Here is a 115,289-nt window from a genome sequence, read left to right on the forward strand (position 1 = left end):
TGCAGTGGTATCGTAGGGCTGCAGAACAAGGGCATGCCCAAGCCCAAAATAATTTGGGCGTGATGTATGAACAAGGGCAAGGCGTGCGCCAAGACAGCGCCCTTGCCCAAGAATGGTACGGTAAGGCTTGCGACAGCGGAAACCAAAAAGGCTGCGACAATTACCGCCGTTTGAAGCTGGGTTATTGAACAGCTCGCGATGCCGTCTGAAAGCGGCTTGAGCAGGAACGGACATCTTTCTGCTCAATATGATTTGTTTTAGGACAAAACCAAAATGACTTTTCAAAACAAAAAAATCCTCGTCGCCGGGCTTGGCGGCACGGGTATTTCCATGATTGCCTATCTGCGCAAAAACGGTGCGGAGGTTGCCGCTTATGATGCGGAGCTGAAAGCCGAGCGCGTGTCTCAAATCGGGAAGATGTTTGACGGGCTGGTGTTTTATACGGGTCGTCTGAAAGATGCGTTGGATAATGGTTTCGATATTCTGGCGCTCAGTCCCGGCATCAGCGAGCGTCAGCCGGATATCGAGGCGTTCAAGCAAAACGGCGGGCGCGTGTTGGGCGACATCGAATTGCTGGCGGACATTGTGAACCGTCGCGGCGACAAGGTGATTGCGATTACCGGTAGCAACGGCAAAACCACGGTAACGAGCTTGGTCGGCTATCTCTGCATCAAGTGCGGGCTGGATACCGTCATCGCGGGCAATATCGGTACGCCGGTTTTGGAGGCGGAATTGCAGCGTGAAGGCAAAAAGGCGGACGTGTGGGTGTTGGAGCTTTCCAGCTTCCAACTGGAAAACACTGAAAGCCTGCGCCCGACTGCGGCGACGGTGCTGAACATTTCTGAAGACCATCTCGACCGCTACGACGACTTGCTCGACTATGCGCATACCAAGGATAAGATTTTCCGTGGCGATGGCGTACAGGTTTTGAATGCGGATGATGCGTTCTGCCGTGCGATGAAGCGCGCCGGGCGCGAGGTGAAATGGTTTTCGTTGGAACACGAAGCCGATTTTTGGTTAGAACGTGAGACAGGCCGCCTGAAACAAGGCAATGAAGATTTGATTTCTACGCAAGACATCCCGCTGCAAGGTTTGCATAACGCCGCCAACGTTATGGCTGCCGTGGCTTTGTGCGAGGCCGTCGGTTTGCCGCGCGAAGCATTGCTCGAACACGTCAAAACTTTCCAAGGCCTGCCGCACCGTGTGGAAAAAATCGGCGAGAAAAACGGCGTGGTATTCATCGACGACAGCAAAGGCACGAACGTCGGCGCGACCGCCGCCGCGATTGCCGGTTTGCAAAATCCGCTCTTCGTCATTTTGGGCGGCATGGGCAAAGGGCAGGACTTCACGCCCCTGCGCGACGCGCTTGCCGGCAAGGCAAAAGGTGTGTTCCTGATTGGTGTCGATGCGCCGCAAATCCGCCGCGATTTGGACGGCTGCGGTCTGAATATGATCGACTGCGCCACTTTGGAAGAAGCGGTTCAGACGGCATATGCCCAAGCCGAAGCGGGCGATATCGTGTTGCTCAGCCCAGCTTGTGCGAGCTTCGATATGTTCAAAGGCTATGCGCACCGTTCGGAAGTGTTTATCGAGGCGTTCAAAGCTTTGTAAGGCCGTCTGAAAGATGAAAGTGGGTTTGAAGATCGGCTTGGCGACAGTCGTGCTTTCGGCTGTCGCCGCTTTGGTGTTTTGGTTTGCCGCGCCGATTCGTTCCACGACAACCGTTGCTACGCCAAGTGAAGCGCCGTTGCCTGAAGATGCGGTTATTGACAGATTGGTTGTGCATAAAAGCAAGCGCATTATGTCGGCGTACTCGCAAGGCAGGTTGCTGAAAACCTATCCCATTTCGTTGGGCAAGCAGCCGGTCGGGCATAAACAGTTTGAAGGCGACGGCAAAACGCCCGAAGGGAAATACCGCATCAATGAGCGTAATCCCAACAGCGGCTACCATAAAAATCTCGGCGTTTCCTATCCCAACGAAGCCGACAAAGCCTACGCTGCGGCACAAGGCAAAAGCCCGGGCGGGCTGATTAAAATCCACGGCATGAAAAACGGCTGGGGATTTATCGGTAAAAAACACCTGCAAAAAGATTGGACCAACGGCTGCATCGCGGTAACGGACGAGGAAATCGACGAACTCTACCGCAGTGTGAAACACAATGCGGAAATTGAAATTCTGCCGTAGGTTTTATGCCTGTTGAAGTGATGGGCGGTTGGAACGGGTAGTCGATTGCTTGTCAGGCCGTCTGAAAACTCGGCAGGGTAGGGGATTTGAGGCCGGGGTTTCATCTCAAACAAACCGATCGTCATCCCTAAAGATAGGTCAACACGTTTTCTCTTTTCTAACCGTAGATTCTGAATTGTTGGTTTGGAAATAAACCTTTAAAATAACGTTAATTCATTTTTTCAGACGGCCTCTTGCCCATTTGCAGGCCGTCTGAATATTTTATTCAAGCCGTTACGGATGTTTTCATGATTAGTCTTTCCAAAATGCTTGACCGGCCGATTGCGCGCGATGGTCGGAAGTTTGATGTTTCTCTCTTGTGGATGGTCGTTTTGATGACGACCTTCAGCTTGGTAATGATTTATTCGGCCTCTATTGCATATGCGGCATCGGATGGGGGCAGCCAGTTTTCTTTTGTGTCCAAACAGGCAATGTTTATCCTGTTTACGGTGGCCATGTGCTTGCCGCTTTTCCTGCTGAAAATGAGCTTTTGGCGGCGGATTATTCCGTTTTATTTTGTCATTTCCGGTTTGCTGCTGTTGCTGGTTTTGTTTGTCGGCCGTGAGATTAACGGCGCGACGCGCTGGATTCATATCGGGCCGCTCAACTTGCAGCCAACCGAGTTTTTCAAATTGGCAACGGTTTTGTATTTGTCCAGCCTGTTTACGCGCCGTGAAGAAATGTTGCGCGATTTGGATTCTTTGGGTTGGTCGTCTTTGTTTACCGGTATTGGCGATTTGGTGTGCAGCCCTTTTAAAAGTGAAGCTTGGGTAAGGGTAAAGGAACGCTTCCGTAAGTTTAAAACCCTGATTCTGCCGATTATGTCGGTGGCGGTCGGTTTGGTTTTGATTATGGGCCAGCCGGATTTCGGCTCGTTTGTCGTGATTGTCGTGATTACCATGGGTATGCTGTTTTTGGCAGGCTTTCCGTGGAAGTATTTTGCCGTATTGGTGGCGACCGTTGTGAGCGGAATGGGTTTGCTGATTTTGGCCGCGCCTTACCGTATGGCGCGTGTGGCGGCGTTTTTGGACCCGTGGAGCGATCCTTTGGGTAAAGGCTATCAGTTGACGCATTCTTTGATGGCGATTGCGCGCGGCGGCTGGTTTGGCGAGGGTTTGGGCGCAAGTTTGGAAAAACGTTTCTATCTGCCGGAAGCGCACACGGACTTTATTTTTGCCGTCATCGGCGAAGAATTCGGCTTTTTAGGGATGCTGGTTTTGGTGTTCTGCTACGGCTGGCTGGTGTGGCGCGCGTTTTCCATCGGCAAGCAGGCGCGTGATTCGGGCTTGATGTTCAGCGCGTACATCGCCAACGGCATTGGTATTTGGATTGGTATTCAAAGTTTCTTCAATATCGGTGTAAACATCGGTATCCTGCCCACTAAAGGCCTGACTTTGCCGTTTATGTCTTACGGCGGTTCGGCTGTCTTTATCATGCTGGTGTGCGTTACTTTGTTATTGCGCATTGATTATGAAAACCGCCAAAAAATGCGCGGTTATTCGGTGGAGTAAAACCATGAGCGGTAAAACTTTTATGCTGATGGCCGGCGGTACGGGCGGCCATATTTTTCCTGCATTGGCGGTTGCCGAGTCGCTGCAAAAGCGCGGCCATCATGTGATTTGGCTGGGCAGTAAAGATTCGATGGAAGAGCGTATCGTGCCGCAATACGGCATACGCTTGGAAACGCTGGCGATTAAAGGCATCCGCGGCAACGGCATCAAGCGTAAGCTGATGTTGCCGTTTACGCTGTATAAAACCGTCCGCGAGGCGCAGCAGATTATTAAGAAACACCGTGTCGAGTGCGTTATCGGTTTTGGCGGTTTCGTTACTTTCCCCGGCGGCGTGGCGGCAAAAATTTCCGGTGTGCCGATTGTGATTCACGAGCAAAACGCCGTAGCCGGTTTGTCCAACCGCCAACTGTCGCGTTGGGCAAAACGTGTTCTGTATGCTTTCCCCAAAGCCTTTCAACATGAAGGCGGATTGGTGGGTAATCCTGTCCGTGCCGATATTGCGGCATTGCCTGTTCCCGAAGAACGCTTTGAAAACCGTCAAGGCCGTCTGAAAGTTTTGGTGGTCGGTGGCAGTTTAGGTGCGGATGTGTTGAACAAAACCGTTCCGCAAGCTTTGGCATTGTTGCCGGAAGCAGCCCGTCCGCAAATGTATCATCAGTCCGGACGCAATAAATTGGGCAACCTTCAGGCGGATTACGATGCGTTGGGTGTGCAAGCCGAGTGCGTGGAATTTATTACCGATATGGTATCCGCCTACCGTGATGCCGATTTGGTAATTTGCCGTGCCGGCGCGCTGACGATTGCCGAGCTGACGGCTGCGGGTTTGGGGGCGCTACTGGTGCCGTATCCGCACGCGGTGGACGACCATCAAACAGCCAATGCGCGTTTTATGGTGCAGGCCGAAGCCGGTTTGCTGCTGCCGCAAACTCAACTGACGGCAGAAAAACTGGCCGAAATCCTCGGCGGCTTGAATCGTGAAAAATGCCTGAAATGGGCGAAAAATGCCCGTACCTTGGCGTTGCCGCACAGTGCGGACGATGTGGCGGAAATTGCCATATCCTGTACCGAATAAGCAGGCAGACTTTGTTCAAGGCCGTCTGAAAAGTTGATTAACGGCGTTTCAGACGGCCTTTATTGCTTTTGTTAAAATTCCTTTACAATAAAAGCATAGCGCAGAAGCGGATAGCCCTTTAAAATAACGCCTTTACGCACTAAAAACCAACCGGAACGCAACATTATGATGAAAAATCGAGTCACCAACATCCATTTTGTCGGAATCGGCGGCGTCGGCATGAGCGGTATTGCCGAAGTCTTACACAATTTGGGCTTTAAAGTTTCCGGTTCGGATCAGGCGCGTAATGCCGTTACCGAGCATTTGAGCGCTCTCGGCATCCAAGTTTATCCCGGCCATACTGCCGAACACGTCAATGGTGCCGACGTGGTTGTTACCTCTACCGCCGTCAAAAAAGACAATCCCGAAGTCGTTGCAGCGTTGGAACAGCAAATCCCTGTCATTCCGCGCGCGCTGATGTTGGCAGAGTTGATGCGCTTCCGCGATGGTATCGCCATTGCCGGTACGCACGGCAAAACCACAACCACCAGCCTGACTGCTTCTATTCTCGGCGCGGCAGGACTCGACCCGACTTTCGTTATCGGCGGCAAGCTCAATGCCGCTGGTACCAACGCCCGTTTGGGTAAAGGCGAATACATTGTTGCCGAAGCCGATGAATCCGATGCTTCTTTCCTGTATCTGACGCCGATTATGTCCGTCGTAACCAATATCGACGAAGACCATATGGACACTTACGGACACAGCGTTGAGAAACTGCATCAGGCGTTTGTCGACTTCATTCACCGTATGCCGTTCTACGGCAAAGCCTTTTTGTGTATCGACAGCGAACACGTCCGCGCGATTTTGCCGAAAATCAGCAAACCTTACGCCACTTACGGCTTGGACGATACTGCCGATATCTACGCGACCGATATTGAAAACGTCGGTGCACAAATGAAATTTACCGTTCATGTTCAAATGAAAGGACATGAGCAAGAGCCGTTTGAAGTTGTTTTGAATATGCCCGGCCGCCACAACGTCCTCAATGCTTTGGCGGCTATCGGCGTTGCGCTGGAAGTTGGCGCATCGGTTGAAGCCATTCAAAAAGGCTTGCTCGGCTTTGAAGGTGTCGGCCGTCGTTTCCAAAAATATGGCGACATCAAATTGCCAAACGGCGGAACCGCGCTGCTGGTGGACGATTATGGGCACCATCCTGTCGAAATGGCGGCAACTCTGGCCGCTGCACGTGGCGCATACCCTGAAAAACGCTTGGTCTTGGCTTTCCAACCGCACCGCTATACCCGCACGCGCGATTTATTTGAAGACTTTACCAAAGTCCTCAATACTGTCGATGCGCTGGTGTTGACCGAAGTTTATGCTGCAGGCGAAGAGCCGATTGCCGCAGCCGATTCCCGCGCCTTGGCACGCGCCATCCGCGTATTGGGCAAACTTGAGCCGATTTACTGCGAAAACGTTGCCGACCTGCCGCAAATGTTGCTGAATGTTTTGCAAGACGGCGATGTCGTGTTGAATATGGGTGCCGGCAGCATCAACCGCGTTCCGTCTGCATTGGTGGAATTGTCGAAACAATCATAATAAACAGGCATATTTGCCTTTGAGGACACATAGGTCGTCTGAACAATATTTCAGACGGCCTGTATCAGTATTTAAGAAAGTAGAAATTATGCAGAATTTTGGCAAAGTGGCCGTGTTGATGGGCGGCTTCTCCAGTGAGCGCGAAGTTTCTCTGGACAGCGGCGCCGCTATTTTGGCTGCCTTGAAAAGCAAAGGCGTGGATGCCCATGCGTTCGACCCCAAAGAAACCCCGTTGTCTGAATTGAAAACACAAGGTTTTCAGACGGCCTTCAATATTTTGCACGGCACTTTCGGCGAGGATGGCGCGATTCAGGGCGCATTGGAACTGATGGGTATTCCTTATACCGGCAGCGGGGTGGCCGCTTCCGCGCTGGGTATGGACAAATACCGCTGCAAACTGATTTGGCAGGCTGTGGGCTTGCCTGTTCCTGAGTTTGCCGTATTGCATGACGACAGCGACTTTGATGCCGTTGAAGAAAAATTGGGCCTGCCGATGTTTGTGAAACCCGCCGCGGAAGGCAGCAGCGTCGGCGTGGTAAAAGTCAAAGAAAAAGGCCGTCTGAAAAGCGTTTACGAAGAATTGAAACATTTGCAGGGTGAAATTATTGCCGAGCGCTTCATCGGCGGCGGCGAGTATTCTTGCCCGGTATTGAACGGCAAAGGCCTGCCCAGCATTCATATTATTCCGGCTACCGAGTTTTACGACTACGAAGCCAAATACAACCGCGACGATACGGTTTATCAATGCCCGTCGGAAGATTTGAGCGAGGCGGAGGAAAACCTGATGCGCGAACTGGCCGTGCGTGGCGCGCAGGCGATTGGTGCGGACGGCTGTTCGCGCGTGGACTTCCTGAAAGATACGGACGGTAAGCTGTATCTCTTGGAAATCAATACCTTGCCCGGTATGACCAGCCACAGTTTGGTGCCAAAATCTGCAGCCCATACCGGCGTAGATTTTGCTGATTTATGTATTGAGATTTTGAAGACCGCTCATGTGGGATGATGCAGGCGCACTGGGTCGGCTGACCCGCCGGCTATTGTTGCTGATGGCCTTTCTGCTGATAGGTTCGGGCATAGCTTGGCTTTACAATTCCAAATATTTCCCTGTGAAACAGATTGCTATTCAGGGCAAGCTGAAATATGCTTCCGGCAAAGAATTGCAAACTGTTGCACGAGAGCATATCAGGGGCAATATGTTCCGCGCCGATATTGATTCGGCGCAGGCCGCTTTTCAGGAGTTGCCTTGGATTGACTCGGCAATGGTGCGCCGCCGTTTTCCGGAAACTGTGGAAATTATCCTGACCGAGCGTGTGCCGGTTGCACACTGGCGCGCTGGCGGCTTGGTGGACAGTAAGGGCAATGTGTTTGCCACAAGCCTGAAACAGGATCTGCCTATATTTGAAGGGCAGCAGGGGACAGGCAAAGACATGGTCAAACATTATGCGGACTTTTCCGGTATTTTGAGTCCGTTGAAACTGACCATCAAAGAATTGATCTACACGCCGCGTTCGGCATGGCTGCTTGTATTGAACAACGGCATTACCGTGCGCTTGGGGCGTGAAAACGAAATCAAACGTTTGCAGCAGTTTGCCCAGATTTGGCCGTCGCTGCTGCGTAAAAAACAAAGTCGTATCGAGTATGTCGATATGCGTTATAAGGATGGTTTTTCAGTCCGTTACAGGCCGTCTGAAAACCCTTCCGACAGTGAATAGCCGATTAGACGTGAAGCAATCTTGTTTCAAAAATAATCAAACCGTCAGTCAGACAACATAGCGAACGAGCAATTATGGAACAACAACAAAATAAATATATCAGTGCCTTAGACATTGGTACGTCCAAGGTCATCGCCTTAATCGGCGAGATTCGGGAAGATAATGAAATCCACATTGTCGGCTTGGGCCAAAGCCCTTCACGCGGCCTGCGTGCAGGTATGGTGACCAATATCGACGCTACCGCGCAAGCCATTCGTCAGGCGGTAGAAGATGCCGAGCTGATGGCAGATACCAAAATTTCCCACGTTGTCACCGGTATTGCCGGTAACCATATCCGCAGCCTGAACTCACAAGGCGTGGTCAAAATTAAAGATGGCGAAGTATCGCAAGCCGACATCGATCGTGCCATCGAAACTGCCAAAGCCATCAATATTCCGCCTGATCACAATATCTTGCATACCGTGGTTCAAGAGTACATCATCGACAACCAACCCGGTGTGAAAGAGCCTATCGGCATGAGCGGCGTGCGTTTGGATACCCGCGTACACATCATTACCGGTGCGAATACTGCTTTGCAAAATATCCAAAAATGTATCCAACGCTGTGGCCTGCAAATGGATCAAATCATGCTTCAGCCTTTGGCAAGCGGGCACGCCGTTTTGACTGAAGACGAAAAAGATTTGGGCGTGTGTGTCATCGACATTGGTGGCGGTACGACCGACATCGCGGTTTATACCAATGGTGCAATCCGCCATACTGCGGTTATTCCCGTTGCCGGTGATTTGATTACCAAAGACTTGGCACAAGCCTTGCGTACGCCGCACAGTGCAGCTGAGTACATCAAAATCCATTACGGTGCTGCCATTCCGACTATGGACGGCTTGGATGAAATGATTGAAGTTCCTAGCGTTGGTGACCGTCAATCACGTCAAATTTCACGCCGTGTATTGGCTGAAATCATCGGTCCGCGCGTAGAAGAAATTTTGGAATTGACGCTGAACGAATTGCGCCGTTCCGGCTTCCCTGAAGAAGTGCTGACTTCCGGTATCGTTTTGACCGGCGGTGCTTCTATGTTGACCGGTATTGTTGAGTTGGCGGAAGAAATCTTCAACCTGCCGGCACGTATCGGTGTTCCACAGGAAATGGGCGGTGTATCTGAGCGTATCCGTAATCCACGCTATTCAACAGCAATTGGCCTGCTTCAGACGGCCTATGCTGCCGAGGAGGGTGAACAAACCAGCCGAACCGGTGCGATTGCCCTGAATGATTCAGGCAAAAAAATGGGTCTGTGGGAAAAAATCCAAAGATTCTTCAGAGACAATTTCTGATAAAAGCGTTCAGGGCAGGCGGTGTAGAATCCGTTTGTCCTGAATATTTAAGTAGAATTAAACGGTTTTAAATAATTGCTAAGTGAATAATTTAAAACTTGTATATTTTCTGTTAAAAATTGTAGTAAAAATATAACGCCGACAGTCGGATGATAAGAAGATTTTTGCCAGTATCAGGATACTTCTTATATAATACGGATAATAAGTTATTTTTGAACCGTCCTTATAAAGCGGGGCGCGGAGGATTATTGAATGGAATTTGTTTACGACGTAGCAGAATCAGCAACAAGCCCTGCTGTTATTAAAGTTATCGGTTTGGGTGGCGGCGGCTGTAATGCCATCAACAACATGGTTGCCAACACTATTCATGGTGTTGAGTTCATCAGTGCCAATACCGATGCGCAATCATTGGCTAAAAACAATGCGGCTAAACGCATTCAATTGGGTACAAACCTGACTCGCGGTTTGGGTGCCGGTGCAAATCCTGAAATCGGCCGCGCCGCAGCCCAAGAAGATCGCGAAGCCATCGAAGATGCCATCCGCGGTGCAAACATGCTGTTCATCACTACCGGTATGGGTGGCGGTACAGGTACCGGCTCTGCTCCTGTTGTAGCTGAAATCGCTAAAGAAATGGGTATCCTGACCGTTGCGGTTGTAACCCGTCCGTTTGCTTACGAAGGCAAACGCGTACACATCGCTCAAGCAGGTTTGGATCAACTCAAAGAGCGCGTTGACTCCCTGATTATTATCCCGAACGATAAATTGATGACTGCCTTGGGCGAAGACGTGACCATGCGCGAAGCTTTCCGTGCGGCCGATAATGTATTGCGTGACGCGGTTGCCGGTATTTCCGAAGTGGTGACTTGCCCTAGCGACATGATCAACTTGGACTTCGCCGACGTGAAAACCGTGATGAGCAATCGCGGTATCGCCATGATGGGTTCAGGTTTCGCGCAAGGTATCGACCGTGCCCGTTTGGCTACCGATCAAGCCATCTCCAGCCCGCTCTTGGATAATGTTACTTTGGATGGTGCACGCGGTGTATTGGTAAACATTACCACTGCTCCTGGTTGCCTGAAAATGTCTGAATTCAACGAGATTATGCGTATCGTCAACCAAAATGCACACCCTGAAGTGGAATGCAAATTTGGTGCTGCCGAAGACGAGAGCATGAGCGAAGACGCTATCCGTATTACCATTATTGCTACCGGCTTGAAAGAAAACGGTACTGACAACCAACTGCGCGCTGCTGCCCGTACCCAACAATTGGTACGCGGTGCGGAAGAAGCACCTCAAGCTCAAAGCCAAAGCAGTGCTGAAAGCCTGGTTCGTACCAACCGCAATATCCGTTCTATGAACCTGACTGCGGCTGATTTCAGCAACCAGTCTGTACTGGATGACTTTGAAATTCCGGCAATCTTGCGCCGCCAGCAACACACTCCTGAGAAATAATCAGGATAAGGTATGAAAAGACCTGCCTTTAAGGCAGGTCTTTTTTATTGGCAAAATAAACTCAAGGCCGTCTGAAAATTTTCAGACGGCCTTGAGTTTCAAATAAAGCAAATAACAAGCCTACCCTTTATTGAGAATTTGCTTGTTTTCGCCCTCGCGGCGCAATTCTTTAGGCAAGACAAATACAATGCTTTCTTCTACGCCTTCTCCTTCACGTATGGTCTCATGTCCCCAGTCTTGAATGGTTTGTAAGACTTCTCGAACCAAGACTTCGGGAGCGGATGCGCCGGCAGTCACACCGACCTTGGTTTTGTTTTCAAACCATTCTTTTTTCAGATAGGAAGCATTATCGACCATATAGGCATCAACTCCGCGCAATGCGGCTACTTCACGTAATCGGTTGCTGTTGGAAGAATTGGGCGAGCCGACAACAATCACGAGATCGCATTCTTCCGCCAATTCTTTAACGGCAGTTTGGCGGTTGGTTGTGGCGTAGCAGATGTCTTCTTTGTGCGGATTGCGGATATTGGGGAAGCGTTGATTCAAAGCTGCAATGATGTCTTTGGTTTCGTCCACCGATAAAGTAGTTTGGCTCACGTAGGCCAGCTTGTCAGGATTTTTGACGTTCAGCCCGGCTACATCTTCCACTGTCTCAACCAAAAACATTTTACCCGGGGGCAACTGTCCCATTGTGCCTTCTACTTCGACGTGGCCTTTGTGGCCGATCATGATGATTTCGTAATCTTGGGCATCGAGGCGGGCTACTTCTTTATGGACTTTGGTTACCAAAGGGCAGGTGGCATCAAAAACGCGGAAACCGCGTTGTGCCGCTTCTTCCTGTACGGCTTTGGATACGCCGTGAGCCGAGTAAATCAGCGTGGCACCCTTGGGTACATCCGCCAAGTCATCGACAAATACGGCACCTTTTGCCCGCAGATTGTCCACGACGAATTTGTTGTGAACGACCTCATGGCGGACGTAAATAGGCGCGCCGAACTCTTCGAGTGCACGTTCAACAATGCTGATGGCGCGGTCAACGCCGGCACAAAAGCCGCGGGGATTGGCAAGGATAATGGTTTTTTGAGTCATGTGTGTTCCGTTTTCAGACGGCCCTTGTGTCGTTTGAAGATGTTTTTTTGTGCAGCAAACCATCTAATACCAAGCAAACCGCGCCAACGCAGATAAAGCTGTCGGCAATGTTAAATGCGGGATAGAACCAGTTTTGCCAATAGAAAAGCAGAAAATCGACAACGTGGCCGTGAATCAGACGGTCAACCACATTGCCAATTGCGCCGCCGATAATCATGGCTGCCCCCAGTTTGCCCCAGCGGCCAAACTCATCACGCCAGATGGCACGGGCTAAATACAGGCTGATGACGACGGCCAGACCTAAAAAGAAGAATTTTTGCCAGCCGCCTTGGTCGGCTAAAAAGCTGAATGCCGCGCCTGGATTATAGGCAAGCGTCAGGTCAAAAAAGCCTGGAATGATATTGAGGCGTTCGCCTTCGGTAAAGTGTTTCAAGATTTCCCATTTGCTCAGTTGGTCAAGAATGATGGCAACGAGGGAAAGTAAGAAAAAGGGTGTTTTTGCAGAAGAGGATGAACTCATGTTTTCAGACGGTTTATGTAATAAAGGGCTTATTTTACCTGAAAGCAGGCTGGAAGTGTTTGCGATGGCAGCGACGTTAAGGCCGTCTGAAAATAGAAACGCCGCCACTTGAATGTATCAAAGGGCGGCGTGGTAAGCATGTGCGGGCTTATTGGTTTTTAAGCAATGGGAAGCCCAGTTTCTCGCGGCTTTCAACGAATTTTTGAGCAACGATACGGCTCAGTGCACGAATGCGGCCGATGTAGGTTGCGCGTTCGGTAACGGAAATGGCGCCGCGTGCATCCAAGAGGTTGAACGTGTGGCCGGCTTTGAGTACAAGCTCGTAAGCAGGCAGGGCAAGACTGGTGTCTTCAACTGCAAGCAGGCGTTTGGCTTGTTCTTCATAGTCGTTGAATTGGCGCAAGAGCCAATCGGCATCGCTATATTCGAAGTTGTAGGTGGATTGTTCGACTTCGTTTTGATGATAAACGTCGCCGTAAGTGACGATGTTGCCATCAAGGGTTTTTGCCCAAACGAGGTCGTACACGTTTTCCACGCCTTGCAGATACATGGCGAGACGCTCGATACCGTAGGTGATTTCACCGAGTACAGGGGAGCAGTCGATACCGCCGACTTGTTGGAAGTAGGTGAATTGGGTTACTTCCATGCCGTTGAGCCAAACTTCCCAACCCAAGCCCCAAGCGCCGAGAGTAGGGTTTTCCCAGTCGTCTTCGACAAAGCGGATGTCGTGTACTTTAGGGTCGATACCCAATTCGCGCAGGGAATCGAGGTAGAGGTCTTGAATATTGGCGGGAGCTGGTTTGAGCGCAACTTGGAATTGATAGTAGTGTTGCAGGCGGTTGGGGTTGTCGCCATAGCGGCCGTCTTTGGGGCGGCGGCTGGGTTGAACGTAAGCGGCAAACCAAGGCTCCGGGCCTAATGCGCGCAGGCAGGTGCCTGGATGCGAAGTGCCGGCACCGACTTCCATATCGAAAGGTTGGATAACGGTGCAGCCTTTGTCTGCCCAGTAGTTTTGTAATTTGAAAATAATTTGTTGGAAGGTGAGCATGGTGGATGGAATAGGTTGGAATAAAGAGGGTATTTTACTGTTTTGAGCCTGTTTTGGATAGGCTGAAGGAAGCGGCGTAGGTTATTTGCCGTCCAATAGGTCTGAAAAAGGGTCGTCTTCTGAAGAAACGGTGTATTTTTCTTGAGCCCATTCGCCTAAATCAATGAGTTTGCACCGTTTGCTGCAGAAAGGGCGGTAGGGGCTGTCGGTATTCCAAACGACTTCTTTGTGGCAGGTTGGACATTTTACAACAGGAGCGGTCATGCAGTTTCTTTCAGTGATTGTGCAATGGATTGATAGTATTGATGCAGGCGGGCAACCTTGATTTTTGCTTCTTCCAAGCTATGAGTATTGTCCAATACGTCGTCGGCATGAAGCTGTCTGTCAGATCGGGAAGCTTGGGTAGCCATGATTTGGCGCGTCTGTTCTTCTGAAAAACCATTGCGTTGATATACGCGTTCGATTTGGACGGATTCTGGAACATCTACAACCAAAATGCGGTCGGTCTCCGCTTTAAATGCCGGATTCTCAATTAAAAGCGGGACATCGACAATGCCGTAGGCAGAGGAAGCAAGTTTTTGTTTCTGCTGTTGGATTTTGTTTAAGATTAATGGAAGAAGCAGGTTTTCCAGTTGTTTTTTGGATTGAGGCCGTCTGAAAACTTCTTCCCGTAAAGCCGTACGATTCAGACGGCCTTTGCTGTCAAAAACCTCATCACCGAAAAGCTGGCGGATGGCTGGAAGCGCTTCGCCGTTTTCAGCGGTCAGTGAGCGGCTGATGGCATCGGCATCGATAATGGGTACGCCAAGTTCGGCAAACATTTGGGCGATAGATGATTTGCCGCTGCCAATACCGCCGGTCAAGCCTATCCATAATGTCATTATCGGAATCCTGATTGTACGAGCCACCATTGTACCAGTTGGGTAATAGGTGCATTGGCAACCAAAATAATCCATCCTGCTAAAGCGAGGCTGGGACCAAAAGCAAAATACTGACCTTTACCGATGCGGGCGATGAGTGCGCCTAACAGTCCGACTAAGGCAGCCATGAAGATCAGAACAGGCAATATTCCTACGCCCAGCCATGCACCGAGTGCAGCCAAAAGTTTGAAATCGCCATTGCCCATACCGATTTTACCGGTCAGAAGTTTATAGACGGCGCATAAAGTATAAAGGCTCATATAGCCTGCGATTGCACCCCAAACGGCTGAATGAAGGGGTACGAATGTATCGTTCAGATTAAACAGCAGGCCGATCCAAATTAGGGGCTGAGTCAGGCTGTCGGGCAAATATTGCGTATCGGCATCGATAAAGGTCAGCGCAATCAATATGGCAGTCAGAATCAATCCGCCAATAGTTGCCCAGGACCAGCCGTATTGCCACGCGACAATACCGAATAAGACACCTGTCAGCAGCTCAATCAACGGATAGCGTATGCTGATATGGGTTTTGCAGGCGTGGCATTTCCCACCTAGGAAAACATAGCTGAGGATGGGTATATTTTGCCAAAATCTGATCGGACTTTTGCATTTTGGGCAGCGTGAATCCGGTTTACGCAGATTAAATGGCTGTTTTTCTTCGTCTGTCAGCTCGATGCCCAAATGCTCTTTGGAAAATTGTGTCCATTCACGCTCCATCATTATCGGCGTACGATAAATGACGACGTTCAGAAAGCTACCAATCAGTAATCCTAAAATAACGGCTAAAGGAATAGCGAATGGCGCAAGAACGGAGAGGGCGTCGATGGCAGAGTAAATACTATCAAGCATATCAACCTACGACATTGCCCAAGTTAAACAACGGCAGATACATGGCAATCAGCAAAATACCGATGAGCGAACCCAATACCACCATGATGATAGGTTCCATCAAGGCAGACAATCGGGAGACGGAGTTGTCTACTTCATCTTCGTAGAATTCGGCCGCTTTGTTCAGCATATCGTCCAAAGAGCCTGACTCTTCGCCGATGGCTGCCATTTGGATCACCATATTTGGGAACATATCTGTACTTTGCATACTGGATGTCAGCGACAGGCCTTGGGTTACCTTGGCTCGAATGTCTTGAGTGGCTTCTTCATAGAGAATATTGCCGGATGCGCCTGCAACTGAATCTAATACTTCCACCAAAGGAACGCCGGCTGCGAAGAGGGTGGAGGTCGTACGCGCCCAACGGGCAATGGTCGCTTTTCGGACGATAGCACCAAAAACAGGGAGTCTCAAAATCAGAGCATCGATTCGTTTTTGGAAGGTAGGCGATTTTTCATGGAGTTTGTACAGACCGAAGGCGGAAACAATCAAGAGGATGATCATAATCCAGCCGTAGTCGACGAATAAATCGGACAAGTTCATGACAAGTTGGGTAAGACTTGGCAACTCTGCACCCATATTGGCATAAACTTCTTTAAAGGCAGGCAGTACAAACATCATCATGATGAAGATAAGCGCAATCGCCACCACGATAATGGCAATCGGGTAGGTCAGTGCGGTTTTAACTTTTTTCTTAATGGCCTGGGTTTTTTCTTTATAGACAGCCAGTTTGTCCAATAGGCTTTCCAGTACGCCGCCGGACTCGCCTGCGCTGACCAGATTGCAATAGAAACGGTCGAAATATTTTGGATATTTGGAGAAAGATTTACCCAATGCGCTACCTTGTTCGACATCGGAGCGAACCTGCATCAGCATTTCGGTCATACTCGGGTTGGAGTGGCCGCGCGCAACGATTTCAAAAGCCTGCATCAGTGGTAAGCCTGCCTTCATCATCGTTGCCAGTTGGCGCGTAAACACTGTGATGTCTTCTTGGGTAATACGGCGTTTGCGTGCGGTTTTGACTTTGCTGATGCGCAAAGGACGAATGCCTCTGCGCTGGAGTTTTTTGCGCGCCTCTTCTTCATCTTTGGCAACTACTTCGCCGCGGACAAGACGTTCGGTCTCGATGTTTTTTCCTTCAAATGTAAAACGCTTACCTTTGCTTCTTGAACCGAACAGACTTCTTTTTTGCTCTGCTTGAGCCATGAGTTATCCCTTGTTAGTAAGAAATAAAGCGGACTGTTTCCCCGTGCCGCTTTATTGTAATTTTCGAAAATATGGCAGTTTAGTCATTGGTATGAGCAGTTACTTCTTCCAACGAAGTCAGGCCCTGCATGACTTTCATGAGGCCGGCACGACGCAGGTCTACCATGCCTTCCTGATAGGCCATGTTCATGATATCAACTTCCGTACCGTTGTTCATAATGACTTTTTGCATTTCATCGCTGACCGGCATGACTTCATAAATACCGACGCGGCCTTTAAAGCCTTTGCCGCGGCAGCTGTCGCAACCAACCGGGCGGTAGAGCTTCCAATCTTGAGCCAAGTCCGCATCGGTAAAGCCGGCTTTTTTCAATGCCGGAACCGGCGGGCGCTCCACTTCGCGTTTGCAGCTTGGACACAGTCTGCGCAACAGCCTTTGCGCCATAATCAGGCTGACCGAGCTGGCGATGTTGAAAGGCGCGACACCCATGTTCAAAAGGCGGGACAGCGTGGCCGGTGCATTATTGGTATGCAGGGTAGAGAAAACCATGTGGCCTGTTTGGGCGGCTTTAATGGCGATGTCGGCGGTTTCCAAGTCGCGGATCTCACCGACCATAATAATATCAGGATCTTGACGCAAGAAGGATCGGAGTGCGGTGGCAAACGTCAGGCCTTGTTTTTCATTGACGTTGACTTGGTTGACGCCCGGCAGGTTAATCTCGGCCGGATCCTCTGCTGTTGAAATGTTCACATCTTCCGTGTTCAAAATACTTAGGCAGGTATAGAGCGAAACGGTTTTACCCGAGCCTGTCGGGCCGGTAACCAACACCATGCCGTAAGGGCGGTTGATGGCCTCAAGCAGCATTTCTTTTTGGAAAGGCTCTAAACCGAGCTGGTCGATATTGAGCGATGTACCATCGGAATTTAGGATACGCATCACCACTTTTTCGCCAAACAGCGTCGGCAAAGTGCTGACACGGAAGTCAATCGGACGGCCGTGTTTGTGGAAGGCAATTTGAATTCTGCCGTCTTGCGGAATACGTTTTTCAGAAATATCCAAACGCGCCATCACTTTGATGCGCGATGCCAACTGGCCGCGTACGGCGACAGGCGGCTGTACGACTTCACGCAATTGTCCGTCCACGCGGAAACGGACGCGCGCCATTTGCTCGTAGAATTCAAAGTGGATGTCCGATGCGCCAGCGTTCAGGGCATCGGATAAGGTTTTATGGATGAAGCGGGGGATAGGGCCGTCTTCAGCTTCTTCATTGTCGATATAAAGTGATTGCGATTGCTGAGTTGCTTCATGTTCGTCGTTGATTTCTTTCAGAATGGTGGTCGAACGTTGGCCTAGCCATTCCAGCAATGAGCTGAGTTGGTCGTCTGGAACCACTACTAAGTCGACACTTAAACCTGAAGCAAAAGCGATTTTTTGAAAGTTTTGGATTTGGGTCGGATCAGATACGGCGAAATAAACCTTGCGTCCGCGTTTGAAAATCGGAATGCAACGGTTTTGCACCATTTGCTCTTCCGTCAGAATTTCGCTGACTACATTATTGCGCGGGTAGTAGTGCAAATCCAAAAGGGGATAGCTGAATACGCGCGCGACTAACTCTCCCAGAGCTTTAGGGGAGATGATGCCGTCTGAAAACAGGTTGGGCAGGATTTCTTTGCCCGATTGTAAAAGGCTGTTGTAATGTTCCGCTTGTTGATTTGAGATGGTCTGGCTTTGAACCAAAACACGCAATAATCCGACACTCATTTTATTTTCCGTTTCTTGTGCAGTTTTCCCTTTAATTTAGAGGAAAGCCGTATTATTTTATCATTATTATGATTAAAGCATATGTTTAATTATGCAAATCTGCTTAAGTTGCAAAGACATGCTTCTGCTTTAATTGTATTTTTATTTCAGACGGCCATTATAAAGCAAGGAGAATAGGCGTTAAACTCGATATTTTTGGATTATGATGAAAAAACAACAATTTTGTCATATAAATCCAATCAATAACGAAATTATATTTCATGTTGCTATCCCTTGTTTGGAGACGGCAGAAAAGGTTGTTTTGATGGATAGACGGTTGAAATTTGAAATATGAAAAGGCCGTCTGAAAAGCGGAAACACATAATTTCAGACGGCCTCTGTTTTTGATTCTCTTATCCGTAAATCTTGGTTCGGATTTCGACAAGGGCATTGATTGCCAAAGTGCTGTTTACAGCTTCCGGTAGATCGGACTGTGCGAACAAATTTTCTACTTCGTTAATCAATGTTTCTGCACGCGCCAACAGTTCATCGTAAGGAAAAGAGCCGCGCTTGATGGCCAGCAATTCGTCACGATTGGGACGGCGTGGACGGATTTCGCCATGAAGGGCAATATCGCGCGCGGTTTCAAGCAGGCGGAAAGTGTGCATCATATTTTTTGCATCGTAACCGTGACCGTGCGCCTGCGTGCCTTGATAGCGTGTTTCGTTGCGTTCTGCCAGCCATTGTTGATAAGAGGCATATTCGCGGCAGTAGCTGCTGTATCCGTCTTGGTTGAAGGACAGATGGGCAAGCGGTGATTCGCCTTCTGGAATGGTGCTGAGTGAAAGCGTTGAGGCTTCGGGTTTGGGTGCAATACCATGGTAGCCAAGTGTGCCGTCGGCATCGTAAAACAGCGCATAAAGTTCTCGGGCGTGGGCTATTTTGATTAAGCCTACACGCCTTTGCTCCATTCCGCGTTGTGCAAGCCAGTACTGTAACGGTACGGTTTGCCTGCCTTCTATGATGTGGCAGAAATCAAGGATGCTTTTCTTTTCAGACGGCATCGGATTGCTGATTTTTTTATTCAATCCCCGTGCTTTTTTAATTTGTCCGTAGGCATAGCCTGCAAAACTTTGCTGGCAGGTTTTGGAGATAAACCATTCGGTTTTGAACGCATCCATCAATGGCGAACGGTATCGTACACAGTCGGAAGGGGAAGCCAGCAGCTCCAGCGTGTTCGGATTGCTTTGCAGCAGCAATTTGATAAACCGTCCCAGTTCGTAATACACAATATCGTTGGTTTCATTGCTGATTTGCGGGATGTATTCCATGCCGTAAAACATGGATTTGGGCAGGTAAAACACGCCTTTGATGTCGGTATCGGACTCGGGCGTTGCCAAACCGTAGGCACGGCTGCCGGACACGGCTTCGAGCAGAATCAGGTTTTGCGTATGCAAGTCTTCGAGGGTCAGCATATTCAGACGGCCTTTTACGGATAAATGGTTGCCAAGGTGGAACGGAACAATTCGTTCAAAGGCTCGTTATCGGCAGGTTCGGCAGAAGGGGCAGACAAGGCAGAAACTTCGTTATATAGGTCAATAGTCAGCTTTTGCAGCTCTGGCGATAATGTGTGCAGATAACTTTCGTTCTGCTCCGCTTTTAATGCAACCAGATCAGTAATTTGGGTAGCACAATCTGTCTGCCACTCATTCATCAACTCAACCAAAGTCATTGGCGGAATACCGCCTTGTTTCACTGCCCAGCGTGCCGCCAATAAAGGGCGTAAGACGTAAAACCATTTCTTCAATTTAATCGGCTGCGCCAAATCCATGGCTTTCAAAGCATTGCCGGCGATACCGCGATAATGGTGCAACAACGCGGCGGCTTGGACGTATTGGGGCGCAAGTTCGTTCAGACGGCCTATGAATGCCTCATCTTGTGTATAAACAATCGGAGAACGCAACCATTCCAGCAATACGGCATTGCTTTTTCTCAATAGGCGCAAAGCCTTGCGGATGTCCCAGCCGCCTACGTCAAACCATTGGTTTTCAATAAATTCAAACGTATCTTTTGTTTCATCAATTTGCAGATAATGTTCCTGCGGACGGATATAAATGGCGCGAACATCATAATCGCTGTCGGGCGAAGCAAAGCCCCATGCGCGGCTTCCGCTCTCCGCCGCCAGCAGAAAATGCAGTGGTTCGGCAAGTGAAATTTGAGTCAGTTTTTCTTGAATAGTTTGTTTCATTACGTTTTCCTTATTTTTGCAGAAAGGCCGTCTGAAACTGAGCAATCAGGTTTCAGACGGCCTTTTAACTATTTAAATCCGATAGGACTGATTAGGCTTTGTTTTTCAGACGGCCATGCAATTCCTGTACGCTGTATACGCCCAAGTGTTCGCGGCTTTTTGCGCCTTCGCTCATGGCTTCGCCGCCGGCGATGGTGGTGTATTGCGGTACGCGTTGGGTGAGGGAGGTGCGGCGGATGCTGTGGCTGTCGGTAACAGATTGTACTGTGCTGCCGACGGTGTTGACCACCAGTGCGATTTCGCCGTTTTTAATGGCGTCCACGATGTGTGGGCGGCCTTCCTGCACTTTGTTGACCGCTTGCACGATGATGCCGTGTTCTTTCAAGTATTCGGCGGTACCGCGAGTAGCGCAGACACCGTAGCCGAGTGCTTGGAAGTTTTGTGCGGTTTTGACGATGAGCGGTTTGTCTTCGTCGCGTACGGCGAGGAACACTTTGCCTGTTGTGCTCAAGCGTTCGCCTGCGCCGAGTTGGGCTTTGAAGTAGGCTTCGCCGAAGCTTGCGCCTACGCCCATGACTTCGCCGGTAGAGCGCATTTCAGGGCCGAGAATGGTGTCCACACCCGGGAATTTGATGAATGGGAACACGGCTTCTTTAACGGCGTAGAAGTCCGGGATGACTTCTTTTTCTACGGCTTGCTCTTTCAGTGAAATGCCTGCCATCACGCGTGCGCCGACTTTTGCGAGCGGTACGCCGGTGGCTTTGGATACGAACGGTACGGTACGGCTGGCGCGTGGGTTCACTTCCAGTACGAAGACCACGCCGTCTTGTACGGCAAACTGTACGTTCATCAAGCCGACCACGCCCAGTGCGTATGCCATGGCTTTGGTTTGACGGCGGATTTCGTCTTGAATTTCTTCGTCCAATGAGTATGGAGGCAATGAGCAGCCGGAGTCGCCGGAGTGGATACCTGCTTGTTCGACGTGTTGCATGATGCCGCCGATCACGACATCTTGGCCGTCTGAAACGCAGTCTACGTCCACTTCGATGGCGTTGTTCAAGAAGAAGTCGAGCAATACGGGGCTGTCTTCGGAAACTTGTACGGCTTCGCGCATGTATTTTTGCAACTCTTCGGCAGAGTGAACAATCTGCATGGCGCGGCCGCCGAGTACGTAAGAAGGACGTACAACCAACGGATAACCGATTTCTTCGGCTTTAACGAGGGCTTCTTCTTCGTTGTGGGCGATGCGGTTGGGCGGTTGACGCAGGCCTAAGTCGTTCAATACTTTTTGGAAGCGTTCGCGGTCTTCGGCAGCGTCGATGCTGTCGGCAGATGTGCCGATGATGTTCACGCCGTTTGCCACCAAGGCATTGGCCAATTTGAGCGGGGTTTGGCCGCCGTAATGCACAATCACGCCCCATGGGTTTTCGGTGCGGACGATTTCCAATACGTCTTCCAATGTCAGCGGCTCGAAGTACAGGCGGTCGCTGGTGTCGAAGTCGGTGGATACGGTTTCAGGGTTGCAGTTGACCATGATGGTTTCAAAACCGGATTCGCGCAGGGCAAGCGCGGCGTGAACGCAGCAGTAGTCAAATTCGATACCTTGGCCGATACGGTTTGGACCACCGCCGAGAATCATCACTTTTTTACGGTCGGAAGGACGGGATTCGCATTCTTCTTCGTAAGTAGAGTAGAGGTAGGCGGTTTCGGTGGCAAACTCGGCGGCACAGGTGTCGACGCGTTTGTAAACCGGATGCAGTTTCAGCGCGTAGCGGTGTTCGCGGACTTCTTTTTCGCTTACGTTCAATAATTGTGCCAAACGTTTGTCAGAGAAGCCTTTGCGTTTCAGACGGCGTAAAGCGGCATAATCCAAGTCTTGCAACTGGCCGTCTGAAACCGATTTTTCTTCTTTCACCAAGTCTTCGATTTGTGCCAAGAACCAAGGGTCGATGGCGCAGATTTCGTGGATTTCTTCCAGCGTGAAGCCTGCACGGAACGCGTCTGCCACAAACAGCATACGCTCAGGGCCCGGGTTGGCCAGTTCGCGACGGATTTCCGCTTTATCTTCACTGCGAGGGTTGAAGCCGCACAAGCCGGTTTCCAAACCGCGCAAGGCTTTTTGGAAGCTTTCTTGAATGGTACGGCCCATCGCCATTACTTCGCCTACTGATTTCATCTGCGTGGTCAGGCGGTCGTCTGCGGCGGGGAATTTTTCAAACGCGAAACGCGGGATTTTGGTCACGACATAGTCGATGGAAGGCTCGAACGACGCAGGCGTGCGGCCGCCGGTGATGTCGTTGCGCAACTCGTCCAGCGTAAAGCCGACCGCTAGTTTCGCCGCCACCTTCGCAATCGGGAAACCCGTCGCTTTGGAAGCCAGCGCGGAAGAGCGGCTCACGCGCGGGTTCATCTCAATCACAATCATCTCGCCGTTTTCAGGGTTTACCGCAAACTGAACGTTTGAGCCGCCCGTGTCCACGCCGATTTCGCGCAATACTGCCAACGAAGCATTACGCATGATTTGGTATTCTTTGTCGGTCAATGTTTGTGCAGGCGCAACAGTGATGGAGTCGCCGGTATGCACGCCCATTGGGTCGAAGTTTTCAATCGAGCAAATGATGATGCAGTTGTCGTTTTTATCGCGTACAACTTCCATCTCGTACTCTTTCCAGCCGAGAACAGACTGCTCAATCAGCAGCTCATGCGTAGGCGACGCATCAAAACCGCGTTCGCAAATAGCCAAGAACTCATCTTTGTTGTAGGCAATACCGCCACCCGAACCGCCCATCGTGAAAGACGGACGAATCAGGGTAGGGAAGCCAACCTGTTCTTGCGCTGCCAAAGCTTCGTTCATGGTATGGCAGACAAAAGATTTCGGGCAAGACAAGCCGATTTTTTCCATCGCTTCTTTAAAGCGACCGCGGTCTTCTGCCTTGTCGATCGCGTCTTCCGTCGCACCGATCAGCTCGACGTTGTATTTCGCCAGCACGCCATTGCGCGCCAAATCCAGCGCACAGTTCAGCGCAGTCTGACCGCCCATGGTAGGCAGAATCGCGTCAGGACGCTCTTTGGCAATAATTTTTTCCACTGTCTGCCACATAATAGGCTCGATGTAGGTAACATCCGCCATTTCAGGGTCGGTCATGATCGTGGCAGGGTTGGAATTCACCAGAATGACTTTATAGCCTTCTTCACGCAAGGCTTTGCAGGCCTGTGCGCCCGAATAGTCAAATTCGCAGGCCTGACCGATAACGATAGGGCCGGCGCCGATGATAAGGATGGATTTTAGGTCGGTACGTTTGGGCATTTTTACTTTCTCACACGATATTCAGGTTTTTAAATTTCATTATTGAGCAACTATTTCATAACCAAGAGTTTGCGTAATATGTTCAATAAAATTGTCAAGATTATCTTTCCCCCATTGTGAACAAACTACTATTTGCTCACCATTTTTTAATTGAATGATTTCTCCATTCTTAATATAAAATTTACCTTCTTTTTGATAATCCTTAAGCTCACCAAATATATTCAATACACCATTTGTTGGGCCTTGTAATTTTTTAGGGAAAATTTGACTCAATTTGGCAAAGTCGGTTTCTGGGTTGTCTTTGCAATATTTTCTAACAACTTCCAAAACCAAACGGCCTTTTGTTAGGTTGGGTTTGCCGTTAAATGTATATTTTGTATAATCTCTGCTGTTAAGTTCACGTTTTATTTCTTGATCTGAACTTTTCTTTTCTTTGATTTTTAGCTGATATTCTTCAGTCTCTTTGACGGGAATAATAGTATCTACATCCCAAATCAGCTCGTTGTTTATTTCATACTGAGTAATCTTGATACATTTGATATCTAAGCCCTGTTCATTTAACCATAATACAGAATTGGTTAATTCTCTAGAGAAATCTTGATTGACCAGAATAATTCTAATGTTATCAAAATCTAATTTATCTATTTCTTGGCCTAAGAAATCGGTAATCTCTTCCTGGGCATTTTCCTGTGCGTAATCTTGGTAATGCCTTACAACGTCTTGGATACTAAATAGCCTAATCATTGAGGCATAACGGATAGCTTGTAAGTCCATGTGGAAACCGTCGTCATTCCGCTTCAGTTCTATTACAACCAGTTTCCCAGATTTATCCAGTGCTAATAAATCTAACCGTTTTTTAGAATCTTCACATGGGGACAGTTCTTCGCCAATAATAAGTAAATCTTCGCCTAAAATTTTAGGATTGGATTTAATAATGTTCTGTACATCCCGCTCTTTTATGTGATTGTCTTTGAATGCTATTAAATTCTGTACAGTAGCAGTTTGATCAATTTTATTAATTTTAAAGATGCTCATATGGTTAATTTCGTTCCGCTGTTTTAGTGTTGTTCTATTATCTGTAGTAAGCGTAGCAAGCCCCGTAGCCCGCATGTAGGGTGTGTGCGGTACGCACGCACGCGTTCTCCATTTTCCCTGCAACTCCAACCCACCGCGTGTGTGCCTTGCGGTACACACCCTACCGATGGGCTCAAAGGTCGTCTGAAAAAACGTTCGCAGCGTTTGTTCCATATGCCTTTCGATAAAAAGCTACCTGAAAAATTCCTGCCGTTGATATTTTGGTGACTCTTTTTCAGACAACCTTTTGCGTTTTTATTTTGCACAGGCTGTCTGAAAACTTCCTTAAAAACTAGTGATAAATGTAATCAAGCCCAAAATGATACCGGGGGCGTTTGCCAGCATGACGGGGTAGTCGCGTTTTTCTTTCAAAAAGCCGTAGGCAACCCATAATGTGCAGTTGATGGCGGCGACGAGGGGTTGCAGCGGCGAGCCGGGGTTGCCGGCAAGGTTGTTTTGGATTTGTGGGATATAGGAAACGTACATGCCTACGGCGGTCAGGGTGGCGACTACGGAGAGTACGCGCATTTGTTTTTCTGTCATGGGGTTTCCTTTCTGACTTGAGTTACAGGATTTTGAATCGCTTGATTTTCAGACGGCCTGCCTGCCCTGCCGAATTTGACGGCCGTCTGAAAAATTCGCTTTATTGCTTCGCCGCTTTGATATTGTCAATAAATTTGTCAAACAGATAACCGACATCCTGCGGGCCGGGGCTGGCTTCGGGGTGGCCTTGGAAGCAGAACACGGGTTTGTCGGTCAGCTCGATGCCTTGCAAGGTGTTGTCGAACAAGGATTTGTGGGTAATGCGTGCGTTAGCGGGCAAGGTGTCGGCATCGACGGCGAAACCGTGGTTTTGGCTGGTGATGACGACTTTGCCGCTGTCCAAGTCTTGTACAGGGTGGTTGGCGCCGTGATGGCTGAAGCGCATTTTCAGGGTTTTCGCACCGATGGCGAGGCTGATCAGCTGGTGTCCCAAGCAAATACCGAAAATCGGTTTGCCGCTTTCCATTAATTTCTGTACGGCTTTGATGGCGTAGTCGCAAGGCTCGGGGTCGCCAGGGCCGTTGGACAGGAATACGCCGTCAGGATTGAGTGCCAATACTTCTTCCGCGCTGGTTTGGGCGGGAACGACGGTCAGGCGGCAGCCGCGAGAGGCGAGCATGCGCAGGATGTTGGTTTTGACGCCGAAATCGTAGGCGACGACGTGGAACGGTTGTTCGGCAGGGGTAACGAAACCTTTGCCCAATTTCCATTCGCCTTCGGTCCATTCGTAAGTTTCTGTGCAGGAAACTTCTTTGGCCAAGTCTTTGCCGACCATGCTGCCGAATGCGGCAATCAGTTCTTGCGCTTTTTCAACGGTGGCATCTGCACCGGTCAAGATCGCACCGCCTTGTGAACCTTTTTCACGCAACAGGGTGGTCAGGCGGCGGGTATCGATATCGGCGATGGCGACGGTTTGGTTGCGTACCAAATAGTCGTGCAGGCTTTCGGATGCGCGGAAGTTGCTGTGCAAGAGCGGCAGGTCGCGGATAATCAAACCGGCGGCGTAAACGCTGCGGCTTTCTTCATCTTCGGCGTTGGTGCCGGTGTTGCCGATGTGTGGATAGGTGAGGGTAACGATTTGTTTGCAGTAGGAAGGGTCGGTCAGGATTTCCTGATAGCCGGTCATGGAAGTGTTGAACACGACTTCGCCGGAAGTCGAACCTTCGTAACCGATTGATGTGCCGTGAAATACGCTGCCGTCAGCGAGAACGAGAAGAGCCGGAGTGGTCATGATGGAATCCTGTTTGCCTGATGATGGTCGGTTCGAAAAAAAATGGGTCGGGCCGTCTGAAAAATAAAAATTGTTTACAAAAAAGACAGCCTTCGGAAATCTCGGCTAAAAAAAAACACGCTCCGCAGCTTTGATTTTGCTGTGTAACGTGCTTTTTCAGACATAGCGGTCTATGCCGTAGAAGCAGTGTATTTTAAGTCAAAGTAATAGGAATTTCAAGCGTAGAGCAAGGAGTCGATAATTTAAAAACGTTTTATCTTTACGGTACAGTCCCTTACTTTTGGAATGCTTGATGAATAAGGTTGAACTAAATATTCAGTCAGGCCGTCTGAAAACTGAGCAGGCAGATTGTTTCATTTTTGTTGTGTTTGAAATGCAGGCTAAGGGAAATTCAGCCGAATCAAACATGGAACAAGCTGTTTATGCTAAAATCGTAGCCCCATAAAAAATAAAAACAACGTCATTTTTAACTGAGATTATCCGATGAAAAAAGAACACATTATGCAAAACGCTCCATCAGGCCGCCATCGCCTCATTCATGCAAGCGTCGCTTCCGCTTTAGCGCTTATCAGCTTTTCCGTTCAGGCAAATACGCAGCAATTTGCCAAAGTCCCGTTTTACCTGCAAAACGAAACTGCCGTCAACGGCCAACCCAAAGTCAAACACAATATTATGTTTTTGATTGATGACTCGGGCAGTATGTTGGCTGATGCAAAGGGTGATTATGATGTTCCGAATAAAGACAAGAAGATCAATATTGCAAAATCTGCATTAAAGCAGGTTTTGCGTGAATACAAAGATCAGTTTAACTGGGGTTTGCAGACTTTACACAATAATCCTCGGTATTGGGTATGGGATGATTCGAAGAAGAGTGACCATAATAAATTTCCATATTCAGAACTCAGCACGCCCAATGATGCAAAAGGTGATATGAAGGATTCTGAGGGCTTTACGGATGGTTCTGCCGGTCGAAACTGGGAATATGTCAGTAAAAAAGTAGACGAGATGTTGGCTTATCAAGGTACGCCGACAACGCGCCGTTATTATGAAGTTGTCAAAAATTTTGTCATTCCAAATATCAAATATCGCTGCCAGAAATCTTATGTTGTTGTGGTATCTGATGGTGACGCGAACTTAAGTTGTAGTAACCAGTCTTCTGGTGAGGATCCGAGTAAATCGCGTAATACCAGCTTCAACTATGACCGAAAATATTATTATTCAAACTATTACCGTGCTATTGAGCGTAGCTCGGATGATATCTATGAATATTTTGGGCCGTCTGAAGTAAAAGCTTATGAAGATAAACATGGACAAGGCAAATATTTTTCAGGAAACGGACTTGCAGGGTATTTTGATCTGCCAAATTATGATCCGAGATTGAATACTCCTGATGGGGAGAAAAAGTTCCAATGTCAATATACTGACTATGCAAAAGATAGCTTTGGGCGTTGGATTCTTTTAGGTGAAAAAGATGGTAAGAAAGAAGTTAAAGGCCTTGGCGAAATTATTGTTCCTTATTGGGATAGAAACTATAAGGATGAAAAACGCGGTATGCGTTTCTTTAGCCAGACTTTAGCAGAAAAAGACATTAAAACTGCGGCAAAAGATGGCGTAGATGATGCCGGTAAGAGCTGGGATGGCGATCCAAACGATCCTAAAGGGTTAGATTACAGTAAGCAATTGGTTCAGACTTTTACTGTGGGCTTTGGTGAAGGAGTTTCCAAAGTCGGGAGAGAGTATCTGGAAAAGGGTGCCAGTCGCCCGGAATGGTATTTCAATGCCTCAAAACCTGAAAAGTTGCTCGATGCTTTCAAGACCATCGTCGATAATATTGAAAATGACAGTAAAATAACAAAATTTAAGGGAACATCTTCAACTGCGCCTGCAACGACCAGTACAGGTATTCCCAATATGGCGGCAACGGTTCATTTGAATACCGGCTCTTGGAGCAGTCAGTTGCGGTTTTATAAATTGAACCGTGATGGTACGCCTATCAATACGACAGAGTTTGTTCAGCCATCATTTAATAACCGCCTTACTTTGGTTAATGACGGCAGTAAGACCTATTTCATCGATAGAGTTGCAGATAATGAGGCTGAAAATGCCGATTTTGGCATTTCAGACGGCAGTGCAAAAGATAAGTTGGAATGGAAAAATGCATTGCTGAAATGGACTGGCCGAGCAGGTAATGATGAAACCATCAAAGCGGATGCAGAGACAAAAGGTTATAGCCAGTCTTATCGAATTCGTCCGACAGATTCTGCTGATTCAAGTAAAGATGAACGTAATTTAGGCGATATTTTAGACGGTTCGGTTGCAGCTATTGGCGATAAGCGCGACAACCGTCAAGAGTTTTTGGTCGCCGCTGCCAATGACGGCATGGTACATATTTTCCGTAATGGTACGCCTAGCAATCCTTATGACTTGAAACTCAGCTATATTCCGGCAGGCATGGAGCGTGAGGACGATCAAGGTCAAGCGACAACTTTGGGCAAGGTTCTGAAGGATGTCGCTCGCGATGGCTACGGCTCCAGCACGCCGCACCGCTATATGGTCAATGGTGGCTTTGTTCTCCGCCAAACGCCTGATAAGCAAACCTTTATGTTTGGTGCAATGGGTCAGGGTGGGCGCGGTGCGTATGCGTTGAATATCGGTGCAGTGGCGAACAGTGACCGTAGTGGTTGGAATACGACTGTACCTTTGTTTGAAACAGAAAAAGGCTCTGGCAATAAGCTGGGTTATACCATTGGTTCGACACAAATTGGCCGTGTCTCCATTAAACGCAATGCTACCCCGGTTAATCTGGAATCTGATGTACGTTATGCAGGCTTCTTGGCCAGTGGTTACCGTACTGAAGATGTGAACAGTGCCGATAATGAAACGGCTTTATATGTCTATGATATGACAGGCAAAGAGGCCGGAACGAAAGGTACAGGAAGTAATGTTTCTGACACCGGTAAGCTCTTGGCTAAAATTCCTGCACCCAATGGTAAAGGTGGCCTCTCTACTCCTACTTTGGTAGACACCGATTTTGACGGTATTGTCGATTTTGCTTATGCCGGCGACCGTTACGGCAATATGTTCCGCTTTGACTTGAGTGGCGAAACGCCTTCCAAATGGTCTGCACAGATGATTTTCCAAGGCTCGGGTAATCAACCGATTACGTCTGCGCCTGCGGTCTCCCGTCGCGGTAAAGACAAGTATGTCGTTATTTTTGGTACGGGTAGCGAGATTTATCAGAATGAATTGAATAATACCAACGGTCAAATCAATGCCGTTTACGGTATTTACGACGATGTGTCTACTGATGAATCCAAAAAAGCAGTTTTGGCAAAAAGCAGTGAGTTGGAACAGCAAACCAGAGAAAGTGACGGCGAACATATTTATGTTAGTGACAATAAGGTTGGTGAAGGTAAAAAAGGCTGGAGTCTGACTTTAGATTCGAATGAACGTGTGACTGTCAAACCGACGATGATTTTGCGTACAGCCGTTGTGACCATCCGCAAGTATGAAACCAAAACAATTCATACTGACTCTTCCAGTGCCGATGTTTGTTTGCCAGACAGTACGTCCACACAAACGACAGCGAAAACGATTATTCTGGGCGTCAATGCTGAAAACGGCGGCCGTTTGGGTTTGCGTGATGCGCGTATTTCCGATAAAAACCGCCAATTCATCAAACGTGAAAACAACGGTCAAGTCTATTACGCCAGCGGTATGGTGTTTGACGGCGTGGTTAACTTTACTTATCTGAACGGCTCTAAGGCCGATGATTCTCCGGTAACCGCCGATGGCGATAGCGGCGGCACGGGTACGGATAAAGAGTTGAATGCTACGCCGAGCGTGCCAAACAATAAATGTTTTGCAACCCAAGCCGAGCGCAGTTTGTTGACCAACTCTGATAAGATGCACAGTCTGAAAGTAGAAGGCCGGAAATGCGGACTCAAACGCATCAGCTGGCGTGAATTGTTCTTTTAACCGGTAGGGATTGAATATCGAGGCCGTCTGAATTGTTCAGACGGCCTTTTTGTTGAGTGATAATAATTGAGAGAAATTGGATTAAAAAAATAGAAAAGCTTGTTTGTGGGTAAAACGGTTTGATTAAATTAAAAGCCTGGATAAGTCCAAACGGTAGGTTTTAGTCATTTCTTTTTTCTGCTTTCTGTTATTGAAATGAGAAGTTAAAAGGCCGTCTGAAAATATCTTTTCAGACGGCCTTTGATTTAAAAAGATAAAGAGCGCATTGTTAGATGCTGTTTTTAATGATTTTCCGCAGGGTGGACAGTTGTCGGCGGCTGACGGGCAACGGGGTCGGAATATCGAGAATTTTTGCGCCCCACGTGGATGCGTATTCGTCGTTTTCGTCATCGTCCAATCGAATCAGGCTGTCGAGGGTGTGGCGGAAGACGAGGGCGTTGCGGTGGATGCGGATGACTTTGTCGCCCAGTAATTCTTCCCAGTAAACCAAGGTTTTCGGTAATTCGAAGCTTTGACCATCGCCGGTAAACAGATAGACGGTTTTGTGTTCCGCCATCAGATAACGCGCCTGTTGCCATGGGATTTCAACCATGCGTTCGCGGTTGTACACTTTGAAATGGGTGAAACTGTCTGCTTTTTCGCGGTTTTTCTCGATGATGCGGTCAAGCGCGGTTTGCAGGCGGGTCATTTTGATCGGTTTGAGCAGATAGTCTGCGGCAGCCAGCTCGAACGCGCGCAGGGCGTGTTCTTCGTAGGCTGTGGTGAAGACAATCTCCGGCTGGCGTTTGGCGGTGCGCTTGATGCGTTCGACAAACTCGAGACCGTCGATTTCCGGCATGCCGATGTCGGCAAAGACGATGTCGACTTCGTGGACGCTCAGCCACTCCAATGCTGGCATGGCATGGTGAAAGACGTTGAGCAGTACGACATTGCATTCTTCCAATAATACACGCAAGCGTTCTGCTGCTAATACTTCGTCTTCTACAATAATGGCACTTGGCATAGCGGTATTTCTTTTTGTTGTATCGTGGGAGATCTGCCGCGCTTTGTCATCCTCAATAACGCGCCAGCCGTATGTTGTTGCAATCTTGAAATTATCATTTCGCAACAATTTTAGGAAATTTTTAAAATATACATGATTTTTCGCTTCTTGGGCGTGATTTGGAATGAATCTGAAGATTACTTACATAATTTTATGAAATATTGTAATACCTAGAGTAATTTTGTTGTAATCGTGCTAATTCATTTCGTGATAATGGACGATTTTGGGATTTTGTCCATTTGCCAGTGCGCCACCGCCCAATCGAGTAATTCTTGCGGCCGGTTTACGGCGGGTGCATCGGGTAGGTTGAGGTAGGTCAGGACTTGGCGGAGAAGCTGTTCTTTTTGATTCAAATCCAAAGCCGGAGCAAGGGTTTGTTTCGACCATTTTTGCCCTTGGCTGTTGGTCAATAGCGGCAGGTGGGCGTAGGACGGTGTGGGAACGCCGAGGCATTGTTGCAGATAGATTTGGCGCGGTGTGGAAACGAGCAAATCTTGGCCGCGGACAATATGCGTTATGCCTTGATCGGCATCGTCGGCAACCACGGCAAGCTGATAGGCCCAATAGCCGTCGGCGCGAAGCAGGACGAAATCGCCGATGTCGTGCGCCAGGTTTTGTGCGTAATGCCCGACAATCCCGTCTGAAAAACCGATCACGCGATCGGGAACTTGAATGCGCCATGCCGGCGTTTTGTTTTGCGTGTCAGGTTTTTGCTGTGGATTGCGGCAACGGCCGTTATACACAAATCCGTCTGCGCCATGTGTTGCCGCCGCTTGCCAGTCTTTGCGGCTGCAATAGCAGGGATACACCAGCCCGGCTGCTTTGAGGCGGTCGAGGGTGTCTTGATATAGGTCGTAACGGCGGCTTTGATAGGCGACTTCGCCGTCCCACTCAAAGCCGAAAGCCTCAAGCGTGCGCAAAATGTCGGCAGCGGCGCCGGGCATTTCACGCGGGGGGTCAAGGTCTTCAATGCGGACCAGCCATTTGCCCTGATGGGCGCGCGCGTCGGCATAGGAGGCGACGGCGGTCAGCAGGGAGCCGATATGAAGCAGGCCGGTAGGGCTGGGGGCGAAACGTCCTATATACATGGCAGGGTGTTTGTGTAGGGCAGGGGCAGTGTGCCTGCACGGTATTTAAATCGTGATAGAAAAGGGCGTGCCGTACACGCCCGAATTTGGATTTCAGACGGCCTGAGACTTTTCAAAATGATTTAAGTTTCAATCGGCCGTTTGTTTAATCTGCTTAAGCCAAGGGAGCCAGTAGTTTGGCGAAAGCGTCTTCAAATTGTTTCAAACCGTCTTCCTGCAAACGCGTTGCCAAAGTTTCGACATCAATGCCGAGTTTGGCGGTTTCGGCAAGCTGCGCTTGGGCTTCGTCCACACCCTCGGTCAAAGTGGCTTTGGCGGTGCCGTGGTCGATAAAGGCTTTGAGTGTCGCATCGGGAACGGTGTTGACGGTATGGGCGCCAATCAGGCTGTCAACGTACAACGTGTCAGGATAGGCAGGGTTTTTCACACCGGTGGATGCCCACAAAAGTTGTACGCGGTTGGCACCTTTTTCGGCAAGTGCGGCAAATTCGCTGCTGCCGAAGTATTGCGCCCAATCTTGATAGGCGGCTTTGGCCAGCGCGATGGCGATTTTGCCTCTGAGGTGGTCGGGCAGGGTGGCGTCCAACGCGGCATCGACACGGGAAATAAAGAAGCTGGCGACAACGTGGATATGGGAAACATCATGTCCCGCCTCCAAACGTTTGGCAATGCCGCGCGCGTAGGCCGCATAGGCTTTGAGGGTTTGGGCGCGGGAGAAGAGCAGGGTCAGGTTGACGCTGATGCCGTCTGAAACGAGGGTTTCAAGCGCTTCGATGCCTTCGTCGGTTGCCGGTACTTTAATCATGGCATTTTTACGGCCGATGGCGGCGTGCAGGCGGCGCGCTTCTTCAACCGTGCCTTGCGCGTTTTTGGATAATTCAGGCGAAACTTCGAGGCTGACGAAGCCGGTTTTGCCGCCGGTGGATTCATGTTCGGCAAGGCATACGTCGCAAGCGGCTTGTACATCGGCAACCGCCATGGTTTCGTAGCGTTGTTTCGGGGTCAGGTCTTGCTGTTTGAGCGCGGCTACTTCGTCGGCGTACAGGGCATCGCCTGCAAAGGCTTTTTGGAAAATGGCAGGATTGGAAGTTACGCCGCACACGCCCTGTTTGAGCATTTCGGCCAATTCGCCGCTTTGTACCAGCGAACGGGAGAGGTTGTCCAACCAGATTTGTTGTCCTAATGCTTTAACGTCCGATAAAATAGTCATCTCTGATTCCTTTTACATAATAGGTTTGTTTGTGAAGTGGCGGTAATGCTACGCCGATTCGATGAATTTGAACAGTTTACAGCCGATTAATTTGGGCAAAACAAACCTAAATTCAAGCATGAAAGGCGGCTTTGATGGCGGAAAACACACTTTATCTCGACTGGGCGCGCGATGTATTGGATACGGAAGCCGAAGGTTTGCGTGAAATTGCGGCGGCTTTGAACCATGATTTTGTCCGTGCGGCGGAAGCGTTGTTGCACTGCAAGGGCAGGGTGGTCATTACCGGTATGGGCAAGTCCGGACACATCGGCCGCAAAATGGCGGCAACCATGGCTTCCACCGGAACGCCTGCGTTTTTCGTCCATCCAGCCGAAGCGGCGCACGGCGATTTGGGCATGATTGTGGACCACGATGTTGTGGTTGCCATTTCCAATTCCGGAGAAAGCGATGAAATTGCGGCGATTATTCCGGCGTTGAAACGCAAAAACATCACGCTTATTTGCATCACTGCCCATCCGACTTCGACCATGGCGCGGCATGCCGATATCCATATTACCGCGGCGGTTTCCAAAGAAGCCTGTCCGCTCGGCCTGGCGCCGACTTCCAGTACGACCGCCGTCATGGCCTTGGGCGATGCGCTGGCGGTGGTATTGCTGCGCGCACGCGCGTTTACGCCCGATGATTTTGCTTTAAGCCATCCGGCCGGCAGCTTGGGCAAACGCCTGCTGTTGCGCGTGGCGGATATTATGCACAAAGACGAAGCCCTGCCTGCCGTTTTGTTGGGCACGCCGTTGAAAGAGGCCATTGTCCGCATGAGTGAAAAAGGTTTGGGCATGTTGGCGGTAATCGATGCCGAAGGCCGTCTGAAAGGCGTATTTACCGATGGCGACTTGCGCCGTCTGTTTCAAGAACGCGACAGCTTTGCCGGTTTGAAAGTGGACGACATCATGCACGCTTCGCCGAAAACCATCTCCGCCGACCGTCTTGCCACCGAAGCTTTGAAAGCCATGCAGAGCGGCCATGTGAACGGTTTGTTGGTGGTCGAAGAAAACGGCGTACTGATTGGCGCGCTGAACATGCACGATTTATTGATAGCACGAATTGTCTGAATCGACGGCAAAAACGTTTTCAGACGGCCTTATGCTAGAATAGGCCGTCTGAAATAAGGAAACCTTATGCAAAACCTCTCTTTCGACCTGCAACAACGCGCTTCAGGCATCAAACTGCTGATACTGGATGTGGACGGCGTTTTGACCGATGGCCGCATTTTTATCCGCGACAACGGCGAAGAAATCAAATCGTTCCACACTTTGGACGGACACGGTTTGAAAATGCTTCAGGCCAGCGGCGTGCAAACGGCAATTATTACCGGCCGCGATGCGCCTTCCGTCGGTATCCGCGTGAAGCAGCTCGGTATCAACTATTACTTCAAAGGCATTCATGACAAACGTGCCGCCTACGCCCAATTACGCGAACAGGCCGGTGTGGAGGAGCATGAGTGCGCCTTTGTCGGCGACGATGTTGTCGATTTGCCTGTGATGGTGCGTTGCGGATTGGCGGTTGCCGTCCCCGAAGCGCATTGGTTTACTTTGCAATACGCCCATTATGTAACCCGACGATCCGGCGGCGCAGGCGCGGTGCGTGAAGTGTGCGATTTGATTATGCAGGCGCAAGGTACGCTTGAACCTGCTTTGAAAGAGTATGTACGATGAAAATCAGATGGCGTTACGGAATCGCCTTTCCGCTGGTGTTGGCCGTTTCACTCGGCGCATTGGCGGCGTGGCTCGGCCGCATCAGCGAAGTGCAGGTCGAAGAAGTCGTCCTCAATCCGAATGAGCCGCAATATTCGATGAAAGGCATCAACGGCAAACGTTTTGACCAAGAAGGCCGTCTGAAAGAAAACCTGAGCGCGGCTGATGCCGTCCAATATCCCAATAGCGCGGACGTGCATTTGGACAAACCGCATCTTTCGTTTTACCGCGACGGCAGCCTGTTGTACGAAGTCGGCAGCGACAAGGCCGTGTACAATATCCAAAACAAAAAAGTCGTTTTCGAACAAAATGTTGTCTTAAACAAAGCGGCCGATGCCAAGCGTTTGGCCGGCATTGTCAAAACCGAACGTTTGAATGTCGATACCGAAGCACAATACGCCCATACCGACAGCCCGGTTACTTTCCAATACGGACAGTCCGGCGGTCAGGCAAACGGCATGACTTATGACCACAAAACCGGTTTGCTGAATTTCCCTTCCAAAGTGAAAGCCACAATTTATGATACAAAAAATTTGTAAAACCTTAGCCCTTGTTGCCGTTTTTGCCGCCAGCCCGGCCTTTGCCCTGCAAAGCGACAGCAAGCAGCCGATTCAAATCGAAGCCGACCAAGGCTCGCTTGACCAAAACAACCAAAGCACCACCTTTTCCGGCAACGTCATCATCAAACAAGGCACGCTCAATATCCGTGCCGGCAGCGTAACCGTTTCGCGCAACGACAAAAGCGAGCAGTTGATGAAAGCCACCGGCTCGCCCGTCAAATTCAGCCAAGAGTTGGACGGCGGCAAAGGCGTGGTCAACGGCCAAGCCAATACCGTGACGTATTCTTCCGCAGCCAACCTCGTTACCCTGTCCGGCAATGCCAAAGTACAGCGCGGCGGCGATGTGGCCGAAGGTGCGGTCATCACTTACAACACCAAAACCGAGGTTTACACCATCAACGGCAGCGCCAAATCCGGTGTGAAATCCGCCGCGAAATCCGGCCGCGTCAGTGTGGTCATCCAGCCGTCCAGCACGCAGAAAAACAAATAAGAAAACACACAAAAAGGCCGTCTGAAAAAGGTTCAGACGGCCTGAGGTCAATATCGAAAGTCAACAGAATATGAGCGCAAACAACAGCCGTCTTGTGGTTCAAAACCTGCAAAAAAGTTTCAAAAAACGCCAAGTCGTCAAAAGCTTCTCCCTTGAAATCGAAAGCGGCGAAGTCATCGGCCTGCTCGGTCCCAACGGCGCGGGTAAGACTACCAGCTTTTACATGATTGTCGGCCTGATTGCTGCCGATGCAGGCAGTGTAATGTTGGACGGCCAAGAATTGCGCCACCTGCCCATTCACGAACGCGCCCGCCTCGGCGTCGGCTATCTGCCGCAGGAAGCCTCGATTTTCCGCAAAATGACCGTGGAACAAAATATCCGCGCCATTTTGGAAATCAGCATGAAGGACAAAAGCCGCATTGATGCCGAACTGGAAAAACTGTTGGCCGATTTGAACATCGAACGCTTGCGCAACAACCCTGCGCCGTCCTTGTCCGGCGGCGAACGCCGCCGTGTCGAAATCGCGCGCGTGTTGGCCATGCAGCCTCGTTTCATTTTGTTGGACGAACCTTTTGCCGGCGTTGACCCGATTGCCGTCATCGATATTCAGAAAATCATCGAGTTCCTCAAATCACGCGGTATCGGCGTATTGATTACCGACCACAACGTGCGCGAAACCCTCAGCATCTGCGACCGCGCCTACATCATCAGCGACGGTACGGTATTGGCTTCAGGCAAGCCGGATGACTTGGTTAACAATGAACAAGTCCGTTCGGTTTACTTGGGTGAAAATTTCAAATATTGAATGCATATTTGACGGTATATGAGGCCCTCATTTCAATTGAGGGCGGCTATAAATATTGGAATAATCACTAAAAATACAAATATAATACCGATAACCTAATCTTTCAGACGGCCTGTCGTATAAAGGCCGTCTGAAAAACTATCCATACATTTCGAATCAAACACTATGTCTTCACTCTTCCTTAAACTCAAACAGACCCAGCAGCTCAACCAGCGGCTGCAGCAGTCTCTGCGCATCTTGCAGATGTCGGGTCTTGAGCTTGAGCGTGAAGTGGAAGACTGGTTGTCGGACAATCCTTTGCTTGAGCGTCCGGAAACCGATGAGTTTGCCGACAGCGGGCTCAACCGTGCCGTCACCATGCCGCGTGCCGGTCAGCAGTTGGGCGGCGACGATGCCGAAGATATTTGGAGCAACATCGCCGAAGAAGAGGATTTCAAACACTATCTGCATGCCCAAGTGTGCGAGCATCCGCTCTCGCAAGTGGAGGCGGCCTATGTTCATGTATTGATTGATTTTTTGGACGAACAAGGCTACCTCACCGACAGCCTCGAAGAAATCATCGACCACACGCCGTTGGAATGGATGCTGGACGAAGAAGCCCTGCAAAATGCGCTGGACGTATTGCAAACTTTTGACCCGCCCGGCGTGGCGGCGGCCGATTTGACCGAGTCGCTCATGCTGCAGCTGATGCGTTTGCCGGCTTCTCCGGCCAGACAAATGGCCGCGCATTTGGTGCAAAGTTCGCTTCAAGATTTGGGCAAAAACCGTAAACAAAACGTTCTGCGTTTCCGCAAACTTTATCCCCAGGCCGACAGCGAAACCATAGAAGCCGCGCTCGATATGATTGCCGGCTTGAATCCTTATCCGGCTTACGGCTTCGCTTCTGCCACCCCTACGCCTTATATTCAGCCTGACGTTTGGGTGAGAGAGGGCAAGGACGGCTGGGAAGTCATCAGCAACGAAGCGGCCTGGCCGAAGCTGCAGCTCAATCAGGAATATTGCGACCTGATGAAATCGGCGGAAGAGGGCGCGCCGGAGTGGAAGGAAAAAATCAGCGAAGCCAAACAGCGCATTGATTCTTTGGAAATGCGCAAAAGCACAGTCCTCCGCCTTGCCGAGTATATTGTCAAAAATCAGGAAGATTTTTTCATCTTCGGCGAAATCGGCCTGTCGCCCATGCTGATGAAAGATGCCGCCGCCGAATTGGGTTTGGCGGAAAGCACCATTTCGCGCGCCGCCAATCAGAAATATTTGTCTTGCCCGCGCGGCCTGTTTGCGTTACGCTATTTCTTCACACAGGCAGTCAATGCCGACGATGAGGGCGAAGGGTTCAGCCAAGGCGCAATCAAAGCTGTCTTGAGCCAGCTGATTGAAAGCGAAGACAGCAGCAAACCTTATTCGGACGAGGCCCTCGTCAAATTATTAAAACAACGCGGCATTGAAATCGCCAGACGTACAGTGGCTAAATATAGAGAATCATTAGATATCCCGCCGGCACACAAACGAAAATTTACCGAGTAGATATATTCCGATCCGTTTTGACGGACTAACCAACCGAAGGAGCTGTATCATGAATCTGAAAATCACCGGTCTGAATTTTGATGTTACCGAAGCCATCAAAAACTACGTTTCCGACAAGTTGGCACGAATCAGCCGCCACGCCGACAACATCATTTCCGTGACCATCACGCTCTCGGTGGAAAAAGTCAGCCAAAAAGCCGAAGCCGATGTCCATCTGGCAGGCAAAGATTTGCACGTTGAAGCGATTGAACAGGATATGTACGCCGCAATTGATGTTTTGATGGACAAACTCGACCGCGCTGTTTTGAAACATAAAGAAAAAAGCGGCGATGTCCGCAGTACTGTCAAACCTGAAGCAGAATAAAGTTTTTGTATGATAAAGGCCGTCTGAACATTCAGACGGCCTTTTGTTTGTTAAGGAGATTTAGCCTTGCAAACGGGTATTCGCTTTGTCGCCGTTCCATGGTGCCACTTTAAACAGCAGCAACATGCCGGGTATGCCCAGGGCAAAACACAGCCAGTAGAAATTGAAGTAACCCATCGCTTCAATCAGATAGCCTGCCGAAGCATTGATAAATGTACGGGGAACAGCTGACAGGCTGGTAAAGAGGGCCAATTGTGTGGCCGTGAAAGCAGGATTGGTTTCACGGGCCATATAGGCGACAAATGCCGCCGTACCCAAGCCTACGCCTGCCGCTTCCGCACCAATCACGGCGGCAAGTATCATTTGTTCCGTCAGGGTAATGGTTTCAAATTTACCGAAACCCGCCAGCCAGGCAAAGCCTAGAATCGTTACCCATTGGGCTGCACCGAAAACCCACAAAGCCCTGTTGATACCGAGTTTCAACATCCAAATGCCGCCGGCAATACCGGCAATGACGGCAGGCCACAGGCCGGCATTTTTGGCAATCAGGCCGATGTCGGTTTTGCTGAAGCCCATGTCTAGATAAAACGGCGTTGCCAGGGAAGTCGCCATACTGTCGCCCAGTTTGTAGAGGAAGATAAACAGCAACACCAATATGGCCTGTTTGATTCCTTTGCGGGAGAAGAACTCACTGAAAGGGTCAGAGACTGTTTGGGCAAATGTACGCGACACAGACGGTGGAATGTCAGGCTCTTTGGCTAAAAACAGGGTCATCAGCAGGCCGGGCAGCATAAATAGTGCCGTAATGATGAATACGTTGTGCCAAGGCATCAAGTCGGCCAAAATCAAGCTGAGCGAGCCGGGTACCAAAGCGGCGATACGGTAGGCGTTGACGTGGATAGAGTTGCCTAAGCCTAATTCTTCATCTGACAAAATTTCGCGGCGAAATGCATCCAATACAATGTCTTGGCTGGCAGAAAAAAAGGCGACCACCAACGATAAGCCCATAATTACATATAAATGCTGGGCAGGATTTAGGAAGGCGTAAATGAGCAAGGTCAGCAGCAAACCAATTTGTGTCACCAGCATCCAGCCGCGCCGCCGTCCTAAAAAAGGTAATCTGACCAAATCAATGACGGGAGACCAGATAAATTTCCAAGTGAAAGGCAGCCCGATAAGTGCCATCAGGCCGATGGTTTTCAAATCGACGTGTTCGCTGCGCAACCATGCCGGAATCAGGTTGATCAGAAAATAAAGCGGCAGCCCCGAAGTGAAGCCTGTAAAGATACAAATCAGCATACTGCGCGAGAAAATCTTGCGCCAAGTGCCGGATTGGGGTGCGGTTGTCATAGTGAAATCAATAAAAAAGAAAAGGGATATTGTAGCAAAGATGGGGGATATGGCGAATGAACTTCTGTTATCTTTATCGAATAATGAGAGGCCGTCTGAAACTTTAGCAAATTAAGTTTCAGACGGCCTTTTGTTGGAAAAGCCAATCGGGTTTTGAAATGTCCGTAAGACAGGCAGAGTGTTTGTCTTACGGATATTTTATTTTCAGACGGCCTTCGATGCTGCGTTGCAGTTGCGGTAGAAGGCAATCAGACCGTTGGTGGAGCTGTCGTGTGCCGGTGTGCCGCGTTCGAGTTCGGGTTCGATGGTTTTGGCCAGCTCTTTACCGTATTCCACGCCCCATTGGTCGAAGGGGTTGATACGCCAAATCACTCCCTGTACGAAGGTGCGGTGTTCGTAAGCCGCCATCAGCATGCCGAGGTTGAAAGGTGTCAGGCTGTCGATGAGCAGGCTGTTGCTCGGGCGGTTGCCGGGGAACTCTTTCTGCGGCGCAAGTCGGTCGCGTTCGTCTTGGGGCAGGGCGGCCAATTCGATTTGCACTTCGTCTAAGGTTTTGCCTTTCATCAGTGCTTCGGCTTGGGCGAAGGCATTGGCAACGGTAAAGCGGTGTTGGCGGTGGTTGCCGTAGATTGTGGTCATGGGGACGATGAAATCGACGGGAATCAGACGCGTGCCTTGGTGCAGAAGCTGGAAGTAGGCGTGTTGGCAGTTGACGCCTTCGTCGCCGAAGACAATGCCGCCGGTGGTGCAGGAAACGGGTTGGCCGTCTGAAGTACGCTGTTTGCCGAGGCTTTCCATATCGAGCTGGTTGAGCCACGGGGTGAAGAGGCGCATGTTGTGGCTGTATGGGACAACGGTTTGGCCGTCTGAATGTTGGAAGTTGTTGTACCAAACGTTGATGAGCGCCATTAGAACGGGAATGTTGTGGCGGAATGGGGTCTCGAAGAAATGGGTATCCATCGCGTGCGCACCGGCCAGCATTTTGCGGAACGCTTTTTCGCCGACGGCAACCATCAGCGGCAGGCCGATGGGCGACCAAACGGAATAGCGGCCGCCGACCCAGTCGGACATGGCGAAGACTTTGTCGGGGGAGATGCCGAAGTTTTGGGCTGCGGCCACATCGGCGGAAATGGCGCAGAAGTGGCGGTAGATGCCGGAATCGGGCAACCCTGCATCGCGGTACCAAGTACGCGCCGCATAGGCATTGAGCAGGGTTTCCGGTGTGCGGAACGATTTGCTGGCAATGCTGAATACGGTGGTCTCGGGGTTGAGGCCGAGAAGGGTTTGGGTCAGGTCGGCATCATCGGAGTTGCTGACAAAGTGGACGCGGATGTTTTGCCAATAGGGTTGCAGCGCCTGTGTGGCCATGCGCGGGCCTAAATCGGAGCCGCCGATGCCGATGTGAACCAAGTCGGTAATCGGTTTGCCGGTAATGCCTGCGTGGGTGCCGTCCAAAAGTTGGCGTGCGAACTCGAGGGTGCGGTTGAGTTCGTGATGAACTTTGGACACGATGTTTTCGCCGTCAACGTAAATGGGTTGGGCATTGGCCGGCAGGCGCAGGGCAGTGTGGAGGACGGCGCGGTGTTCGCTGGTGTTGATTTTTTCGCCGTTGATCATGGCCTGCATATATTGTGGCAAATCGGCTGCTTCGGCCAGTCGGCACAATAAATCAAGGGTATTTTCATCCAGACGGTTTTTGCTGTAATCAAATAACAAACCGTGCAGAATTTCGTGCATATTGTTGAAACGTTCGGCATCTGCAGCGAAACGTTCGCGCAGGGTAACGTGTTGCGTATCGGCATGATGGGCTTCCAAGGCCTGCCATGCGTCTGAGTATGCGGTCATCTCGTTTCCTTAGTATGTAACGGTAAAATAAGCAGGATAGATAGGTATTTCCTGCTTTTTTGTAGTGGCTTGTAGTTTAACAAATTTGAACAGGTTTTGGGAGGTGGTAGGGGTGGTTTTGTTTAAGAAATGTATGCAAAATGAAAAAGAAATGATTGATTATCATCAAGTTTCTGTAAAAAAAGGGGTATGACACCGATGTCTGCTGTGTTATCCTATGTAACATTATTGAAATCCTGTCGGGGCGGGTTCGTAAGATGGCTACAATTTATGATGTCGCTGCTTATGCCGGGGTATCTCCCAAGACGGTCAGCCGTGTGATTAACGGCGATGCGCCGGTCAGTGATAAAACCCGTTCCAAAGTAGAAACAGCGATTGCCGCTTTGGGCTATATCCCGTCTTCTGCGGCGCGGATTATGCGGTTCCACCGTTCCGGCTTGGTCGGCCTGATTACCGGCGCCATTTCGCGGACGGGTGAGAATACGGGCGGACACGGCATTCCGGATATGTTCTTGATTAAGGGCATTCAGCAGCGGATTCGCACACAAGGCAAGATTTTGATGATTGCCGACATCGACAACAAGCCGGGTCAGCCCGGTCAGATGGAGCCGCTGATCCGTACCTTTATGGAACACCGTGCCGAGGGGATTTTATATGTCGCCGGTTTCCATCAGGAAGTATTGTTGCCGGAAGTGCCCAATCGTTGCCCGATGGTGTTGGTCAACTGTTTTGATTTGGCAGGTACGCCGTCGGTTTTGCCGGACGATGAAGCAGGGCAGTATGGCTTGGTGCACCGGATTATCCAAAGCGGACACAAACGGATTGCTTATGTGACTTTGCAGCCGGGCGTGGAAGCGACGAGATTGAGATTGGCCGGATACCGCCGGGCTTTGGCGGATGCGGATATTGTTTTTGATCCGGATTTGGTGCAGACAGGGTATCCTGATTTCAGCAATGACAGCGGGTCTTTGATTTCGGCTATTTTGAAATTGCTGTCTTTGCCGACTCCGCCGACGGTAATTTGCTGCGGCAACGATGAAATGGCCGTGCGCGTGTACGGGATTTTGAGGACGCGCGGCGTACGGGTTCCTGAGCAAGTCTCCGTTGCCGGCTACGATAATCACAGTGCGATTGCGGAAACGCTGTTTCCGCCGTTGACCAGCACCGAGCTGCCTTATCTGCGCATGGGCGAAATGGCGGCGGATTTGCTGTTCCAATACATCGAACATCCGGCCGGTACGGCTCAGCCCGTCAAGGTCGTTGGGGAAACCATCTGGCGTCAGTCTGTGATGAATAAATAGTTTCAGACGGCCTAAAAATAAGCTTCAAACAACACAAACACACATCAAAACAAGATTATATAAACGGTCAAAATAAAGGCCGTCTGAAAACAGGGTTGCCTCATTAAAAAAGGCGGTCCAATACAATAAAAGCGTCATACTGCTGAAATTGGAGTTTGTTGTTTCCATAGTTTATTATCCAGGAGTAGCCTTCCTATGAAAATCTCCCCACAAGTGGCGATGACACTTCGCCAGATTATGCTGATGAACTTCGGTTTCTTCGGCATTCAATACAGCTTCGGGTTGCAGCAAACTGCGATTAACCCGATTTTCAGCTTCCTTCATGCCGACCCGAGCCAATTGCCGATTTTGAATATGGCAGGCCCGATCACCGGTTTGCTGGTGCAGCCGATGATTGGTGCGATGAGTGACCGCACTTGGGTGCCGGGATTGGGCCGCCGCCGTCCGTATTTCTTGATCGGCGCCATCGGTTGCAGCCTCTGCCTCTTTATTTATCCGCACGTTACCGCCTTGTGGGTGGCCGTATTGCTGCTGTGGCTCTTGGACATCAGCAACAACACGGCAATGGAACCTTTCCGTGCCTTTATTGCCGATACCGTTCCTGAACAACAGCAATCCACCGGTTTCTTGATGCAGTCCGTGTTTACCGGTTTGGGTATTACCCTGGCCAACGTTTCCCTCTATATCTTTCAACAAATCGGCTGGTTGCAACAAACTTCCGAAGCGGGCATTCCGTATTGGGTATTCGGTTCGTTTTATATTGGTGCGGTCTGCTCCATCGGTTCGGTTTTGGTTACCGTTTTATCAACAGCCGAACGCGAGCCCAGCCCTGAAGAAATGGCGGCCATTAAAGCCCAGCCGAGCGGCCCGGCCCATGCTGTTAAAGATATTGTCGTTGCCGTGCGCGAAATGCCGACTGCCCTGTGGCAACTGGCTTTGGTGTATCTCTTCCAATGGTACGCGCTCTTCATCTACTGGCAATATATTTCCCACAGTATCGTTCAATCCGTCTGGGACTCGACCGTTGAGAATACCGAAGCGTATAGCCAAGCGGTTGCATGGACCGGCCTGGTAAACGGTTTCTACAACGTGGTAACCTTTATCTCCGCCTTCGGCCTGATGTGGATGGCGCGCAAATACGCCGCCAAATATGTTCACGCCTTTGCCGTAACCCTTGCAGCGCTGGCCTTGCTCACCATTCCGCACATCGGCAACAAATACCTGATGTTTGCGCCGATGATTGGTTTCGGTGTCGGTTGGGCAAGTATGATGGGCGTGCCGTTTATGATTGTGGTCGGTTCTATTCCGAAAGAACGTTACGGCGTGTACATGGGTATTGTGAACATGATGATTGTGATTCCAATGCTGATTGAAACCGTATCTTTCGGCTGGGTGTACAGAACTTTCTTGGGTTCAAACCCTGCCAACGCGATGACTTTTGCCGGTGTTTCCCTGGCCATCGCCGCTGCGTTGACCTTAACCATTAAAACTGCGGCCAAACCGGCTACTGCAGAATAACGAAGTTTTGATTTAAAACCAAAATGAAAAGGCCGTCTGAAACATGAAAGGGTTTCAGACGGCCTTTTTGGTCGAAACAAATCATATTTGCCGACTTGATTCGGTAAGCCTTATTGTTGCTGCGCTACCGTTCATCACTCAAATTGGCTATGACTACCGATTTTGCTTTACAATATCCTTCTTTAATTGATTTCGTTTTACCATCCTGATGACAGAACACATTTCCGCTCCAAGTCCATCTCCTGTCGGCGAAGGCTACCTGCTGTTGGGTCAGTACGCCGAACGCGCCTATCTCGAATACGCCATGAGCGTGGTCAAAGGCCGCGCGCTGCCTGAAGTTTCAGACGGCCAAAAGCCCGTGCAACGGCGTATTTTGTTTGCCATGCGCGATATGGGTTTGACGGCGGGCGCGAAGCCGGTGAAGTCGGCGCGCGTGGTCGGCGAGATTTTGGGTAAATACCATCCGCACGGCGACAGTTCCGCCTATGAGGCGATGGTGCGGATGGCGCAGGATTTTACCTTGCGCTATCCCTTAATCGACGGCATCGGCAACTTCGGTTCGCGCGACGGCGACGGGGCGGCGGCGATGCGTTATACCGAAGCGCGGCTGACGCCGATTGCGGAATTGCTGTTGTCCGAAATCAATCAGGGGACGGTGGATTTTGTGCCGAACTACGACGGCGCGTTTGACGAACCGCTGCACCTGCCCGCCCGCCTGCCCATGGTGTTGCTCAACGGCGCGTCGGGCATCGCGGTGGGCATGGCGACCGAAATTCCGTCGCACAATTTGAACGAAGTAACGCAGGCGGCGATTGCGCTGTTGAAGAAACCGACGCTGGAAACCGCCGACCTGATGCAATATATTCCCGCGCCCGATTTTGCCGGCGGCGGTCAAATCATCACGCCGGCGGACGAATTGCGCCGGATTTACGAAACCGGCAAAGGCAGCGTGCGCGTGCGTGCGCGTTACGAAATCGAGAAATTGGCGCGCGGACAGTGGCGCGTGATTGTGACCGAGCTGCCGCCGAACGCCAACTCCGCCAAAATCCTTGCCGAAATCGAAGAACAAACCAACCCGAAACCGAAAGCGGGTAAAAAGCAGCTCAACCAAGACCAGCTCAACACCAAAAAGCTGATGCTGGATTTAATCGACCGCGTGCGCGACGAGTCCGACGGCGAACATCCCGTGCGCCTGGTGTTCGAACCAAAATCCAGCCGAATCGATACGGATACCTTCATCAACACGCTGATGGCGCAGACTTCGCTGGAAGGCAATGTGTCCATGAACTTGGTGATGATGGGGCTGGACAACCGTCCCGCGCAGAAAAACCTGAAAACGATTTTGCAGGAATGGTTGGATTTCCGCGTCGTTACTGTAACATGTCGTCTGAAATTCCGTTTGAACCAAGTGGAAAAACGGCTGCACATCCTTGAAGGCCGTCTGAAAGTCTTTCTGCATATTGACGAAGTGATTAAAGTCATCCGCGAATCAGACGACCCGAAAGCCGATTTGATGGCGGCGTTCGGGCTGACCGAAATCCAGGCCGAAGATATTTTGGAAATCCGCCTGCGCCAGTTGGCGCGTTTGGAAGGTTTCAAACTCGAAAAAGAATTGAACGAATTGCGCGAAGAACAAGGCCGTCTGAATATCCTTTTGGGCGACGAAAACGAAAAACGCAAGCTGATTATCAAAGAGATGCAGGCGGACATGAAGCAGTTCGGCGACGCGCGCCGCACGCTGGTGGAAGAAGCCGGGCGCGCCGTGCTGACGCAAACCACCGCCGATGAACCCATCACGCTGATTCTGTCGGAAAAAGGGTGGATACGCAGCCGGGCCGGACACAACCTTGATTTGAGCCAAACCGCATTCAAAGAAGGCGACCGCCTCAAGCAAACCCTTGAAGGCCGTACCGTTTTACCCGTCGTCATTCTCGATTCATTGGGCAGAACCTACACGCTCGATGCCGCCGAAATCCCCGGCGGACGCGGCGACGGCGTGCCGGTTTCATCGTTAATCGAGCTGCAAAACGGCGCCAAACCCGTCGCCATGCTCACCGGCCAGCCCGAACAGCATTACTTGCTTTCAGGCAGCGGTGGCTACGGCTTCATCGCCAAGCTGGGCGACATGGTCGGACGCGTGAAAGCGGGCAAAGTGGTGATGACCGTGGATAGCGGCGAAACCGTCCTGCCGCCGATTGCGGTTTATGCCTCTTCGCTCATCAACCCCGACTGCAAAATCGTACTGGCAAGCAGCGACCACCGCCTCTTGGCGTTTTCCATCGGCGAACTCAAAGTCATGCCCAAAGGGCGCGGTTTGCAGTTGATGTCGCTGACCGACGGCGCATTTTTGGAACACGTTATGGTAACGACCTCTCCTGAGTTTACCGTTGTATCGGTCGGCCGCCGCGGCGCCGAGCATCAGGAAAAACTGCGGATTGCCGATATTGACGGCAAGCGCGGTAAAAAGGGCAAAGTATTGGAAATATCAGGCCGTCTGAAAAGTTTGTCTTAAGGCAAAAACCAATATATTCAAATAAATTAAATTTACTACGACATTGCATGAAAATAAAAAAGGTTCACTTATGAACAGAGCCAATCTTCAAGAGCTGGGTAATCTGAGGGAGCGGATTCCCGGCGTCATCAACATCGCCCGAATAGCCATCGTCTTGCCGCTTTTGGTTTTGCACGCTTTCGGCAGCTACACGGGCGGCAATTTGATTGGCGTTTCGTTGCCGGCGGTTGAGTTTTATATCTGGATAACGCTGTATTTCTTCCTGATTATGCTCTCCGTACTCCGCCCGGGCTGGCAGTGGCAATCCTTGGATTTGCCCAATGCCAGCGCAGTGGTCGACATCACCATGATTATGGTTTTGGTGTATATCTCCGGCGGTACGGCTTCCGGTTTCGGGATTTTGGTTTTGCCGTTTGTCGCCACGTCGTGTCTGCTCAGTTATGGCCATTACCCCATGCTGTACGCAGGTTATACGGCAATGCTGTTTATTTTGAACCTGTTTTTAGACGGCAGTATGCGTTTCGATTCGTTTAATTGGGACGCAAAATCAGTGGCGAATTCTTTAATGCTGATCGGCGCCAGCTATCTGGTGGCGATGCTGACCTCGTTTGCCGCCCGTTATCTCGAACAGGCCACAGAGTCCGCCAGCCGCCATCAATTGGCCTACCGCCGTATCAGCGGCCTGAACCATTTGGTTTTAAACCGCGTACAGGAAGCGGTGGTGGTGATTGATGCGACTCAGCGCGTGTGGCTGTTTAACAAACAGGCAAAAATCTATTTTCCCAGCCTGATTATCGATCAGCAGGAAATCGTGTTTGGCGAACTGGTGGCCCGATGGCAGCGCCAACCCGACAAACCTTTTGAAACCGATATTCATATTTTCCAACACGCCATGCACGTCCGTGCCGTTCCGCTGATTCAGGAGCAGACCGAGCTGCTGATGCTGTATGTTCGCTCATTGCGTGAAGTGGCTGCGGAAGCCATGTCCACCAAGCTGACTTCGCTCGGTCAATTGACTGCCAACCTCGCCCACGAAATCCGCAACCCGATGTCCGCCATCCGTCATGCCAGCGATTTGTTGCAGGAAGGCGATGAGGCAGATCCGCTCAAGGCCAAGCTCTACAACATCATCGACAGCAATATCCAACGCATCGACAAGATGTTGGAAGACGTATCCCTGCTTAACAAACGAGACAACATCAGCCGCCAGCCGATTAATCTGATGAAATTCTGGTTGGAGTTCAAGCAGGAATTTACCTTGAACAATCACGATGCCATCGGCTGTTTGCGCATGAATATGGACGGCAACAACCTGACCGTATTGGTCGATCCTATGCATTTGCAGCAAGTGATGTGGAACTTGTGCAACAATGCGTGGCGACACAGCCGTCAGGACGAAAACGCCATTACCGTCCTTATCCGTTCAAGCGGCAGGATGCATATTTCCATCGTAGTGGCGGACAACGGCAAAGGCGTGCCACCCGATGTACGAAATCATTTGTTCGAGCCGTTTTACACCACCGAAAAACAAGGCACCGGCTTGGGGCTTTACGTCGCACGCGAGTTGGCACACGCCAATATGGGGCAGCTGCATTATCACCCTGAAATGAACGGGTTTGAATTGATTTTACCGAAGGAGCAAGCGCAGGATGAATAAATTGCAAGAGCCGGTTTTGGTTGTCGATGACGAGGCAGACATCCGCGACCTGATGGAAATGACCCTGATGAAAATGGGTCTGCGCGTCGATACTGCGGCTGGTGTTGAAGAAGCCAAAGACAAGCTGGACAACAACGATTATTCGCTGGTGTTGACCGATATGCGTATGCCCGACGGCTCGGGTCTCGAGGTTGTCCAATACATCGACGAGTTGATGCTCGACACCCCCGTCGCCGTGATTACGGCTTTCGGCAATGCCGACCAAGCCGTTGAAGCCTTGAAAGCAGGGGCGTTTGATTATCTGCAAAAACCGATTACACTGTCGCAGTTGCGTTCATTGGTTAAATCGGCAGTGTCGGTTTCAGACAATACTGACGAACCCACGCCGTCTGAAAAAGTCAAATCGCAGCCTGCGCCTGTTTCTGCCGCACTGTATAAACCCGAACCTCAGCCGGCCAAACCTGTCGTTACGCCTCCTAAGAGCGTACAGAGCGAATTTAACCGGCCTTTGACTGTTCCGGAAGGGCTCAATTCCTTAAAAGAGCGTTTTTCGGCCGGCAGCATCAATCCTGCTCTGCAACAAGACGCACCTATATTGGACGGCGAGGACGATATGCCGCGCCTGTTGGGTACTTCGCCGCAAATGGTCGAAGTACGCCACCTGATTCGCAGATTGGCCCACAGCCTTGTTCCCGTTTATATCTCCGGCGAGTCCGGTACGGGTAAAGAGCAGGCGGCGCGCACGATTCACGAGCTGTCCGACCGCGCTGACAAACCGTTTATTGCCGTCAACTGCGGAGCCATTCCTGAAAACCTGATGGAAAGCGAGTTTTTCGGCTACAAAAAAGGCAGTTTTACCGGCGCAGATCAAGACCGTCTCGGCTTTTTCCAACACGCTGACGGCGGCACTTTGTTCCTTGACGAAGTTGCCGATTTGCCGCTTGCCATGCAGGTCAAACTCCTGCGCGCCATTCAAGAAAAAGCCGTGCGCCGTATCGGTGATGCGCGGGAAACCTCTGTGGATGTGCGCATTATTTGTGCAACCCATAAAAACCTCGAAGCATTGGTTGAAAGCGGCGCATTCCGTCAGGACTTGTATTACCGCCTTAACGTAGTCTCCCTGCACATGCCGCCTTTGCGCGAAATGCGCGAAGACTTGGGCGCGCTGATTTTGTATCTGCTGTATAAACACCGTCACGGCAATCAAACCTACAAACTCAGCCCGAAAGCCCAAGAAGCCTTGTTGCATTACAGCTACCCCGGCAACTTCCGCGAGTTGGAAAATATCCTCGAACGCGCCGTTGCACTGACGGTCGGCCAAGTGATACAAGTGGACGACTTGCAGATTCAAAACGCCCCGCAGGCCAAAGCCGATCGCAGCAGCCTTTCTTTTGACGACATCGCCGAACCTGACGCGCGCGAAACCACGCTCAATCACAGCCCCATTCCGCCGTTTGATCCGCGCACCATGCAGATACAGGATTACCTCGACCAAGTGGAACGCAGCATCATCGAGCAGGCCTTGCAGCAAACCCGTTACAACCGTACCCAAGCCGCCAAACTTTTGGGCATCAGCTTCCGCTCCATGCGCTACCGCATGGAACGCTTGGACATCAATTAAAACGTTCAGACGGCCCAAGTTTTCCAGGCCGTCTGAAACATAAGCCTTATGTACAAGATTTATTTTGACAAAACCGCATCTGCCGAACTTCGCAGCCTTGCCGTGCCTTTCGGGCTGACCGTTATCGACCGGCAGCCTGAAGCAGGCAGTTTCCTTATCGCTGACGAAAGCGGCATCAGTTTATGCCGCGCCGGTGAAAAAGGCCGTGTCCGCGTTGATTTTGATGGCGGTGCCGCCCATTATCGGCGCACTAAAGGCGGCGGCGAGCTGATTGCCAAAGCCGTCAACCATACTGCGCAACCGACTGTCTGGGACGCTACCGGCGGACTGGGACGCGACAGCTTCGTGCTTGCCTCGTTGGGTTTGAATGTACACACTTTTGAACAAAATCCTACTGTTGCCTGTCTACTTTCAGACGGCCTCAACAGGGCGGGACAAAGTGAAGAAACACGGGAGATTGCCCGGCGAATTACTTTGCACTTTGGCAATGCCGTTGATTTGATGCAGGAATTGGCCGCGAAAAACGGCAGGCCCGATGTAGTGTATCTCGACCCGATGTACCCGGAACGCCGCAAAACCGCCGCCGTGAAAAAAGAAATGGCCTATTTCCACGACTTGGTCGGCGCGGCACAAGACGAAGCCGAGTTGTTGGACGCAGCGTTGAATACTGCCAAAAAGCGCATTGTCGTCAAACGCCCGCGCTTGGGCGAATTTCTCGACGGGCGCAAACCTGCTTATCAATACACCGGCAAAAGCACGCGTTTTGACGTTTACCTTCCGACAAGGCCGTCTGAAGACTAGAAGTAAACTTGCAACATATCAAAAGAAGCCGCCGACGTTATCAGCGCGGCGGCAAAGTGTGCTATAAATACCTTTTCCCAAACTTCATTGGAGCAAACAATCATGGAATTAGTATTCATCCGTCACGGACAAAGCGAATGGAACGCGAAAAACCTTTTCACCGGCTGGCGCGACGTTAAGCTGAGCGAGCAAGGTTTGGCAGAAGCCGCCGCAGCAGGTAAAAAGCTGAAAGAAAAAGGCTATGAATTCGACATCGCCTTTACTTCCGTCCTGACCCGTGCCATCAAAACCTGTAACATCGTTTTGGAAGAATCCGACCAACTGTTTGTTCCGCAAATCAAATCATGGCGTTTGAACGAGCGCCACTACGGCCAGCTGCAAGGTTTGGATAAAAAACAAACCGCAGAAAAATACGGCGACGAGCAAGTCCACATCTGGCGCCGCAGCTACGATACCCTGCCTCCGCTGCTCGATCCTAAAGACCCGCATTCCGCCCACAACGACCGCCGCTATGCTAACTTGCCTAGCGATGTTATTCCCGATGGCGAAAACCTCAAAGTTACCCTCGAGCGCGTCCTGCCTTTCTGGGAAGACCAAATCGCTCCGGCCATCCTGAGCGGCAAACGTGTTTTGGTTGCGGCACACGGCAACTCCCTGCGCGCGTTGGCCAAACACATCGAAGGTATTTCAGACGAAGACATCATGGGCTTGGAAATCCCGACCGGCCAGCCGCTGGTGTACAAATTGGACGAAAACCTGAAAGTGGTTGAGAAATTCTACCTGTAAGGTAAAGGGAAAAAGGACGTGGCGAACACGTCCTTTTTTGTATTTGTCTGTTTGAGGCCGTCTGAAAGCAATTGATGGCAGGGCGAAATGAAAAAAGGACGCGTAAAGCGTCCTTGATGGAGATTAAACCCTGTATTACTGGTTTTTCTCGATAACTTCTTTGAGGTGGGGCATAGGGCTGTAACCGCTTTGGCTGCGGCCGTTAGGGAAGACCAGGGTCGGCGTGCCGTTGAAGCCGAATTGTTCGCCCAATGAAGTGGTTTCCGCAACAGGGTTTTCGCAGTTTGCTTTGCCGCTTGGGAGTTTGCCTTTGCGCATCCAGTCGGTCCATGCTTGGGTCGGATTAGGTTGGCACCACAACAGCTCGGCTTTGCGCGCGGCATCAGGGTGCAGGCTTGGAATCGGCATCATGAAGGTGTAAATCGTGATGTCGGTCATTTTTTCAAATTCATGCTCCAAGCGTTTGCAGAACGGGCAGTCCGGATCGGAGAAAACGGCGACTTTCAGTTTGCCGTTGCCGCGCACTTCTTTGATGGCTTTGTCCAAAGGCAGGGAAGCGAAGTCGATTTTGTTCAAATCGGCGGCGCGTTCTTCAGTCAGGCTTTGGCGCGTGTTGACGTTGATGAGGTCGCCGACGAGCATATAGTCGCCTTTGGCATCGGTATAGATGATTTGTTTGCCGCTGACGACAACTTCGTAAATGCCTTTAATCGGTGTTTCACTGACGCTCAAAACTTTCAAATCTTGGGCGGCATAGACTTTTTCCAAACGCGCTTTCAAAGAAGCGGCAACGGATTTGTCGGCAGGCGCTTCCGCTTTGGCAGCCGGCGCAGGCGCGGCGTTGGCTTTGGATACGGCAGGTTGACCGCATGCCAACAAAGGAAGGACGGCAAACGGTGTTAAGATTTTGATTAACTTGGTTTTCATGCGAGAGACTTGCGTGTGTTAAAAGTAAGGCATTGTATCAAACCTCTGTCATGCCTGCATTGTATTGAGGCTCAATTTATCGTCTGAAAATAGCTTTCGGCTGTTAAAATACGAAAAAATGATTTGATTGTTTGTATGATTTACTACCGCATCGCTGTGAACGTGCCGCTTTCAGACGGCCTTTTGACTTATTCTCATTCCGAGCCGCTCCCTCCGGGAACGCGGGTGCTTGTGTCTTTCCGCAATAAAACCGTGGTTGGGATTGTGTGGGAAACGGATATTGCGCCCGATATGGATGCGGCGCGGATTTTGTGTGTTCAGACGGCCTTTGTAGAAGAAAAGCCGTTGCCTCAAAGCTGGCGTGATTTGTTGGCGTTTACGTCGCGTTATTACCACTATCCGACCGGGCAGGCGGTGTTTGCCGCGCTGCCGCAGGGTTTGAAGGAAACGCGCGCGGTGGAAATGCCGCAGCCACCGTTGTTTTATGCTTTGAACGAAGCAGGCAGGGCGCAAACACCGCCGCCGGCGCGGTTCAACAAAAAAGCGGCTTTGTGGGACGCGCTGCTGTCGGGCGGAATGACGATGGCGGCGTTGAAGCAGGTGAACGCGCAGGCGGCGAAATTAATCGAAGATTGGGCGGAACAGGGCTGGATTGAAACGACGGAAGCGGCGAAGTCCGTTTTAAGGCCGTACCACGGGCAGGCTTCGCACTCTGAATTTGTATTAAACGCCGACCAGCAGAAGGCTTCCGATGAGATTCAGACGGCCTTTGGCAAATTCCAGCCGTTTTTGCTGTACGGCATTACCGGCAGCGGCAAGACTGAGGTGTATTTCGATGCGATGGCGAAAGTGTTGGCGCAGGGGCGGCAGGTGTTGTTTCTGTTGCCTGAAATTAACCTCACGCCGCAGCTTTTGAAGCGGGTGGAAGACCGTTTTGCCGACGTGCCGACCGCCGTGTTGCACAGCCAGATGGCGGCAGGCAAGCGCACGCAGGATTATTTGCGCGCGATGTTGGGGCAGGCGAAGCTGGTCATCGGCACGCGGCTGGCGGTGTTCACGCCGATGGATGATGTCGGGCTGATTGTGGTCGATGAGGAACATGACGGCTCGTTCAAACAGGACAACGAATTGCGCTACCACGCCCGCGATTTGGCGGTGTGGCGGGCGAAGCAGAGCGGCTGCCCCATCGTGTTGGGCAGCGCCACGCCCAGCTTGGAGAGCTGGCACAAGGCGCAAAGCGGTGCGTACCGCCTGCTGCAACTGACCGAGCGCGCCCATACCGCTGCGCAACTGCCGCAAGTGGAAATACTCAATGTAGGCCGTCTGAAACTCGACAACGGCTTCTCGCCGCAAGCCTTGCAGCTTTTGAAACAGAACTTTGAAGCGGGCGGCATGTCGCTGGTGTACCTCAACCGGCGCGGCTTCGCGCCCGCACTGTTTTGCGGCGACTGCGGCCATACCTTTGGCTGTCCGAACTGCTCCGCCAAAATGGTGCTGCACCAACGCGCCCGCCAACTGCGCTGCCACCACTGCGACCACCGTGAACCCATCCCGTTCAAATGCCCCGACTGCGGCAACCAAGACCTGACCGCCGTCGGCCACGGCACGCAGCGCGTCGAAGAAACCCTGCGCGCCTTCCTGCCCAAGGCCGCCATCGTCCGCGTCGATAGGGACAGCACGGCGCACAAAAATGACTGGGCGGATTTGTACCGCCGCATCGCCGACAACGAAATTGACATTCTGGTTGGCACGCAGATGCTCGCCAAAGGTCATGATTTCGCACGGCTCAACCTCGTTATCGTATTAAACGCCGACGGCAGCCTGTACAGTGCGGACTTTCGCGCACCGGAAAGGCTGTTCGCCGAGCTGATGCAAGTGTCCGGCAGGGCGGGGCGCGCCGACAAACCCGGCAAGGTGTTGATACAGACCCAACTGCCCGAACATCCCGTCTTCGCCGCCGTCAAAGCGCAGGACTACGCCGTGTTTGCCGAAAACGAATTGAATGAGCGGCAAATGTTTGCCATGCCGCCCTTCGGTTTCCAGACCGCCATTCGCGCCGACGCGCCGCGCGTTGCCGATGCGATGGAATTTCTCAACGCAGCCAAAGAAACCCTCGCCCCACTTTTGCCCGAAAGCGTCTCCCAGTTCGGCGCCGCCCCCATGCTGATGGTGCGCCTCGCCGAACGCGAACGCGCGCAAATTTTCCTTGAATCGACATCCCGACAGGATTTGCACCGCGCCGTGAGTTTGTGGGTGCAGGTGTTGCAGCAAAACCGCGAAGGCAAAATCAGATGGTCGGTGGATGTGGATGTGCAAGAGGCTTGATTGGAATGATGCAATCAATATAAATATAAAAGGCCGTCTGAAAATCTGTTTTTCAGACGGCCTTAAGTTTTGAAATCAGTTTAGAAGAATTTTGCAGCGATATAGCCGAGAGCAAGCAGGCTCAAAACGGCGAATACGATGGCAACCGTAAGTAGAAAACGTGTTTTGTTTCTGGCTGCCAGTGCGGCCAGCTCAGGATTTTGGCCTAACTCTTCGCGTAATTGGGATTCCAATTCGGCACGGATTTTTTTGCGCAGCTTTTTCTCTTCCTGTTCGCGTTCATATTTGAGCTTGTGAGCAATTTCAGTTTGTTTTTTATGCTCAAAAGAGATTTTTTCCTGCCATTCAATGCGCTTGCGCTGAATGGCCAGCTCATTTTTTTCTGTCAAATCAAAGTGGCAGGTCTTACATTCCTGTGCATCGAGTTCGTCAATAATCGTCATGCAGACGGGGCATTGGATAGGGTCGGGCGTGTTGACTGCCAACACGGGTTCTTCTTCAACCGCTTCCAACTCCATAGCCTGACGGACGATTACGTCCAAACCCAAATAGCTGAAGTAATGCTGCGCATTTTCGCGCTCGTCTTGGGTGCATTTCTCGGCCACAATGGCTTGCGGACGCTCTGCCAAGGCTTGAATCAGGCTCTCGGCTTCGTTTTCGGGCAGGTTGTCATACAGGCAGGCATGGATGCGCTCCCTATCCGTGTTCGGCGGATAGGAAACGTATACGTCGAAAAATTTTTCTTGTTTGCTCATTGATATCCCATGAGTATTTCGACTGCGTCAACCAAATGGGTTTAGCCTAAGGTTTTGTTATTGTGTATGAGCTGTTTTGGCTTGCGATGCAGGCAAAAACAGAGGCCGCAGTCTGAGGCAGACCGGATAGGGGGTGCCTTCGTGTCGTTAATCGGCTGGACAATGACTTTTTATTTATATGGCAATATGCATGTCCAATGTTATGTCTATTGTAGAGTAAATATTCACGCCCGATATTATTATTATAAGATAAATCTAATATTGTTTAAAATAAATTCACACAAAAGGCCGTCTGAAGATACAGACGGCCTGTTTTTCGTGAAGAAACGGATTGTTTATACGGAGAAGGACGAGCCGCAACCGCAAGTCGTTTCGGCATTCGGATTGCGGATGACGAATTGAGAACCTTGCAGGCTTTCGGTGTAGTCGATTTCCGCACCAACCAGATATTGGTAGCTCATCGGGTCGACCAAGAACGTCAGGCCGTTTTTTTGGATTTCGAAATCGTCGTCGTTTTTGATTTCGTCAAAGGTAAAACCGTATTGGAAGCCGGAACAGCCGCCACCGTTGACGAATACGCGCAATTTCAGGTCGGGATTGTTCTCTTCGGCAATCAGGTCGGCAACTTTGGTGCAGCAGCTGTCAGTAAAGATAATAGGGCTTTCGTCTGACATGATGTGATTCCTTTTATATGAATGTTTTTACTATTGTCGCGCAAACCGTTGGCCAAAGCAAGTTTGTGCAGACAGGTCTGCCAGCTTACATGGAGGGCATGGCAGAAATTTCAAGCGCCAGTATGTCAGATTTAGATGCTTCTGCCAAACCATTCTACACGGCCGATGATGGCAACGTCGTCGGTCGGGTTTTTCAAGTCGATTTCAAAAGTAGGGTAGGCTTCGTTGGCGGAAATGACGTTGACGATGCCGCCGGGTATCAGTTGCAGGCGTTTGACCAGAAGGTTTTCGTTGAGGCGCAAAACATAGAGGCCGTCGCGTGGCGTGGTTTGGCCGTGGTTGATGAGGATGGTGTCGCCATCATTCAGCACGCCTTCCATCGAGTCGCCTTTGACTGAGATAACGGAAAGGTTTTTGATGTCGCGCGTCACATAATTTTCAATCCAATAGCGTCGGAACGCCATGGCGAACATGGGTTGCTCATCGCCGACGAGCTGACCGTGTCCGGCCGCGGCTTGGATGTCGTAACGCGGTACGAAGACAAATTCGTCTATATCGACTGGATTGCCCAGCGTATCTGTTGCTGTGGCTTTCGGGGCTTCGGAATCGGGGAAGGGGGAACCTTCGCCTGTCAACAGCCAGTCTATGCTGCAGCCTTTAAGTTGTTTGATTTTTTTTAGCGTTTCCGATTTCGGCAGGCCGCCTTCGTTCCAGATACGGCTGAATCCGGCGATGGTCATATCGATGTCGGCGGCAATTTTGGCTTGGCGGGCTTCATCTTTCCATAAGAAAGCCAGGCGGTCTTTAAAGGTATCCATGTTTATGCCTTTATGGAGGTATGTTTTTTATATGGTTTGGACGATTTGAGTGTATTTTACCTTAGTTTTTATAAAATTGTAAGAAAAAAATTACTCAATCTAAGAAAAAGTATTGCATATTCTATTTTTTCTTAGTATTATTCGTTTTGTCTTAGATAAATCGATATTTCTTATTTTCTATTCGATTTTTCTTAGTTTGGTTTTATTTGGTTTAGTTTTTCTGATTTAAACCTGCTATATGATTATGATGAGAGGTGTGAAATGACTCGTTCGCGTAAAAATACTTTTTGGGTGCTGCTGGCGTTGGTGCTGGGTTTTTTTGCCCTGCCTTTCGGATCTTCGGAAGCGCATGAAGCGGACGGTAATTTGACGGCTTCGGAATGCGAACGCTTGGGCAGTTTGAGTCTGGATCAGATGGACGGCAGGCTGCTTGCCTTCGCCAAAGAATGCGATATGGTGGAGGCTACCCACGATTGGGAGCAACAGTACGGTAACTTGAATGAAGAAGAAATGCTTGCCGGCGTGGTGTATGAGTGATGTTTGCGTATGAATTAATAAAGGCCGTCTGAAAACCATTATTTCAGACGGCCTTGTGTTTGTGATGACTTTGTACCTGCAATAAGGATGACGTTAAGGCATCAACGGCGCATTGGTCAGGCCGGTGGTTTCAGGCAGGCCGAACATGATGTTCATATTCTGCACGGCTTGACCGGCTGCGCCTTTAACCAAGTTATCGATGACGGAAAGCACAATCCACACATTGTCTTGATCGGGCGCTTTTTGAACGCTGATACGGCAAAGGTTGGCGCCGCGCACGCTGCGGGTTTCGGGTGTCGAACCTGAAGGCAGGATATCGACAAAGGGGCTGTCGCGGTAGTATTCGCGCAGCAAGGCTTCAGGATCGGTGTGTTCTTGCAGGTGCAGATACAGGGTGGCGTGCATGCCGCGTATCATCGGAACAAGGTGTGGCACGAAAATCAGGCCGTCTGAAACCTGGTCTTGCAGTCCGGACAGGGTTTGTCGGATTTCAGGCAGATGGCGGTGGCCGCCGACGCCGTAGGCTTTGAAGTTGTCGCCTGCTTCGCACAATAGGGCATGGGTACTGGCTTTGCGGCCTGCACCGGAAACACCGGATTTACAGTCGGCAATCAGCGGCGCGTTGGCTTTCAGACGGCCTGCTTGAAGCAGCGGCAATAAGGGCAGGGAAACGCAGGTGGGGTAGCAGCCCGGATTGGCCACCAGCATGGCTTTGGCGATGTCGTCTTTGTGAAGTTCGCACAAACCGTACACTGCTTGGGAAACGAGTTGCGGCGCGGCATGGGTCATTTTGTACCATTGTTTCCATGTGGGGATGTCGCGGATACGGAAGTCGGCAGACAGGTCGATCACGCGTACGCCTTTTTCGACAAGGGCTGGCGCTTCTTTCATGGCCACGCCGTTGGGTGTGGCGAAGAATACGAGGTCGCAGCGGTCAAGCCCGGCCTCTTCGGGCGTTTGGAATGCAAGGTTGTAAATGCCGCGCAGGCTGGGGAAGTAGTCCGCTACTGCAATACCGGCTTCGCTTCGGCTGGTAACGGCGGTGACTTCTGCGTTGGGGTGGCTGCTGAGCAGGCGCAACAATTCGACGCCTGTGTATCCGGTTGCACCGACAATACCGATTTTAATTTTTGTGGTCATGGTGTGGCTCCTTTGTAGGGATGACGATGCGTTTGATTATATAGTAATTGATTGCCGTCGGTCAGCGGTGCTTGTGCCAAGCTTTGCAAGGGACGGTTAAACAGGCCGTCTGAAATATGGAATGAATAATATTCGGGAGCGGGTTTCAGACGGCCTGAGCGTTGGGAAAACGCAGTTTGCGGTTTGATTTGTCTGTTGATTTGTGGTGGGTGTTTCGTCTTTATCCTATCCATACGAATACAAAATAAAAATGTAAAAAAATGCCCCCGGGTTGGAGGACCGGAGGCAAGTATCCAAGGAGTAGCTCTCATCAATAAGAACTAGTTACTTGGTACTATATCCCTTGTTAGGATTGAAAGCAAGCGTTTTGCACATTTTAACGTTTAAATAATTTTTTCATTCAAATTCAGCGAACTATCAAACAGGGCTTGAATCTTGGGTTGGTGGCTGATGCCGATGACCAAAGTGTCGGGCAAATGTTGTTTGAGGGTCTGCATCAACATCAGGGCGGATTCGTCATCAAGCTGGTTGGTGGCTTCGTCGAGGAACAGGATTTGCGGTTTGTGCAGCAGTGCACGTGCGAGGCTGAGGCGTTGCTGTTCGCCGCCGGAGAGGATGCCGTGCCATTCGTATGGGGTGTCCAAATCGTTGATCAACGTGTGCAGCCTACCCGTGGGGTTGTTTAGGCCGACTTGTTCCAAAACGGTTTGAATCAAATGGTCGTCTTGGCAGGCTGAGTAAGGGTAGCTGACGGTTTGGCGCAGGGTATCGGTAGGCAGGTAAGGGCGTTGCGGGAAAAACAGGCGGCTGCCTTCGAGTGAAAAACTGCCTTGATAATACGGCCATAAACCGGCCAGCACGCGCAACAGCGTGGATTTGCCGATGCCGCTTTTGCCTTCGAGCAATAGCCATTCTGGGGCATGGGCTTCAAGGTTGATGCCGGAGAGCAGGGGAGTGCCGGTTTGGGTGTGGACGGTAAGGTTGTGCAGGACGGCTTTGCCGCGATGTTGCGGCAAATCTGCTTGGTGTGGCTGAAGGACGGGGCTTTTGTGTTCTGCTTGTTCTAAGGCCGTCTGAAAACCGGAAAGCCGCTCGATGACTGCCGCCCATTCAATCAGGCGGCGGTAGGAGTCGGTAAACCAGCCGAAGCTGTCTTGGACGCGGGCAAACGATGTGCGCGTCTGCATCATGTCGCCGAAGGTCATGGTTTTGGCGAGGTACATGGGCAGGGTGGCGAGGATGGGGATGAAGATGCTGATGCGGACATAGGTCGCCCAGAAGGTTTCTTGGCGAAATTCGCAGTTGGTCAGTCGCCGCCAGTTGTCGCGGATGCGGAGGTAACGTTGTTTCAGACGGCCTGTTTCGGCTTCACCGCCGTTGTAGAAGGCGATTTGTTCGGCATGGTCGCGCACGCGCAGAAGGGCGGCGCGGTAGTCGGCTTCGCGGTGCTGGCGGTCGATATTGAGGTTTTTCAGTTTGCGGCCGACAAGGTGGGCGATGACGGTGCTGAAGATGGAATAAATCAGGGCAACCCAGACGAGGTAGCCGTGTATGGTGATGCTGTATCCGCCGATGTTGAAGGTCTGCACGCCGGAGAGCGTCCACAGTACGGCGACGAACGCGCTGAATTTGGCAACGTTGTTGATGAAGGAGCGAAAGAGGCCGATGCTTTTGTCGGCGAGGAGGTAGATGTCTTCGGCGATACGCTGGTCGGGGTTGTCCGGTTCGCCTGTCAGGCGCAGGCGGTAGTGTTTGTGACCTTCGAGCCAGTTTGTTTGGAATTGCTCGGTCAGGTGGGTGCGCCAGCGGAAGATGAGGCGTTTTTGCAACCAGTCGCCGCAAACGATGCAGCCGATGATCATCGCCATATAGCCGAGGTATTCGACAATGAGCGCGGGCATGGACGCGCCGTCAAATGCGGCCAGTGCGTCGTAGAAACGTTTGTCCCAAGCGGCGATCCAAACGCTGATGGTGATGGAGCAAAGGGTGAAGCCGATGAGGACGGCGAGCATCAGCCATTGGATGCGGCCGTGCGCCCCCGACCAGAAAGGACGGGCGAGGTAAAAGAATTTTTTGAGTGTTTTCATAATGCTTGCGAATGCGTGCGAATGGCCGTCTGAAAGTGAAATTGTACTTTCAGACGGCCTTTTTATCAGCAATAGTTGGTTTATGCTTTTAAAAAATGAGCGGTCAACCCGTGCTTGCTATGCTGCTATTTACATTTTCCATTTCAGGCTGAACACGGCGTTGCGCGGTTCGCCGTAGAAGTTGTCGCTGTTGGCAGCTCGGTTGTATTGGTTTTCGTAGTAGCGTTTGTCGGTCAGGTTGTTGACCGCCAGCCCCAGTTGCAAGTTTTTGCTCGGGCGGTATTGGACGTTGGTATTCCAAATGGTGTAGCCGCCTTGCTTGATGGAGCCGTAGGAATTGGCGGTTTTGCTGCTGCTCTTCAAACCAAGACCGACTGTCCATTTGCCGTCATCCACCGGCAGGACATAGCTGGTGTAGAGGCGGAACATATGCTTCGGCGTATGGCTGCTGAAGTTGTAGCCTTTTCGGCGCGATTCAACATTGTTACCGACGCTGTTGCGGTTGGTGCTGCGGTTGAAGGTGTAGCCTGCGTAAACTTGCCAACGGTCGGTCAGACTGCCGGAGATTTCAGCGTCCAAGCCGCGGCTGCTTTGATTGAGCGGTTCCCAATAGGGATGCGGTTTCGCATTGACGCGTTGGTTGTTGTTGTCTTTGTCGGTGCGGTAGAGGGCGACGGAAGTATTCAGACGGCCTTCGTTCCATTCGCCTTTCCAGCCGAGTTCGTAGTTGCGTCCCATAATCGGCGGCAGCAGGTTGTCGTTGTAGTCGCGGTTCATCGTTTGTTTGAAAATGGACGTATAGGCGGCGTAAATACTTTGCTTGGGCGTGATGTCGTAAGTGATGCCGGCATAAGGAACGAAGCGGTTGCGTTTGAGCGAGTCTGATGAACCTGCTGCCCCGTCTTTGAGGTCGCGATCCCAATAGTAGTCGCGTTTCCAGCTGGTATAGCGTCCGCCTGCGATGATGTGTAGTTTGTCGGTAGGATTGATGCGCGCGCCCAAACCAAAGGCGTGGGTAGTATAACGGCCGTCGCCGCCACGGGCTTTGGCTGTGGCAGAATCCCAATCGGGTTTGGCTTTTTCGCTGCCGTTGAAGGCATCTGCGTCATAGGTGCTGCTGTCGTTGAGCCAGCGGTTGCTTGAGTTCACGTTCTCTTTGGAATAGCTGTGCATGAAGAAGAGGTCGTGATTTTGGCCGAAAGCGAAGATGCGGCCGGTCAAGTTGTTTTGGAAAGTGAACTGGCGGTTGCCTGCATCGTAACGGTCGAAGCTGTATGTGGTCCCCAGGCCGTCTGTACCGATGCCGTTACCCGTGCCGCCCAGCGTGTAATATTCTTTTGAACTGGTGTTCTTGCGCCAGTCTAGTTTGCTGCTCAGTTTCCAGTTGTCGTTGAAATAATGTTCTAATTCGGCGAAAAGATTGTATTTTTTCAGGCGGGCTTCGTTCCAATCCGCACCAAGATAGCGGCTGCGTTTCCACTCTTTGCCGTCTGCACGCATAGGCAGGCCGTCAGGATCAGGTGTTTCAGTTTGGTTGAGATAGCTTGCGCCCCAGGTAAGTTTGCTGTTGTCGCCGATGTCTTTGTCCATTACGCCATACAGAAGGACGTCGCGGCCGCCGGATTGGTCTTTGAAGGTTTTGTTGCTGCCTACCGAGCCGACAAAGCGACCGCGCAGGCCGTGTTCTTGGCTTAAGGTGCCGGATGCATCAAAGACGCTGTTTACTTTGCCCCATGAGTTTGCCGTCAAATCGGCGGAAAGTTGGCGTTTTGCAGTTGGTTTTTTACGGACGGCGTTTACCGTTCCGCCGGGTTCGTTGTTTGCCTGTGTCAAACCTGCCGCACCGCGCACCACTTCAATGTGGTCGTACATTGCCATATCGGTTGCACTGGTCGGGTCGCCGGCCGGACCGCCTAAGCCAAATCCGCCGGGCGAGCCGAGTTGCGTGGCAATACCGTCTTCTTCAAACTGTTCGATAAAATAGCCGCGCGACATGAAATGCGTGCGTCCGCCGCTTTTGAAAACATTGATGCCCGTAGCGTTTTGCAACGCACCTTCTAAGTCGGTAATGCCCTGGTCTTCAATTTGTTTTTTGGTAATGACGCTGACGGATTGGGGGATCTCCCGCGGAGAGAGCACCAGCCCTGTGGTTGAGCGCAGGGCGGATACGGTGTAGCTGTTTTGACTTTCAGTGCGCAGGCTTTTGTTTTTACCTACTACGGTAACTTGTTCCACTTCAGCCTGTTGTACTTCTTCGGCAGCTTGTGCGGCTTGGGGCAATGCGGCAAGGCAGAGGGCAAGAGTGCTTAGTTTGAATAGTTTCTCAGAATGGTGCATTGGGAGGGGTCCTTGATAAAGAAAGGTCTGTTTGTTTTTAAATATTGGCGGCAATATCTGTTTAAATTGAGCCGTTGTTTTTTATAAGCCGTTTTGTTTTAAAAATTAAATATAAGTCCCCGAATCATTTTATTTGATTCAATTTCGATTTTGCCAAACCATCGGGTCAAAAAAAGGTTGCCATCGGAAAGGGAAGCCGTTGGCAACGAATGGAGGTGGTAATGCAATGAAAGCTAGATACAAATGGTAGTATAAAACTAGCCATAAATAACTATATCGAAACGGTGAGAAAAATCAACAGGAATTTTTTTCGGTTGAGAAAATTTTTTAGACTGTTTGCTTTATATCAAGATTTAAAAAAAGGTTTGATTGGAAAAGGCCGTCTGAAAACGGAAAGAATCGGTTTCAGACGGCCTTTTAATCAAGCGGGGTTAGAACTTGTAATCGACTTTGAACATGATGTTGCGCGGTTGGCCGTAAATATTGTTAATGCCCATTGTGCGAATACGGTGGTTTTCATAGTAGCGGCGGTTGCCCAAATTGCTGCCGATCAAACTGAGGTTGAGATTTTTGGTCGGTGTGTAATGAACATCGGCATTCCAAAGCAGGTAGCCGCCTTGGCCTACATTCCACAAACTGTTGGTTTTGCTTTGCACGGTCATGCCGCCGCCGATGGTCCATTTACGGTCGGCAAAGGGGAGGCGGTAGCTGGTGTACAGGCGGAACATATGTTTGGGCGTATGTTTGCTGAAGTTTGTGCCGATGGGGTAACGCGCCCCTTCGCTTTCTTTATATTTGCTCATATTGAAAGCGTAGTTTGCCGATATTTTCCAATCTTCGGTGAGGTCGCCGGAGAGTTCGGCTTCAAAGCCGCGGCTTTGAACTTTGCCGATGGCCTGATATGCCCATTCGCCTATAGCGTTGCGTTTATCTAAATCATACGGACGGTTTTTTTGAATGATTTGGTAGAGGGCAAACGAGCTGTTGAGTCTGCCGTTGCCAAACCAGTCGGATTTGAAGCCGATTTCGGTATTGGTACCGGTAATCGGGTTCAGGAGGTTGTTGTCCATATCGCGGTTGGTCTGCGGTTTTTTGATTTGGGTGTAGTTGGCATAGATGCTGTGGTTTTTGTCGACATCGAATGTAATGCCCAAGTAAGGGACAAGGCTGGATTTTCGGTATTCGGACAGTTTGCCTGTTTTGCGGTTGTCGAAGTCGTATGCCCAGTGTGTGTAACGCAATGCGCCCAAAATGTGGAGTTTGTGCCAAGGGGTAAAGAGAACGCCTGTCGATACGGCATGGTTGGTGATGGTGCGTTCGGTATCGGTATAGTTGGCGTTGCCGCTTGTCCAATCGGTGCGCGCCACGCTCTTCCAGTCGTAATCGAAAATATTGTATTCGTTAGAGGTACGGGCTTTCCATAGGTTGTAGGAGCTGTTGTTTTCCCGTGAATAAGTGTAGTTGGCAAATGCCTGCTGTTCGTTGCCTAAGGCTTGGAACTTGCCGGATACGCCGGTTTGGAAGGCAAATTGTTTGCCGGTATTGTCGTATTTTTGGATGTTGTCGGTTGCACCGGTAAAAATGCCGTTCTGTCCGATGCCGGCGAACCTGCCGCCTGTATTGGCTGCGGTGGCGAAGTTTTGGGCGGATGAAGAACGGTTGTAGTTGAGCTTGCTGCTCCATTTCCAATTGTCGTTGATTTGATGGTCGAATTCGGCAAAGACATTGCGTTTGTACAAGCGGATTTGATTCCACTCCGCGCCCAGATAGGTATCTCTCGGAAGGTTAAGGTCAAAGCCGTTGCCCATCGGTACGCCGTAAAAATCGGGTGTTTCTTCGGTGCGTTGGTACAGGCCGCCAAGTGTGGCTTTGCTGTTCTCGCCGATATCGGCCTCTAAAATCCCGTACAGCATTTGGCCTTTGGTTGGGTTTTTGTCTTGGAAAGTTTTATTGCGTGTCAGGCTGGAAACCAAACGGCCGCGGACGCTGTGACTGCTGTTTAAACTGCCCGATACGTCGCCGATCAGGCCCGCTGCGCCGAAACGGTCGGCCATAAAACTTAAGGTTGCCTGCGTATTGGCGGTCGGACGTTTGCGCACGACATTGATTGTGCCGCCGGGTTCGCTGTTGGATTGGGTCAGGCCGGTCGGACCTCGGACAACTTCGATATGGTCGTAGATGGCCAAATTGCTCATGCTTTGAGGGTCGTTGTACGGGTTGCCGGACGAACCTGCAACGGTAGTGGATAAGCCGTCTTCTTCAATTTGATCGATGTAAAAGCCGCGCGATTGATAACGCCAACGGCCGGAATCGGGAATTACGTTGATGCCGGTTGTGGTTTTTAAGGCTTGTTCCATATTGGTCATGCCTTGGTTATCCAGCTGCGTTTTGGTAATCACGCTTACCGACTGCGGCGTTTCTTTCGGAGACAAGGCAAGGCCGGTGGTGGTGCGCATGGCTGAAGTTGTGTAGGAGTCGCGGTTTTCGGTGCGGGTGGAACGGTTTTTGCCGGTTACGTTGACGGTTTGCAGCTCGGTAGTTTGTTCGAGCTTGGGTGTTGCCGTGTTTTCTGCTAAGGCTGCATAAGGCAGGGTGGCAATAATGAGTGTTAATGTTTTGAGGGTTGGGGCGTTCATGAACGTCTTTCTATAATTAAAATAAAATAATAATAATTATATTTTACAATAATTTTGTTATTTTGTAATTTAAGAACAAGATTTTGAGGGTTTTTAGCAGATTTATGTTATTTTTATGGTTTTTGAAGGTGTTTTTGAAATTAAACTAGCTAAGGGAATCAAGCGACAGGCCGTCTGAAAATTTTCGGGGTGGTTCGGCTATAATGCTGTTTTGGTTTTTTTAAGGCCTTTGCAAAAATACGGTTTGCGTTGCTTTAAGCTGAATGTGCACCGGATTTATTTGCAAAGGTTTTGGGGCATGAGGAGAAAGAGATGAAGAAAGTTTTGGTGTTGCAACGTGGGGATTTGGGCGCGTGCGACTGGTCGGCGTTTGGCGGTTTGGTGTCTGCGCCATCAGGGAAGTCGGTGTTGCGTGTACCGGTTTCGGATGATTTTGAATTGACGGACGGGATGCGTGCGGCGTTGATTGCGCAGCAGATAGATAGCGCGGTGTTGCCGGATGTGGCTTTTGCCGATTTGGGACTGATTGTCAGCGATATGGATTCGACGCTGATTACGATTGAGTGCGTGGATGAGATTGCGGCCGGTGTCGGGCTGAAGGATGAGGTGGCCAAGATTACGGAGCAGTCGATGCGCGGCGAGCTGGACTTTGAGCAGTCTTTGCGCAAGCGTGTGGCCTTGCTGGCCGGTTTGGACGAGCGCGTGTTGGAAGAGGTGTACGAGAATGTGTTGCAGCTGTCGCCGGGCGCGGAATTTTTGTTGGAAGCGTGCAAACGGAATGATGTGAAGTTTATGCTGGTGTCGGGCGGATTTACGTTCTTTACGGAACGTCTGCAACGGCGTTTGGGCTTGGATTTCCATTTTGCGAATGTGTTGGAAGTGGAAAACGGCAAGCTGACAGGCCGTCTGAAAGGGCGGATTATCGATGCGCAGGCTAAGACTGATTTGTTATGTGAATACCGTGAGCGTCTGGGTTTGGCTCCGTGGCAGGTTGTGGCGATGGGCGATGGTGCGAACGATATTCCGATGATACGGGAGGCGGGATTCGGCATTGCTTATCGGGCGAAACCGAAAACTGAAGCGAATGCGGATGCGTGTGTGCGCTTTGGTGGTTTGGAGCGGATACGCGGTTGGTTTGCGTAAACTGTTTGAGGTCAGGCCGTCTGAACGATCGGGAAACTGGTTTTCAGACGGCCTGATGTTTTATAAGGCGATAAAACGGTAGCCTTCGGCATCGACTTCGAGAATGGAGGCGTAATTGTCGCGCCAGTCGCCGAGTACGATGCGGGTGTAATCGGCCTTGCGGTGGATGTTTTCGCGGTGGGTATGGCCGTGAATGAGCAGGGGCGTGCGGAAGCGTTGGATGGTTTCGTGGGTAAAGGTTGGATTAACGTCCATGATGTCGGCGGTTTTGTATTGTTTGTCCTGTTTGCTCTGCCTGCGGATTTTGGCAGCGATGTTCAGTCGGAGTGTAAGCGGCAAAAGCAGGAACAGGCGTTGCAGCCATTTTTGATGGACGGTACGGCGGAATTTTTGATAAGAATGATCATCGGTGCAGAGGGTGTCGCCGTGACAGAGTAGGGTGGGTGTGCCGAATAGGTCGATCACGGCGTACTCGGGCAGTAAGGTTATGCCGGTATCGTGGGCGAAGGTTTTGCCGATGAGGAAGTCGCGGTTGCCATGGATAAAATAGCAGGCAACGCCGTGCTTGGTCAGGCCGCGGATGGTTTGCTTGATGGTTTGCACCAAAGGGCTGTTTTCGTCATCGCCGATCCAAAAATCGAAAAGGTCGCCGAGGATGTACACGGCTTGGGCATGGACGGCTTTTTCTTGGATAAATTTTTGGAAGAGAGCGGTCAGCTGAGGATGGGATTCGCTCAGGTGCAAATCGGCGATGAAGTAAATCGGCATGATGATGTGGGGCGTATGGGAAGGGTTTTATTATAACTTGGGTTGTCGCGTTTGGATTTGGGCTTGGTGTTTTTCGTTTGTAATGCGGTGATTTTGTTGTTTTGATTGGATGTGATAAAGGCCGTCTGAAACATCTTTTCAGACGGCCTTTATGGTTTATTGGGCTTTGCCCTGATAGGTGATTTTTTTCAGCGTCTCTTCTTGGTACAGGTCGGTAATAGGGACGCTATAGAAGAATTCGTTGCTGCGGACAAAGCGGTTGACCAAGTCTTTGTCGAGATGGAGGACGTGATGCCGCAGTTTGTTTAGGCCTTTGAATATCATGGTGCTCCAGCGCATATAGCCGTCTGAATTGGGGCGGATATCGTTCATGGCGTCAAGGGCGAGGAGTTTGCGGTTTTGTTCCTCTTTGTCCAAAGGATGGGAATAGATGCTTTGGAAGTAAAACGGCTGTTCGGCAAGCGGCGGCAGGCTGAGGGAAGAGCCTACTTTGCCGATTGGGAAGTCGTCGCTCAGATAATGGATGGTGTGCAAAAACAGATTGCCGCGGCGGTAATCGATTTTACGCAGGGCTTCGATGGCGGCCAGCGTTGTGTGTTGGTGGTCGGGATGCGTGTCAATATTGGGGGAAGGCGACACGATAATGTCCGGCTGGAATGTTTCTATCAGGTAGCCGAGATTGTCCACCAAGCTGTTCCAGGTTGAGCCGGGCTTGAGTTGTTGCGCCAATGGGGAAGTATTGGCATGGCGGAAAATATCGACGTCGGTCGTATCGATTTTGGTCGATTTAATCTCTTTTTCCGGATTTTGGCGCATGGCGGTCAAAGTGCTGTCGAAGTAGCCCAGTTGCAGGATGTTTTCAGACGGCACGCCGGCCAAAAGGGGGACGGTCAGGCTGTTCCAAACGCGCATCCGGCCTTTTTGCAGATATTGGGCCTGAGTGTCGCAGTCGCATGTGCCGTAAAGGTTGCCATAGTGGAAGCTGCCGCCTTCGCTGGCGGTTAAAGTGCAGATCATTGAATTGGCGGCGTGTTTTTCGTACAAACCGTATGCGCTGAGTTCGGCATCGTCGGCATGGGGAGCGAGGACAAGGATTTTTTTGCCGTCGAGGTTTTCACGCGGATAAACGGAAAGTTCGATTTCTTGATCGGCCAAAGTCAGGTATTTGCCTTCTAAACGGACGGTTTTGTCGCTGTCGGAGAAGGTGTCGCTCAGATTGATATAGCGCACGCCTTTTGCGCCGTATTCGAAATATTGCTTCCATTTGCCTTTGGATGAAATGGTTTCGACAAAAGGCAAGAACAATAGTCCCATCCAGTTGGACTTGATACGGATTTTGGCAATGACGGTATCCCGTCCGCTGACAGTGGCGGGCAGGGTCAGGCTGCCGCCTTTGAGGGTTGCATGCGCGGTAGAGGGGAGGGAGGGATAGTTATAGTCTTGGTGTGTGTTATAGGCAAACTGTTTTTTATGAATAATTGAAGTAATAATAAACAACAAAACAAAAAAAGTCAGTATCAGCCCCGTCAGTATCAGAAACATTGTTGGGTTCCTTTATTGTTGTAACAGTCATGATAGTGCTTGTGGAGCTTATTTGTTTGTTTTTCTTACAAACGGTTGTTTTTTATACTCTAACGTCATTAAAGTGAACGTTTAAAATAAAACAATTGATAAGTTGATTATATATAAACGACTAAAATACAGAAAGGCCGTCTGAAAAATTTGAAAGAAATTTCAAATTTTTCAGACGGCCTTGATATTTTAAAGGTTAAGCCGATAAATTATGCTTCTTTTGTTTCAACTGCTTTCTGACGCAGACGCAGGCTCAACTCGCGAAGTTGTTTGTCGTCGACCACATTAGGTGCATTGGTCAGCAGACATTGTGCACGTTGTGTTTTCGGGAAGGCAATCACGTCGCGGATAGATTCGGCACCGGTCATCAGGGTAACCAGACGGTCGAGGCCGAATGCAAGGCCGCCGTGAGGAGGTGCACCGAATTTCAGGTTGTCCAAGAGGAAGCCGAATTTCTCTTGTTGCTCTTCAGGGCTGATTTTCAGAGCGGCAAACACTTTCTCTTGTACGTCTGCACGGTGGATACGGATAGAGCCGCCGCCGATTTCCCAGCCGTTCAATACCATATCGTAGGCGCGGGCCAGGCAGTTTGCAGGGTCGGAAACCATCAGGTCTTCATGACCTTCTTTTGGTGCAGTAAATGGATGGTGTACGGCAACGTAGCGGTCGGCTTCTTCGTCGTATTCGAACATTGGGAAATCGACAACCCACAAAGGTTTCCATTCGTCTACGAAGTAGCCGTTGTCTTTGCCGTGTTCCAATCCGACTTTGATACGCAGTGCGCCGATGGCTTCGTTCACGACTTTGGCTTTGTCTGCGCCGAAGAAGATGATGTCGCCGTTTTGCGCGCCGGTACGCGCAATGATTTCTTTCAGGGCGTTTTCAGACAGGAATTTCACGATTGGAGATTGCAGGCCGCTGTCTTCGCCGTTGGAAAGGTTGCTGACATCGTTTACTTTGATGTACGCCAAACCTTTCGCGCCGTAGATGCCAACAAATTTGGTGTATTCGTCGATTTCTTTGCGACTGAATTTCGCGCCGTTCGGCACGCGCAGTGCAACCACGCGGCCGCCTTTCATGTCGGCTGCGCCACGGAAGACTTTGAATTCTTCCGTTTTCATCAGGTCGGTCAACTCGGTAAATTTCAAGTTGATGCGCATGTCCGGTTTGTCAGAGCCGTAGTAGAACATGGCTTCAGAATAAGGCATGCGTGGGAAGTCGCCCAAATCTACGCCCAATGCGTCTTTGAAGACTTGTTTGGCCATGCCTTCGGTGATGTCCATGATTTCATCCTCGTTCAAGAACGAGGTTTCCAAGTCGATTTGGGTAAATTCAGGTTGACGGTCGGCACGCAAGTCTTCGTCGCGGAAACATTTGGTAATTTGGTAGTAACGGTCGAAACCGGCCACCATCAACAGTTGTTTGAACAATTGTGGAGATTGCGGCAGCGCGAAGAATTCGCCCGGATGAACGCGGCTTGGTACGAGGTAGTCGCGCGCGCCTTCCGGAGTGGAGCGGGTCAGCATCGGTGTTTCAATGTCGATGAAGCCTTGTGCGTCCAAGTAGCGGCGAACGCCCATAGCGACTTGGTAACGCAGGCGCAGGTTGCGTTGCATGGTAGGACGGCGTAAGTCGATAACGCGGTTGGTCAGGCGAACGTTTTCGCTGATGTTTTCATCGTCAATTTGGAACGGAGGTGTAGCGGCAGCGTTCAAGACTTCGATTTCTTTGGCAAGGATTTCGATTTTGCCGGAAATCATTTTGTCGTTGGTTGTACCTTCAGGACGATTGCGTACGCGGCCGGTAATGCTCAAAACGTATTCGTTGCGGGAAGAGTCGGCAGCGGCAAATGCTTCGGGCGTATCGGGGTCAATCACGACTTGAACGATGCCTTCGCGGTCGCGCAGGTCGATAAAAATCACACCGCCGTGGTCGCGTCGGCGGTGTACCCAGCCTTTGACGGTAACGGTTTGGTCTAAGTATTGCTCGCTGATAAGGCCGCAATAGTTGGTACGCATAAAATCACCTTTTTATATTGTTCAATTTGAAAAGAAGGAAAGGCCGTCTGAAAAAAGAAGACCTTAATTGTTGTGTTCGGTATCACCGTCTTTAGACGGTTTTTGGGCGGGCAGGGATTTAACCGGCAAGTCGTCCGGCATCACCATGCCCAGTGAAATCACATATTTCAATGCCTGATCCACGCTCATGTCCAGCTCGCGAACGTCGCTTTTTTTCACCATGATGTAATAGCCGCCGGTCGGGTTGGGCGTGGTTGGGACGTAAACGGAAATATAGTCGTCATCTTGCGGCAGGCTGCCTTTGAGTTTGGCGGGGATATGGCCGGAAACAAAGGCTATCGTCCAAATGCCCGGTTGCGGAAAGGGAACCAGTACGGGGGTTTTGAACGAGCGGCTGCTGTCAGAGAGCAGGGATTCGGAAACTTTTTTAACGCTGGAGTAGATGGATTTGACGACGGGGATACGTCCTAAAAGGCTGTCCCATGCGCCGAGAATCCGTCTGCCCAATACGTTGGCGGCAAATACGCCGGTAACGAACAAGACGACTGTGGCGGCGACGATGCCCAAACCGGGAATGTTGAACCCCCAGAAATGCTGGGGCTGCCAGCTTTCCGGTAATAGGTTGATCAGTCTGTCGGCGGCGGAGATGATGTAGCTCATCGCCCAGATGGTTACGGCAATCGGCAACCAAACCAGCACGCCTGTAATCAGGTATTTCTTTAAAGCCTTGGCGATTTTTCCGCTTTCGGCTGCGGTTTCTGTCATCTTTGTTTCATTCCGGCAAGTTTTGCCCAAACTTTGCATTATACGCGTTTGGACGCTAGGAAACGAGTATTTTAAACGAATGGCTTGTTTTGTTTTATTGTTTCAGACGGCCGCCTTGATTGCAAAGGCCGTCTGAAACAATATGGGGAATCAGATTCCGTCCCAGTCGTTGAACATCAGGCCGAAGCCGATGCCGTTTTGTTTGTGGTTGTAGTCAATCAAGCTTTCGCCGTAGCCGTGGAAGCCGCGGACAACGCCTTTGAGTTTGCCTTTGATGGGGAAAGTATAGGCCGCTTCAACGGCGCCGCGTCCGCTTTTCGGATTGTAACGCAGGACGGAATAAACATTTTGTTTGTCATTGAAGCGGTATTGGACTTTCAAGTCGCCGTAGCCCATGTATTTGTTGATGTCCGGATTGTCGTCGTCATCTCCTTTTTGGTCGAAGGCGCGCATCCAAACTCTAGGAATAACGGTCAGCTTGCCCCATTCCATGCCGGCCATGGCGTAAACCCGGTTCCATGAGCGCGATTCCGGGCGGCTTTGACCGTTGGACTGGTGAACAAAACCTGCGCCGACCATGCGCAGTTTGCCGCCGAAAGGCAGGTCTGCTTTAACGGGTTGGGTAATGAAGATTTCGGGTTCGTAGTCGGTATTGCGGAACGGGGCGGATTTGCGGCCTTGGTTGAAGATTTGCCAGTCGGATTTTTGGGTGTAGCCAAACCATACATCGGCACGGGTTTTGAATAAATCTTCGGCAATCTTGCTTTTGAAAGAAACCTGCATTTTGGTTTCGAGGCGTTTTTGCTCGCTGAATTTTTCCTGTGTGGTTACGCCGCGGCTGGGGGATTCCGGGTAATAGTTGGGGCTGCTGTTGTACCAAACGGGCATGAGGTACATAGGATTATGCTCGCGTACGCTCAATAGGCCGCGCGTGTCGTTTTTATCCAAATCGTACATCAGGCTTAGAGGCGTGTAGCTGTCGGCAGTTTCACTTAATACGTCGTCTGAAATATTCGGGTGGGTAGGATTGTCGAATACAATGGCCGCTTCTTTTTTCTCAATGCTCTTGCGCACGCTTTTTTCGAGGTCAACCGGTGTTTTGGCGGTTTCGGTTTGCGCTTGCGGCAGTGGGGATTGAGGGGGAAGTTGCGCCGAGTAGATGTTGTCGTAACACGCCAAACGGGTGGCGTTGTCTTGAATGGTGGTGCAGTGTAGGGCGGCATCGGCGGCAGCCAGCGGGGCGGCGGCAATGAATCCGATACTTAGGGAATGTTTCAACATCTTGTTCATGAGAGTTTCCGTTGTTTTTCAGACGGCCTGATGAGGGGGTAAATAGGTTTATTTAGTCGGTTTGGGTTGTGAATACGGCAATGCCCCTGAAAGGCAGGACCTCAGGGGCATCGTATCAGCTCGATTCATCCTGTTTTGATTGTCAGGATTTCCGGCATCTGCGTCAGTATTAAGCCAAAGCTTTTACTTTAGCAGACAGACGGCTTTTGTGACGGGCTGCTTTGTTTTTGTGGAATACGCCTTTGTCAGCGATGCGGTCGATGACTTTAACGGATTCTTGGTAAACTGCTTGAGCAGCAGCTTTGTCGCCGGCTTCAACTGCTTTCAGCACTTTTTTCACAGCGGTACGGAATGCAGTACGCAGGCTGGCGTTGTGGGCGCGTTGTTTAACCGACTGGCGGGCACGTTTGCGGGCTTGTGCGCTGTTTGCCATATTGAATATCTCCTGAAAAATAAATTCTGTAAACGCGCAATTTTAAAGACAGATTTCCTTGTGTGCAAGCTTTTTCTCTATAAACGCGCGCAAATCAGCCGTATTTTGCCCAAAAACGACAGCCGGTGCAACGCTTTTGGTAAAAAGATAGTGTTGCTTTGCCTTATTTCAATAAAAATCAGATGGATATTGCTTTGCGTTTGCTTACGTTTCCATTACAATAGCCTAACTCTGCGCCGGGGTGTTTATGGGGTGCAGGGTTTCTTATTTATTGACATTAACCACTCTTTCATCAGGAATCTGCCCGTATGAAAAAATCTGTATTAGCCGTATTGGCCGCATTGTCTTTGGCCGCGTGCGGCGGTGGCGAGAAAAAAGCCGAGCAACCTCAAGCAGGCAGCGCGCCTGCTGCCAATGCCGAAGCAGCCGCCACCGATACTCTGAATATCTACAACTGGTCAAACTACGTTGACGAAAGTACAGTCGAAGACTTCAAAAAAGCCAATAATTTGAAGCTGACTTACGATTTGTATGAAAACAACGAAACGCTGGAAGCCAAAATGCTGACCGGCAAATCCGGCTATGACTTGGTTGTGCCCGGTATTGCCTTCCTGCCGCGCCAAATTGAGGCGGGTGCATACCAAAAAATCAATAAGGATCTGATTCCGAACTACAAAAACATCGACCCTGAATTGCTGAAGATGTTGGAAACTGCCGATCCGGGCAATCAATACGCCGTTCCATACTTCTCAGGTGTGAATACGATCGCGATTACGGCGAAGGGCAAGGAGCTTTTGGGCGGGAAATTGCCTGAAAACGGCTGGGATTTGCTGTTCAAACCTGAATACACCAACAAGCTGAAATCTTGCGGCATTGCTTTGTGGGATACCCCGAGCGAAATGTTCCCAATCTTGTTGAACTACTTGGGTAAAGATCCTAAAGGCTCGAATCCTGAAGATTTGAAAGCGGCGGCGGAAGTGTTGAAGTCTATCCGTCCTGATGTAAAACGTTTCAGCCCTTCCATCATTGACGAACTGGCGCGCGGCGATATCTGCTTGGCGGCAGGTAACGGCGGCGACTTGAACTTGGCCAAAGCGCGTTCCGAAGAAGTGAAAAACAACGTCGGCATCGAAGTGTTGACGCCGAAAGGCATGGGCTTCTGGATTGAATCTTGGCTGATTCCGGCCGATGCGAAAAACATCGCCAATGCTCACAAATACATCAACTACACGCTTGATCCCGAAGTGGCTGCGAAAAACGGTATTGCCGTAACCTTCGCGCCGGCCAGCAAACCTGCACGCGAAAAAATGCCTGCCGAGCTGGTGAACACTCGCTCTATTTTCCCGAACGAGCAAGACATGAAAGACGGTTTCGTGATGCCTCAAATGAGCGCAGATGCGAAAAAACTGTCTGTCAATTTGTGGCAAAAAATCAAAGTCGGTTCAAATTAATTGTGAGCTGATTATTTGAAGCAAAGGCCGTCTGAAATTTTTCAGACGGCCTTTTATGATGTCCCAATTTTTATCGTTTCAAAGCCAAAGTCAATACGCCTGCGGTTACCAAGCCTAAGCCTACCCATTCCTGCGTGCTCGGGCGTTCGTCTAAGAAAACGACGGCCATCAGGGCGACCAAGACCAGGCTGAATTTGTCGACGGGGGCAACTTGCGAGGCGTTGCCCAGTTGCAGGGCTTTGAAGTAGGCGAGCCAGGATGCGCCGGTAGCGAGGCCGGATAGGATGAGGAATGTCCAGTTGCGGCCGGTAAAGCCGTTCACACCCTGCCATTTGCCGGTGTAGGTTAAAAACAATACCAAAGCGGCGAGGATGACCAAGGTGCGGATAAAGGTGGCAAAATCGGAATCTATCCCTTGTAAACCCATTTTGGCGAAGATGGCGGTCAATGAGGCGAAACCTGCCGATGCCAATGCCCAAAACAGCCATGCGTTGCTGCTCATGTTTTTTCCTTTTATTTTGAATTGTTGACAATATGAATCCGCTTGTTGATGAAATATCGAAATTTTCACTGCGGTTTATTCTTGGAAAACGTTATAATAGAACGAATATTCTTTTTCTTCCAGCCGTCTCTTGAGATTGTTTCAGACGGTCTTCCCTCACTCAATAAAGGAAAATCATGAGCTTCAAAACCGATGCTGAAATTGCCCAGTCTTCCACCATGCGCCCGATTGGTGAAATTGCCGCCAAGCTGGGTTTGAACGTTGACAACATCGAGCCCTATGGCCATTACAAAGCCAAAATCAATCCTGCCGAAGCATTCAAGCTGCCGCAAAAACAAGGCCGTCTGATTTTGGTTACCGCCATTAATCCGACTCCTGCGGGTGAGGGTAAAACCACCGTGACCATCGGTTTGGCGGATGCTTTGCGCCATATCGGTAAAGATTCTGTTATCGCCCTGCGCGAGCCTTCTTTGGGTCCGGTGTTTGGTGTTAAAGGCGGTGCGGCGGGCGGCGGCTATGCCCAAGTTTTGCCGATGGAAGACATCAACCTGCACTTCACCGGCGACTTCCACGCCATCGGCGCGGCGAATAACTTGCTCGCCGCCATGCTCGACAACCATATCTATCAAGGCAACGAGTTGAACATCGATCCGAAACGCGTGCTGTGGCGTCGCGTGGTCGATATGAACGACCGTCAGTTGCGCAACATCATCGACGGCATGGGCAAACCTGTTGACGGCGTGATGCGTCCTGACGGTTTCGACATTACCGTTGCGTCCGAAGTGATGGCGGTATTCTGTCTTGCTAAAGACATCAGCGATTTGAAAGAGCGTTTGGGCAACATCCTTGTCGCCTATGCCAAAGACGGCAGCCCCGTTTACGCCAAAGATTTGAAAGCGAATGGCGCGATGGCGGCATTGCTCAAAGATGCGATTAAGCCTAACTTGGTACAAACCATCGAAGGTACGCCGGCCTTTGTACACGGCGGCCCGTTTGCCAACATCGCCCACGGCTGCAACTCCGTTACCGCCACCCGACTGGCGAAACACCTTGCCGATTACGCCGTAACCGAAGCAGGCTTCGGCGCGGATTTGGGTGCGGAAAAATTCTGCGACATCAAATGCCGTCTGGCGGATTTGAAACCTGATGCGGCTGTCGTCGTCGCCACCGTCCGCGCCTTGAAATACAACGGCGGCGTGGAACGTGCCAACCTCGGCGAAGAAAACCTCGACGCTTTGGCAAAAGGTCTGCCTAATCTCTTGAAACACATTTCCAACCTGAAAAACGTATTCGGCCTGCCTGTAGTGGTTGCCATCAACCGCTTCGTGTCCGACTCCGATGCCGAGTTGGCCATGATTGAAAAAGCCTGTGCGGAACACGGCGTCGAAGTTTCCCTGACCGAAGTATGGGGTAAAGGCGGCGCGGGCGGCGCGGATTTGGCGCACAAAGTCGTCAACGCCATCGAAAATCAACCGAATAACTTCGGCTTCGCCTATGATGTCGAATTGAGCATCAAAGACAAAATCCGTGCGATTGCCCAAAAAGTGTACGGCGCGGAAGATGTTGATTTCAGCGCGGAAGCGTCTGCCGAAATCGCTTCACTGGAAAAACTGGGCTTGGACAAAATGCCGATCTGCATGGCGAAAACCCAATATTCTTTGAGCGACAACGCCAAATTGTTGGGTTGCCCCGAAGGCTTCCGCATCACTGTGCGCGGTATTACTGTTTCCGCCGGCGCTGGCTTTATCGTTGCGTTGTGCGGCAATATGATGAAAATGCCGGGTCTGCCGAAAGTTCCGGCTGCTGAGAAAATCGATGTGGACGCAGACGGCGTGATTCACGGCTTGTTCTGATTTGGATTGATCTTGAAATAGACAAAGGCCGTCTGAAACTTGGGTTTCAGACGGCCTTTTATGATTTAAGTGAATTTTAACTGACTTTTTAAGAAATTGAAGAACTTGTCTATCATGTCGAACATGGTATTGCGGTCTTCGCCAAACAATGAAATGCTACGGTCTTTGCTGATTCTGTCATAGGCGGCAAAAATGGTTTTCAGCTCTTCAGTGGTCAAGCGCAGTTGCTTTTCGTACAAGATGCGGCTTAAGAGCGTTACTTCCGTCGCGTTCAAATCAGGGAAGAGATGACTGATCCACAACTCCATGGTGTATTGGACGGATCTGCTGATTTTGTCTCTTTTTTTGCTTTCTTGAGTTTGGTGTATCCTGTAAAACAACAAAGGTTCGGGCAGGTTGGCAAAGGTTTTGCCATGTAGGGCGCATTGCACCCACATATGGAAATCGGGCGCGGTTTCCGTTGCGGTGTAGTTTATCCCGAGGTTTTTAATGCTGTCGTGCCGCCACATGGTGGTGGGGTTGAACATATTTTGAGCGGCCCTGGAGAAAAAGGCTTTAATGTCTTTGTCGAGCAAGGGCAGATCGCTTAAAACGGGTTCTCTTCCGGTTTGGTCGTCGAAAAAGATGGTGGCTTGGCTGCCGACAATATCGATTTCGGGATGGCTGTCTAAAAACTGAATTTGTTTTTCAAAACGATCCAGGGTGCAGATATCGTCCGCGTCCATCCGCGCCACGTATTCAACCTCTACATCTTTGAGCATATCCATGGCAAATTGGCAGACAAACGGCTCGCCCCTGTTTTCCGGAAGGTGGAACACCTGCAAACGTGAATCTCTGGCTGCGTAAGCCTCGAGGATTTCGCCGGTTTTGTCTTTTGAGGCATCGTTGACGGCGATGACGAAAAAGTCGCGGAATGTTTGATTCAATACCGAATCCAAGCATTCGGGCAAATAAGCTTCGGCACAATAGGCCGGCAAAATAACGGCGAGTTTCATGTTTGCTTTCGATGTGTTTTGATGGGTAGTCGGGGGGGATTTTACTATAAGTTTCCAAAAGCCAAGGCCGTCTGAAACCTTATTGCCAAGTTTTCAGACGGCCTTAGTATCAATCCGATGTACAGATTATTTGATGATTTGGTTCAATTCGCCTTTGGCGTATTTGTTTGCCATTTTTTCCAAAGAAATCGGTTTGATTTTGTCGGCTTGGCCTTCGCAACCGAATGCGAGGTAGCGGTCAAGACAGATTTGTTTCATGGCTTCGATGGTTTTGCTTAGGTATTTGCGTGGGTCGAATTCGGATGGGTTTTCTGCCATGAAGCGGCGGATGGCGCCGGTAGAGGCGAGGCGCAAGTCGGTGTCGATGTTGACTTTGCGCACGCCGTGTTTGATGCCTTCGACGATTTCTTCTACGGGTACGCCGTAGGTTTCACCGATTTTGCCGCCGTATTCGTTGATGACTTTCAGCCATTCTTGCGGAACGGAGCTGGAGCCGTGCATCACGATGTGGGTGTTGGGCAGGGCTTGGTGGATTTCTTTGATGCGGTCGATACGCAATACGTCGCCTGTGGGCGGACGGGTGAATTTGTATGCGCCGTGGCTGGTGCCGACGGCGATAGCCAATGCGTCAACGCCGGTATCTTTAACGAAACGTACGGCATCTTCAACGCTGGTCAGCATTTGGTCGTGGGAAAGTTTGCCCACTGCGCCTACGCCGTCTTCTTCGCCGGCTTCGCCGGTTTCGAGGTTGCCCAATACGCCGATTTCGCCTTCAACGGACACGCCGCAGGCGTGGGAGAAGTTAACCACGGTACGGGTAGCGTTGACGTTGTATTCGTAGGTGGACGGAGTTTTGCCGTCTTCGAGCAGCGAGCCGTCCATCATCACGGAGGAGAAACCCAGTTGGATGGAGCGTTGGCATACATCAGGAGATGCGCCGTGGTCTTGGTGCATTACGACGGGGATGTGCGGGAATTCTTCGACTGCGGCCAAAATCAGATGGCGTAGGAATGGGGCACCTGCGTATTTGCGTGCGCCTGCGGATGCTTGAACGATAACGGGGGCGTTGACTTGGTCGGCCGCCTCCATAATGGCACGCATTTGTTCGAGGTTGTTAACGTTGAATGCGGGCAGACCGTAGCTGTTTTCGGCGGCATGGTCCAACAGTTGGCGCATGGATACGAGTGCCATGAGAAGCTCCTGAAGTAGTGAAGGGTAAATTTATCCGATAAATTATAATGTTTTTTGCCATGAAAAACTACAAGCCGCTACATTGTTTTTATATATTAACGAACAGGGTCTCGGTTTATAATGGCAGAGTATTGAAAACGGGTGTGCAAAATGGATAGGATTTCGGTGGTCGAATGTGATAAGCCTTTGTTTCAGACGGCCTTGACGGTGCAGGTGGGCGATGTGAACTATGGTGGCCATTTGGCGAACGATGCGGTGTTGCGTTTGTGCCATGAAGTGAGGATGCGTTGGCTGGCGAAGCTGGGTTGGAGTGAAATGGATGCCGGAGGGGCTGGCCTGATTATGACGGATGCGGCGGTGCAGTATTTGGCGCAAGGTCATCATGGCGATGAGCTGTCGGTAGAAATGGGGGCAGCAGGCGTGGTCGGTGTGGGTTTTTCTTTGCTGTACCGTATCCGCAGGATTTCAGACGGCCTTGTGCTGGCGAAAGTACAGACAGGCATGGTGTGTTTTGATTATGGCAAACAACGCGTCTGCCGTCTGCCTTCGGCCTTGAAAGCAGCATTGGAGGCCGTCTGAAATGGCGGAATCAAATCATTTTGCGCTTCATCTTGAGCGCTATCTGAAAACCTTGTCGCAACAAGGCAAGTCGCAGCATACCGTTTCCGCTTATCGGCGCGATTTGAGTGAATTGATGCGCCTGTTGCCCGATAATCTGAAAAACGGCCTGCCGATGCGCCGTGATTTTGTGGCGGCATTGAAAAAACTGTCGCAAAAGGGTTTAAGCGAAAGCAGCTTGGCGCGGAAATTGTCGGCGTGGCGGCAGTATTGCAGTTGGCTGGTGCAGATAGAAGTCATGGAAAGCGACCCGACATTCAATATGAAAGCGCCACGCTTGCCCGAGCGCCTGCCCAAAGCGCTGCCGCAAGAACCTTTAAACCATATCCTTGACCATGCGCCGGTTGATGACGAGTTGGATGTACGCGATAAGGCCATGTTTGAATTGATGTATGGTAGCGGTTTGCGCCTGAGCGAGATACAAGGGTTGAATCTGGACGGTATCGTCTTGGACGAAGGCTGGGTCAGCGTGAATGGTAAAGGCGGCAAGCAGCGGCAAGTGCCTTTGGTGGGCAAAAGCATTGCGGCATTGCGCGATTATCTGGCAGTACGTATTGCCAAAGAGGGCGAGCAGGCCTTGTTTACCAATAAAAACGGTGGCAGGCTGGGGCAGCGTCAAATCCAAAAACGCCTGCAGGCGTGGGCGGTGCGTGTGGGCAGTGCCAGCCATATCTCGCCGCACATGATGCGCCACAGCTACGCCACCCATCTTTTGCAGGCATCGGGCGATATCCGCGCTGTGCAGGAATTGTTGGGGCACAGCAATCTTTCCGCTACGCAAGTTTATACCAAGCTGGACTTTGACCATTTGGCGCGCGTTTATGATGAGGCGCATCCAAGGGCGAAACGGAAAAAATAATTTTGTTTGAATCAGGCCGTCTGAAGAGCGTTTTCAGACGGCCTGATGTTTTATGGATAAAAAATACAGATGATTTGAAACCATTTGAATTTTTATCGGTCTGATGAGGTTTCGATATTGGCTTAATGTGCGGATAGCATAAACGCTGGAAGAATAGGCTGTTTGTCTTACCGCTTATCTTTCAAAACGACCTTTTGTTTGATAATATTAGTAATGAGAGCTAATATCATATTATGATATGCGACCTTTAAAAAGCAGGTCTATAAACTTTTTATATAAGCATTACTGCTTATTTTGACTGTAAAACGACTTGCAAACGGGAATTGTTGCTATTAACATAACGGAATTATGGATAAAAAACGAATTTTAACTCCAGCCGTCGTGACTTCCGTTGCGTTGATCCACGTCGGCTTGGTTGCACTTTTATGGCACGCGCACAAACCGCCTCCTGTCGAAATGGCGAATATTGAATTTGTCGATTTGGGCGATTTCGGCGGAGGCGACGGCAGCCCTGAGGGCGAAGGCGCACCTGCTGCACCGGAGCCTACCCCCGAACAGCCGAAACCCAAACCTAAACCTAAGCCTGTCGAACCGCCCAAGCCTGTTATCAAACCTGTGGTAACGAAAAAAGAAAAAGCGGATATCGTACAGCAAAAGGAAAAACCGAAACCTATCGAGAAACCTAAGCCCGAGCCTAAGCCGGAACCCAAACCTGAGCCGAAGCCCGAGCCAAAACCTGAACCGAAACCAGAGCCGAAGGCAGAGCCTAAACCATCTCCCAAAGCATCTGAATACTCAGGCAACAAAACCGGGCCGAATACTGCTGAAAACGGTAAAGGCAGCGGCGAAGGCAAAGCCTTGAACGGAGAAGGTAAAGGCAACGGCGGCGGTACGAAAGGTACTGGCAGCGGACGCGGCGAAGGCAGCGGCTCCGGCAGCGGCGGTGCAAAAGGCGAACATGGCTCCGGCACCGGTGGTGACGGAGGTGGCAGCGGTACAGGTGCCGGCAGCAGTAAAGGCAATCCTGCAAAAGGAACCTGCCATATTCCGAGACCCCCATATCCGACAATGTCAACTGAAAATGGCGAAGAGGGCTTGGTCGTGCTGAAAGTCTTGGTTGGTCCGGGCGGTAAAGTGGATTCAATTAGTGTGAATAAGTCAAGTGGTTATAGTCGTCTGGATAATGCGGCGCGTAAAGCCGTTAAGGATGGCAGTTGCCATGCAAGTGTTTGGACTGAATTTAAAGTACCTGTCAAATTCACGCTCGAATAAGCATCCAGGCACAAGCTGATGGATTAGAAAATATATGCTATTGGGAAATGGTTTTAAATGACCTGATAGAAATTTTAATTTTATTTTTAACTTGGAAAAATTATGGATTTAAGTTTAGTTTTCAAATCAGGTGATGTGGTACTGATTGGTGTATTTGTCCTGATGTTGTTGATGAGCGTGGTAACGTGGAGCGTTATCGTGATCCGCTGCATCAAATACCGCAAAGCGAAAAAAGGCAATGCACAGGTAAAAGAGCTGATGTTGAATGCGTTTACGCTGGCCGATGCCGTACAGAAAGCCAAAGCGGTAGAAGCACCGATGAGCCGCGTTGCCGATGAATCTCTGCGCGCATACCAAAACTACCGTCAAACAACGAGCAAATCGCTGATTGACGAATTGCCTTTGAACGAATACTTGGTCGTTCATATCCGCAACAGCATGTCCCAAACCATGCGCCAGTTTGACTACGGTATGACTGCTTTGGCCTCTATCGGCGCAACTGCTCCGTTTATCGGCCTGCTGGGTACTGTTTGGGGTATTTATCATGCCCTGATCGGCATCAGCGAAAGCGGTCAAATGAGCATTGCCGCGGTAGCCGGTCCGATTGGTGAGGCTTTGGTATCGACTGCTGTCGGCTTGTTTGTAGCGATTCCAGCTGTATTGGCGTACAACTTCCTCAATCGCGGTACAAAAACCATCGCGCAAGATATGGACGCATTTGCACATGACCTGCATGTCCGCCTGCTGAACCAAAAGGATTAAACCATGGCTTTCGGATCAATGAATTCCGGCGATGATGCGCCGATGTCGGATATCAACGTGACACCTTTGGTGGACGTGATGCTGGTGTTGCTGATTGTATTTATGATTACCATGCCGGTGCTGACCCACTCGATTCCTTTGGAGTTGCCGACTGCTTCGGAAAAAGCGGCGAAAGAGGATAAGCAGCCTAAAGATCCTTTGCGTTTGAGCATTGATGCCAGTGGTGCTTATGTTGTTGGCGGCGATTCTGATGCCAAAGTGGATTTGGCAACGGTAACTGCCAAGCTGAAAGAAGCCAAAGCGAAAAACGAAGATGTGATTGTGGCGATTGCGGCGGATAAAGCGGTTGAATACGATTACGTCAACCAAGCCCTGCAAGCGGCGCGCGAAGCCGGTATCAGCAAAATCGGTTTTGTAACGGAAACCAAAGCGCAATAATCTTTTGAATACAGTCAAGGCCGTCTGAAATTTGAGTAAAGTTTCAGACGGCCTTTTGTTGTATTTGGTAACTATATGTCCAGGCTGTATAATTAGCGGATTAAATTGAATAACGACAATACAGGAACCGCCATGACAGAAACCATCGAGCGCGACAGTATGCAATACGATGTCGTGATTGTCGGCGCAGGCCCGTCGGGTTTGTCCGCCGCCATCAAACTCAAGCAGCTTGCCGAAAAGAATGGACGCGAAATCAGCGTTTGCGTGGTGGAGAAGGGTTCGGAGGCCGGTGCGCACTCGCTTGCAGGCGCCATCATCGATCCAATTTCTTTGAATGAGCTGATTCCCGATTGGAAAGAAAAAGGCGCGCCGCTGACGCGTACAGTAACGAAGGACAGGGTTTTGTTCCTGACCGAGAAAAAAGCCTTCAACCTGCCGGTTACCCCGAATTTTGACAACCATACGAACTACATTGCCAGCTTGGGCGAAGTTGTGCGCTGGCTGGCGGAGCAGGCGGAAAATTTGGGCGTGGAAATCTATCCGGGCTTTGCCGCCGCCGAAGTGCTTTATCACGAAGACGGTTCGGTCAAAGGCATTGCGACCGGCAATATGGGCGTGGGCAAAGACGGCGAACCGACCGATTCATTCCAGCCCGGCATGGAGCTTTGGGCGCAACAAACCATATTTGCCGAAGGCTGTCGCGGCTCGCTTTCCAAGCAAGTCATTGAACAATTCAAGCTCGACCAAAACAGCGAGCCTCAAACTTACGGCTTAGGCATTAAAGAAATTTGGGAAGTGCCGTCTGAAAAACATCAGCCCGGTTTGGTCATGCACAGCGCAGGCTGGCCACTAGACAGCAAAACCTACGGTGGCTCGTTTATTTATCACTTTGACGAAAACAAAGTCGCTGTCGGCTTTGTGGTCGGTTTGGATTATCAAAACCCTTATCTGTCGCCGTTTGAAGAGTTTCAACGTTTCAAAACCCATCCTGAAATCCGTAAAACCTTTGAAGGCGGCCGCCGTATCGCGTATGGCGCGCGTTCGCTGATTGAAGGTGGTTTGCAAAGCCTGCCGAAGCTATCGTTTAAAGGCGGCGTTTTAATCGGCGATGCCGCAGGTTTCCTGAATATGCCGCGCATCAAAGGCATCCATACGGCCATGAAATCCGCCATGCTCGCCGCAGAAGCCGTGTTCCCCTTGTTGGAAAACCTCGAAGAAGTGGAAAGCTTCGACAGCGGCAAAGAAGCGGCGGATTATCAGCAACGCTTTGAACAAAGCTGGCTGTATCAAGAGCTTTACGCCGCGCGCAATGTCCGTCCGTCATTTAAATGGGGCGTTTACCTCGGCTCAATCTATACCGGCATCGACCAAATGATTTTCAGAGGCAAAGCCCCGTGGACTTTGAAACATCACGGCAAAGACAACGAGCAGCTCAAAAAAGCCGCCGAATGCAAGCCGATTGATTATCCGAAGCCCGACGGTGTGTTGACCTTCGACCGTTTGAGCAGCGTTTTCCTTGCCAACCTTGCGCACGAAGAAAACCAGCCCGACCATTTGGTGCTGAAAAATCCGCAGGTCATGATAGACGTAAACTACAAAGAATACGCCTCGCCCGAAACCCGCTATTGTCCGGCAGGCGTATATGAAATCGTCGAAGAAAACGGCAGCCCGCGCCTACAAATTAATGCCGCCAACTGCGTACACTGCAAAACGTGCGACATCAAAGACCCGACGCAAAACATCACTTGGATTTGTCCCGAAGGCGCAAGCGGGCCGAATTACGGCGGAATGTAATTGACTGTTTGAAGTCAAAACCTAAAGGTCGTCTGAAAAATTTCAGACGGCCTCTATCCTATTATTTCATCAATGGAAGCATTATGAACACACGCATTTGGCAGGCAGGCCGATTTGAAATCGCCTTGGACAAACCGAAAATCATGGGCATCGTCAATCTGACCCCCGATTCAATTTCCGATGGCGGCACCTATTCGCAAAATGTCTCAATGGCATTGGCACATGCCGAGCAGCTGCTGAAAGACGGCGCGGATATTCTCGATATCGGCGGCGAATCTACCCGCCCGGGTTCGGATGAAGTTTCTCTCGAAGAAGAATGGGCCAGGGTGCAGCCGGTTTTGGCGGAAGTGGCCAAGTGGAATGTTCCCGTCAGCTTGGATACGCGCCACACGGCAATCATGGAAAAAGCCTTGGCGCAAGGCGGCGTCGATATTATCAACGATGTTGCCGCATTGAGTGATGAAGGCGCAGTCGCATTACTGGCGCAACAGCCGAAGACAGGCGTGTGTCTCATGCACATGCAAGGTTTGCCCAAAACCATGCAGCTTAATCCGCAATATCAAGATGTCGTCGAAGAAGTCACGCGTTATTTAAAAGCACGTGCGGCAGAATGCGTTCAAGCAGGCATTGCCCCTGAACGCATCACGCTCGACCCCGGCTTCGGTTTCGGCAAAAACCTGCAACACAACATCACCCTGATACAACATTTGCCTGAGTTGATGGAAGCAACCGGATTCCCCCTTCTGATCGGCATATCGCGCAAAAGTATGATTGGCGAGCTGACAGGCGAACAAGATGCCGCCAAACGCGTACACGGCAGCGTCGCAGCCGCTTTGGCCACAGTCGCCCGAGGTGCGCAAATCATCCGTGTTCACGATGTCAAAGCAACATCGGACGCTTTGAAAGTTTGGGAAGCATTGGGCGTATCGGCATAATGCCCGAATAGAAAACCAACAGGCCGTCTGAAACATTTGCCCGGCATCTTGAACAAGCAACAAGTTATGCTATAATCCGCTTCTACTCTTGACGGGTCTGTAGCTCAGGGGTTAGAGCAGGGGACTCATAATCCCTTGGTCGTGGGTTCGAAACCCACCGGACCCACCAAATATTAAAAATGCCCGAAGCTTTTGGCTTCGGGTATTTTTGTATTTATTGGTTTGCGAAAGATTGGAATATAATGTCGGCAATAGCAATTCGGGTATGTCGTCCAATATATTTTTTAGGGAAAATTCTTTTTTAAAAAGGGGTAGTTTGGTGGAGTTATTGCCTTATTTTCTGTCTTGTTTAGTATTTTTGTATTTTATTGCAATTATCATTAATCTAGTAATGCTATATAAAATATTAAAATCAGAAGGGATGGATATAGGTTTTTTTGAATATCTATTTACTCATAGAAGTATGCAATTAAAATTTTTGAAGATACTGTTTGGAATGCAAAAAATCTCCAATAAATTTTATCTGAAAGTATTAAGAATAAATTTTACGGTTGCTATGATTATTCTTATTTTATGTTTTTCTGTTGTCTTATATTCGATATATTTAGCATAAAAATTAACCTATCGAATGAAAGTCAGCTATTTAAGTTGTAGAGTGTTTTATAAAAAAATGCCGTCTGAAAATCTTCATTTCAGACGGCATTTTTTATTATTTAAGTAATACCATTTCAGTATGGCTGGATTGTTTTCAGACGGCCTGAGGATTTAGTCGGCCGTTCCGCGTATTTCGTTGATCGGGATGCGCGGTGTATAAAGTATGTCGTAAGTTGGCTTGTCCAGCAGATCTTGCAGTGAGTATTGATCTAAGTGACTGAAAAAAGCTTTGATGGCGCCGGTGATGATACCGGTCAGTCGGCAGGAAGGGGTGATGAGGCATTCGTTGTTGTCGCCCATGCATTCGACGACCTGCATCGGCTCAAGATGGCGCACCACTGCACCGATATTGATGTTTTCAGGATTGTCTGCCAAGCGTAAACCGCCGCCTTTGCCGCGCACGCTGACCAGAAAACCGCCTTTGACTAATGAGGTAACCACTTTCATCAAATGGCTTTTGGAAATATTGTAAGTCTCGGCAATGGTGCCGATATTGACGAGGGTGTCGTCGTTGATGGCGGTATAAACCAATACGCGCAATCCGTAATCGGTATGTTGGGTCAGATACATGGCTGGCTCTTTAGATATTTTTATTATATGTCAAAAGCGTAGTGCTTGGTGAGGGGCTGTTTGACTTTATGTGGGATTGGGTTTCATAATATCTGAAACATTTGAATTAATCCAGTTTGACAAACTGTTACCATTATAACGAACTTATGAAGCCCTTGAAACGCCATCCTGCCTTAATAGAACTTTCCCGCGAACATCATGGCTCGCTGTCGTTGTGCGTCCGTCTCCTGCGTACGCCCGATCAAAGCCATCAGGCGGAGCTGGAGTCTCATTTTGTTGAGCTTGAGCCACATTTTTTGGAAGAGGAAACCATGTTTGCGCCGTATTGGGATAAAATTGACCCTGCGTTGCGGCAGCGTTTTGAAGGCGATCATGCCAAATTGCGCGCGATGATGGCGCATCCTGAATATATGAATGAATCATGGAATAAGGAGTTTGCTGTTACTTTGCGCGATCATGCGCGCTTTGAGGAGCGCGAGCTTTTCCCTGCGATTGAACCTTTTTTGCCTTTGCCTGAAAATGTGTAACAGGGAAAGGAATCGATGGCCGTCTGAAAAGTTTCAGACGGCCTCTGTTGCTGTTTTATGATGATATAAAAATTGAAGGAACCACCATGACCGATTTGTTCAAACACCCGGTTTGGGCAATGGCCTTCCGCCCGTTTTATTCGTTGGCGGCTTTGTATGGCGCATTGTCTATACTGCTTTGGGGCTTCGGCTTTCAGGGTACGCCTGAGTTGCCGGGTTTTTATTGGCATGCCCATGAAATGATTTGGGGCTATGCCGGATTGGTTGTCATTGCATTTTTATTGACGGCCGTGGCGACTTGGACAGGCCAGCCGCCGACACGCGGTAAGGCGTTGGCCGGTTTGACCGTATTTTGGCTGTTGGCCCGCATTTGTATGTTTATCCCCGGTTGGGGGGTAACGGCAAGTGGCATATTCGGTACGATCTTTTTCTGGTATGGCGCGGTATGCATGGCTTTGCCGGTAATTCGTTCTCAAAACAAGCGCAACTATGTTGCCGTGTTCGCTATTTTTGTTTTGGGTGGCACCCATTTCGCCTTCCATCTGAAAGTGCAGCCGTTTGATGCCATTGCGCTGATGACCGGTTTGCAATCCGGTTTGATTATGGTGGCCGGATTTATCGGTTTGATCGGTATGCGGATTATCTCGTTCTTTACGTCCAAACGCCTGAACGTGCCGCAAATTCCCAGCCCTCAATGGGTGGCGCACGCCTCACTTTGGCTGCCTATGCTGACCGCCATGCTGATGGCGCATAACATTTTGCCGGGACTGGCCGCGTTGTTTGCTCTGGCTGCCGGTGTGATTTTTACTGTGCAGGTGTACCGCTGGTGGTATAAAGCCGTGCTGAAAGAGCCTATGCTTTGGATTTTGTTTGCCGGCTATCTGTTTACCGGCTTGGGTTTGATTGCTGTCGGTCTTTCTTATTGGATTTCAAGTTTCTTGAATTTGGGCGTACACCTTATCGGCGTTGGCGGTATCGGCGTGCTGACTTTGGGTATGATGGCGCGAACCGCGCTTGGCCATACCGGCAACTCCATTTATCCGCCGCCTAAAGTGGTTCCTGTTGCCTTTTGGTTGATGATAGCCGCAACGGTTGTCCGTGTTTTGGCAACTTTTGTGAACGGTACGGCATATACGCACAGTATCCGTTGCTCCGCCGCTTTGTTTGCCGCCTCTTTGCTGTTGTACGCATGGAAATATATTCCTTGGTTGATCCGCCCGCGTTCGGATGGTCGTCCGGGTTAACGGTTTGGCAAAATAAAAAGGCCGCCTGAAAAGTTTCAGACGGCCTTTATTGTTGATAATAAAAAAGCCTTTCAGAATATGAAAGGCTTTTATTGAGACTGTGGCCTCGCCAACAGGAATCGAACCTGTATTTTACGCTTAGGAGGCATACGTTCTATCCGTTGAACTATGGCGAGGCGGTAAAGGAGGGGATTTTAAACCTTTCCGGCAAAAAAAGACAATAAGCCGGCGGCAATCAAAGGGCCGACCGGAATGCCGCCGACAAAGGCAACGCCGATGACCGTGCCGATTAATAATCCGGTTACCAAAACAGGCTGTTCGCTCATCAATGGAACGCCGCGTCCGGCAAGCCAGGCAACCAAAATGCCGATAAGGACGGCGGCAATCATTTTAAAATTGATAAACTCGGAAACCGGCGGAATCTGGATTTTACCGGAAACCAGCGGACTCAATACGCCGATGGTCAGCATAATAATGCCCAGATGCAAACCATGTTTTTCCACGAAGGGAAGATATTGCGACAAGGCCGTCTGCTGCATGAGCAGCAATATCGCCGCCGAAATCGTAATCGAGTTGTTGTTGCTGACGACGCCCAAAAAAATCAGCGTAACCAGAAACAAAGGGACAAAGCTGAAATTCATCGGATTAAGATACTCGGGCCAAGGATTCTTTCGCCAGTTGGATCATGGCATCTTTGACTTCGCTGTCAGGCAACACGTCCAATGAAGCGATGGCTTTGTCGACGGCTTTTTTCGCTTCGGAAATCGAATACGGCAAAGCGTCGGAGTTGACGACGTAGTCGTGGATTTTTTCAAAATAGCTGCGGTCGGCATTTTCCAAAGCGTGGCGCACATCGTTGGCGGCCTGCTCGGAGCCGTTTCGCATCAGGTAAATCAATGGCAGGGTAGGTTTGCCTTCTGCCAAATCGTCGCCGACGTTTTTGCCGATTTCTTCGGTTTCGCCAGAATAGTCCAATACATCGTCAATGATTTGGAAAGCCGTACCGACGTACATGCCGTAGTCTTTCAAGGCTTGCTCGTGTTCGGGGGAAGCCTTGCCCAAAATTGCGCCGACTTGTGCGGCCGCTTCAAACAATTTTGCTGTTTTGTATTGGATGACTTGGACGTATTGCTCTTCGGTAATATCCGTATTGCCGATGTTCATCAGCTGCATGACTTCGCCTTCGGCGATGATGTTGGTCGCATCTGCCATCACTTCCAAGATACGCATGCTGCCCGAACCAACCATCAGTTGGAAGGCGCGTGTATAGAGGAAGTCGCCGACTAAAACGGCTGCCGCGTTGCCGAAAAGGTTGTTTGCGGTTTTACGGCCGCGGCGCAATTCGCTTTCGTCAACGACATCGTCGTGCAGGAGGGTGGAGGTGTGGATGAATTCCACCATCGCCGCCAGCGAATACAGTTTTTCATCGTCATGCCCGACTGCTTTGCCTGCCAAAATGGTAATAATCGGACGCAGTCGCTTACCGCCCGCGCTGATGATGTATGTGCCGATTTGCGAAATCAGCGCGACATCGGATTGAACAGCTTGGTTGATGACCGCGTTCACTTTGGCAAGGTCATCGGGCAGGTGGCGTTGGAAGTAAGGCAGGTTTTCGAGCATAAAACATTCTCTGTTGGCAAAACGGAGCGACGGCTCCAATGAATCTGTTTAAACCCGTACATTCGGTCGGGGTAATAACGTTGCATAAAGATATCAGCAATCCAGCGCGTGATTATATCAGTTAAAAAGCATGCAACATATCTTTCAGACGGCCTTTTCAGTTGTAAATAAAATAAATTTTGACAAAACAGACAAATAGAAATAGAATAGCTCGTTTCGCACATGGTGTGCGGAATGTTAACCTAATTCTCATGGAGTTGAGTATGTACGCGGTCGTAAAAACCGGCGGTAAACAATACAAAGTTTCCGTTGGCGAAAAATTGAAAGTAGAACAGATACCAGCCGAACTCGACAGCCAAATCGAACTGACTGAAGTTTTGATGATTGCTGACGGCGAATCTGTAAAAGTAGGCGCACCTTTTATCGAAGGCGCAAAAGTAACAGCCAAAGTCGTTGCTCATGGTCGTGGCGAGAAAGTACGCATTTTCAAAATGCGTCGTCGCAAACACTACCAAAAACGCCAAGGCCATCGCCAAAATTTCACCCAAATCGAAATCGTGGCAATCGCCTAATTTCAAGTAAGTTCAGGAGTATTACAAATGGCAAGTAAAAAAGCAGGCGGTAGCACCCGCAATGGTCGCGATTCAGAAGCCAAACGCTTGGGCGTTAAAGCCTACGGCAACGAGCTGATTCCGGCAGGCTCTATCATCGTTCGTCAACGCGGTACTAAATTCCACGCAGGTGACAACGTAGGTATGGGCAAAGACCACACTTTGTTTGCTAAAGTCGACGGTTACGTTGAATTCAAAACCAAAGGCGCGCTGAACCGTAAAACTGTCAGCATCCGTCCTTACACCGGTTCTGAAGAATAATCGTTTTACGATTGAAAGCCGCATTCCTTTTCGGAATGCGGTTTTTGTTTATTTGACTGTTTGTCCGTTTGATAAAATCCGTATGTCGTGAAGCTTGATTTATATTAAGGCCAAAGTAAAAACGCGCTTACAAATGATAACATTTATTTTATTCTATCAATGCTTTCTATATAATCTATCAAATGCCTTTGATTTACCCTCATGTAGCTAAACACAGTAAACTTAAGGCCGTCTGAAAAAATCCGTATCAGTTGAATACAAGGAATTCCTCCCATGAGCTTACACAGTGATATTCTCGTCGTCGGCGCAGGCCCTGCCGGATTAAGTTTTGCCGCAGAGTTGGCCGGAAGCGGGTTGAACATAACCCTGATTGAAAGAAGTCCTTTAGAAGTGTTGCAAAATCCGCCGTATGACGGCCGTGAAATCGCACTGACGCACTTGTCGCGCGAAATCATGCAGCGATTGGGTATGTGGGATTTGATTCCAAAAGACGAAATTTATCCTTTGCGCGATGCCAAAGTGTTGAACGGTCATTCCGATTACCAGCTCCACTTCCCGCAACCGACTGAGGCGCGCGGCGAGCCTGCCGATTGCTTGGGCTATTTGATTTCCAATCACAACATCCGTAAAGCCGCTTATGAAGTCGTGTCCAAATTGGACAACGTGAAAATTCTGACCGGCACCAATGTTAAAGAAGTTAAAACTTCCGACAATGAGGCGCAAGTCATTTTGGAAAGCGGCGAAGTATTGACCGGCCGTCTGTTGTTGGCCGCCGATAGCCGTTTCTCGCAAACGCGCCGTCAATTGGGCATTTCTTCCGATATGCACGATTACAGCCGCACTATGTTTGTGTGCCGCATGAAGCATACTCTGTCCAACCTGCATACCGCATATGAATGCTTCCACTACGGCCGTACCATTGCGTTGCTGCCTTTGGAAGAGCATTTGACCAATACGGTGATTACGGTGGACAGCGATAAAGCCGAAACGATTAAAAATATGTCGCCGGAAGAATTGGCAGCCAGCGTGAAAGAGCAACTCAAAGGCCGTCTGGGCGATATGGAATTGGTCAGCACCATTCACAATTATCCTTTGGTCGGCATGATTGCCCAACGTTTCTACGGCAAACGCAGCGCGTTGATCGGCGATGCCGCGGTCGGTATGCATCCGGTTACTGCGCATGGCTTTAACTTGGGTCTGGCAAGTGCCGATCTTTTGGCTAAATTGGTTCTCGAAGCCGAACAACGCGGTCAGGATATTGGTGCGAAGAGCCTGCTGGAAAAATACAGCACCAAGCATATGCTCCACGCCCATCCGATTTACCACGGCACCAATATGCTGCTGAAACTCTTTACCAATGAAACTGCTCCGGCGAAACTGCTGCGCGGTTTGGTATTACGTGCAAGCAATAACTTCCCGCCGCTGAAAAAATTGATTACCAAGCAATTGACCGGTTAATCATTTGAAAACATAAAAGGCCGTCTGAACGATCAAAGTTTCAGACGGCCTTGTTTTTATCTATTGCTTATTTGGCTAAAACCGATTCGGGCATTTCTTGACGGACGTTTAAGGAAGTCAGTTTTTTGGTCAAGATGCTTAATACGATGCCGTAGGCAGGCAGGAAGAAGAGGGTGCAGATGGCAAGTTTGAACAGATAATCGACAAAGGCGATGCCCTGCCAATTTGCCGCCATAAATTCATCGTTGCTCGCGTAAAAGGCAACGGCGAAAAACACCAGCGTGTCCAAAGCGTTGCCGACGACGGTGGAAGCAGTAGGGGCAGCCCACCATGATTTCAGACGGCGTAATCTGTTGAACACGAAAATATCGAGGATTTGCCCAAGCGCATAGGCGGAAAAGCTGGCCAATGCGATGCGGCCGACAAAGGTGTTAAAGTCGGCCAAAGATGCCCAGCCTGTCCAGTTGCCGTCATGAAAGAGGACGGAGAAGACGTAAGAGAGCAGCAGGGCGGGGAACATCACCCAAAAAATAATCCGTCTTGCCAACGGCGCGCCGAAAATGCGCACGGTCAGGTCGGTGGCGAGGAAGATAAAGGGGAAGGAAAATGCGCCCCAAGTGGTAAAGATACCGAAAATTTGAAAGGGGAACTGCACCAGATAGTTGCTGGCGGCAATAATAAAAATATGGAAAAGCACCAGCCAGAAGAGCGCTTTCTTCTGCTGTGCGGCAGTAAATTCGTACATGGAAATCTTTCGGAGGTTTTTCAGACGGCATGAAGCCTTGCGAGACTGTGCAATAGAGAAAGTCTTGCCATGAAAAAGGTGTTAGGCCGTCTGAACGGGATTATTGTGCGTCGTGCTCAAACAGGCGTTTGCGTGCCAAAGCTTCAAACTCTGTGCCTGCTTTGCCGTAGTTGGCAAACGGATGAATGGCGATGCCGCCGCGCGGTGTGAATTCGCCGAATACTTCGATGTATTTCGGATCCATCAGGGCGATGAGGTCTTTCATGATGATGTTGACGCAGTCTTCATGGAAGTCGCCGTGGTTGCGGAAGCTGAAGAGATAGAGTTTCAGGGATTTGCTTTCCACCATTTTGATATGGGGGATGTAGCGGATGTAGATGGTGGCAAAGTCGGGCTGGCCGGTCATCGGGCAGAGGCTGGTGAACTCGGGGCAGACGAATTTGACGAAATAGTCGTTGTCGGGATGTTTGTTGTCGAACGCTTCCAAAATTTCAGGCGCGTATTCGCTCGGGTATTGGGTTTTCTGGTTGCCCAAAAGGGAGATGCCTTGCAGCTCTTCGTTGTTGCGGGACATGAGGTTTCCTTAGTTTTTTAATGTGGGAGGTTTTCGAACCACGGGGTGCGGATTGTAATATAAATTGCATGACTTGTGCGGATTTTATAGCGATGAATCAGCAGGATAGCTTTCAGACGGCCTGTTTTGTATTTTATGAAACCTGTTTTCCGCTTTACAATAGCAGCCAATCAACAGGCCGTCTGAAAGTTTCGTATGTCTTTATCCCAACCCAAACGCATCCTGATCATCAAATTGCGCCATCATGGCGATGTGCTTTTGAGCACGCCGGTGGTTGATGCACTGAAAACCCGTTTCCCCGATTGCGAAATCGATATGCTGGTGTATGCCGGTACGGAGCAGCTGATTGCCGATAATCCGCAGATTGCGCAGATTTTTACCATTGATCGAAATTGGAAGAAGCTGGGCGTATTCAAACAGTTGGCGTGTGAGAAAAACCTTTTTTCAAAGCTGAAGGCACGCGATTACGACTGGGCTTTCAATCTGTCCGACCAATGGCGCGCGGCAATAATCGCCAAACTGTGCGCCCGTTGCAGCGTGGGTTTGGACTGCATCAAGCGCGACGGTTTCTGGTGGCGTTTCTGTCATGATTTTATCAACCATGAGCTGGATACCAGCCATCATATCGTTGAAAACCAATTGAATATCCTTGCTCCGCTTATCCAGCCGGAAGACGTGGCCGATGCGAAGGTACGCCTTTGGGTGGCACCAGATGCAAGGGAAAGCATGCGGCAGAAATTGCGTGAGCAGGGTTGTAACGGCGAAGATTATGTGTTGATGCACCCGGGTGCGCGTTGGCATTTCAAATGTTGGGAAGACGGCAAAAACGCCGCCATCGTACAGCTTTTGCTCAACAGTGGGCAAAATGTCGTATTGACCGCTTCCCCCGACAATGTCGAGCAATACATGCTTCAGGAAATTATAGGCCGTCTGAATATTCCTGAAGGCGGAAAAATTTGGGTGTTGTCCGGATGCTTGAGCCTGCGTGAATTGGCGGCGGCCATTGAGGGTGCCAAACTATTTATCGGTGTCGATTCCGCACCGATGTACATCGCCGCTGCTTTGGATAAACCGCAAATCGCTTTGTTTGGCGCGTCATGGGTGGACAAATGGCGTCCGTATTCCGAGCAGGCGGAAGTCATTTATGCCGGTGATTATGCCGAACTGCCCAACCCCGACAGCATCGATATCAACGATCCGACCCGTTTGTTGAAAGCGATTCCGTTGCAGGATGTGTGGGATAAAATTTCGGCCAAATTGGAGGCGTTGGAGGCTTAAAACCGCTTACCACGATCCGTTAAACGTTTTAGCTTTGCGCCAAAATGCCCATTTGGAACGGCGGCCGATTTCCAGCGTACCGCCGTTTTCGCCGTCTGTGGTAATGCACACGGTTTTCAGACGGCCTGAAGCGAGTGCGTCCCATAAAGGCGCAAACCAACGGGTTTCCCAGCTTTCCAAAATATCTTTGTACGCCCAAACATCGCCTGTCTGTAAGGTGGAAACCAAGTCATCCAAAAAGATAAGGCCGTCTGAAACAGTATTTCCTGTTTCTTGAACCATCTCAAACCAAGCCTTCAAATCATACGGCGCATCGAGTTTGGGCGTATCCGAAAAACGCGCCCATGCGCTGTCTGAAGCGACAATATCCGCAGACTGTGTACCGTCCGCATCATTCCACAGCCACAAACCGTTGATTTCCGGCAATCCTTGTTGTTCACGCGCTTGGTTAATCGGATGCGTGTGGAGAAACATTTGGATTTCCGTCTGCATGGCCAACCAAGACACCGCATCTTGGCCGTGTGCCTGACCGTCCATTTCCGGCTGCCCGCACACATCCAAAACACATTCCGCCCCCCAATCTTCTATCGTCGGCATACTGAGCAGCCACATGCTTTCGCAAAGCGGCTCGAATTGCCAATCTTTATCTTGATAAAACGCCGACAAATCCGCACATAACTGCTGCGCCTCTTCTTTTTGGATACCGATAAACTCGCCGCTGATAATGTTGACATGGTGCATGCCCATCTGTTGCCAAACCGGAGAAGCAAAAGCGGCTGTGCGTTTTTGGCTTGTGTGGCGTAAACGTTGCACTTGGGCAATGAGGCTGCCGTTCCACAAATGGCGTCCGTAAAATTCAGACGGCCTGAGTGTTTCTTTGCGTAATGTGCCGTAACGCAAAAGATGGTTAAAAGCAGGTAAGGCAAGCTCAGGGACGGATTCGTCGGCAAAGCGGTTGAGCGAGGGGAGGGCGAGGGTCAGCTTCATAAGCGCAAATAGATAGAAAAACCGTTATTTTACGCGACAAATGATGCGTTTCGGAACCTTGCCCTCACGTACTCAAAAAGAGCCGTTCAGACGGCCGGTTTGGAAAAAACGGGCTGTCATGCTAAAATGCGTGGCGTAAATTTCAGAAAAACAGGGTGTAAATCAACACAATAGCCCTGATAATAACGTCAATCTCAAACACGACCTCATTCATTCCGAATGAAAACCTGATTTTCAGATCGGAAAAAAGACTCAAAGTCCTTTATCCCCAAAACTGTTTAAACCAGCAGGCGGTCTCGGCAGGCCGGATGTGCCGGCATTCTGCAAACCTAAAAAACAGACCGCCCCATTAAGGATAACGCGTGATTAAAAACAAATATTCCACTCGATTCAAAGCAACCCTCTTAGCGTTTCTGCTGCCGGCTTCAGGCATCATGACCGCATACGCCATTACCGACCCTCAACCTGCACAAACCGATTTCAAAGTCGAGCGTATTTCCGAAGAGCTGCCTGCCGTTTATGTGGAAACCAATACCTATCAATCCAGCTATTGGGCGCAAGAAGCCGTCCAAGCCGGCGACTCTTTGGCAGACGTTTTGACGCGCATGGGTGTCAACCAAGAAGACATCAAGCAAATCATGGCGAAAAACAATGCCAACCTCGACATGAAAAACCTGCGGACCAACCAATCCGTCAACATCCGCATCGATTCTTCAGGCCAAGTGACCGACGTTCAATTCTTTACCGATGAAGAATTGGAACGCAACTTGGTCGCTTTGGAAAAAGTCAAAGGCAAATGGCGCATCTCCAATGCCGAAATCGACATGAAAACCATGCCGACCCTGCGCTCCGTACAAATCCGCACTTCCGCCATTGGTGATATGCTCCGTGCCGAAATCCCTTCCGAAGTGTATATCCAGCTCAAAGAAATCTTTGCCGATTCGTTTAATATGAGCGATTTGAAAGAGGGCGATACCGTGCGTCTTTTGTACAACAGCATGTATTTCCGCGGCCAGCAAATGGCGGTCGGCGATATTTTGGCGGCTGAAGTGGTCAAAGACGGCAAAACTTATCAAGCCTATTATTACAGCCAAGGCAAAGGCGACGAAGAAAGCGGTAGCTACTACGACCAAAACGGTAAGTCTCTGCAACAAAAAGAAGGCTTTAATACCGAGCCTGTTGCATACACTCGCATTTCTTCTCCGTTCGGCTACCGTGTCCATCCGGTCCTGCATACCGTCCGTATGCACACCGGTATCGACTATGCCGCTCCGACCGGTACGCCGATTAAGGCCGCTGCCGACGGCGAAGTGATTTTCAAAGGTTGGAAAGGCGGTTACGGCAATACCGTGATGATTCGCCATGCCAACGGTGTGGAAACCCTGTACGGCCACATGAGCGCGTTCAGCCCTGCCGACGGTAGAGTCCGCGCCGGCGAAGTGATTGGTTTTGTCGGTACAACCGGCCGTTCGACCGGTCCGCACCTGCACTACGAAGCACGCGTCAACGGCCAGCCGGTCAACCCGACTACCGTCGCCCTGCCGACGCCGAAATTGACCCCGACCAATATGGCCGCGTTCCGCAAACAGCAAAAAGATGCCAGCACGATGTTGGCTACCATCCGCTCTTTGCCGGTTTCCGTAGCGCAGCTGGATTAATAAGATAAAGGCCGTCTGAATAAGGTTTCTTTCAGACGGCCTTTTCCATTAAAATCGATACCTCAACGCCCACGTTTACTCAGAGAAAGCTTATGTCTGTTCATCAGCCCATTATCCAATCCCTGCTTGATACCGACCTGTACAAATTCACCATGCTGCAAGTCGTGTTGCATCAATTCCCGCAAACCCACAGCCTCTACGAATTTCGCTGCCGCAACAAAGAGATGGTGTATCCGCTGGCCGATATTCAAGAAGACTTGGAACGCGAACTCGACTCCCTGTGCCAGCTGCGCTTTACCCATGACGAACTTGCCTATCTGCGCAGCCTGCGTTTTATCAAAAGCGATTTTGTCGATTATCTCGAACTTTTCCAGCTCCAACGCCGCTTCGTCCAAGTCAACCCCGACGATCAAGGCCGTCTGAACATCCGCATCGAAGGCCCGATGATACAGGCGATGTTCTTCGAGATTTTCATTCTTGCCATCGTCAATGAACTCTATTTCCGCCGCTTGGAAACGCCTGCCGTCATCGAAGAAGGCGAGCGCCGTCTGCAGGCCAAAGCGCAACAGCTGAAAGAAATTGCGGCCACTCAAAATCCGAATGATCCGCCGTTCCTTATTTCAGATTTCGGTACGCGCCGCCGCTACACCCTCGCATGGCAGGAACACGTTATCCGTACCTTATTAGAAGCCGCTCCCGATATCGTGCGCGGTACCAGCAACGTTTATCTGGCCAAAAAACTCGGCATCACACCCATCGGCACCATGGCGCACGAGTTCCTCCAAGCCTTTCAAGCATTGGACGTACGTTTGCGCAACTTCCAAAAAGCCGCGCTGGAAAGCTGGGTACACGAATATCGCGGCGACCTCGGCATCGCCCTGACCGACGTGGTCGGCATGGATGCCTTCTTGCGTGACTTCGACCTGTATTTCGCCAAACTTTTCGACGGCCTGCGCCACGATAGCGGCGATCCTTATGTTTGGGGCGACAAAGCCTACGAGCATTACAAAAAACTCAAAATTGACAGCCGCACCAAAATGCTGACCTTTTCAGACGGCCTTGATATTGAGCGTTCATGGGCGTTGCACCAATACTTCAAAGACCGTTTCAAAACCAGTTTTGGTATCGGTACCAACCTGACCAACGATTTGGGACACACGCCTTTGAACATTGTCTTGAAGCTTGTCGAGTGCAACGGCCAATCCGTCGCCAAGCTCTCCGACTCTCCGGGCAAAACCATGACTACCAACAACACCTTCCTCGCTTACCTGCGTCAAGTGTTTGACGTACCGGAGCCGGAAGAGAAAGCCTAAAAACAAAGGCCGTTTGAAATGTTCAGACGGCCTTTTGAATTAATCCATATCGCTTTCGGGCAATTCTGCCGAACCCATGCGGCGCAGGATAATATTGGTTTTGTTGTGCATCCGTTTGCTCTTAGGGTGGTCTGCGTAAAACAGCGGAGCCGGAACGCGCGCCGTGAGTTTGGCGGCTTGTTGGCGGGTGAGGGCGGAGGCAGGTTTCTTGTAGAAATACTGGGACGCCGCTTCCGCGCCGAATACGCCGTAGTGCCATTCGATTGAGTTCAGATACAGCTCAAAAATGCGGTCTTTGTCGGTAACCGCTTCCATCATCGCCGTAATCGCCGCTTCTTCGCCTTTGCGGATGTAGCTGCGGCTTTCGTTAAGAAACAGGTTTTTCGCCAGCTGCTGACTGATGGTCGAACCGCCGGCTTTGACTTCGCCGCTTTGCTTATTGCGTTTCATGGCGTATTTGATGCCGTTCCAGTCAAAGCCGCTGTGTTCGGCAAAGTTGGCGTCTTCGGAAGCAATCAGGGCTTTTTTGAGGTTGACAGAGATTTGGTCGTAAGGCACCCAACGGTAATCCAGCTCGACATCGCGCCCTTCGCTTGCAAACTGGCTCATGCGCATGGACATGAAAGCGGTTTTGCTGGGCGCGACGGCGCGGTAGGTAATGATGTTGCCGTACACATAAGCGTTGAAGAAAATGAAGATACCGATGGGCAGGGCAATCAGCCATTTGATGATGCGGAACATGGTTACAGGGCTTTCATGTATTCGATAACAGGGCGGATATCGGGCGTAAATCCGCGCCAAATATGGTAGGAGGCGGCAGCCTGACCGACCAGCATGCCTAGGCCGTCTGAAACTTCGGCCGCACCGTTGCTTTGGGCAAAGTTCAAAAACGCCTGCGCCGCTTCGCCGTAAACCATATCGTAGGCAAGGCGGCAGTCGCGGAAAATTTCAGGGCTGACGGCAGGAAGCTGACCGCTCAAGCCGCCGGACGTGCCGTTGATGATGATATCAAAACCGCCGTTCAAATCTGCCATCGGGACTGCTTCAATACCGAAAAGCTGCGCCAATTCCTCGGCTTTGGCGTGGGTGCGGTTGGCAATGACGATACGGGCAGGGCGGTGTTCTTTCAAAACCGGAATCACGCCGCGCACCGCGCCGCCTGCGCCCAAAAGCAAAATGGTTTTGCCCTCGATGGCAATGTTTTTGACCTGCGTGATGTCGTTGGCCAAACCGATACCGTCGGTATTGTCGCCGCGTATCCTGCCGTCTTCCAACCACACTAGCGTATTGACCGCGCCGGCAGCCAAAGCGCGGTCAGAATGTTCGTCCGCCAGCGCAAAAGCTTCCTGCTTGAACGGTACGGTTACATTCGCACCTTGCCCGCCCTCGGCGCGAAACGCCGCAACAGCCTCGGCAAAACCGCCGATTTCGGCACAAATACGCCCATATTCGATGGCCGCACCTTCCTGCAGCGCAAATTGCTGATGGATTTGCGGCGATTTACTGTGTGCAACGGGATTGCCGAAAACGGCGTAACGCGGGGTATTGTTCATAAAATGGGTCTGAGAAAACAAAAGAAAATAGTGCTTATTATAGCGGTCTTTATGTTAAGAAAGCGTAATGTAAAATTGTTGACAATTAAACAGTCTGAAACTATATTTCATTGCGTAAAAACGGGTGCCCTGATGTATTTCAGACGGCCTTACCGTGGTAGAATAACAACTTAAACCCATTCCCTCAGGAGCTGAAGATGTCCATCAAAGACGCTGTAAAACTGATTGAAGAAAGCGAAGCCCGCTTCGTAGATTTGCGCTTTACCGATACCAAAGGCAAGCAGCACCACTTTACCATCCCCGCCCGCATCGTCCTCGACGATCCCGAAGAATGGTTCGAAAACGGTCAAGCGTTTGACGGTTCGTCCATCGGCGGCTGGAAAGGCATTCAGGCTTCCGATATGCAGTTGCGTCCCGATGCGTCTACGGCCTTCGTCGATCCTTTCTACGACGATACCACCGTTGTTTTTACCTGTGATGTTATCGATCCGGCCGATGGCCAAGGCTATGACCGCGACCCCCGCTCTATCGCACGCCGCGCCGAAGCCTATTTGAAATCTTCCGGTATCGGCGACACCGCCTATTTCGGCCCCGAGCCTGAATTCTTCGTTTTTGATGGCGTAGAATTTGAAACCGACATGCACAAAACCCGTTACGAAATCACTTCCGAAAGCGGCGCATGGTCAAGCGGCCTGCACATGGACGGTCAAAATACCGGCCACCGTCCGACCGTCAAAGGCGGTTACGCACCTGTTGCGCCGATTGACTGCGGCCAAGACCTGCGTTCTGCCATGGTCAATGTTTTGGAAGAACTCGGCATCGAAGTGGAAGTCCATCACGCCGAAGTCGGTACCGGTAGCCAAATGGAAATCGGCACCCGTTTTGCCACTTTGGTCAAACGCGCCGACCAAACCCAAGATATGAAATACGTGATTCAAAACGTTGCCCACAACTTTGGCAAAACCGCCACATTTATGCCCAAACCCATCATGGGCGACAACGGCAGCGGTATGCACGTTCACCAATCCATTTGGAAAGACGGTCAAAACCTGTTCTCAGGCGACGGCTATGCCGGTTTATCCGATACCGCCCTTTATTACATCGGCGGCATCATCAAACACGCCAAAGCCCTGAACGCGATTACCAATCCGTCCACCAACTCCTACAAACGCCTCGTGCCGCATTTTGAAGCACCGACCAAATTGGCATATTCTGCTAAAAACCGTTCTGCTTCCATCCGCATTCCGTCTGTGAACAGCAGCAAAGCACGCCGTATCGAAGCGCGTTTCCCTGATCCGACCGCCAACCCATACTTGGCATTTGCCGCTTTGTTGATGGCCGGTTTAGACGGTATTCAAAACAAAATCCATCCGGGCGACCCAGCCGATAAAAACCTGTACGACCTGCCTCCGGAAGAAGATGCATTGGTGCCTACCGTTTGCGCTTCTTTGGAAGAAGCACTGGCTGCTCTTAAAGCCGACCATGAATTCCTCCTGCGCGGCGGCGTGTTCAGCAAAGACTGGATCGACAGCTACATCGCCTTTAAAGAGGAAGATGTCCGCCGCATCCGCATGGCACCTCATCCGCTGGAATTTGAAATGTATTACAGCCTGTAAAACAGCTGAAACATTTTAAATAGGAAATCAAAGGCCGTCTGAAACTGGATTTGAAGTTTCAGACGGCCTTTAGGCTTAAAATAGATAGGGCGATCGAATTAGGTATGATAGTGAGAAGCAATGAATCATGCTGTTTGAAAGCCTTTATGGAATCGGTGCCTTGTGTTAAATTGTGCTAATAAAATCATTTCGTCAAAAAGGTTGGGCAGAATGAAGAAAATAATTGGTTTGGCCATTGCTGCGGCATTTGGTTTGAGCGCGTGCAGTAATTTGGATCACAAAACCGCGCACGAGGTAATGTCGATTTCCAATGACCGTATTTTAAAAGAAGACCACAGCTTTAACATCACAGGCAGCTCTCAAGTATATATCAGCCCATTGGCTGAAGCTGTATTGGCAGATGAAAAGGTGGAAAAGAAAGCCGAAGCGAAAGCAGAGGATGCCAAAGCCAAAGAGGGGGAGGCGGCAGCCTCTATGGAGGTTGCTCAAGAAGACGACGCTGCTTTGAAGCAGGAGTTTTCTGAACGAGAAGAGGCTGAGTTCCGCAATGCAATGCTTGATGCCTTGCCGGACGGCAATATCGCACAAGTTGCCGTTGATTATCTGGATAAATATCCTGCCATATCCAGTTACATGGAAGGGGTTCATCTGAATTATGAGGTAGCTGTTGACCTATCAACGCGTCAATTTGAGATGATTCCTGAATTGGTCATCAACAACCACAATGAAAAACTTAGTATCAAACTTCCTATGAAACTGGATGCGGAAAAATGGGAAATTTATATAGATCCGCCCGCCAGTGCTGCTGCCATTATTAGTGTGTACACCGATGAGAAAATCGGTAAACGTTTAATCAAAGAACCTTTAAAATTGAGTTTGAAAGAAATCGGTGATTCGAAACGTATGCCTTTTGATCATATTGCAGAGGCGGGAGTACGTGCTTTTTTGAGTGCCAATAAGGCTATGCCTGCCGATGCATATGTATTTAAAGAAATGGATGCCTTTGGTAAGGCAAATCATGCACGCTATCGTGTACGTCATGTCATGAAACCGGAGTATGATTCTGTCGTAATGAAGGCAATGGCTAAGGCTTTTGATGAAGAATTGTCGAAATTACAGAAAACGCCTCAACCAGGGTCAACAGAAGAAGATTATAAAAATGCGCGGGAATTTTTCAGTATGTTTGTCAGCATAAGTGATAACCAGCCACTTAGCTTCCAGCGTATATCCGGTAACAATCCTGTTGTCGACTATTATCTTGACCGCAAAGGCCGTATTTTGGCTTCCCGCATGTATATACAAATTAACGGTACGCATAAGGCCATCAATATTATCGGCGACAACGTGTATAGCAATTACGGCAAACCAGTCTTCAAATTTAATCCGCAAGGTAAAGGCATTACTTGGCGAGAGCTGAAAGAGTTTTTCGGTTCGGACAAAAAACAGGAAGATTAAAGCCTCAGGCCGTCTGAAAGGATATTTAAGGATATTTTTGTTTTCAGACGGCATGTTTGATAAGGAAAACCATGTTTGCAAATTTTGATTTAGGTGTATTTTTGCTGGCAGTATTGCCCGTGTTGTTGGCCATTACCGTGCGCGAAGTGGCACGCGGTTATACGGCGCGTTATTGGGGCGACCATACCGGCGAGCAGTTTGGGCGTTTGACCCTCAATCCGCTGCCACACATCGATCCTGTCGGTACGATTGTCGTGCCGCTGGTGTGTCTGATGATAGGCAGTTTTCTGTTCGGCTGGGCGCGTCCTATGCCCATCGATTCGCGCAATTTCCGCGATCCGCGCCGCGCGTGGCGTTGGGTGTCGATTTCAGGCCCGATAGCCAATCTGATTTTGGCGTTCTTCTGGGGTTTTGTCGTCGTATTTTCCGCGTATGTGCCCGAGTCTTATCAAGCGCCCTTGGTGCAGATGGCCGGTTACGGCGTGATGGTGAACTCGATTTGGGTCGCATTCAGCCTGATTCCGATTTTGCCTTGGGACGGCGGTATTTTTCTCGATACCTTTCTCAACGCCAAACAGTCCATGCAGTTCCGTAAAATCGAGCCATACGGTACATGGATTATCCTGATCCTGTTGTTTACCGGCCTGCTGGCCAAACTGATTTGGCCGATTATCGCCATGATTCAGGCCGCAGTGCAGATGGTGGTCATGCTGTTTATTTAAATATTGTGGCTGAAAAGGCCGTCTGAAATTCAGTTTCAGACGGCCTTTTTCATTGTGCAACATGTAAATACGATTGGAAAAGTTGCTTAAAAATTGTACAATCTCAGCCCTTTCAATTCGGCGCACACATCATGCACATCGGCGGCTATTTCATTGACAACCCCATTGCACTTGCCCCCATGGCAGGCATTACGGACAAACCGTTCCGCCGGATTTGCCGCGAGTTTGGCGCAGGGTGGGCGGTATGCGAAATGCTGACCAGCGATCCGAGCTTGCGCCATACCAAAAAAACCTTGCGCCGCAGCGATTTTGAAGGCGAGGGCGGAGTAGTGGCCGTGCAGATTGCCGGCAGCGATCCGCAGCAGATGGCGGAAGCTGCGCGTTATAACGTCGGCTTGGGCGCGCAGGTCATTGATATAAACATGGGCTGCCCGGCTAAAAAAGTTTGCAATGTGCAGGCAGGCAGCGCATTGATGCAAAACGAGCCTTTGGTTGCCGAAATCTTGAAAGCCGTTGTAAATGCGGTGGACGTACCCGTTACCCTCAAAACCCGTTTGGGCTGGCACGACGAACATCAAAACTTACCAACCATCGCCAAAATTGCCGAAGAATCAGGCATCACAGCCCTTGCCATCCACGGCCGCACCCGTACGCAGATGTACAAAGGCGAAGCGCGTTACGAATTGATTGCTGAAACCAAAGGCCGTCTGAACATCCCCGTCTGGGTCAACGGCGACATCACTTCGCCGCAAAAAGCCGCCGCCGTCCTCAAACAAACTGCCGCCGACGGCATCATGATAGGGCGCGGCGCACAAGGCAGGCCGTGGCTCTTCCGCGATTTGAAACATTACGCCGAACACGGCGTTTTGCCGTCTGCCTTGAGCTTGGCAGAATGCAATACCACCATTTTGAACCACATCCGCGCCATGCATGAATTTTATGGCGAATTTGCCGGCGTACGCATCGCCCGCAAACACATCGGCTGGTACATCGATGAGATGCCCGACGGCGAGCAAACACGCCGGGAAATCAACCGCTTGGACAGCACCGCGGCACAATACGATACCCTTGCCACCTATCTTGAGACGCTTTCGGAGAAAACCGACCGCTGGGTATGCCACTATCGGGAAGGCTAAAGGGTTTCAGACGGCCATTTTCTTTTTTGAAAGTAAATATGAAATTGACGCCACGCTTCAAACGCTTCGGTATAACTGTTTTTTAATACAAAAGGCTTTAGTATGACTTTTTGGCATGGTTTTTGGATTATCACCGGCGTGCATTTTTTGGCATGTATGTCGCCCGGCCCCGATTTTGTACTCGTTTCGCAGCAGGCGTTGAGCCGGGGGCGGGCTGCCGGAATGTTGACCGCGCTGGGCATTGCGTTGGGATTCGGTATCCACATTATTTATTCCGTACTCGGCTTGGTCACGCTGGTGGCTCAGTCCGCCCCGCTTTTGACCGCGGTCAAAATCATCGGCGGCCTGTATCTGCTGTATATCGGCTATAAAGGTTTGCGCGCGAAAGCTGCGGGCGGGACGGTAGAAATCCGTAAGGACAATTTGGCGGATGAACCGACATGGAAAACGATATGGCGCGGGGTGTTGTGCAATGTGCTGAACCCGAAGGCAGTCGTGTATATGCTGTCGTTGTTTACCGTCGTATTGTCGCCGGATACGCCGATGTGGCAGATGGGGGTTTACGGCGTGTGGATGGCGTTAATGTTGTTCGTTTGGTTCGGCCTTGTTGCACTGATGTTGTCCGCCCCTGCCGTGAGCAAACGTTTTCAGCGTTTCGGCCATTGGATAGACCGATTTTGCGGCGGGGCGTTAGCTTTGCTGGGGATTAAGGTTATCAGCGGGTAGAGTATTGCGGAAAACCCTATGTTTCAGTTGATTAAACGTCTATTTTCTACAAAGCATTAAGCTGATTCCATGTTTCCGCGCAATCGTTTCGAACATGTGGATTGGGAACAGGAATTACAGAAATCTATTTCAAAATAAAATATTGATAGCTAATCAAAATAAATATAAATCGGATAGGGCGAATTCAAACAAATCAAATAAACGTCGTCTGAATGTTCAGACGGCCTCATCATTTAAAAACAAATCTAAAGAAAGACAATCACGATGAATCAAACGACGACTGACATTGCGCAATGTATTGAACAAAACTTACGACAATATTTCAAAGACTTGGATGGTACGGAACCTTGCGGCGTGTATGATATGGTGTTGCATCAAGTGGAAAAGCCGATGCTGGCCTGCGTGATGGAGCAATGCGGCGGCAACCAGTCTAAAGCGGCGGTCATTTTGGGTTTGAACCGCAATACCCTGCGTAAAAAATTACAACAGCACGGTATGCTGTAATGCGGCAGGGCAACCCGTCCTGACGGTCGAAGGAGAAATAACAATGCAAAATCCGAATAAATTAAATATCCATTTCATCCTGCACGAGGCATTTGAAGTGCCGGGCGCATATTTGAAATGGGCGCAATGGCGCGGACATAACATCAGTGCAACCAAAGTGTACGAAAGGGAAGCCCTGCCTGACAATGTGGACGATATAGATTTTTTGATTGTGATGGGCGGGCCGCAATCGCCTGATGAAGACAAGCAGGCATTCCCGTATTACGACCCCCAATCCGAGCTGCGCCTGATGCGTCAGGCGATGGCGGCGGATAAATATATTGTCGGCGTGTGTTTGGGTGCGCAGCTTTTATCCGTTGCCTACGGCGCGCGCCACACGCGCAGCCCTGAGCGTGAAATCGGCATTTATCCGATTGAGCTGACGGCGGAAGGTCTAGCGGATGCCCATGTTTCCCTGTTGGGCAAAACCCTGAATACCGGCCATTGGCACGGCGATATGCCCGGTTTAACGGATGAGGCGGTTGTGTTGGCAACCAGCAAAGGCTGTCCGCGCCAGATTATCCGTTTTGCGCCCAAACATTATGCCTTCCAGGCTCATTTGGAGTTTGACCGTGAAGCCGTCGGGCTGCTGATTGCGGCGGACGGGCGCGAAAATGTGGCCGAACAAAGCCAAGTCCAAACTTATGTCCAACATCCGGATAAAATCGAAGCGGCAGATTTCAGTGAAATGAATGCCAAACTCTTCGACTTTTTGGATTCGCTGACGCAGACAAAATAAAAAAGGCCAACCCTTCAGGCCGTCTGAATAATAAATATAGAGAAGAAACGATTAACCCTTTTTAAAAGGTCGGACCATGTTCTATCAAATACTTGCCCTGCTGATTTGGGGCAGCTCTTTTATCGCTGCCAAGTATTCTTACGAGATGATCGACCCGGCGCTGATGGTCGAGGCGCGTTTGTTGATTGCCGCATTGATGGTGCTGCCGTCGTGCCGCCGTCATTTGGGTAGGATTCCGCGGAGCGAGTGGAAGCCCTTGTTGTGGATTTCCTTTGTCAACTACGTTGTCGTTTTGATGCTCCAGTTTATCGGTTTGAAATACACATCTGCCGCCAGCGCGATTACCATGGTCGGGCTGGAGCCTTTGCTGGTCGTCTTTGTCGGTCATTTCTTCTTCAACGACAAAGCCAAACTGTACCACTGGATTTGCTGCGCGGCGGCGTTTGCCGGCGTGGGCATGATGGTATTGGGCGGTGCGGAAGAGGGCGGTACGATTGACTGGTTCGGCTGTTTGCTGATTTTGCTCGCGGGGTTCGGTTTCGCCGGTGTGATACGCCCGAGCCAAAAAATGATTGCCCGTATCGGTGCGCCCGCATTTACCGCGGCTTCCATGGCGGCGGCGGCGCTGTTGTGCCTGCCGTTTTCTCTGGTGTTGGCAGACAGCTATCAAATCAACTGGTCGTGGGGCGGTACGCTGTCGGTGTTGTATATGGGGATTGGCTGCAGTTGGCTCGCCTATCTGTTGTGGAACAAAGGCATGAACAAAGTCCCTGCCAACGTCTCCGGCCTGTTGATTTCGCTCGAGCCTGTTATCGGCGTTATCATGGCGGTGTTGATTTTGGGCGAACATTTAAGCAGCATGGCCGCGCTGGGCATTACCGTCGTCATTTCGTCCACTTTTGTCGCCGGAGTGTTGGCGCGTATCGGCAGCAAACACAAAAAGGCCGTCTGAAAACAGTTTCAGACGGCCTGAAGTAGCCGTACTTTTTCAATAAAACATTTTGGGAAAATTTCTATGAAACGCATTATCTCCCTGCTTTTGCTTGCCTGCCCCGTTTTGGCGTCGGCTGCATCCGATAACGACAAAGCCGCCGTACAGGCCGTCATTGCCAAACATTACAACCGACCGCTTGCCGCGCACAAATGCCAGCTTACCGAGCCGCCGAAAGACGGACAGGCACCATCTAACAACATCATGTATTGCATGAAACCCGTTGCCGACCATACCGTAACGCGCAACGGCAAAGCCGCTCGCTATGTGCTGTACACAGGTTTTGCCTACGATATGGAACAAAAAATAAAACAGGACGCCCATGCTTCTCCCGGCCTTGCAGAATTGTTTGTTTTGGAAAAAACAGACGGCAAGTGGACAATCAAACAGCACGGAAGAGATGAAATCGGCGCATGGGGGGATGTGCCGGAGAATAAGGCGTGGAAGTTTGTTCAGGTGGGCGCGCAAAACTGGGGCTATGTTGCCGAGTCAAGTTATACAGGCCAAGGCGACACGACGACTTCGCAAAACTTCCTGTTTACCGATGATAGCAACCGCATCCGTAAAAGCTTTATTATCAGCGGTAACGATAACGGCGCATATTTTGGCGATTGCGATGAATTGAAAGGGCGTGAAAAACGAGACTGCAAAGACAGATATACCAGCCTGGAAGCCAAAATTGCTTTTGACAAAAGCCGTCCTGCCGTATCCGGCGTGTGGGCGTTGACTGCAAAACTCAGCGGCGTATCAGGAAAGAAAAATTATAAAAATCAGAAATATATTTTCCCTTATAACGGCAAAACCCACGTTGCCCCCAAAAACTATCCCTTGGGCGGACAATAGTTCCCCCGAAAAACGCTTTGATCAAACCATTACTACCTCAAGTCAAAACCCGTGAAAGACACTCATAAACTCTGGGCCGCACTCATCATTACCGGCATCATCGGCGGCATTGTCGGCATTGTATTAACCGAAATCATGCACACGATTCAACATCTTGCCTATGGTTACGGTTCAGACGGCCTATACGTTTCATTCCGAGAGGGCGTAGCGCAGGCAAGCCCTGCGCGGCGTATCGTGGTCGTGGCCTGTTGCGGCGTGGTGGTCGGCTTGGGGTGGTGGTTGCTCAAACGCTACGGCAGGCCGCAACCGGGTATCAAAGCCGTGGTTAAAAATCCGCTTGCCGGTTTTCCGTTTTTTGAAACCGTCAGCCATGCCCTGTTGCAAATCATTACCGTCGGGCTGGGCTCGCCGCTCGGCCGTGAAGTTGCGCCGCGCGAAATGACCGCCGCTTTCGCTTCAGTCGGTGTCAACCGTTTCGGATTGAGCGAAGACGACGCAAGGCTAGTCATCGCGTGCGCCTCGGGTGCAGGTTTGGCGGCCGTGTATAACGTGCCGCTCGCCTCCACACTTTTCATCCTCGAAGCCATGCTGGGCGTATGGACGCAGCAAGCCGTCGCCGCCGCATTGCTGACTTCCGTCATCGCCACCGCCGTCGCACGCATCGGCTTGGGCGACGTGCAGCAATATCATCCGGCCAACCTTTCCATCAATACTTCATTACTTTGGTTTTCCGCCATCATTGGCCCGATACTGGGCGCAACCGCCGTCTTTTTCCAGCGCACCGCCCAAAAATTCCCCTTCATCAAGCGCGACAACATCAAAATCATTCCCTTGGCCGTCTGCATGTTTGCACTCATCGGCGTGATTGCCGTTTGGTTTCCCGAAATTTTGGGCAACGGCAAAGCAGGCAACCAACTGACCTTTGGCGGCATGACCGACTGGCGACACAGCCTTGAGCTGACCGCCGTCAAATGGCTGGTCGTCTTAATGGCGCTGGCGGCAGGCGCATACGGCGGCCTGATTACCCCGTCCATGATGCTCGGCAGTACCATTGCCTTTGCCGCCGCAGCCGCGTGGAATACTTTCTTTCCTGCCATGTCGTCCGAAAGCGCGGCCGTTGTCGGCGCCGCCGTTTTCCTCGGCGTTTCCCTCAAAATGCCCCTGACGGCCATCGTCTTTGTTTTAGAACTCACCTACGCCCCCGTTGCCTTGCTCATGCCCTTATGCGCAGGCATGGCAGGCGCAGTATGCATGGCGAAGAAAATGGGATTTAAATAGTCAAAAACATCAGGCCGTCTGAAACCGAGTTTCAGACGGCCTTTTACAATAAAATTGTCAACAATATCTATAAAAACCTACTGCCAAAAAGGCGAAAATAGCGGATAATACCGCCCTGAAAATTCATCCCATATCGATTAAACCTTCAAAAAAAGGAATCCCCATGCCTTCCATCAAACGCGCCCTGATTAGCCTGTCCGACAAGACAGGCGCAGTCGAATTTGCCCAAACACTGACCAAGCTCGGTGTAGAAATCCTTTCTACCGGCGGTACAGCAAAGCTCTTGGCTGATGCAGGCGTTCCCGTTATCGAAGTTGCCGACTATACCGGTTTTCCCGAAATGCTCGACGGCCGCGTGAAAACCCTGCATCCGAAAATCCACGGCGGCATCCTCGGCCGTCGCGATTTGGACGAACACGTCGCCAAGATGGAAGAACACGGCATCGGCAATATCGATTTAGTGTGCGTCAACCTTTACCCCTTCGCCGCCACCATCGCCAAACCAAACTGCACACTGGAAGACGCGATTGAAAACATCGACATCGGCGGTCCGACTATGGTGCGCTCCGCCGCGAAAAACTGGAAACACGTCGCCATCGTTACCGACACAGCCGATTTCCCGGCCATCGCCGCCGAACTCGAAGCCAACAACGGCGCATTGAGCGACAAAACCCGTTTCAACCTTTCACGCAAAGCATTCAGCCATACCGCTCAATACGACGGCATGATTTCCAACTACCTGACCTCGCTTTCAGACGACGTCTTGAGCGGTCAGCCCCAAATCGGCGAATTCCCAAGCCAGTTCAACCAAAGCTGGATTAAAGTGCAAGACATGCGCTACGGCGAAAATCCGCACCAACGCGCCGCGTTCTACCGCGATATTTACCCTGCCGCAGGTAGCCTTTCCGCCTACAAACAGCTCCAAGGCAAAGAATTGTCTTACAACAACATTGCCGATGCCGATGCTGCCTGGGAAGCCGTCAAATCCTTCGACGCGCCCGCCTGCGTGATCGTGAAACACGCCAACCCGTGCGGTGTCGCCGTTGCCGCCGATACATTGACCGCCTACAAACTCGCCTACGCCACCGACACCACCAGCGCGTTCGGCGGCATCATCGCCTTCAACCGCGAAGTGGACGGCGCAACCGTCAAACAAATTACCGATAACCAATTTATGGAAGTCCTCATGGCGCCGAAGTTCACCGCCGAAGCCCTCGAAATCGCCGCCGCCAAGAAAAACGTGCGCGTATTGGAAGTGCCGCTTGAGGCCGGTGCCAACCGCTTTGAACTCAAACGTGTCGGCGGCGGGCTGTTGGTACAAACCCCCGACATCCACCGCATCAACCGCGCCGATTTGAAAGTCGTCTCCAAACGCCAACCGACCGAGCAAGAATGGAACGACCTGATGTTTGTATGGAACGTCGCAAAATACGTCAAATCCAACGCCATCGTCTTCGGCAAAGGCGGTCAAACCTACGGCATCGGCGCAGGCCAAATGAGCCGCGTGGACAGCACCCGCATCGCCGCCCGCAAAGCGCAGGACGCAGGTTTGGACTTAAACGGCGCATGTGCCGCTTCCGATGCCTTCTTCCCATTCCGCGACGGCGTAGATGTCATTGCCGAGCAGGGCATCAAAGCCATCATCCATCCGGCAGGCTCCATGCGTGACCAAGAAGTCTTTGATGCAGCGGACGAACACGGCATCGCCATGGTCGTAACCGGCATCCGCCATTTCCGCCACTAATAAGCTGATATAAAATAAAGGCCGTCTGAAAACCGATTTCAGACGGCCTAAGTTTTAATAAATGGGATAAGTCATGTCTTTTAGCCAAGCTGAGTTAGCAGATTTTGCTGCAAATCTTTTCGTTAACTATGACGAAGGTTTTGAAGGAGATACGCCGCTTACGGATGAGATTATTGCGCGCGTGGAAGAGGAGCTAGGCTATTCTCTGCCCATCGACTATATCGCTTTGATGCGCCAGAAAAACGGCGGTAGTTTGAAACGTTGTTTTTTTCGTTATACCGATACGGATGGATATGAATGTGAGTTAATCGTTCGTGGTATATATGGTATTGGTTTTGCGAATAATAATGCCTTGTGCGGTCAAATGGGTAGCCGTTTTTTGGAGGATCCCAAAAATCACGCATTGCCGCATATTGGTGTTTACTTTGCCGAAGAAGATAGCGGGCACGGATTTTTTGCGCTGGATTACCGCAACATAAATGCCGATGGTGAGCCATCGGTTATCAATATTTATTTGGATAATTTTCATGAGGAATATATTGCCGACAGCTTTGCTGATTTTGTCCGTCGTTTGACTGCAGACGAGTAAGTAGGGCAGATAAGTAGTTAGTATTTCAAATATTCCTGTTACTGATAAGCTGATATAAAATAAAGGCCGTCTGAAA

The 115,289-nt window shown here is 50.4% G+C and carries 103 protein-coding genes, 2 tRNA genes, 1 pseudogene and 1 riboswitch; of the genes and pseudogenes, 60 read left to right on the forward strand and 46 right to left on the reverse strand.

Annotated elements, in window-relative coordinates; all coding sequences use genetic code 11:
* The 10 genes and pseudogenes from HMPREF2596_RS08395 to ftsZ form a co-directional block, all read left to right on the forward strand.
* Positions 1-188: pseudogene (locus HMPREF2596_RS08395) on the forward strand (SEL1-like repeat protein); the annotation flags it as partial.
* Between the two features lie 85 nt (positions 189-273).
* A complete protein-coding gene (murD, locus tag HMPREF2596_RS08400) occupies positions 274-1,611 on the forward strand; it encodes a UDP-N-acetylmuramoyl-L-alanine--D-glutamate ligase (protein ID WP_070850714.1) in 1,338 nt (445 codons plus the stop codon).
* 13 nt (positions 1,612-1,624) lie between these two features.
* Positions 1,625-2,185 (forward strand): L,D-transpeptidase family protein, encoded by a 561-nt coding sequence (locus HMPREF2596_RS08405; protein ID WP_070850715.1) that lies wholly within the window; start codon positions 1,625-1,627, stop codon positions 2,183-2,185.
* Between the two features lie 287 nt (positions 2,186-2,472).
* Complete coding sequence (locus tag HMPREF2596_RS08410) at positions 2,473-3,735, forward strand: FtsW/RodA/SpoVE family cell cycle protein (protein ID WP_036493408.1); 1,263 nt, start codon at positions 2,473-2,475, stop codon at positions 3,733-3,735.
* A gap of 4 nt (positions 3,736-3,739) precedes the next feature.
* A complete protein-coding gene (murG, locus tag HMPREF2596_RS08415) occupies positions 3,740-4,807 on the forward strand; it encodes an undecaprenyldiphospho-muramoylpentapeptide beta-N-acetylglucosaminyltransferase (RefSeq protein WP_003748297.1) in 1,068 nt (355 codons plus the stop codon).
* A 165-nt stretch (positions 4,808-4,972) separates the two neighbouring features.
* Positions 4,973-6,382: a UDP-N-acetylmuramate--L-alanine ligase gene (gene murC / locus HMPREF2596_RS08420; protein WP_036493406.1), complete on the forward strand. Its 1,410-nt coding sequence runs from the start codon at positions 4,973-4,975 to the stop codon at positions 6,380-6,382.
* Positions 6,383-6,470: 88 nt separating this feature from the next.
* Positions 6,471-7,385: a D-alanine--D-alanine ligase gene (locus HMPREF2596_RS08425; RefSeq protein WP_003748301.1), complete on the forward strand. Its 915-nt coding sequence runs from the start codon at positions 6,471-6,473 to the stop codon at positions 7,383-7,385.
* A complete protein-coding gene (locus HMPREF2596_RS08430) occupies positions 7,375-8,094 on the forward strand; it encodes a cell division protein FtsQ/DivIB (RefSeq protein WP_070850716.1) in 720 nt (239 codons plus the stop codon). Before HMPREF2596_RS08425 ends, HMPREF2596_RS08430 begins: the two co-directional genes overlap by 11 nt.
* Before the next feature lie 74 nt (positions 8,095-8,168).
* Positions 8,169-9,422 carry a cell division protein FtsA gene (ftsA, locus tag HMPREF2596_RS08435; RefSeq protein ID WP_070850717.1) on the forward strand — a complete coding sequence of 418 codons (1,254 nt, stop codon included), beginning with the start codon at positions 8,169-8,171 and terminating at the stop codon, positions 9,420-9,422.
* Between the two features lie 252 nt (positions 9,423-9,674).
* Entirely contained in the window at positions 9,675-10,874 is a 1,200-nt protein-coding gene (ftsZ, locus tag HMPREF2596_RS08440; RefSeq protein ID WP_003748303.1) for a cell division protein FtsZ, read from the forward strand.
* Between the two features lie 120 nt (positions 10,875-10,994).
* On the opposite strand, the gene ispH is transcribed toward ftsZ, so the two are convergent.
* From ispH to HMPREF2596_RS08500, 12 genes are all read right to left on the reverse strand, one after another.
* Positions 10,995-11,963 carry a 4-hydroxy-3-methylbut-2-enyl diphosphate reductase gene (gene ispH, locus HMPREF2596_RS08445; protein WP_070850718.1) on the reverse strand — a complete coding sequence of 323 codons (969 nt, stop codon included), beginning with the start codon at positions 11,961-11,963 and terminating at the stop codon, positions 10,995-10,997.
* Between the two features lie 13 nt (positions 11,964-11,976).
* Positions 11,977-12,483 carry a signal peptidase II gene (gene lspA, locus HMPREF2596_RS08450; protein WP_070850719.1) on the reverse strand — a complete coding sequence of 169 codons (507 nt, stop codon included), beginning with the start codon at positions 12,481-12,483 and terminating at the stop codon, positions 11,977-11,979.
* Between the two features lie 148 nt (positions 12,484-12,631).
* The gene (glyQ, locus tag HMPREF2596_RS08455) at positions 12,632-13,531 is read right to left on the reverse strand and encodes a glycine--tRNA ligase subunit alpha (RefSeq protein ID WP_070850720.1); all 900 of its coding nucleotides are present in this window, start codon (positions 13,529-13,531) and stop codon (positions 12,632-12,634) included.
* A gap of 81 nt (positions 13,532-13,612) precedes the next feature.
* Positions 13,613-13,795 (reverse strand): DNA gyrase inhibitor YacG, encoded by a 183-nt coding sequence (gene yacG / locus HMPREF2596_RS08460; RefSeq protein ID WP_003682475.1) that lies wholly within the window; start codon positions 13,793-13,795, stop codon positions 13,613-13,615.
* The gene (coaE, locus tag HMPREF2596_RS08465) at positions 13,792-14,412 is read right to left on the reverse strand and encodes a dephospho-CoA kinase (RefSeq protein WP_070850721.1); all 621 of its coding nucleotides are present in this window, start codon (positions 14,410-14,412) and stop codon (positions 13,792-13,794) included. The genes yacG and coaE overlap by 4 nt, the downstream gene beginning before the upstream one ends.
* Positions 14,412-15,299 (reverse strand): prepilin peptidase, encoded by an 888-nt coding sequence (locus HMPREF2596_RS08470; RefSeq protein ID WP_070850722.1) that lies wholly within the window; start codon positions 15,297-15,299, stop codon positions 14,412-14,414. The genes coaE and HMPREF2596_RS08470 overlap by 1 nt, the downstream gene beginning before the upstream one ends.
* Position 15,300: 1 nt before the next feature.
* On the reverse strand, positions 15,301-16,542 hold the full coding sequence (locus HMPREF2596_RS08475) for a type II secretion system F family protein (protein ID WP_070850723.1): 1,242 nt from the start codon (positions 16,540-16,542) through the stop codon (positions 15,301-15,303).
* 79 nt (positions 16,543-16,621) lie between these two features.
* The gene (pilB, locus tag HMPREF2596_RS08480; RefSeq protein WP_070850724.1) at positions 16,622-18,301 is read right to left on the reverse strand and encodes a type IV-A pilus assembly ATPase PilB; all 1,680 of its coding nucleotides are present in this window, start codon (positions 18,299-18,301) and stop codon (positions 16,622-16,624) included.
* Positions 18,302-18,693: 392 nt separating this feature from the next.
* Positions 18,694-19,755, reverse strand: coding sequence for a nucleotidyltransferase domain-containing protein (locus HMPREF2596_RS08485; RefSeq protein WP_070850725.1), 1,062 nt, complete (start codon positions 19,753-19,755; stop codon positions 18,694-18,696).
* A 14-nt stretch (positions 19,756-19,769) separates the two neighbouring features.
* Complete coding sequence (locus HMPREF2596_RS08490; RefSeq protein WP_070585155.1) at positions 19,770-20,528, reverse strand: nucleotidyltransferase domain-containing protein; 759 nt, start codon at positions 20,526-20,528, stop codon at positions 19,770-19,772.
* A gap of 91 nt (positions 20,529-20,619) precedes the next feature.
* Positions 20,620-23,835, reverse strand: coding sequence for a carbamoyl-phosphate synthase large subunit (carB, locus tag HMPREF2596_RS08495; protein WP_070585153.1), 3,216 nt, complete (start codon positions 23,833-23,835; stop codon positions 20,620-20,622).
* A 39-nt stretch (positions 23,836-23,874) separates the two neighbouring features.
* Positions 23,875-24,870, reverse strand: coding sequence for a PDDEXK family nuclease (locus HMPREF2596_RS08500; protein ID WP_168167170.1), 996 nt, complete (start codon positions 24,868-24,870; stop codon positions 23,875-23,877).
* A gap of 84 nt (positions 24,871-24,954) precedes the next feature.
* Between HMPREF2596_RS08500 and HMPREF2596_RS11390 the strand changes: the two genes are divergently transcribed.
* Positions 24,955-25,137: a hypothetical protein gene (locus HMPREF2596_RS11390; protein WP_168167171.1), complete on the forward strand. Its 183-nt coding sequence runs from the start codon at positions 24,955-24,957 to the stop codon at positions 25,135-25,137.
* 57 nt (positions 25,138-25,194) lie between these two features.
* On the opposite strand, the gene HMPREF2596_RS08505 is transcribed toward HMPREF2596_RS11390, so the two are convergent.
* Positions 25,195-25,452 (reverse strand): SemiSWEET family transporter, encoded by a 258-nt coding sequence (locus HMPREF2596_RS08505; RefSeq protein ID WP_003686764.1) that lies wholly within the window; start codon positions 25,450-25,452, stop codon positions 25,195-25,197.
* Positions 25,453-25,552: 100 nt separating this feature from the next.
* Positions 25,553-26,683 carry a glutamine-hydrolyzing carbamoyl-phosphate synthase small subunit gene (gene carA, locus HMPREF2596_RS08510; protein WP_070850727.1) on the reverse strand — a complete coding sequence of 377 codons (1,131 nt, stop codon included), beginning with the start codon at positions 26,681-26,683 and terminating at the stop codon, positions 25,553-25,555.
* Positions 26,684-26,975: 292 nt separating this feature from the next.
* On the opposite strand from carA, the gene HMPREF2596_RS11395 reads away from it, so the two are divergent.
* Together HMPREF2596_RS11395 and pilC are read left to right on the forward strand one after the other, a co-directional pair.
* Positions 26,976-27,128, forward strand: a complete 153-nt coding sequence (locus tag HMPREF2596_RS11395) for a hypothetical protein (protein WP_168167172.1) — start codon at positions 26,976-26,978, stop codon at positions 27,126-27,128.
* 38 nt (positions 27,129-27,166) lie between these two features.
* A complete protein-coding gene (pilC, locus tag HMPREF2596_RS08515; RefSeq protein WP_070850728.1) occupies positions 27,167-30,661 on the forward strand; it encodes a PilC family type IV pilus tip adhesin in 3,495 nt (1,164 codons plus the stop codon).
* A gap of 268 nt (positions 30,662-30,929) precedes the next feature.
* Here the strand turns inward: pilC and HMPREF2596_RS08520 are convergent, their stop codons facing one another.
* The 3 genes from HMPREF2596_RS08520 to tal form a co-directional block, all read right to left on the reverse strand.
* The gene (locus HMPREF2596_RS08520; protein ID WP_049348785.1) at positions 30,930-31,664 is read right to left on the reverse strand and encodes a LytR/AlgR family response regulator transcription factor; all 735 of its coding nucleotides are present in this window, start codon (positions 31,662-31,664) and stop codon (positions 30,930-30,932) included.
* A gap of 239 nt (positions 31,665-31,903) precedes the next feature.
* Positions 31,904-32,791 (reverse strand): tRNA glutamyl-Q(34) synthetase GluQRS, encoded by an 888-nt coding sequence (gluQRS, locus tag HMPREF2596_RS08525; protein WP_070850729.1) that lies wholly within the window; start codon positions 32,789-32,791, stop codon positions 31,904-31,906.
* Positions 32,792-32,945: 154 nt separating this feature from the next.
* The gene (tal, locus tag HMPREF2596_RS08530; RefSeq protein WP_070850730.1) at positions 32,946-34,001 is read right to left on the reverse strand and encodes a transaldolase; all 1,056 of its coding nucleotides are present in this window, start codon (positions 33,999-34,001) and stop codon (positions 32,946-32,948) included.
* 134 nt (positions 34,002-34,135) lie between these two features.
* Here tal and HMPREF2596_RS08535 point away from each other — a divergent pair, with 134 nt between their 5' ends.
* The 7 genes from HMPREF2596_RS08535 (at position 34,136) to raiA (ending at position 39,492) form a co-directional block, all read left to right on the forward strand.
* On the forward strand, positions 34,136-35,110 hold the full coding sequence (locus HMPREF2596_RS08535) for a KpsF/GutQ family sugar-phosphate isomerase (RefSeq protein ID WP_070850731.1): 975 nt from the start codon (positions 34,136-34,138) through the stop codon (positions 35,108-35,110).
* Between the two features lie 66 nt (positions 35,111-35,176).
* The gene (locus HMPREF2596_RS08540) at positions 35,177-35,713 is read left to right on the forward strand and encodes a KdsC family phosphatase (RefSeq protein ID WP_070850732.1); all 537 of its coding nucleotides are present in this window, start codon (positions 35,177-35,179) and stop codon (positions 35,711-35,713) included.
* Positions 35,710-36,291: an LPS export ABC transporter periplasmic protein LptC gene (lptC, locus tag HMPREF2596_RS08545; protein WP_003748335.1), complete on the forward strand. Its 582-nt coding sequence runs from the start codon at positions 35,710-35,712 to the stop codon at positions 36,289-36,291. The genes HMPREF2596_RS08540 and lptC overlap by 4 nt, the downstream gene beginning before the upstream one ends.
* Positions 36,272-36,802 (forward strand): lipopolysaccharide transport periplasmic protein LptA, encoded by a 531-nt coding sequence (lptA, locus tag HMPREF2596_RS08550; protein ID WP_003748337.1) that lies wholly within the window; start codon positions 36,272-36,274, stop codon positions 36,800-36,802. The genes lptC and lptA overlap by 20 nt, the downstream gene beginning before the upstream one ends.
* 70 nt (positions 36,803-36,872) lie before the next feature.
* A complete protein-coding gene (gene lptB / locus HMPREF2596_RS08555) occupies positions 36,873-37,607 on the forward strand; it encodes an LPS export ABC transporter ATP-binding protein (protein WP_003679854.1) in 735 nt (244 codons plus the stop codon).
* Between the two features lie 165 nt (positions 37,608-37,772).
* The gene (rpoN, locus tag HMPREF2596_RS08560; protein WP_070850733.1) at positions 37,773-39,128 is read left to right on the forward strand and encodes an RNA polymerase factor sigma-54; all 1,356 of its coding nucleotides are present in this window, start codon (positions 37,773-37,775) and stop codon (positions 39,126-39,128) included.
* A 49-nt stretch (positions 39,129-39,177) separates the two neighbouring features.
* Entirely contained in the window at positions 39,178-39,492 is a 315-nt protein-coding gene (raiA, locus tag HMPREF2596_RS08565) for a ribosome hibernation-promoting factor, HPF/YfiA family (RefSeq protein WP_003748344.1), read from the forward strand.
* Between the two features lie 60 nt (positions 39,493-39,552).
* On the opposite strand, the gene HMPREF2596_RS08570 is transcribed toward raiA, so the two are convergent.
* Both HMPREF2596_RS08570 and pgi read right to left on the reverse strand, forming a co-directional pair.
* A complete protein-coding gene (locus HMPREF2596_RS08570; RefSeq protein WP_283140419.1) occupies positions 39,553-40,842 on the reverse strand; it encodes an AmpG family muropeptide MFS transporter in 1,290 nt (429 codons plus the stop codon).
* A 204-nt stretch (positions 40,843-41,046) separates the two neighbouring features.
* A complete protein-coding gene (gene pgi / locus HMPREF2596_RS08575; protein WP_070850735.1) occupies positions 41,047-42,687 on the reverse strand; it encodes a glucose-6-phosphate isomerase in 1,641 nt (546 codons plus the stop codon).
* A gap of 257 nt (positions 42,688-42,944) precedes the next feature.
* Between pgi and HMPREF2596_RS08580 the strand changes: the two genes are divergently transcribed.
* The 7 genes from HMPREF2596_RS08580 (at position 42,945) to HMPREF2596_RS08610 (ending at position 52,883) form a co-directional block, all read left to right on the forward strand.
* Positions 42,945-43,988, forward strand: coding sequence for a LacI family DNA-binding transcriptional regulator (locus tag HMPREF2596_RS08580; protein WP_070850736.1), 1,044 nt, complete (start codon positions 42,945-42,947; stop codon positions 43,986-43,988).
* Positions 43,989-44,183: 195 nt separating this feature from the next.
* Positions 44,184-45,506, forward strand: coding sequence for an MFS transporter (locus tag HMPREF2596_RS08585; RefSeq protein ID WP_070850737.1), 1,323 nt, complete (start codon positions 44,184-44,186; stop codon positions 45,504-45,506).
* Between the two features lie 208 nt (positions 45,507-45,714).
* Positions 45,715-48,018, forward strand: a complete 2,304-nt coding sequence (gene parC, locus HMPREF2596_RS08590; protein ID WP_070850738.1) for a DNA topoisomerase IV subunit A — start codon at positions 45,715-45,717, stop codon at positions 48,016-48,018.
* A gap of 70 nt (positions 48,019-48,088) precedes the next feature.
* The gene (locus HMPREF2596_RS08595) at positions 48,089-49,675 is read left to right on the forward strand and encodes a two-component system sensor histidine kinase NtrB (RefSeq protein WP_070850739.1); all 1,587 of its coding nucleotides are present in this window, start codon (positions 48,089-48,091) and stop codon (positions 49,673-49,675) included.
* On the forward strand, positions 49,668-51,296 hold the full coding sequence (locus HMPREF2596_RS08600; protein ID WP_070850740.1) for a sigma-54-dependent transcriptional regulator: 1,629 nt from the start codon (positions 49,668-49,670) through the stop codon (positions 51,294-51,296). The genes HMPREF2596_RS08595 and HMPREF2596_RS08600 overlap by 8 nt, the downstream gene beginning before the upstream one ends.
* A gap of 48 nt (positions 51,297-51,344) precedes the next feature.
* On the forward strand, positions 51,345-52,097 hold the full coding sequence (locus HMPREF2596_RS08605; RefSeq protein WP_070850741.1) for a class I SAM-dependent methyltransferase: 753 nt from the start codon (positions 51,345-51,347) through the stop codon (positions 52,095-52,097).
* A 102-nt stretch (positions 52,098-52,199) separates the two neighbouring features.
* Positions 52,200-52,883: a 2,3-diphosphoglycerate-dependent phosphoglycerate mutase gene (locus HMPREF2596_RS08610; RefSeq protein WP_036493345.1), complete on the forward strand. Its 684-nt coding sequence runs from the start codon at positions 52,200-52,202 to the stop codon at positions 52,881-52,883.
* 135 nt (positions 52,884-53,018) lie between these two features.
* Here the strand turns inward: HMPREF2596_RS08610 and HMPREF2596_RS08615 are convergent, their stop codons facing one another.
* Complete coding sequence (locus HMPREF2596_RS08615; protein WP_070850742.1) at positions 53,019-53,810, reverse strand: DsbC family protein; 792 nt, start codon at positions 53,808-53,810, stop codon at positions 53,019-53,021.
* A 135-nt stretch (positions 53,811-53,945) separates the two neighbouring features.
* Between HMPREF2596_RS08615 and HMPREF2596_RS08620 the strand changes: the two genes are divergently transcribed.
* On the forward strand, positions 53,946-56,135 hold the full coding sequence (locus tag HMPREF2596_RS08620) for a primosomal protein N' (RefSeq protein WP_070850743.1): 2,190 nt from the start codon (positions 53,946-53,948) through the stop codon (positions 56,133-56,135).
* An 80-nt stretch (positions 56,136-56,215) separates the two neighbouring features.
* Here the strand turns inward: HMPREF2596_RS08620 and HMPREF2596_RS08625 are convergent, their stop codons facing one another.
* From HMPREF2596_RS08625 to HMPREF2596_RS08635, 3 genes are all read right to left on the reverse strand, one after another.
* Positions 56,216-56,890, reverse strand: coding sequence for a hypothetical protein (locus tag HMPREF2596_RS08625; protein WP_070850744.1), 675 nt, complete (start codon positions 56,888-56,890; stop codon positions 56,216-56,218).
* A gap of 335 nt (positions 56,891-57,225) precedes the next feature.
* The gene (gene erpA, locus HMPREF2596_RS08630; RefSeq protein ID WP_003680162.1) at positions 57,226-57,564 is read right to left on the reverse strand and encodes an iron-sulfur cluster insertion protein ErpA; all 339 of its coding nucleotides are present in this window, start codon (positions 57,562-57,564) and stop codon (positions 57,226-57,228) included.
* A gap of 131 nt (positions 57,565-57,695) precedes the next feature.
* Complete coding sequence (locus HMPREF2596_RS08635) at positions 57,696-58,382, reverse strand: S24 family peptidase (RefSeq protein WP_003680158.1); 687 nt, start codon at positions 58,380-58,382, stop codon at positions 57,696-57,698.
* Positions 58,383-58,643: 261 nt separating this feature from the next.
* Between HMPREF2596_RS08635 and HMPREF2596_RS08640 the strand changes: the two genes are divergently transcribed.
* On the forward strand, positions 58,644-58,919 hold the full coding sequence (locus tag HMPREF2596_RS08640; RefSeq protein WP_003680156.1) for a hypothetical protein: 276 nt from the start codon (positions 58,644-58,646) through the stop codon (positions 58,917-58,919).
* A 93-nt stretch (positions 58,920-59,012) separates the two neighbouring features.
* Here the strand turns inward: HMPREF2596_RS08640 and argC are convergent, their stop codons facing one another.
* From argC to HMPREF2596_RS08660, 5 genes are all read right to left on the reverse strand, one after another.
* Positions 59,013-60,059: an N-acetyl-gamma-glutamyl-phosphate reductase gene (gene argC / locus HMPREF2596_RS08645; protein WP_070850745.1), complete on the reverse strand. Its 1,047-nt coding sequence runs from the start codon at positions 60,057-60,059 to the stop codon at positions 59,013-59,015.
* Entirely contained in the window at positions 60,056-60,292 is a 237-nt protein-coding gene (locus tag HMPREF2596_RS11315) for a hypothetical protein (RefSeq protein ID WP_141762674.1), read from the reverse strand. Before HMPREF2596_RS11315 ends, argC begins: the two co-directional genes overlap by 4 nt.
* A 150-nt stretch (positions 60,293-60,442) precedes the next feature.
* The gene (locus HMPREF2596_RS08650) at positions 60,443-62,146 is read right to left on the reverse strand and encodes an ABC transporter ATP-binding protein/permease (protein WP_070850746.1); all 1,704 of its coding nucleotides are present in this window, start codon (positions 62,144-62,146) and stop codon (positions 60,443-60,445) included.
* A 129-nt stretch (positions 62,147-62,275) separates the two neighbouring features.
* Entirely contained in the window at positions 62,276-64,483 is a 2,208-nt protein-coding gene (locus HMPREF2596_RS08655) for a TonB-dependent siderophore receptor (RefSeq protein WP_070850747.1), read from the reverse strand.
* Between the two features lie 431 nt (positions 64,484-64,914).
* Positions 64,915-67,119: a TonB-dependent siderophore receptor gene (locus HMPREF2596_RS08660; RefSeq protein WP_070850748.1), complete on the reverse strand. Its 2,205-nt coding sequence runs from the start codon at positions 67,117-67,119 to the stop codon at positions 64,915-64,917.
* 312 nt (positions 67,120-67,431) lie between these two features.
* Between HMPREF2596_RS08660 and serB the strand changes: the two genes are divergently transcribed.
* Positions 67,432-68,262, forward strand: coding sequence for a phosphoserine phosphatase SerB (gene serB, locus HMPREF2596_RS08665; protein WP_070850749.1), 831 nt, complete (start codon positions 67,432-67,434; stop codon positions 68,260-68,262).
* Between the two features lie 60 nt (positions 68,263-68,322).
* On the opposite strand, the gene lpxH is transcribed toward serB, so the two are convergent.
* From lpxH to rpsT, 6 genes are all read right to left on the reverse strand, one after another.
* On the reverse strand, positions 68,323-69,030 hold the full coding sequence (lpxH, locus tag HMPREF2596_RS08670; RefSeq protein WP_070850751.1) for a UDP-2,3-diacylglucosamine diphosphatase: 708 nt from the start codon (positions 69,028-69,030) through the stop codon (positions 68,323-68,325).
* A gap of 156 nt (positions 69,031-69,186) precedes the next feature.
* Positions 69,187-70,572, reverse strand: a complete 1,386-nt coding sequence (locus HMPREF2596_RS08675; RefSeq protein ID WP_070850752.1) for a PIG-L deacetylase family protein — start codon at positions 70,570-70,572, stop codon at positions 69,187-69,189.
* 239 nt (positions 70,573-70,811) lie between these two features.
* Complete coding sequence (aspS, locus tag HMPREF2596_RS08680; protein ID WP_070850753.1) at positions 70,812-72,620, reverse strand: aspartate--tRNA ligase; 1,809 nt, start codon at positions 72,618-72,620, stop codon at positions 70,812-70,814.
* A gap of 63 nt (positions 72,621-72,683) precedes the next feature.
* Positions 72,684-73,385, reverse strand: coding sequence for a DUF502 domain-containing protein (locus HMPREF2596_RS08685; RefSeq protein WP_070850804.1), 702 nt, complete (start codon positions 73,383-73,385; stop codon positions 72,684-72,686).
* A gap of 150 nt (positions 73,386-73,535) precedes the next feature.
* Positions 73,536-74,675: a phospholipase A gene (locus HMPREF2596_RS08690; RefSeq protein ID WP_049359903.1), complete on the reverse strand. Its 1,140-nt coding sequence runs from the start codon at positions 74,673-74,675 to the stop codon at positions 73,536-73,538.
* Between the two features lie 169 nt (positions 74,676-74,844).
* Positions 74,845-75,108, reverse strand: coding sequence for a 30S ribosomal protein S20 (gene rpsT / locus HMPREF2596_RS08695; protein ID WP_002212556.1), 264 nt, complete (start codon positions 75,106-75,108; stop codon positions 74,845-74,847).
* 308 nt (positions 75,109-75,416) lie between these two features.
* Here rpsT and HMPREF2596_RS08700 point away from each other — a divergent pair, with 308 nt between their 5' ends.
* The gene (locus HMPREF2596_RS08700; RefSeq protein WP_036492029.1) at positions 75,417-76,559 is read left to right on the forward strand and encodes an extracellular solute-binding protein; all 1,143 of its coding nucleotides are present in this window, start codon (positions 75,417-75,419) and stop codon (positions 76,557-76,559) included.
* A 70-nt stretch (positions 76,560-76,629) separates the two neighbouring features.
* On the opposite strand, the gene HMPREF2596_RS08705 is transcribed toward HMPREF2596_RS08700, so the two are convergent.
* The gene (locus HMPREF2596_RS08705; RefSeq protein WP_063076147.1) at positions 76,630-77,061 is read right to left on the reverse strand and encodes an EamA family transporter; all 432 of its coding nucleotides are present in this window, start codon (positions 77,059-77,061) and stop codon (positions 76,630-76,632) included.
* A 176-nt stretch (positions 77,062-77,237) separates the two neighbouring features.
* Here HMPREF2596_RS08705 and HMPREF2596_RS08710 point away from each other — a divergent pair, with 176 nt between their 5' ends.
* Complete coding sequence (locus tag HMPREF2596_RS08710) at positions 77,238-78,914, forward strand: formate--tetrahydrofolate ligase (protein ID WP_036492026.1); 1,677 nt, start codon at positions 77,238-77,240, stop codon at positions 78,912-78,914.
* A 65-nt stretch (positions 78,915-78,979) separates the two neighbouring features.
* Here the strand turns inward: HMPREF2596_RS08710 and HMPREF2596_RS08715 are convergent, their stop codons facing one another.
* Both HMPREF2596_RS08715 and fba read right to left on the reverse strand, forming a co-directional pair.
* Complete coding sequence (locus HMPREF2596_RS08715) at positions 78,980-79,909, reverse strand: glycosyltransferase family 2 protein (protein WP_070850754.1); 930 nt, start codon at positions 79,907-79,909, stop codon at positions 78,980-78,982.
* Between the two features lie 126 nt (positions 79,910-80,035).
* Positions 80,036-81,100 carry a class II fructose-bisphosphate aldolase gene (fba, locus tag HMPREF2596_RS08720; protein ID WP_070850756.1) on the reverse strand — a complete coding sequence of 355 codons (1,065 nt, stop codon included), beginning with the start codon at positions 81,098-81,100 and terminating at the stop codon, positions 80,036-80,038.
* 150 nt (positions 81,101-81,250) lie between these two features.
* On the opposite strand from fba, the gene HMPREF2596_RS08725 reads away from it, so the two are divergent.
* The 8 genes from HMPREF2596_RS08725 to HMPREF2596_RS08760 all read left to right on the forward strand — a co-directional run bounded on the left by HMPREF2596_RS08725 (position 81,251) and on the right by HMPREF2596_RS08760 (position 87,947).
* Positions 81,251-81,679, forward strand: a complete 429-nt coding sequence (locus HMPREF2596_RS08725; protein ID WP_070850757.1) for an acyl-CoA thioesterase — start codon at positions 81,251-81,253, stop codon at positions 81,677-81,679.
* 1 nt (position 81,680) lies between these two features.
* Positions 81,681-82,577 carry a tyrosine recombinase XerC gene (locus HMPREF2596_RS08730; protein ID WP_070850759.1) on the forward strand — a complete coding sequence of 299 codons (897 nt, stop codon included), beginning with the start codon at positions 81,681-81,683 and terminating at the stop codon, positions 82,575-82,577.
* Positions 82,578-82,925: 348 nt separating this feature from the next.
* A complete protein-coding gene (locus HMPREF2596_RS08735) occupies positions 82,926-83,849 on the forward strand; it encodes an energy transducer TonB (protein ID WP_070850761.1) in 924 nt (307 codons plus the stop codon).
* A 102-nt stretch (positions 83,850-83,951) separates the two neighbouring features.
* Positions 83,952-84,611, forward strand: coding sequence for a MotA/TolQ/ExbB proton channel family protein (locus tag HMPREF2596_RS08740; RefSeq protein ID WP_049348756.1), 660 nt, complete (start codon positions 83,952-83,954; stop codon positions 84,609-84,611).
* A gap of 3 nt (positions 84,612-84,614) precedes the next feature.
* A complete protein-coding gene (locus tag HMPREF2596_RS08745; protein ID WP_070850763.1) occupies positions 84,615-85,049 on the forward strand; it encodes an ExbD/TolR family protein in 435 nt (144 codons plus the stop codon).
* A 132-nt stretch (positions 85,050-85,181) separates the two neighbouring features.
* Positions 85,182-86,843: an electron transfer flavoprotein-ubiquinone oxidoreductase gene (locus HMPREF2596_RS08750; RefSeq protein WP_070850765.1), complete on the forward strand. Its 1,662-nt coding sequence runs from the start codon at positions 85,182-85,184 to the stop codon at positions 86,841-86,843.
* An 83-nt stretch (positions 86,844-86,926) separates the two neighbouring features.
* Positions 86,927-87,778, forward strand: a complete 852-nt coding sequence (gene folP / locus HMPREF2596_RS08755) for a dihydropteroate synthase (protein WP_070850767.1) — start codon at positions 86,927-86,929, stop codon at positions 87,776-87,778.
* Positions 87,779-87,871: 93 nt separating this feature from the next.
* A tRNA-Ile gene (locus tag HMPREF2596_RS08760) sits at positions 87,872-87,947 on the forward strand.
* Positions 87,948-88,543: 596 nt separating this feature from the next.
* Here the strand turns inward: HMPREF2596_RS08760 and HMPREF2596_RS08770 are convergent.
* Positions 88,544-89,002, reverse strand: a complete 459-nt coding sequence (locus tag HMPREF2596_RS08770) for an RrF2 family transcriptional regulator (protein WP_049337024.1) — start codon at positions 89,000-89,002, stop codon at positions 88,544-88,546.
* A gap of 146 nt (positions 89,003-89,148) precedes the next feature.
* Here HMPREF2596_RS08770 and HMPREF2596_RS08775 point away from each other — a divergent pair, with 146 nt between their 5' ends.
* The gene (locus HMPREF2596_RS08775) at positions 89,149-89,529 is read left to right on the forward strand and encodes a hemerythrin domain-containing protein (protein WP_070850769.1); all 381 of its coding nucleotides are present in this window, start codon (positions 89,149-89,151) and stop codon (positions 89,527-89,529) included.
* Positions 89,530-89,615: 86 nt separating this feature from the next.
* Positions 89,616-90,773: an NnrS family protein gene (locus HMPREF2596_RS08780; protein ID WP_070850771.1), complete on the forward strand. Its 1,158-nt coding sequence runs from the start codon at positions 89,616-89,618 to the stop codon at positions 90,771-90,773.
* Positions 90,774-90,874: 101 nt separating this feature from the next.
* Here the strand turns inward: HMPREF2596_RS08780 and HMPREF2596_RS08785 are convergent.
* From HMPREF2596_RS08785 to ispB, 3 genes are all read right to left on the reverse strand, one after another.
* Positions 90,875-90,949, reverse strand: a tRNA-Arg gene (locus tag HMPREF2596_RS08785).
* Between the two features lie 18 nt (positions 90,950-90,967).
* Positions 90,968-91,414 (reverse strand): DUF441 domain-containing protein, encoded by a 447-nt coding sequence (locus tag HMPREF2596_RS08790; RefSeq protein WP_070850773.1) that lies wholly within the window; start codon positions 91,412-91,414, stop codon positions 90,968-90,970.
* Between the two features lie 4 nt (positions 91,415-91,418).
* Positions 91,419-92,393, reverse strand: coding sequence for an octaprenyl diphosphate synthase (gene ispB, locus HMPREF2596_RS08795; RefSeq protein ID WP_070850774.1), 975 nt, complete (start codon positions 92,391-92,393; stop codon positions 91,419-91,421).
* Positions 92,394-92,656: 263 nt separating this feature from the next.
* Between ispB and rplU the strand changes: the two genes are divergently transcribed.
* The 3 genes from rplU to ubiM all read left to right on the forward strand — a co-directional run bounded on the left by rplU (position 92,657) and on the right by ubiM (position 94,723).
* Positions 92,657-92,965 (forward strand): 50S ribosomal protein L21, encoded by a 309-nt coding sequence (gene rplU / locus HMPREF2596_RS08800; protein ID WP_002216394.1) that lies wholly within the window; start codon positions 92,657-92,659, stop codon positions 92,963-92,965.
* Between the two features lie 27 nt (positions 92,966-92,992).
* A complete protein-coding gene (gene rpmA / locus HMPREF2596_RS08805; RefSeq protein ID WP_002212328.1) occupies positions 92,993-93,265 on the forward strand; it encodes a 50S ribosomal protein L27 in 273 nt (90 codons plus the stop codon).
* A 273-nt stretch (positions 93,266-93,538) separates the two neighbouring features.
* On the forward strand, positions 93,539-94,723 hold the full coding sequence (ubiM, locus tag HMPREF2596_RS08810) for a 5-demethoxyubiquinol-8 5-hydroxylase UbiM (protein WP_004518804.1): 1,185 nt from the start codon (positions 93,539-93,541) through the stop codon (positions 94,721-94,723).
* A gap of 67 nt (positions 94,724-94,790) precedes the next feature.
* Here ubiM and HMPREF2596_RS08815 read toward each other — a convergent pair whose 3' ends face one another.
* The gene (locus HMPREF2596_RS08815; protein WP_070850776.1) at positions 94,791-95,468 is read right to left on the reverse strand and encodes a 7-cyano-7-deazaguanine/7-aminomethyl-7-deazaguanine transporter; all 678 of its coding nucleotides are present in this window, start codon (positions 95,466-95,468) and stop codon (positions 94,791-94,793) included.
* A gap of 100 nt (positions 95,469-95,568) precedes the next feature.
* Positions 95,569-96,042: a preQ(1) synthase gene (gene queF / locus HMPREF2596_RS08820; RefSeq protein ID WP_003748427.1), complete on the reverse strand. Its 474-nt coding sequence runs from the start codon at positions 96,040-96,042 to the stop codon at positions 95,569-95,571.
* Between the two features lie 3 nt (positions 96,043-96,045).
* Positions 96,046-96,090: riboswitch (PreQ1 riboswitch) on the reverse strand.
* 147 nt (positions 96,091-96,237) lie between these two features.
* On the opposite strand from queF, the gene rfaQ reads away from it, so the two are divergent.
* Positions 96,238-97,320 carry a putative lipopolysaccharide heptosyltransferase III gene (gene rfaQ, locus HMPREF2596_RS08825; RefSeq protein ID WP_070850778.1) on the forward strand — a complete coding sequence of 361 codons (1,083 nt, stop codon included), beginning with the start codon at positions 96,238-96,240 and terminating at the stop codon, positions 97,318-97,320.
* A gap of 6 nt (positions 97,321-97,326) precedes the next feature.
* On the opposite strand, the gene HMPREF2596_RS08830 is transcribed toward rfaQ, so the two are convergent.
* Positions 97,327-98,307 carry a hypothetical protein gene (locus tag HMPREF2596_RS08830; RefSeq protein WP_070850780.1) on the reverse strand — a complete coding sequence of 327 codons (981 nt, stop codon included), beginning with the start codon at positions 98,305-98,307 and terminating at the stop codon, positions 97,327-97,329.
* Positions 98,308-98,669: 362 nt separating this feature from the next.
* On the opposite strand from HMPREF2596_RS08830, the gene HMPREF2596_RS08835 reads away from it, so the two are divergent.
* Complete coding sequence (locus HMPREF2596_RS08835) at positions 98,670-99,965, forward strand: M23 family metallopeptidase (RefSeq protein ID WP_070850782.1); 1,296 nt, start codon at positions 98,670-98,672, stop codon at positions 99,963-99,965.
* Between the two features lie 92 nt (positions 99,966-100,057).
* Positions 100,058-101,278 (forward strand): nicotinate phosphoribosyltransferase, encoded by a 1,221-nt coding sequence (gene pncB / locus HMPREF2596_RS08840; RefSeq protein WP_070850784.1) that lies wholly within the window; start codon positions 100,058-100,060, stop codon positions 101,276-101,278.
* A gap of 39 nt (positions 101,279-101,317) precedes the next feature.
* On the opposite strand, the gene mtgA is transcribed toward pncB, so the two are convergent.
* Both mtgA and aroE read right to left on the reverse strand, forming a co-directional pair.
* Complete coding sequence (gene mtgA, locus HMPREF2596_RS08845) at positions 101,318-102,019, reverse strand: monofunctional biosynthetic peptidoglycan transglycosylase (RefSeq protein WP_003748438.1); 702 nt, start codon at positions 102,017-102,019, stop codon at positions 101,318-101,320.
* A gap of 2 nt (positions 102,020-102,021) precedes the next feature.
* Complete coding sequence (aroE, locus tag HMPREF2596_RS08850) at positions 102,022-102,831, reverse strand: shikimate dehydrogenase (RefSeq protein WP_070850785.1); 810 nt, start codon at positions 102,829-102,831, stop codon at positions 102,022-102,024.
* 197 nt (positions 102,832-103,028) lie between these two features.
* On the opposite strand from aroE, the gene glnA reads away from it, so the two are divergent.
* The 12 genes from glnA (at position 103,029) to HMPREF2596_RS08910 (ending at position 115,213) form a co-directional block, all read left to right on the forward strand.
* Entirely contained in the window at positions 103,029-104,447 is a 1,419-nt protein-coding gene (gene glnA, locus HMPREF2596_RS08855; protein WP_049328869.1) for a type I glutamate--ammonia ligase, read from the forward strand.
* A gap of 210 nt (positions 104,448-104,657) precedes the next feature.
* Positions 104,658-105,902 (forward strand): hypothetical protein, encoded by a 1,245-nt coding sequence (locus tag HMPREF2596_RS08860; RefSeq protein WP_070850787.1) that lies wholly within the window; start codon positions 104,658-104,660, stop codon positions 105,900-105,902.
* A 71-nt stretch (positions 105,903-105,973) separates the two neighbouring features.
* A complete protein-coding gene (locus HMPREF2596_RS08865) occupies positions 105,974-106,624 on the forward strand; it encodes a site-2 protease family protein (RefSeq protein ID WP_070850789.1) in 651 nt (216 codons plus the stop codon).
* Positions 106,625-106,755: 131 nt separating this feature from the next.
* Positions 106,756-107,760: a tRNA dihydrouridine synthase DusB gene (dusB, locus tag HMPREF2596_RS08870; RefSeq protein WP_070850791.1), complete on the forward strand. Its 1,005-nt coding sequence runs from the start codon at positions 106,756-106,758 to the stop codon at positions 107,758-107,760.
* Positions 107,761-107,862: 102 nt separating this feature from the next.
* Positions 107,863-108,486, forward strand: coding sequence for a LysE family translocator (locus HMPREF2596_RS08875; protein ID WP_070850793.1), 624 nt, complete (start codon positions 107,863-107,865; stop codon positions 108,484-108,486).
* A 264-nt stretch (positions 108,487-108,750) separates the two neighbouring features.
* Positions 108,751-108,990 carry a Fis family transcriptional regulator gene (locus HMPREF2596_RS08880; protein ID WP_003684241.1) on the forward strand — a complete coding sequence of 80 codons (240 nt, stop codon included), beginning with the start codon at positions 108,751-108,753 and terminating at the stop codon, positions 108,988-108,990.
* Positions 108,991-109,033: 43 nt separating this feature from the next.
* A complete protein-coding gene (locus tag HMPREF2596_RS08885; protein ID WP_070850795.1) occupies positions 109,034-109,768 on the forward strand; it encodes a glutamine amidotransferase-related protein in 735 nt (244 codons plus the stop codon).
* Positions 109,769-109,844: 76 nt separating this feature from the next.
* Complete coding sequence (locus HMPREF2596_RS08890; RefSeq protein WP_070850797.1) at positions 109,845-110,720, forward strand: DMT family transporter; 876 nt, start codon at positions 109,845-109,847, stop codon at positions 110,718-110,720.
* 63 nt (positions 110,721-110,783) lie between these two features.
* Positions 110,784-111,602 (forward strand): hypothetical protein, encoded by an 819-nt coding sequence (locus tag HMPREF2596_RS08895; protein WP_070850799.1) that lies wholly within the window; start codon positions 110,784-110,786, stop codon positions 111,600-111,602.
* Positions 111,603-111,653: 51 nt separating this feature from the next.
* Complete coding sequence (locus HMPREF2596_RS08900) at positions 111,654-112,880, forward strand: chloride channel protein (RefSeq protein ID WP_070850800.1); 1,227 nt, start codon at positions 111,654-111,656, stop codon at positions 112,878-112,880.
* 163 nt (positions 112,881-113,043) lie between these two features.
* A complete protein-coding gene (gene purH / locus HMPREF2596_RS08905) occupies positions 113,044-114,624 on the forward strand; it encodes a bifunctional phosphoribosylaminoimidazolecarboxamide formyltransferase/IMP cyclohydrolase (protein ID WP_070850802.1) in 1,581 nt (526 codons plus the stop codon).
* Positions 114,625-114,697: 73 nt separating this feature from the next.
* Positions 114,698-115,213, forward strand: a complete 516-nt coding sequence (locus tag HMPREF2596_RS08910) for an SMI1/KNR4 family protein (protein WP_070836980.1) — start codon at positions 114,698-114,700, stop codon at positions 115,211-115,213.
* Positions 115,214-115,289 lie beyond the last annotated feature (76 nt).

Source organism: Neisseria sp. HMSC078C12, assembly GCF_001838065.1.
GTDB lineage: Bacteria > Pseudomonadota > Gammaproteobacteria > Burkholderiales > Neisseriaceae > Neisseria.

Coding starts and splice junctions, on each gene's coding strand:
- mtgA (WP_003748438.1), bottom strand. CDS start 102,019: ATGTTCCGCATCATCAAATGGCTGATTGCCCTGCCCATCGGTATCTTC.
- yacG (WP_003682475.1), bottom strand. CDS start 13,795: ATGACCGCTCCTGTTGTAAAATGTCCAACCTGCCACAAAGAAGTCGTT.
- HMPREF2596_RS08700 (WP_036492029.1), top strand. CDS start 75,417: ATGAAAAAATCTGTATTAGCCGTATTGGCCGCATTGTCTTTGGCCGCG.
- HMPREF2596_RS08710 (WP_036492026.1), top strand. CDS start 77,238: ATGAGCTTCAAAACCGATGCTGAAATTGCCCAGTCTTCCACCATGCGC.
- lptB (WP_003679854.1), top strand. CDS start 36,873: ATGAGCGCAAACAACAGCCGTCTTGTGGTTCAAAACCTGCAAAAAAGT.
- HMPREF2596_RS08640 (WP_003680156.1), top strand. CDS start 58,644: ATGACTCGTTCGCGTAAAAATACTTTTTGGGTGCTGCTGGCGTTGGTG.
- HMPREF2596_RS08675 (WP_070850752.1), bottom strand. CDS start 70,572: ATGTTTCTGATACTGACGGGGCTGATACTGACTTTTTTTGTTTTGTTG.
- HMPREF2596_RS08485 (WP_070850725.1), bottom strand. CDS start 19,755: ATGCTGACCCTCGAAGACTTGCATACGCAAAACCTGATTCTGCTCGAA.
- HMPREF2596_RS08635 (WP_003680158.1), bottom strand. CDS start 58,382: ATGGATACCTTTAAAGACCGCCTGGCTTTCTTATGGAAAGATGAAGCC.
- raiA (WP_003748344.1), top strand. CDS start 39,178: ATGAATCTGAAAATCACCGGTCTGAATTTTGATGTTACCGAAGCCATC.
- murC (WP_036493406.1), top strand. CDS start 4,973: ATGATGAAAAATCGAGTCACCAACATCCATTTTGTCGGAATCGGCGGC.
- carA (WP_070850727.1), bottom strand. CDS start 26,683: ATGACCACTCCGGCTCTTCTCGTTCTCGCTGACGGCAGCGTATTTCAC.
- lspA (WP_070850719.1), bottom strand. CDS start 12,483: ATGAGTTCATCCTCTTCTGCAAAAACACCCTTTTTCTTACTTTCCCTC.
- HMPREF2596_RS08880 (WP_003684241.1), top strand. CDS start 108,751: ATGAATCAAACGACGACTGACATTGCGCAATGTATTGAACAAAACTTA.
- aroE (WP_070850785.1), bottom strand. CDS start 102,831: ATGAACAATACCCCGCGTTACGCCGTTTTCGGCAATCCCGTTGCACAC.
- ubiM (WP_004518804.1), top strand. CDS start 93,539: ATGAGCTTACACAGTGATATTCTCGTCGTCGGCGCAGGCCCTGCCGGA.
- HMPREF2596_RS08595 (WP_070850739.1), top strand. CDS start 48,089: ATGAACAGAGCCAATCTTCAAGAGCTGGGTAATCTGAGGGAGCGGATT.
- HMPREF2596_RS08745 (WP_070850763.1), top strand. CDS start 84,615: ATGGCTTTCGGATCAATGAATTCCGGCGATGATGCGCCGATGTCGGAT.
- HMPREF2596_RS11315 (WP_141762674.1), bottom strand. CDS start 60,292: ATGGATAGGATAAAGACGAAACACCCACCACAAATCAACAGACAAATC.
- serB (WP_070850749.1), top strand. CDS start 67,432: ATGAAGAAAGTTTTGGTGTTGCAACGTGGGGATTTGGGCGCGTGCGAC.
- queF (WP_003748427.1), bottom strand. CDS start 96,042: ATGTCCCGCAACAACGAAGAGCTGCAAGGCATCTCCCTTTTGGGCAAC.
- lptC (WP_003748335.1), top strand. CDS start 35,710: ATGAAAATCAGATGGCGTTACGGAATCGCCTTTCCGCTGGTGTTGGCC.
- argC (WP_070850745.1), bottom strand. CDS start 60,059: ATGACCACAAAAATTAAAATCGGTATTGTCGGTGCAACCGGATACACA.
- murD (WP_070850714.1), top strand. CDS start 274: ATGACTTTTCAAAACAAAAAAATCCTCGTCGCCGGGCTTGGCGGCACG.
- coaE (WP_070850721.1), bottom strand. CDS start 14,412: ATGACATTATGGATAGGCTTGACCGGCGGTATTGGCAGCGGCAAATCA.
- carB (WP_070585153.1), bottom strand. CDS start 23,835: ATGCCCAAACGTACCGACCTAAAATCCATCCTTATCATCGGCGCCGGC.
- rpmA (WP_002212328.1), top strand. CDS start 92,993: ATGGCAAGTAAAAAAGCAGGCGGTAGCACCCGCAATGGTCGCGATTCA.
- HMPREF2596_RS08625 (WP_070850744.1), bottom strand. CDS start 56,890: ATGAGCAAACAAGAAAAATTTTTCGACGTATACGTTTCCTATCCGCCG.
- aspS (WP_070850753.1), bottom strand. CDS start 72,620: ATGCGTACCAACTATTGCGGCCTTATCAGCGAGCAATACTTAGACCAA.
- pncB (WP_070850784.1), top strand. CDS start 100,058: ATGTCTGTTCATCAGCCCATTATCCAATCCCTGCTTGATACCGACCTG.
- HMPREF2596_RS08605 (WP_070850741.1), top strand. CDS start 51,345: ATGTACAAGATTTATTTTGACAAAACCGCATCTGCCGAACTTCGCAGC.
- HMPREF2596_RS08655 (WP_070850747.1), bottom strand. CDS start 64,483: ATGCACCATTCTGAGAAACTATTCAAACTAAGCACTCTTGCCCTCTGC.
- HMPREF2596_RS08615 (WP_070850742.1), bottom strand. CDS start 53,810: ATGAAAACCAAGTTAATCAAAATCTTAACACCGTTTGCCGTCCTTCCT.
- HMPREF2596_RS08910 (WP_070836980.1), top strand. CDS start 114,698: ATGTCTTTTAGCCAAGCTGAGTTAGCAGATTTTGCTGCAAATCTTTTC.
- HMPREF2596_RS08570 (WP_283140419.1), bottom strand. CDS start 40,842: ATGACAACCGCACCCCAATCCGGCACTTGGCGCAAGATTTTCTCGCGC.
- HMPREF2596_RS08715 (WP_070850754.1), bottom strand. CDS start 79,909: ATGAAACTCGCCGTTATTTTGCCGGCCTATTGTGCCGAAGCTTATTTG.
- HMPREF2596_RS08520 (WP_049348785.1), bottom strand. CDS start 31,664: ATGCCAAGTGCCATTATTGTAGAAGACGAAGTATTAGCAGCAGAACGC.
- ftsA (WP_070850717.1), top strand. CDS start 8,169: ATGGAACAACAACAAAATAAATATATCAGTGCCTTAGACATTGGTACG.
- HMPREF2596_RS11395 (WP_168167172.1), top strand. CDS start 26,976: ATGAATAAGGTTGAACTAAATATTCAGTCAGGCCGTCTGAAAACTGAG.
- HMPREF2596_RS08690 (WP_049359903.1), bottom strand. CDS start 74,675: ATGAACAAGATGTTGAAACATTCCCTAAGTATCGGATTCATTGCCGCC.
- tal (WP_070850730.1), bottom strand. CDS start 34,001: ATGACTATTTTATCGGACGTTAAAGCATTAGGACAACAAATCTGGTTG.
- erpA (WP_003680162.1), bottom strand. CDS start 57,564: ATGTCAGACGAAAGCCCTATTATCTTTACTGACAGCTGCTGCACCAAA.
- glyQ (WP_070850720.1), bottom strand. CDS start 13,531: ATGCTCACCTTCCAACAAATTATTTTCAAATTACAAAACTACTGGGCA.
- HMPREF2596_RS08535 (WP_070850731.1), top strand. CDS start 34,136: ATGGCGGAAAACACACTTTATCTCGACTGGGCGCGCGATGTATTGGAT.
- HMPREF2596_RS08585 (WP_070850737.1), top strand. CDS start 44,184: ATGAAAATCTCCCCACAAGTGGCGATGACACTTCGCCAGATTATGCTG.
- rpsT (WP_002212556.1), bottom strand. CDS start 75,108: ATGGCAAACAGCGCACAAGCCCGCAAACGTGCCCGCCAGTCGGTTAAA.
- HMPREF2596_RS08490 (WP_070585155.1), bottom strand. CDS start 20,528: ATGAAACAAACTATTCAAGAAAAACTGACTCAAATTTCACTTGCCGAA.
- HMPREF2596_RS08750 (WP_070850765.1), top strand. CDS start 85,182: ATGACAGAAACCATCGAGCGCGACAGTATGCAATACGATGTCGTGATT.
- HMPREF2596_RS08650 (WP_070850746.1), bottom strand. CDS start 62,146: ATGAAAACACTCAAAAAATTCTTTTACCTCGCCCGTCCTTTCTGGTCG.
- HMPREF2596_RS08770 (WP_049337024.1), bottom strand. CDS start 89,002: ATGTATCTGACCCAACATACCGATTACGGATTGCGCGTATTGGTTTAT.
- HMPREF2596_RS08740 (WP_049348756.1), top strand. CDS start 83,952: ATGGATTTAAGTTTAGTTTTCAAATCAGGTGATGTGGTACTGATTGGT.
- lptA (WP_003748337.1), top strand. CDS start 36,272: ATGATACAAAAAATTTGTAAAACCTTAGCCCTTGTTGCCGTTTTTGCC.
- HMPREF2596_RS08730 (WP_070850759.1), top strand. CDS start 81,681: ATGGCGGAATCAAATCATTTTGCGCTTCATCTTGAGCGCTATCTGAAA.
- fba (WP_070850756.1), bottom strand. CDS start 81,100: ATGGCACTCGTATCCATGCGCCAACTGTTGGACCATGCCGCCGAAAAC.
- HMPREF2596_RS08780 (WP_070850771.1), top strand. CDS start 89,616: ATGACCGATTTGTTCAAACACCCGGTTTGGGCAATGGCCTTCCGCCCG.
- gluQRS (WP_070850729.1), bottom strand. CDS start 32,791: ATGTATATAGGACGTTTCGCCCCCAGCCCTACCGGCCTGCTTCATATC.
- pgi (WP_070850735.1), bottom strand. CDS start 42,687: ATGACCGCATACTCAGACGCATGGCAGGCCTTGGAAGCCCATCATGCC.
- HMPREF2596_RS08775 (WP_070850769.1), top strand. CDS start 89,149: ATGAAGCCCTTGAAACGCCATCCTGCCTTAATAGAACTTTCCCGCGAA.
- rpoN (WP_070850733.1), top strand. CDS start 37,773: ATGTCTTCACTCTTCCTTAAACTCAAACAGACCCAGCAGCTCAACCAG.
- HMPREF2596_RS08725 (WP_070850757.1), top strand. CDS start 81,251: ATGGATAGGATTTCGGTGGTCGAATGTGATAAGCCTTTGTTTCAGACG.
- HMPREF2596_RS08600 (WP_070850740.1), top strand. CDS start 49,668: ATGAATAAATTGCAAGAGCCGGTTTTGGTTGTCGATGACGAGGCAGAC.
- HMPREF2596_RS08475 (WP_070850723.1), bottom strand. CDS start 16,542: ATGGCTCAAGCAGAGCAAAAAAGAAGTCTGTTCGGTTCAAGAAGCAAA.
- purH (WP_070850802.1), top strand. CDS start 113,044: ATGCCTTCCATCAAACGCGCCCTGATTAGCCTGTCCGACAAGACAGGC.
- pilB (WP_070850724.1), bottom strand. CDS start 18,301: ATGAGTGTCGGATTATTGCGTGTTTTGGTTCAAAGCCAGACCATCTCA.
- HMPREF2596_RS08660 (WP_070850748.1), bottom strand. CDS start 67,119: ATGAACGCCCCAACCCTCAAAACATTAACACTCATTATTGCCACCCTG.
- HMPREF2596_RS08425 (WP_003748301.1), top strand. CDS start 6,471: ATGCAGAATTTTGGCAAAGTGGCCGTGTTGATGGGCGGCTTCTCCAGT.
- HMPREF2596_RS08500 (WP_168167170.1), bottom strand. CDS start 24,870: ATGAGCATCTTTAAAATTAATAAAATTGATCAAACTGCTACTGTACAG.
- HMPREF2596_RS08430 (WP_070850716.1), top strand. CDS start 7,375: ATGTGGGATGATGCAGGCGCACTGGGTCGGCTGACCCGCCGGCTATTG.
- HMPREF2596_RS08580 (WP_070850736.1), top strand. CDS start 42,945: ATGGCTACAATTTATGATGTCGCTGCTTATGCCGGGGTATCTCCCAAG.
- HMPREF2596_RS08830 (WP_070850780.1), bottom strand. CDS start 98,307: ATGAAGCTGACCCTCGCCCTCCCCTCGCTCAACCGCTTTGCCGACGAA.
- HMPREF2596_RS08540 (WP_070850732.1), top strand. CDS start 35,177: ATGCAAAACCTCTCTTTCGACCTGCAACAACGCGCTTCAGGCATCAAA.
- parC (WP_070850738.1), top strand. CDS start 45,715: ATGACAGAACACATTTCCGCTCCAAGTCCATCTCCTGTCGGCGAAGGC.
- pilC (WP_070850728.1), top strand. CDS start 27,167: ATGAAAAAAGAACACATTATGCAAAACGCTCCATCAGGCCGCCATCGC.
- ispH (WP_070850718.1), bottom strand. CDS start 11,963: ATGACTCAAAAAACCATTATCCTTGCCAATCCCCGCGGCTTTTGTGCC.
- HMPREF2596_RS08620 (WP_070850743.1), top strand. CDS start 53,946: ATGATTTACTACCGCATCGCTGTGAACGTGCCGCTTTCAGACGGCCTT.
- HMPREF2596_RS08890 (WP_070850797.1), top strand. CDS start 109,845: ATGTTCTATCAAATACTTGCCCTGCTGATTTGGGGCAGCTCTTTTATC.
- HMPREF2596_RS08405 (WP_070850715.1), top strand. CDS start 1,625: ATGAAAGTGGGTTTGAAGATCGGCTTGGCGACAGTCGTGCTTTCGGCT.
- ftsZ (WP_003748303.1), top strand. CDS start 9,675: ATGGAATTTGTTTACGACGTAGCAGAATCAGCAACAAGCCCTGCTGTT.
- lpxH (WP_070850751.1), bottom strand. CDS start 69,030: ATGCCGATTTACTTCATCGCCGATTTGCACCTGAGCGAATCCCATCCT.
- HMPREF2596_RS08885 (WP_070850795.1), top strand. CDS start 109,034: ATGCAAAATCCGAATAAATTAAATATCCATTTCATCCTGCACGAGGCA.
- rplU (WP_002216394.1), top strand. CDS start 92,657: ATGTACGCGGTCGTAAAAACCGGCGGTAAACAATACAAAGTTTCCGTT.
- HMPREF2596_RS08875 (WP_070850793.1), top strand. CDS start 107,863: ATGACTTTTTGGCATGGTTTTTGGATTATCACCGGCGTGCATTTTTTG.
- HMPREF2596_RS08610 (WP_036493345.1), top strand. CDS start 52,200: ATGGAATTAGTATTCATCCGTCACGGACAAAGCGAATGGAACGCGAAA.
- folP (WP_070850767.1), top strand. CDS start 86,927: ATGAACACACGCATTTGGCAGGCAGGCCGATTTGAAATCGCCTTGGAC.
- HMPREF2596_RS08410 (WP_036493408.1), top strand. CDS start 2,473: ATGATTAGTCTTTCCAAAATGCTTGACCGGCCGATTGCGCGCGATGGT.
- HMPREF2596_RS08505 (WP_003686764.1), bottom strand. CDS start 25,452: ATGACAGAAAAACAAATGCGCGTACTCTCCGTAGTCGCCACCCTGACC.
- HMPREF2596_RS08470 (WP_070850722.1), bottom strand. CDS start 15,299: ATGCTTGATAGTATTTACTCTGCCATCGACGCCCTCTCCGTTCTTGCG.
- glnA (WP_049328869.1), top strand. CDS start 103,029: ATGTCCATCAAAGACGCTGTAAAACTGATTGAAGAAAGCGAAGCCCGC.
- HMPREF2596_RS08685 (WP_070850804.1), bottom strand. CDS start 73,385: ATGACAGAAACCGCAGCCGAAAGCGGAAAAATCGCCAAGGCTTTAAAG.
- HMPREF2596_RS08860 (WP_070850787.1), top strand. CDS start 104,658: ATGAAGAAAATAATTGGTTTGGCCATTGCTGCGGCATTTGGTTTGAGC.
- HMPREF2596_RS08735 (WP_070850761.1), top strand. CDS start 82,926: ATGGATAAAAAACGAATTTTAACTCCAGCCGTCGTGACTTCCGTTGCG.
- HMPREF2596_RS08815 (WP_070850776.1), bottom strand. CDS start 95,468: ATGTACGAATTTACTGCCGCACAGCAGAAGAAAGCGCTCTTCTGGCTG.
- HMPREF2596_RS08895 (WP_070850799.1), top strand. CDS start 110,784: ATGAAACGCATTATCTCCCTGCTTTTGCTTGCCTGCCCCGTTTTGGCG.
- HMPREF2596_RS08790 (WP_070850773.1), bottom strand. CDS start 91,414: ATGAATTTCAGCTTTGTCCCTTTGTTTCTGGTTACGCTGATTTTTTTG.
- HMPREF2596_RS08705 (WP_063076147.1), bottom strand. CDS start 77,061: ATGAGCAGCAACGCATGGCTGTTTTGGGCATTGGCATCGGCAGGTTTC.
- ispB (WP_070850774.1), bottom strand. CDS start 92,393: ATGCTCGAAAACCTGCCTTACTTCCAACGCCACCTGCCCGATGACCTT.
- HMPREF2596_RS08865 (WP_070850789.1), top strand. CDS start 105,974: ATGTTTGCAAATTTTGATTTAGGTGTATTTTTGCTGGCAGTATTGCCC.
- murG (WP_003748297.1), top strand. CDS start 3,740: ATGAGCGGTAAAACTTTTATGCTGATGGCCGGCGGTACGGGCGGCCAT.
- rfaQ (WP_070850778.1), top strand. CDS start 96,238: ATGTCTTTATCCCAACCCAAACGCATCCTGATCATCAAATTGCGCCAT.
- dusB (WP_070850791.1), top strand. CDS start 106,756: ATGCACATCGGCGGCTATTTCATTGACAACCCCATTGCACTTGCCCCC.